The organism is Geomicrobium sediminis (assembly GCF_016908595.1).
Classification (GTDB): Bacteria; Bacillota; Bacilli; order Bacillales; family Marinococcaceae; genus Geomicrobium_A; species Geomicrobium_A sediminis.
Genome location: NZ_JAFBEC010000013.1, coordinates 1 through 84001 on the forward strand (window position 1 = coordinate 1; position 84001 = coordinate 84001).

General features: G+C 41.3%; 81 protein-coding genes, 3 tRNA genes, 1 pseudogene and 1 other annotated feature. Of the genes and pseudogenes, 31 read left to right on the forward strand and 54 right to left on the reverse strand.

The features are described 5' to 3' along the window. The first annotated feature begins 406 nt into the window (after positions 1 to 406). Positions 407 to 2815, forward strand: a complete 2409-nt coding sequence (locus JOD17_RS17350) for a penicillin acylase family protein (RefSeq protein WP_338028823.1) — start codon at positions 407 to 409, stop codon at positions 2813 to 2815. A 144-nt stretch (positions 2816 to 2959) separates the two neighbouring features. Here the strand turns inward: JOD17_RS17350 and JOD17_RS17355 are convergent, their stop codons facing one another. The 5 genes from JOD17_RS17355 to JOD17_RS17375 form a co-directional block, all read right to left on the reverse strand. Next, positions 2960 to 3505, reverse strand: coding sequence for a YwhD family protein (locus JOD17_RS17355; protein ID WP_204699276.1), 546 nt, complete (start codon positions 3503 to 3505; stop codon positions 2960 to 2962). 106 nt (positions 3506 to 3611) lie between these two features. Beyond that, positions 3612 to 4139: a YwgA family protein gene (locus JOD17_RS17360; RefSeq protein WP_204699277.1), complete on the reverse strand. Its 528-nt coding sequence runs from the start codon at positions 4137 to 4139 to the stop codon at positions 3612 to 3614. A 13-nt stretch (positions 4140 to 4152) separates the two neighbouring features. Continuing rightward, positions 4153 to 5442, reverse strand: a complete 1290-nt coding sequence (locus JOD17_RS17365) for an HD domain-containing protein (protein ID WP_204699278.1) — start codon at positions 5440 to 5442, stop codon at positions 4153 to 4155. Positions 5443 to 5552: 110 nt separating this feature from the next. Continuing rightward, positions 5553 to 6191: a pentapeptide repeat-containing protein gene (locus tag JOD17_RS17370; protein ID WP_204699279.1), complete on the reverse strand. Its 639-nt coding sequence runs from the start codon at positions 6189 to 6191 to the stop codon at positions 5553 to 5555. After that, on the reverse strand, positions 6157 to 6387 hold the full coding sequence (locus tag JOD17_RS17375; RefSeq protein WP_042358094.1) for a hypothetical protein: 231 nt from the start codon (positions 6385 to 6387) through the stop codon (positions 6157 to 6159). Before JOD17_RS17375 ends, JOD17_RS17370 begins: the two co-directional genes overlap by 35 nt. Before the next feature lie 98 nt (positions 6388 to 6485). On the opposite strand from JOD17_RS17375, the gene JOD17_RS17380 reads away from it, so the two are divergent. The 7 genes from JOD17_RS17380 to JOD17_RS17410 all read left to right on the forward strand — a co-directional run bounded on the left by JOD17_RS17380 (position 6486) and on the right by JOD17_RS17410 (position 14391). Next, on the forward strand, positions 6486 to 7334 hold the full coding sequence (locus JOD17_RS17380; RefSeq protein WP_204699280.1) for a lipoate--protein ligase family protein: 849 nt from the start codon (positions 6486 to 6488) through the stop codon (positions 7332 to 7334). Positions 7335 to 7432: 98 nt separating this feature from the next. After that, on the forward strand, positions 7433 to 8185 hold the full coding sequence (locus JOD17_RS17385) for an enoyl-CoA hydratase/isomerase family protein (protein WP_239575693.1): 753 nt from the start codon (positions 7433 to 7435) through the stop codon (positions 8183 to 8185). Between the two features lie 102 nt (positions 8186 to 8287). Next, entirely contained in the window at positions 8288 to 9037 is a 750-nt protein-coding gene (gene hemQ / locus JOD17_RS17390) for a hydrogen peroxide-dependent heme synthase (protein WP_204699282.1), read from the forward strand. 118 nt (positions 9038 to 9155) lie between these two features. Beyond that, complete coding sequence (metE, locus tag JOD17_RS17395; RefSeq protein ID WP_204699283.1) at positions 9156 to 11432, forward strand: 5-methyltetrahydropteroyltriglutamate--homocysteine S-methyltransferase; 2277 nt, start codon at positions 9156 to 9158, stop codon at positions 11430 to 11432. A gap of 100 nt (positions 11433 to 11532) precedes the next feature. Then, positions 11533 to 11955 (forward strand): cell wall hydrolase, encoded by a 423-nt coding sequence (locus tag JOD17_RS17400; RefSeq protein ID WP_204699284.1) that lies wholly within the window; start codon positions 11533 to 11535, stop codon positions 11953 to 11955. A gap of 24 nt (positions 11956 to 11979) precedes the next feature. Beyond that, on the forward strand, positions 11980 to 12462 hold the full coding sequence (gerQ, locus tag JOD17_RS17405; RefSeq protein WP_239575694.1) for a spore coat protein GerQ: 483 nt from the start codon (positions 11980 to 11982) through the stop codon (positions 12460 to 12462). Positions 12463 to 12612: 150 nt separating this feature from the next. Continuing rightward, on the forward strand, positions 12613 to 14391 hold the full coding sequence (locus JOD17_RS17410) for an ABC transporter ATP-binding protein (RefSeq protein ID WP_204699285.1): 1779 nt from the start codon (positions 12613 to 12615) through the stop codon (positions 14389 to 14391). A 172-nt stretch (positions 14392 to 14563) separates the two neighbouring features. Here the strand turns inward: JOD17_RS17410 and JOD17_RS21770 are convergent. Together JOD17_RS21770 and JOD17_RS17415 are read right to left on the reverse strand one after the other, a co-directional pair. Continuing rightward, positions 14564 to 14953: pseudogene (locus JOD17_RS21770) on the reverse strand (RNA polymerase sigma factor); the annotation flags it as partial. 5 nt (positions 14954 to 14958) lie between these two features. Further along, positions 14959 to 15537 carry an ATP-dependent Clp protease proteolytic subunit gene (locus JOD17_RS17415; protein WP_204699286.1) on the reverse strand — a complete coding sequence of 193 codons (579 nt, stop codon included), beginning with the start codon at positions 15535 to 15537 and terminating at the stop codon, positions 14959 to 14961. 232 nt (positions 15538 to 15769) lie between these two features. On the opposite strand from JOD17_RS17415, the gene JOD17_RS17420 reads away from it, so the two are divergent. Both JOD17_RS17420 and JOD17_RS17425 read left to right on the forward strand, forming a co-directional pair. Beyond that, positions 15770 to 16006 carry an indolepyruvate ferredoxin oxidoreductase subunit alpha gene (locus JOD17_RS17420; RefSeq protein WP_042358088.1) on the forward strand — a complete coding sequence of 79 codons (237 nt, stop codon included), beginning with the start codon at positions 15770 to 15772 and terminating at the stop codon, positions 16004 to 16006. A gap of 260 nt (positions 16007 to 16266) precedes the next feature. Then, a complete protein-coding gene (locus JOD17_RS17425; RefSeq protein ID WP_204699287.1) occupies positions 16267 to 16845 on the forward strand; it encodes a small multi-drug export protein in 579 nt (192 codons plus the stop codon). Between the two features lie 41 nt (positions 16846 to 16886). On the opposite strand, the gene JOD17_RS17430 is transcribed toward JOD17_RS17425, so the two are convergent. Next, complete coding sequence (locus JOD17_RS17430; RefSeq protein ID WP_239575695.1) at positions 16887 to 17198, reverse strand: winged helix-turn-helix transcriptional regulator; 312 nt, start codon at positions 17196 to 17198, stop codon at positions 16887 to 16889. 163 nt (positions 17199 to 17361) lie between these two features. Here JOD17_RS17430 and JOD17_RS17435 point away from each other — a divergent pair, with 163 nt between their 5' ends. Next, positions 17362 to 18111: an STAS domain-containing protein gene (locus JOD17_RS17435; protein WP_204699288.1), complete on the forward strand. Its 750-nt coding sequence runs from the start codon at positions 17362 to 17364 to the stop codon at positions 18109 to 18111. Between the two features lie 3 nt (positions 18112 to 18114). Here JOD17_RS17435 and JOD17_RS17440 read toward each other — a convergent pair whose 3' ends face one another. The 18 genes from JOD17_RS17440 to JOD17_RS17525 all read right to left on the reverse strand — a co-directional run bounded on the left by JOD17_RS17440 (position 18115) and on the right by JOD17_RS17525 (position 31884). Beyond that, positions 18115 to 18489, reverse strand: coding sequence for a DUF423 domain-containing protein (locus tag JOD17_RS17440; protein ID WP_204699289.1), 375 nt, complete (start codon positions 18487 to 18489; stop codon positions 18115 to 18117). 14 nt (positions 18490 to 18503) lie between these two features. Then, entirely contained in the window at positions 18504 to 18794 is a 291-nt protein-coding gene (locus tag JOD17_RS17445; RefSeq protein WP_204699290.1) for a DUF5327 family protein, read from the reverse strand. A gap of 136 nt (positions 18795 to 18930) precedes the next feature. Continuing rightward, positions 18931 to 19122 (reverse strand): hypothetical protein, encoded by a 192-nt coding sequence (locus tag JOD17_RS17450; protein WP_204699292.1) that lies wholly within the window; start codon positions 19120 to 19122, stop codon positions 18931 to 18933. A 65-nt stretch (positions 19123 to 19187) separates the two neighbouring features. After that, on the reverse strand, positions 19188 to 20213 hold the full coding sequence (locus tag JOD17_RS17455) for an AbrB family transcriptional regulator (protein WP_204699294.1): 1026 nt from the start codon (positions 20211 to 20213) through the stop codon (positions 19188 to 19190). An 18-nt stretch (positions 20214 to 20231) separates the two neighbouring features. Continuing rightward, positions 20232 to 20906 carry a uracil-DNA glycosylase gene (locus tag JOD17_RS17460; RefSeq protein ID WP_204699296.1) on the reverse strand — a complete coding sequence of 225 codons (675 nt, stop codon included), beginning with the start codon at positions 20904 to 20906 and terminating at the stop codon, positions 20232 to 20234. 18 nt (positions 20907 to 20924) lie between these two features. Further along, entirely contained in the window at positions 20925 to 21743 is an 819-nt protein-coding gene (locus tag JOD17_RS17465; protein ID WP_204699297.1) for a hypothetical protein, read from the reverse strand. 14 nt (positions 21744 to 21757) lie between these two features. Further along, a complete protein-coding gene (gene rlmH / locus JOD17_RS17470; protein ID WP_204699298.1) occupies positions 21758 to 22237 on the reverse strand; it encodes a 23S rRNA (pseudouridine(1915)-N(3))-methyltransferase RlmH in 480 nt (159 codons plus the stop codon). Between the two features lie 153 nt (positions 22238 to 22390). Continuing rightward, positions 22391 to 23611: a S1C family serine protease gene (locus JOD17_RS17475; protein ID WP_204699299.1), complete on the reverse strand. Its 1221-nt coding sequence runs from the start codon at positions 23609 to 23611 to the stop codon at positions 22391 to 22393. A gap of 221 nt (positions 23612 to 23832) precedes the next feature. Further along, positions 23833 to 24630, reverse strand: coding sequence for an MBL fold metallo-hydrolase (locus JOD17_RS17480; protein ID WP_204699300.1), 798 nt, complete (start codon positions 24628 to 24630; stop codon positions 23833 to 23835). A 9-nt stretch (positions 24631 to 24639) separates the two neighbouring features. Next, positions 24640 to 25500 (reverse strand): two-component system regulatory protein YycI, encoded by an 861-nt coding sequence (yycI, locus tag JOD17_RS17485; RefSeq protein WP_204699301.1) that lies wholly within the window; start codon positions 25498 to 25500, stop codon positions 24640 to 24642. Continuing rightward, complete coding sequence (locus JOD17_RS17490) at positions 25487 to 26830, reverse strand: two-component system activity regulator YycH (protein ID WP_204699302.1); 1344 nt, start codon at positions 26828 to 26830, stop codon at positions 25487 to 25489. Before JOD17_RS17490 ends, yycI begins: the two co-directional genes overlap by 14 nt. Then, a complete protein-coding gene (walK, locus tag JOD17_RS17495) occupies positions 26818 to 28659 on the reverse strand; it encodes a cell wall metabolism sensor histidine kinase WalK (RefSeq protein ID WP_204699304.1) in 1842 nt (613 codons plus the stop codon). Before walK ends, JOD17_RS17490 begins: the two co-directional genes overlap by 13 nt. An 8-nt stretch (positions 28660 to 28667) precedes the next feature. Continuing rightward, positions 28668 to 29372 carry a response regulator YycF gene (yycF, locus tag JOD17_RS17500; RefSeq protein ID WP_204699305.1) on the reverse strand — a complete coding sequence of 235 codons (705 nt, stop codon included), beginning with the start codon at positions 29370 to 29372 and terminating at the stop codon, positions 28668 to 28670. Between the two features lie 199 nt (positions 29373 to 29571). Then, positions 29572 to 29647: transfer RNA gene (locus JOD17_RS17505), tRNA-Phe, on the reverse strand. A gap of 8 nt (positions 29648 to 29655) precedes the next feature. Further along, positions 29656 to 29731 (reverse strand) — tRNA-Asp (locus JOD17_RS17510). Between the two features lie 109 nt (positions 29732 to 29840). Beyond that, a tRNA-Lys gene (locus tag JOD17_RS17515) sits at positions 29841 to 29916 on the reverse strand. Between the two features lie 143 nt (positions 29917 to 30059). After that, positions 30060 to 31316, reverse strand: a complete 1257-nt coding sequence (locus JOD17_RS17520; protein ID WP_204699306.1) for an MFS transporter — start codon at positions 31314 to 31316, stop codon at positions 30060 to 30062. 91 nt (positions 31317 to 31407) lie between these two features. Further along, positions 31408 to 31884, reverse strand: coding sequence for an ArsR/SmtB family transcription factor (locus JOD17_RS17525; protein ID WP_204699307.1), 477 nt, complete (start codon positions 31882 to 31884; stop codon positions 31408 to 31410). A 177-nt stretch (positions 31885 to 32061) separates the two neighbouring features. Between JOD17_RS17525 and JOD17_RS17530 the strand changes: the two genes are divergently transcribed. Beyond that, a complete protein-coding gene (locus tag JOD17_RS17530) occupies positions 32062 to 32556 on the forward strand; it encodes a GNAT family N-acetyltransferase (protein ID WP_204699308.1) in 495 nt (164 codons plus the stop codon). A gap of 50 nt (positions 32557 to 32606) precedes the next feature. Here the strand turns inward: JOD17_RS17530 and JOD17_RS17535 are convergent, their stop codons facing one another. The 10 genes from JOD17_RS17535 to JOD17_RS21870 form a co-directional block, all read right to left on the reverse strand. Further along, the gene (locus JOD17_RS17535) at positions 32607 to 34016 is read right to left on the reverse strand and encodes an NAD-dependent succinate-semialdehyde dehydrogenase (RefSeq protein WP_204699309.1); all 1410 of its coding nucleotides are present in this window, start codon (positions 34014 to 34016) and stop codon (positions 32607 to 32609) included. 96 nt (positions 34017 to 34112) lie between these two features. Continuing rightward, entirely contained in the window at positions 34113 to 35402 is a 1290-nt protein-coding gene (locus JOD17_RS17540) for an adenylosuccinate synthase (protein WP_204699310.1), read from the reverse strand. Between the two features lie 184 nt (positions 35403 to 35586). Continuing rightward, a complete protein-coding gene (gene dnaB, locus JOD17_RS17545; RefSeq protein WP_042358061.1) occupies positions 35587 to 36948 on the reverse strand; it encodes a replicative DNA helicase in 1362 nt (453 codons plus the stop codon). 20 nt (positions 36949 to 36968) lie between these two features. Next, the gene (gene rplI, locus JOD17_RS17550; RefSeq protein ID WP_204699312.1) at positions 36969 to 37412 is read right to left on the reverse strand and encodes a 50S ribosomal protein L9; all 444 of its coding nucleotides are present in this window, start codon (positions 37410 to 37412) and stop codon (positions 36969 to 36971) included. Then, positions 37409 to 39376, reverse strand: coding sequence for a DHH family phosphoesterase (locus JOD17_RS17555; RefSeq protein ID WP_204699314.1), 1968 nt, complete (start codon positions 39374 to 39376; stop codon positions 37409 to 37411). Before JOD17_RS17555 ends, rplI begins: the two co-directional genes overlap by 4 nt. A 4-nt stretch (positions 39377 to 39380) precedes the next feature. After that, entirely contained in the window at positions 39381 to 40331 is a 951-nt protein-coding gene (locus JOD17_RS17560; protein WP_042414476.1) for a YybS family protein, read from the reverse strand. Between the two features lie 152 nt (positions 40332 to 40483). Continuing rightward, positions 40484 to 40711 (reverse strand): 30S ribosomal protein S18, encoded by a 228-nt coding sequence (gene rpsR, locus JOD17_RS17565; protein ID WP_042358060.1) that lies wholly within the window; start codon positions 40709 to 40711, stop codon positions 40484 to 40486. Between the two features lie 20 nt (positions 40712 to 40731). Further along, a complete protein-coding gene (gene ssb / locus JOD17_RS17570; protein WP_042414474.1) occupies positions 40732 to 41244 on the reverse strand; it encodes a single-stranded DNA-binding protein in 513 nt (170 codons plus the stop codon). A 26-nt stretch (positions 41245 to 41270) separates the two neighbouring features. Next, the gene (gene rpsF / locus JOD17_RS17575) at positions 41271 to 41558 is read right to left on the reverse strand and encodes a 30S ribosomal protein S6 (protein ID WP_042358059.1); all 288 of its coding nucleotides are present in this window, start codon (positions 41556 to 41558) and stop codon (positions 41271 to 41273) included. 642 nt (positions 41559 to 42200) lie between these two features. Next, on the reverse strand, positions 42201 to 42470 hold the full coding sequence (locus JOD17_RS21870; protein ID WP_204699357.1) for a nuclease-related domain-containing protein: 270 nt from the start codon (positions 42468 to 42470) through the stop codon (positions 42201 to 42203). A gap of 297 nt (positions 42471 to 42767) precedes the next feature. Here JOD17_RS21870 and JOD17_RS17585 point away from each other — a divergent pair, with 297 nt between their 5' ends. Both JOD17_RS17585 and JOD17_RS17590 read left to right on the forward strand, forming a co-directional pair. Further along, entirely contained in the window at positions 42768 to 43304 is a 537-nt protein-coding gene (locus tag JOD17_RS17585) for a PadR family transcriptional regulator (RefSeq protein WP_204699316.1), read from the forward strand. After that, positions 43289 to 43747, forward strand: coding sequence for a DUF4188 domain-containing protein (locus JOD17_RS17590; protein ID WP_204699318.1), 459 nt, complete (start codon positions 43289 to 43291; stop codon positions 43745 to 43747). The genes JOD17_RS17585 and JOD17_RS17590 overlap by 16 nt, the downstream gene beginning before the upstream one ends. 53 nt (positions 43748 to 43800) lie before the next feature. Here the strand turns inward: JOD17_RS17590 and ychF are convergent, their stop codons facing one another. From ychF to JOD17_RS17605, 3 genes are all read right to left on the reverse strand, one after another. Next, positions 43801 to 44901: a redox-regulated ATPase YchF gene (ychF, locus tag JOD17_RS17595; protein ID WP_204699320.1), complete on the reverse strand. Its 1101-nt coding sequence runs from the start codon at positions 44899 to 44901 to the stop codon at positions 43801 to 43803. A 16-nt stretch (positions 44902 to 44917) separates the two neighbouring features. Further along, positions 44918 to 45112 carry a DUF951 domain-containing protein gene (locus JOD17_RS17600; protein ID WP_042358055.1) on the reverse strand — a complete coding sequence of 65 codons (195 nt, stop codon included), beginning with the start codon at positions 45110 to 45112 and terminating at the stop codon, positions 44918 to 44920. Positions 45113 to 45211: 99 nt separating this feature from the next. Further along, positions 45212 to 46237, reverse strand: coding sequence for a YkvI family membrane protein (locus JOD17_RS17605; RefSeq protein WP_204699322.1), 1026 nt, complete (start codon positions 46235 to 46237; stop codon positions 45212 to 45214). Between the two features lie 90 nt (positions 46238 to 46327). Here JOD17_RS17605 and yyaC point away from each other — a divergent pair, with 90 nt between their 5' ends. Beyond that, positions 46328 to 46972, forward strand: coding sequence for a spore protease YyaC (yyaC, locus tag JOD17_RS17610; protein ID WP_204699323.1), 645 nt, complete (start codon positions 46328 to 46330; stop codon positions 46970 to 46972). Positions 46973 to 47010: 38 nt separating this feature from the next. On the opposite strand, the gene JOD17_RS17615 is transcribed toward yyaC, so the two are convergent. From JOD17_RS17615 to rpmH, 13 genes are all read right to left on the reverse strand, one after another. Next, complete coding sequence (locus JOD17_RS17615; protein WP_204699324.1) at positions 47011 to 48381, reverse strand: aminotransferase family protein; 1371 nt, start codon at positions 48379 to 48381, stop codon at positions 47011 to 47013. A 135-nt stretch (positions 48382 to 48516) separates the two neighbouring features. Continuing rightward, entirely contained in the window at positions 48517 to 49200 is a 684-nt protein-coding gene (locus JOD17_RS17620; protein WP_239575696.1) for a YczE/YyaS/YitT family protein, read from the reverse strand. A 228-nt stretch (positions 49201 to 49428) separates the two neighbouring features. Continuing rightward, positions 49429 to 50133 carry a DUF554 domain-containing protein gene (locus JOD17_RS17625; protein ID WP_204699325.1) on the reverse strand — a complete coding sequence of 235 codons (705 nt, stop codon included), beginning with the start codon at positions 50131 to 50133 and terminating at the stop codon, positions 49429 to 49431. 45 nt (positions 50134 to 50178) lie between these two features. Further along, the gene (locus JOD17_RS17630) at positions 50179 to 51036 is read right to left on the reverse strand and encodes a ParB/RepB/Spo0J family partition protein (protein ID WP_204699326.1); all 858 of its coding nucleotides are present in this window, start codon (positions 51034 to 51036) and stop codon (positions 50179 to 50181) included. Then, complete coding sequence (locus JOD17_RS17635) at positions 51029 to 51790, reverse strand: ParA family protein (RefSeq protein WP_042358049.1); 762 nt, start codon at positions 51788 to 51790, stop codon at positions 51029 to 51031. The genes JOD17_RS17630 and JOD17_RS17635 overlap by 8 nt, the downstream gene beginning before the upstream one ends. A 111-nt stretch (positions 51791 to 51901) precedes the next feature. Next, entirely contained in the window at positions 51902 to 52774 is an 873-nt protein-coding gene (gene noc, locus JOD17_RS17640) for a nucleoid occlusion protein (RefSeq protein WP_420827950.1), read from the reverse strand. An 80-nt stretch (positions 52775 to 52854) separates the two neighbouring features. Then, positions 52855 to 53568, reverse strand: coding sequence for a 16S rRNA (guanine(527)-N(7))-methyltransferase RsmG (gene rsmG / locus JOD17_RS17645; protein ID WP_338028824.1), 714 nt, complete (start codon positions 53566 to 53568; stop codon positions 52855 to 52857). 57 nt (positions 53569 to 53625) lie between these two features. Beyond that, positions 53626 to 55506, reverse strand: a complete 1881-nt coding sequence (gene mnmG, locus JOD17_RS17650) for a tRNA uridine-5-carboxymethylaminomethyl(34) synthesis enzyme MnmG (protein ID WP_204699329.1) — start codon at positions 55504 to 55506, stop codon at positions 53626 to 53628. 14 nt (positions 55507 to 55520) lie between these two features. Then, positions 55521 to 56897: a tRNA uridine-5-carboxymethylaminomethyl(34) synthesis GTPase MnmE gene (mnmE, locus tag JOD17_RS17655; RefSeq protein ID WP_042358047.1), complete on the reverse strand. Its 1377-nt coding sequence runs from the start codon at positions 56895 to 56897 to the stop codon at positions 55521 to 55523. Between the two features lie 642 nt (positions 56898 to 57539). Then, on the reverse strand, positions 57540 to 58163 hold the full coding sequence (gene jag / locus JOD17_RS17660) for an RNA-binding cell elongation regulator Jag/EloR (protein ID WP_204699331.1): 624 nt from the start codon (positions 58161 to 58163) through the stop codon (positions 57540 to 57542). Then, positions 58160 to 58930: a YidC family membrane integrase SpoIIIJ gene (spoIIIJ, locus tag JOD17_RS17665; protein WP_042414445.1), complete on the reverse strand. Its 771-nt coding sequence runs from the start codon at positions 58928 to 58930 to the stop codon at positions 58160 to 58162. The genes jag and spoIIIJ overlap by 4 nt, the downstream gene beginning before the upstream one ends. Positions 58931 to 58999: 69 nt before the next feature. Then, complete coding sequence (gene rnpA / locus JOD17_RS17670; RefSeq protein ID WP_042415103.1) at positions 59000 to 59344, reverse strand: ribonuclease P protein component; 345 nt, start codon at positions 59342 to 59344, stop codon at positions 59000 to 59002. Between the two features lie 98 nt (positions 59345 to 59442). Continuing rightward, the gene (gene rpmH, locus JOD17_RS17675) at positions 59443 to 59580 is read right to left on the reverse strand and encodes a 50S ribosomal protein L34 (protein ID WP_042358041.1); all 138 of its coding nucleotides are present in this window, start codon (positions 59578 to 59580) and stop codon (positions 59443 to 59445) included. 607 nt (positions 59581 to 60187) lie between these two features. On the opposite strand from rpmH, the gene dnaA reads away from it, so the two are divergent. The 7 genes from dnaA (at position 60188) to gyrA (ending at position 69359) form a co-directional block, all read left to right on the forward strand. Then, a complete protein-coding gene (gene dnaA, locus JOD17_RS17680) occupies positions 60188 to 61555 on the forward strand; it encodes a chromosomal replication initiator protein DnaA (RefSeq protein ID WP_204699333.1) in 1368 nt (455 codons plus the stop codon). Between the two features lie 222 nt (positions 61556 to 61777). Further along, on the forward strand, positions 61778 to 62917 hold the full coding sequence (gene dnaN, locus JOD17_RS17685; RefSeq protein ID WP_204699335.1) for a DNA polymerase III subunit beta: 1140 nt from the start codon (positions 61778 to 61780) through the stop codon (positions 62915 to 62917). A gap of 161 nt (positions 62918 to 63078) precedes the next feature. Then, complete coding sequence (gene yaaA, locus JOD17_RS17690) at positions 63079 to 63309, forward strand: S4 domain-containing protein YaaA (protein WP_204699337.1); 231 nt, start codon at positions 63079 to 63081, stop codon at positions 63307 to 63309. A gap of 15 nt (positions 63310 to 63324) precedes the next feature. Next, positions 63325 to 64440, forward strand: coding sequence for a DNA replication/repair protein RecF (gene recF / locus JOD17_RS17695; protein WP_204699339.1), 1116 nt, complete (start codon positions 63325 to 63327; stop codon positions 64438 to 64440). A gap of 32 nt (positions 64441 to 64472) precedes the next feature. Next, positions 64473 to 64757, forward strand: coding sequence for an extracellular matrix regulator RemB (gene remB / locus JOD17_RS17700; protein WP_204699340.1), 285 nt, complete (start codon positions 64473 to 64475; stop codon positions 64755 to 64757). A gap of 92 nt (positions 64758 to 64849) precedes the next feature. Beyond that, entirely contained in the window at positions 64850 to 66757 is a 1908-nt protein-coding gene (gene gyrB / locus JOD17_RS17705) for a DNA topoisomerase (ATP-hydrolyzing) subunit B (RefSeq protein ID WP_204699341.1), read from the forward strand. Between the two features lie 37 nt (positions 66758 to 66794). Further along, positions 66795 to 69359, forward strand: a complete 2565-nt coding sequence (gene gyrA, locus JOD17_RS17710) for a DNA gyrase subunit A (RefSeq protein WP_204699342.1) — start codon at positions 66795 to 66797, stop codon at positions 69357 to 69359. 39 nt (positions 69360 to 69398) lie between these two features. On the opposite strand, the gene JOD17_RS17715 is transcribed toward gyrA, so the two are convergent. Next, on the reverse strand, positions 69399 to 70121 hold the full coding sequence (locus tag JOD17_RS17715; protein ID WP_204699343.1) for a YaaC family protein: 723 nt from the start codon (positions 70119 to 70121) through the stop codon (positions 69399 to 69401). A gap of 170 nt (positions 70122 to 70291) precedes the next feature. Here JOD17_RS17715 and guaB point away from each other — a divergent pair, with 170 nt between their 5' ends. The 9 genes from guaB to opp4C all read left to right on the forward strand — a co-directional run bounded on the left by guaB (position 70292) and on the right by opp4C (position 81483). Next, a complete protein-coding gene (gene guaB / locus JOD17_RS17720; RefSeq protein ID WP_204699359.1) occupies positions 70292 to 71749 on the forward strand; it encodes an IMP dehydrogenase in 1458 nt (485 codons plus the stop codon). 146 nt (positions 71750 to 71895) lie between these two features. Beyond that, positions 71896 to 73242 carry a D-alanyl-D-alanine carboxypeptidase family protein gene (locus tag JOD17_RS17725; RefSeq protein ID WP_338028825.1) on the forward strand — a complete coding sequence of 449 codons (1347 nt, stop codon included), beginning with the start codon at positions 71896 to 71898 and terminating at the stop codon, positions 73240 to 73242. A gap of 53 nt (positions 73243 to 73295) precedes the next feature. Next, positions 73296 to 73523 (forward strand) — a binding site (T-box leader). 41 nt (positions 73524 to 73564) lie between these two features. Next, positions 73565 to 74836: a serine--tRNA ligase gene (serS, locus tag JOD17_RS17730; protein ID WP_204699344.1), complete on the forward strand. Its 1272-nt coding sequence runs from the start codon at positions 73565 to 73567 to the stop codon at positions 74834 to 74836. 233 nt (positions 74837 to 75069) lie between these two features. Further along, positions 75070 to 75519 carry an Lrp/AsnC family transcriptional regulator gene (locus JOD17_RS17735; RefSeq protein ID WP_042358023.1) on the forward strand — a complete coding sequence of 150 codons (450 nt, stop codon included), beginning with the start codon at positions 75070 to 75072 and terminating at the stop codon, positions 75517 to 75519. A 189-nt stretch (positions 75520 to 75708) separates the two neighbouring features. Next, positions 75709 to 76746 (forward strand): ABC transporter ATP-binding protein, encoded by a 1038-nt coding sequence (locus tag JOD17_RS17740; protein ID WP_204699345.1) that lies wholly within the window; start codon positions 75709 to 75711, stop codon positions 76744 to 76746. Then, the gene (locus JOD17_RS17745; protein WP_204699347.1) at positions 76709 to 77728 is read left to right on the forward strand and encodes an ABC transporter ATP-binding protein; all 1020 of its coding nucleotides are present in this window, start codon (positions 76709 to 76711) and stop codon (positions 77726 to 77728) included. The genes JOD17_RS17740 and JOD17_RS17745 overlap by 38 nt, the downstream gene beginning before the upstream one ends. Before the next feature lie 98 nt (positions 77729 to 77826). Beyond that, on the forward strand, positions 77827 to 79533 hold the full coding sequence (locus JOD17_RS17750) for an ABC transporter substrate-binding protein (RefSeq protein ID WP_204699349.1): 1707 nt from the start codon (positions 77827 to 77829) through the stop codon (positions 79531 to 79533). A gap of 66 nt (positions 79534 to 79599) precedes the next feature. Next, a complete protein-coding gene (locus JOD17_RS17755; RefSeq protein WP_042358019.1) occupies positions 79600 to 80547 on the forward strand; it encodes an ABC transporter permease in 948 nt (315 codons plus the stop codon). Positions 80548 to 80595: 48 nt separating this feature from the next. Continuing rightward, positions 80596 to 81483: an oligopeptide ABC transporter permease gene (opp4C, locus tag JOD17_RS17760; protein ID WP_204699361.1), complete on the forward strand. Its 888-nt coding sequence runs from the start codon at positions 80596 to 80598 to the stop codon at positions 81481 to 81483. 109 nt (positions 81484 to 81592) lie between these two features. Here opp4C and JOD17_RS17765 read toward each other — a convergent pair whose 3' ends face one another. Then, positions 81593 to 83761, reverse strand: a complete 2169-nt coding sequence (locus JOD17_RS17765) for a malate synthase G (protein WP_204699351.1) — start codon at positions 83759 to 83761, stop codon at positions 81593 to 81595. Positions 83762 to 84001: the final 240 nt, after the last annotated feature.

Sequence of the window (84001 nt, forward strand, 5' to 3'; positions counted from 1 at the left end):
CATAAACAACTTTTTCTTTAAATGTGTCACTATATTTCACCAAACAAAACACCCCAAAAGTGAGTTTTTAACTCTAACTTTTGGGGTGCGGCACCGTCTCTTAAGTATGGAGTTGCAGGGCGCGATGCCCCTATTTACGGTAAACATCAAACGCATTCTTAAATTATGACCGAGTAGACTCCCCTATAGACACTGAAATCATATATATAAAATGGATGCCCAATTCCCTTATTTTTGGAAATTAGGCATCCGTTTTTTAATTACTTTGGTCTTTTTGAAGCAAACCGCTTTTTTAGTACCCTCATAAAACACTGGGGTCCTTTTCTTTATGGTGCTAAAAGCAGGACTACCCATGAAATGGGGCGAATGTCTAACACATAAACGTCATCCTTACGGGGGGATTTATGTGAGTTCTGCAATTGATATTTCAAAAAAGAGAAAGAAACGTTTGTGGCGCTTTATCGGTATTGGCTTAGTAATCGTTGTTACGTTGCTTATTGCGGTTGTCGCTTGGGGTTGGTCGCAAATCGGCGCTGGCGTCCCAACGACACAAGGCCAATACGAGTTCAACGAAATCAGTAGTGAAGTAAATATTTATCGAGATGATTACGGAGTGCCTCATATCGAAGCCGAATCAGAATACGATCTTTATTTTGCCCAAGGATTTGTAACCGCACAAGATCGTATGTTTCAAATGGACTTGAGTCGTAGGCAAGCATCAGGAATGCTCAGTGAAGTCATTGGTGAGAGCGCACTCGATACTGACCGCTACTTTCGAACATTTGGCTTACGGAGAGCCGCAGATGCGTCCTATGATGAATACGGTGAAGATGCACAAGAAATACTGCATGCGTATGCCGATGGAGTTAATGCGTATTTAGCGCAAATGAATGAAAGCGGTGACATTCCAGTTGAATTTCGGTTACTCGGTTATTCGCCTGAACCGTGGGAACCGCTTGATTCATTAACGATCGGAAAATACATGGCTTATGATTTAGGAGGGACGTGGCAAGGACAAGCGTTTCGTTACTGGCTAGTAAACAACGTTTCTGAAGAAGAAGCGATCGACTTAATGCCCACATACAAAGAAGACGGACCCATCATCATGGACGTCGCCAAAAACACTGATGTAGATGTCTTGAGCGCGTTCGAGGACGTTGCCGCGTACTTACCAGAACCATTTAACGGGAGCAACAATTGGGTCATATCTGGCGACCACACACAAAGCGGTGCACCGCTTTTAGCAGATGATCCACACCTCGGTCTCGCCACACCTTCAATTTGGTATGAAACGCATTTACGTGGACCTAGTGTCGATGTAAATGGAGTGATATTTGCAGGGGTACCTGGAATCATTCTCGGACACAACGACGAGATTGCTTGGGGGGTCACAAATGTCGGGCCTGATGTACAAGAACTTTATTTAGAAAAACGAAACCCTGACGATCCTTATCAATTTCTTTATGAAGATGAATGGTACGATGCAGATGTAATCATGGAAGAAATTGTTGTTGATGGGTATGATGAGCCCGTTCAACATGAAGTCGTTGTCACACGACACGGACCACTCCTTTCAGAATATAGTGATCCATTACAGCAAGAAGATGTGGCGATGGCCTTGCGTTGGACCGCCCATGACCCTACAAAAGAGCTTGAAGCGATACTGGAGATTAATAAAGCATCCAATTGGGAATCTTTTTTACATGCTTTAGAATCCTTTTCAGCACCTGCTCAAAACTTCGTCTACGCAGACCGTGATGGTAACATCGGTTACCGTGCTAATGGAAAGATTCCAATTCGGGCAAACAGCGATGCCCTGCTCCCTGTTGAAGGCTGGACGGGAGAACATGATTGGGAACGTTATATTCCTTTTGATGAACTGCCAACACTCTATAATCCTGATTCAGGAATGATTTCTACTGCAAACAATAAAATTGTGACGGACGACTATCCTTATCATCTTTCACATACTTGGGCACAGCCTTATCGTCATGAGCGAATTTTACAATTGCTCGACCAAGATGAGCCATTAACGAAAGAAGACATGATGCTCATGCAAATGGATGCGTATAACTTACATGCAGAAGAGTTCTTGCCTGAAATTGTTCCTCTACTTTTACAAGATGGACTACGAGAGATCGATCGTTCTGCCCTTGCGGTCATTGAACAATGGAACTATGAGGACGTTGTCGATGAAGGTGGTCCGCTTATTTTTCATTTATGGTTCCATGCTATTTCTAGTCTACTTTTTGAAGATACGATTCCAGAAGAAATGATGGCAATGTTTGAAGGGCGTACATCCATTATTGATCAGTTGCTTCGAGATGCGCTCGAAGGTGAACCTGGTCCTTGGATTGAACACGCTGGTAGTCTAGAAGCTCTCTTAACGGAAAGTTTCAAACGAGCCATTGATCAAGCAAGTGAATTACAAGGAAATGAACCTAAAGAATGGTCTTGGGGAGAGTATCATCAAGTGACATTTGCTCACCCGTTAGGCGTGATGTCACCACTCGATTTACTATTTAATCCAACACCGACACCTGTTGACGGAAGTCGGATCACGGTAATGGCAGCCGGCTATAACGATGAAACAGGAGCTACAAACCACGGGGCTGGTTGGAGAGGAGTCATGGATTTAGCTGACCTAACGGAGAGTTATCATATTGTCGGTCCAGGACAATCTGGTCACGTTCGAAGCGAACATTATGGTGATCAACTACTCGATTGGGTAAACGGGGATTTTCATACAACGTCATTACAACCTGAAGTCTATCAATCTGGTGACCATTTGCAACTTTTACCGACTTCTCCTTAACAGAAAAAGACACTAAAACGCGCAGAGGTTCTGCATTCCTCTGCGCACTTTAGTGTCTTAGCCTTATAATAAGGTTTACATTCAGCCTACACATTATCGAATAAAAGTACAACCATTGACAATTCTTGTTCACAAATCGTTCATTTATTCTCCGAGTGCTGAACGAAGTTCTGAACTTGAATGATTCCAATAATCTTCACTAAAACCTTTTAAATACTCTCTTAGCATATATAAGCTTTTGTCGTCCATACCTTTTACGACAACACGGCCTTTTAATGCCTTATCCATGTTATTCACATGTTCTGGCATGCTCTTAAATCCTCGTTTAAAGCGGCTGCCTTCTGGCGCCTCTTCCTCACGGTAAAAACGGCATGCACCAACTCCAAAGTACTTTGGTGATCCTTGATCTGTATGAGCAGTTGTCACCCAAACCATCCAATAAAGCTTCGGGTCATTTAGCTCTTCGAGCTGATCGAGCAGTTTTACTTTTTTCTCAATCTCTGAACGGGCATGAATGGCTCCCATATCAATAAAGACACGCTCTTCTACTGGATCGATAATAACAGGTGTAAGATTGTCTAGACTCAGAGACCCAACACCAAAACCGCCATGACCGTCTGTGGAATCTCCACTTAGAATATTAAAACCTGAGCCTTGCTTCTTCCCAGTGTTTTTATTAAATAAGTCCATGTGATCACTCCTTTTCCACCAATACACTTCTTACAGTGTATCACAAGCCTTAGGGATCTAAACAGTTTCGAGTCCTAAACGAAAAAACCGGATGAAAATCATCCGGTTAATGAGTCAATGTTGATTCGGCAATTGATTGCTTCCAACGAGCAATTAAAGCGTATGCCTCATTAATATCTTCAAGTGAGTAGTTTTGTGTCTTCTTAAGTGTCCAAACCCGCTCTATAACCTCTTCTTTACTTGCGGGCTGTAAGTAAAGGATCGTCGCCGTTAACTCCAAAAACTTGGACGTGCAGGCATTAAGCTCATCAACGACGACTTTCTCATCATCGCACGTCCAAGAACGCGTCGTTTTCGTTAAATATTCTCTGCCTGATTCCGCCAATTGATAGCGATATTGGCTATATCCTGAACATTCCTCATGAGTTTCACGTATGAATCCGAATTGCTTCAACTCGTCGAGTCGTATGGTTAGTTCCTCAGAATACGGACCATACATATGAAATCCATACTTTTCATGGAACGGCATGCCAAGCTGTTTCCCTATGTATACGACTTTCTGGAATTTCTTGCGACCGACAATTTCTTCAGCAGTTCCTAAAAGCGACATAATATGGACATGTTCCGTCAACATGCAAGCATCCTCCTCAACCGTGTAAAATCTTAATGATCGCCCGCTTTTCTTCAGAAAAACCAGGAGCGTCTAACACATCTTTTGGATAATACAATTTATGATCCGTTCTTTTCTTTCCTGAAATGGCTTCAACAACATCTGATTCTCTAGAAAGTTCTCGTAATCTGCCGTTGCGATTTAAAAGATGAATCGGTAACCTCTCTTCTTCTTCGCCAGGCCGATAAAAATCATAAGGCAAGTCAGACGAAAAATCAATGACGAGATAGTAATCAGGGTCAAGTCCAATTCGACGGAAACGTTCTTGTAAGTCGGACCATTCGTTTAAAATAAAATTCTGGTCAAATTCAACATACTGGAAAAGGTCTCTATGTAAAAAACGACGACATAAATCGGCAAGAATTACATCTTGCTCATCTTCCCATACTTGAAAATAGTAGTAAATAATGGACTCGTCTAATTTCAAATAGTCTTGGGTGTTCATATTATTGTTAAAGAATGGGGTAAAGTGATGAGGCGGTTGCGTAAACTGATATCCTTCAAGATAAAGCACCTTCGCCCTTCGTAAAATCTTATTCAGAATCACTTCCGCAGAACGAGTAACCGGGTGAAAGTACACTTGCCAGTACATTTGGTAACGACTCATAATATAATCTTCCACCGCATGCATGCCTGTCTGTTTAATGACGACTTGATCTTCAGTTGGTCGCATTACGCGTAGAATACGTTCCATATCAAAGTGGCCATAACTTACTCCCGTGTAAAAAGCATCTCGTTGTAAATAATCCATGCGATCCGCATCAATTTGACTCGAGATCATGCTAACGACTAGTTTGTTCGGATGCGTTTTCTCAATGACTTCTGATACTTCTTTTGGAAATTGATCGCCCATTCTCTTTAATACAGCATGGACTTCTGTATCTCCCATAATAATTGCTCGTGTCCATTCCTCATGATCCGTATCAAACACTTTCTCAAAAGAATGTGAGAATGGTCCATGACCAATGTCATGCAACAGTGCCGCTGTTAAACATAATAGTCGGTTCTCATCGTTCCAATGTTGGCGACCTTCAAATACATTGACCATTCGACGCATGATTTCATAGACCCCAAGGGAGTGGTTAAATCGAGTATGCTCTGCTCCATGAAACGTTAAAAACGTCGTGCCTAATTGCCGAATTCTTCTTAGACGTTGAAACTCTTTCGTCCCAATTAAGTCCCAAATTAATTGATCACGCACATGGATATAGCGGTGGACAGGATCTTTGAATACTTTCTCTTCTTGCATGATTTCATTTCCTTGCATCTCAAATCCTGCCCTTCTTTAGGTTTTCATTCATTATACCGTTTCATCGGTTTATTAAAAAGAGGACAAGAGCAACTTAAATCACCTCTATCATAAACGAACATATGTTCTTAGTCAATTCCTTTTACTTTCATGCCAAATGCTCGCACGAAAGCAGTGGCTTGATCTTCAGAGATTGTACAGCCGATTAACTCTTCTGCTGAGACGGTTAGTTGGTCAAACCTTGATGTGCTCAAATCGATCTCCTTTAGACTCGTGTGTGTAAACTGTACATCGTTTAAACTCACATCATCAAACGTAACATTCGCAAAGTTCACCTCAACAAAGTCTGCATGGTTGAGTAAAGAAGACTGAAAGCGCACATGCTTTAATGAGACGTGGCTAAAGTTACTATAAGGAAGTTGTGTATCCTCAAAACTCACATCTTGGTAGAAGCTATCAAAGCAGACAGCACCACTTAATTTGCACTCAAAAAACTTGACGCGGTGCATCGTCACTTGCGTCAAGTCAACATTTGATAAATCACATTTGTAAAATTCACAGTCGACCCATTCTGTTTGTTGTAACGAAGCTCCTAAGAAAAAGCATTGTTCAAAAACGGCCGCTTCAAACCGGCAATCGCGTAAGTCCTGTTGTTCAAATGTCTGTTTCCTAACGACAATCCGTTCGTATCGCTCTTCTCGTTCCAGATGAGTAGTTTCTTCAAGCGGTTCCTTAATCTTTGGGGATTGCAGTGCTCTTTTCTTCATTTTCTTGAATCATCTCCAAACGTCGGTTTGCAATCGCAGTTGTTCCTACTAGTAGTAACATAATTAGCGTGGAAATGATAATGTACGTCCAGTTCACTTGACCTGCGACAAGCGCTTGATAGCCAGCAACAATGATAAATTGGGCAATGACAATTGTGAGTGCTACTGCCAGAATTCGCTTTGTCATTCGATTCATAAGTAACGCCTCCATAAGAATATCTTTTGTGTTCTATACCTCTGAATCAATCATCATAAACATGTAGGTATGCTATAATTACATGAGTTTATTGCCTGATGAATAGGAGTAAAACGATGACTGAACTAACTGAAATTAAACAAGAGGCATGGCGTTATATGAACCGCATTCAAAGCGGTCAAAATGAAAATGCCTTATCCTCATTTGCATATGATGATACTTTTTGTGAAGCAGTTGGTGTATTAGAATCTGACCCTATTGTCCATACATGGGTTCATCAACCAACGATTGTACTTGGTACTCAAGACACGCGACTCCAAGATGTTTTTTTTGCGAAAGAACACCTAGAAAAAGCAGGGTATACGATCATTGTTCGTAACTCTGGAGGGCTAGCAGTTATGCTCGATTCAGGTGTATTGAACATCTCGCTTATCTTCAAAGACCAAAAATCTCTCAGCATTGATCCGACATACGAGCTGATGTTCAATCTTATTCAACAGATGTATTCTGACGCACCTTATCCTATAGAAGCAAAAGAAGTTGTCGGATCTTATTGCCCGGGAAATTATGATTTGAGCATGCAAGGAAAGAAATTTGCAGGAATTAGCCAGCGCAGATTACGCAATGGAACTGCTGTACAAATTTACTTAGCCATTACAGGCAGTGGTTCAGAACGCGCCACTACAATACAACAGTTTTATTCACTAGCTGAACAAACATCGAGCGAAACAACGATGACGATTGAACCGTACACAATGGCATCTCTATCGGAACTTTATGGGCAGCCGTTAACTGTTCAAGACGGAGAAAACCGTTTAATTAACACGTTTAATATGCTCGGAAAGACATTGCAACCCAAAGAAATGTCCGTTGATGAACAGCAACGTTTGACTAAACGACTGAAAATGGTCTATGAGCGAAACGATAAAATTCTCTATAAAAGCTGACCCGTGCGCAAGTGCTGCGTATGGGTTTTTTATCAAAATGAATATTCATTCATTTTGTGATACACTACGTATAATTCATAAAAGATGGAGGGTTCTCTATGGAACTGAAACAAGAAACGGTTCTTTATGACGTCAACAATCAGATTGCAACCATCACGTTAAATCGCCCAAACGTCAAAAATGCTTTAAACGATGAAATGCACCACGAACTTTTCGAGTCTTTTAAAGAAGCGGAGCGTGACTCTAACGTCTCTGTCGTTGTCCTTCAAGGAGCAGGAGATGCTTTTTGTTCTGGTGCAGATTTAAAAAGTGCCTCTTTGAACGATCGAACTGCATTCGACTATGGAGATTCATTGCGAGATACTTACAACCGATTAATTCTTACAATTACGCAAATTCAAAAACCGATTATTGCTCACATCAATGGAATTGCCGTTGGTGCTGGGTTAAGCATTGCGCTCGCTTGCGACTTCCGTGTTGCAGCTTATGACGCAAAAATGGCTCTTAGCTTCCTCAACATCGGACTTGTTCCAGACGCTGGTGCCTCTTTCTTTTTACCGAGGATTGTCGGCTATGCAAAAGCCCTAGAACTCGGGATGGGACAAATGATTTCTGCTGAAGAAGCGTATCGCATCAACTTAATCAACCAGATCGGTACACCTGAAGAACTTGCAAAACAACTCACAGAAACTCCACTCGAAGCTTTTGGGTTGATGAAGGCAACAATGCGAGAAAGTTATGAGCATTCTCTTTCTGAAATCCTTGAAAAAGAAGTCCACGCCCAACGTTTAGCTGGTCAAACAGAAGATCATGCAAAAGCTGTTCAAAAGTTCTTAACGAAACGTTCTTGACGGCTTTGTGACGCCTTTTCTCTGCATTTTAAATCTAGGTATTGCTTATGCTATGATAAGGAAGAATGATTGTAGTGTGTAAGAGAGAAAGGAGCATGTCTCATGGCTGAACCAGCAGAAACGATTGATGGTTGGTATAGTCTGCACGACTTTCGTACCTTCGATTGGGCAGCGTGGAAGCGCGTACCTGCCGAGGAACGCGGGCAAATCGTAGCAGAATTTAAGGAAATGATCGAGGATTGGATGCATAATGAGGAACGAGGAGAAGGTAGCTATGCTCTTTACTCCATTGTTGGTCAAAAGGCTGACATTATGTTTATGCTTCTTCGTCCTACAATGCAAGAACTAAATGAAATTGAAAATGCGTTTAACCAAACGCGTTTTGCAGAATTTACGATTCCGTCTTATTCTTACGTCTCGGTTGTCGAACTTGGAAAGTACATGTACCGTGGCGATGGAGACCCATTAGATGATCCAGGAATTCGTGAGCGTGTTTTCCCTGTACTTCCGAAATGGGAGCACATCTGCTTTTATCCGATGGATAAAAAGCGCGAAGGCGAAGATAACTGGTACATGACTCCAGCGAAAGAACGCGGGCAAATGATGTATTCACACGGTATGGTTGGCCGTAAGTACGCTGGCAAAGTGAAACAAGTGATTACCGGTTCTGTAGGTTTCGATGATTGGGAGTGGGGCGTAACGCTATTTGCCCACGACGTACTTCAATTTAAGAAACTCGTTTATGAAATGCGCTTTGATGAAGTATCCGCGCGTTTTGCTGATTTTGGATCATTCTACGTTGGAAATGTGTTGACACTCGAAGATGTTGACTTCTATTTCAAAGCTAGATAAACCATTAGGATATTTTGTTGATGAAAATCAACAAAATATCCTTTATTTCTTTTCAAGAGTACAGTACGCTTAATGGAAGAAACATTTACATTTCACATAAAGATAGGAGGCCGATCTTGTGACAACTTCGTCATTAGGTTATCCAAGAATTGGAGAGCAAAGAGAGTGGAAAAAAGCATTAGAAGCGTATTGGTCAAACTCAATTTCTGAAGACGATTTACATGCACAGCTCAAAGAAATTCGTCTGAATCATCTGCGTAAACAGAAAAGGGCAGGCATTGACGTGATCCCTGTTGGTGATTTCACCTACTACGATCACATCCTAGATGCTAGTGTAATGTTCGGGCTAATTCCTAAGCGATATGACTATTCAGGTGGCCCTGTTTCAATTGATACGTATTTTGCCATGGCACGTGGAAATGCCAAGGCTCCTGCCTGTGAAATGACAAAATGGTATAACACGAATTATCACTATATCGTACCTGAACTCCAAGATATGACACCGACTGTCACTGAGAATCGACTGGTTACTCTTTATAAAGAAGCAAAAGACGAGCTTGGCATTGAGGGTAAACCTGTACTAATCGGTCCTTACTCGTTCCTTAAATTAGCAAAACATTACGACTTATCACAAACAGAAGACTGGTTAAAACAATTAACTGTTGTGTACAGTCAAGTTTTACGTGAGCTAGAAGAAGCAGGTGTACTATGGGTACAACTTGATGAGCCTTCACTCGTCACAAATGTGACTGATGAGGAAATGGCGTACGTCAAAGACATTTACGAAACGCTGCATGCGGATGTACCAAACTTACAAATTATCGTACAAACGTACTTTGATGCAGTCGAAAACTATGACCAAGTCGTCGAGCTTCCTGTTGCAGGAATCGGGCTAGACTTCGTTCATGATGGCGGGAAGAACTTGCACGCCATTCAAACGAAAGGATTCCCTGGAGACAAAGTTCTTGCGGCTGGCGTCATTGACGGTCGCAACATTTGGAAAGCAAAAGTCGTCGATAAACTCGCATTGCTTGAGCAAGTTAAACAAGTCGTAAAAACTCCTGAAAAATTATGGATTCAACCTTCCTCAAGCTTGCTTCATACGCCTGTTACCGTACAAAATGAACCAGAACTAGACTCGGTATTAAAACGCGCATTATCGTTTGCCGATGAAAAACTAATTGAAGTTGTTACGCTAAAAGAACTTCTTTATTCCGATCAATCAGCTGATCATACAGCCATTCGCGAAAATCAACAATTATTCAAAGACATTGAAGCGACTGGATGGCGCAAACAAGAACCAGACACTGAAGCTTTCTCGGAAGTATCTCGTACGGCTTCTTATGAACAAAGACGACCGAAACAACTTGAGAAATGGAATTTGCCAATCCTACCAACTACAACGATCGGCTCCTTCCCACAAACGAAAGAAGTACGCCGATTACGTGCACAAGTGAAAAAGGGCTCGATCACTGAAGAAGATTATAAAACTCAGATTAACGACTACATTTCGACATGGATTAAGCACCAAGAAGAGATTGGGCTTGATGTTCTCGTTCATGGCGAATTTGAACGTAATGACATGGTGGAATTTTTCGGGGAACGCCTAGAAGGTTTTGCTTTCACGAAAAATGCTTGGGTACAATCGTACGGTTCACGTGGCGTAAAACCACCAATTATCTATGGGGATGTTCGCTTTAAACAACCGATGACCGTAGAAGAAACTGTGTACGCACAATCATTAACTTCAAAACCAGTAAAGGGCATGTTAACTGGACCTGTCACCATTTTAAACTGGTCATTTGAACGTGATGATTTACCGAAATTCCAAGTCGCTTTCCAAATTGCTGAAGCGATTAAAGAAGAAGTAAGTGCGCTTGAGAACGCAGGTATTGAGATGATTCAAATTGATGAACCTGCACTACGTGAAGGCCTTCCTCTAAAAGAACAAGATTGGAAAACCTACTTGGATTGGGCTGTGCACGCGTTTCGTCTTAGCTCTTCCCACGTCCAAGATACGACGCAAATTCACACGCATATGTGCTATAGCGAATTCCAAGATATCATTGACGCCATTCGCGCACTTGATGCGGATGTGATCTCAATTGAAACGTCTCGTAGTCAAGGAGATATTCTTTCAACGTTTGAGGAAAATACGTATGAACTAGGTATTGGTCTTGGAGTATATGACATTCACAGTCCACGTGTTCCTTCTGAAGAAGAGATGTCGACCATTTTAAACCGCGCGCTAAAAGTATTGCCTGTTGAACGTTTTTGGGTAAACCCTGATTGCGGGTTAAAAACGAGAAAAGAAGAAGAAACCATTGCTGCACTAAAATTAATGGTGAACGCTGCCAAACACGCACGAAAGCAAGTAGCAACAACTTCATCGTAATCGAAAACCTCTGCATTGACTGCAGAGGCTTTTTTATTCTGTCATATCCCTAAACGGCTGTTCATAAGATGATGAAGGAGTATGTATAGGAGGTGCGCAGATGGCAGTTATAGCTGCAACGGATGAAGATGTTCAAATCTTGGCCCGGTTAATTCGCGCAGAAGCTGAAGGTGAAGGAAAGCAAGGCATGTTAAATGCCGGAAATGTCATGGTAAATCGAGTTCGGTATGATTGCTCTGACTTTACAGACATCCGAACGATACCACAAATGGCGTTCCAATCCCCAGGTGGCTTTGAAGCCGTTCAGAAAGGTTATTTTTATCAAAGAGCGAGGGATCAAGAAATCGAACTTGCAAGACGACTCATCCGTGGTGAGCAAATTCATCCTGGTGAACGGGCACTTTGGTTCTTCCGTCCAGACGCACCGTGCCCAGGAGAATGGTTTGGTCAGCCACTCGCTGGTCAATTTAAAGCTCACTGCTTCTACAATCCTACTTACAACGAATGCCCTAGAGTCTGGTGATTATTAATAAAGGAGTGATTGTCGTTGTTTAGAAACCCTTATTACGGTCATCCTCAGTTCATGCAGCCGGTGTACCCTCAACAATACTATTATCCTCAACAATATGAACAAGAAGAACGTGGTGATGACCAAGAGGAACACGCAGAACCTCAATCTTATACATTTGCGCCGCCACCAATGTATCGAACGCAACCGCAATTTAACGGAAATCAAGATGGTCAAATGCTTCCAATTGAGCAATCTTATATTGAAAATATTCTTCGCCTCAATTCAGGCAAGGAAGCTACGGTTTACATGACATTTGGAAGTGGAACGAATCAGCAAGTACAAGTGTTTGAAGGGGTTATTCTAGAGGCGGGGCGTGATCATATTATCTTGCATGATACGTCGACGGGTCAGCATTATTTATTACTCATGGTTTATTTAGATTACATTGTCTTTAATGAACCGATTGAATATGAGTACCCTTTTGGCGGGGCTAATATGGGAACCTATTCCCCTAGGTAATCTGTTCATAAAGTAATCTGTTCATACCCAAGGTCAATCGACCTTGGGTATTTTTAACGCAATCGGTTTGTTTTGACAGGTTCAAATTCCATTCAGTATGCTTTATAGAAGGTGAACTCGCACACAATAGTTTAAAAAGGGGCCAACGCGATGCATCAATCACAACTACATGAACAACCGCCAAAACAAAGCATCCGTACGATGTTTCGCGACCTCTTGCAACGCGTAAAACGAAGTCGATTATTTATTGTACTTGCTATTTTTGCTGTTTTTATCGTTGCAATGATTGAGTTTTTTATTCCTCAAGCGATTCAATATACAATTGACGTGATTATTCCACAGCAGCTGGTAGATCAGTTAATTTGGGTGTTCGTGCTCGTAATTCTTGCAGCACTCATGCTCATAGGCTTTCAATTTCTGGGAAGCTTTTTAATGGCCATTGTCGGTCAACGAGCGTTGTACGATTTAAGAAATGAATTATATGATCACTTGCAAAATCTTGATGTTGCTTTTTTTGACCGCAACCGTACTGGCGATTTAATGTCTCGCCTTACAAATGATGTTAACATGTTACAGCAGTTACTTTCTTCAGGACTTTTAACATTGCTTTCCGATCTATTTATCTTTTTAGCTATTAGTATTTATATGTTTTATGTTAATTGGCAACTCGCTTTACTAATCTTGCTCACGTTTCCTATTTTGTTTTTCGTAACACGTTTTTTTGCTCGCCGTATTCGAAGTGCCTTTCGCAACGTCCAAGCAAGTCTTGCCGAAATAAACAATCATTTACAAGACTCTTTTTCTGGGATTCGACTCGTCAAATCGTTTGCAATGGAAAACTTTGAGAGCGAACGATTTCAAGAACGGAATAAAACAAATCAAGAAGCGAACCTTAAGGCGGCTAAGAACTTCTCTTTATTCGGTCCAATTGTAAGCTTTATTAATTACTTTGGCTTAGCTATTGTCGTTGCATTCGGTGCATGGCAAACGATCGGTGGCGAAATGACGATCGGTATGATCGCTACGTTTCTCATCTATCTACGCCTACTCCAAAACCCAATTCGACGTGTGAGTCGATTAATGAACACCATTCAACAAGCAGCTGCAGCATACGACCGTATTCAATCTGTTCTTTCAGAGCGACCACAGATCGTCTCTAAACTAGATGCAAAAACATTAAATGTGACAAAAGGTGACATTACATTCGATCACGTTACGTTCTCATATAACGATGATAAACAAGCCCTTAAACAGGTGACCTTTAATATTGCGGGAGGGAAAACGACTGCACTCGTCGGTAAGTCAGGCTCAGGTAAGACGACAATCACGAACTTGCTCACTCGATTCTACTCACCCGATCACGGTACGATTTCAATTGATGGCACTCCGATTGATCACGTTACTTTAGAATCTTTACGTTCGCAGATCTCTGTCGTTTCACAAGATATTTATCTAGTTAACGGAACGATTCGAGAGAACATCGCTTATGGTACACCCGAGATCGATGACCTTGCTGTGAAAAAAGCTGCAGCGATTGCAAAAGCAGATGAATTCATTGAGGAATTAACTGAAGGCTATGATACATCCGTTGGAGAACGAGGGATTAAATTGTCTGGCGGACAAAAGCAACGCATCAGTATTGCCCGGGCAATATTAAAAAATCCACAAATTATTTTATTGGATGAAGCAACTTCAGCTTTAGATACGGAATCTGAAAAGTCGATCCAAGCAGGACTAGACGACTTATTACGAAATCGTACGGCCTTAATTATCGCCCATCGTCTCTCAACGATTCAAAACGCGAACCATATCGTTGTCTTAGATAACGGTCAAGTTGTTGAAGAAGGAAATCATGAACAATTACTTGCTCAAAAAGGGCATTACGAAAAGCTCCATTCACTACAACACGAAGCACTAGCAACCATATAAAAAAGACCACAAGCGATAAGCTTGGGTCTTCCTCATGAAACAGTTGTTTTATGTTTCTAACGTCTTCATTTTGAATCATCATCGTCAAATATTGAATTCGTTTTGCTTTGTTCATTCCTACAGGGACCGGTATGCCATGGCGGTCCCTCTCATGATGAATTGCTGCTCTTGCACGACGAAGTAGGGCCTTAACTGTCGTAACATTGCATGCTAAAATTTCTGCAATTTCTTTATCACGATAACAAAACCCTTCTTTTAATACATACACGACTTGTTGTTTCTTCGTAAGGGTATGAACGAGTATTTCAGCAACCATTAATGCCTGAAATTGAGAAAAAGTTACCGGTTCTTCAGTCGTCTGCTTAGGAGCTTTTTGATCTCTACGATACGCATCGATCCATATCGTTTTTGCAGTACGTTTTGCATATGCTTTCGTAAGTTCTTTAGGGTTTGTAGCGATAACCTTTACGACAGCCTCTTGTGCAAGGTCTTTTCCTTCATCGCCTTTTTGAAGCGTTTGGCAATATTTTAGTAATGATTCATACGTTTCCTGCCATTCCATTGCAACTACCCTCCATAAATGTGGTCAATTAATCCATATTCCTTTGCTTCAAATGCATTCATGAAATGATCACGGTTAATATCTTTAGCCACTTGTTCTTCTGTTTGACCCGTTCGCTCAGCCAATTGCTTTTGAATTAACGCTCGGTGCCTTTCAATGCGTTTCGCATAGATTAACATGTCAGAAGCTTGCCCTTTCGTACCACCTGAAGGTTGATGTATCATTATTTCTGCATTCGGGAGCGCATACCTCTTTCCTTTTGCTCCCATGGCCAGGATTTGTGCTCCCATTGAAGCTGCCATACCTGTACACAGTGTCGCGACGTCTGGCTTTATGACATTCATCGTGTCAATGATCGAGAAGCCTGCAGAAATTGAACCACCTGGAGATTGGATGTATAACGAAATGTCTTTCTTCTCATCTTCAGATGCTAAAAAAAGAAGCTGGGCAACGACAGCATTCGCCATTTGGTCATGAATCTCCGTACCAATAAAAATGATTCGATCTTTTAAAAGTCGGGAATAAATATCGTAGGAACGTTCGGAAGTAGCAGTTTGTTCAATCACATAAGGTAGGGTTTGCATAACATTGCCTCCTCGGCTAATGATTTTCTCAATTTCCTAAACGTATACGGAATGCATTACGATACGGGTGGAAAAATAAAAATATTGCAGAGCATACAAACGCCTATACGTGCCAGAATATGTTACAATACATGACAGTTACTACGCTTCCCAATATCTAGATTTTTTTAGTACATCCCCTTATACACAAAAAAATATTTCGTTATAATGATTCTTATAGGGAGGTGAAAAAATGCCATTTGTCATTACGTCTGCCTGCAAAGAGGAGAAAAACGGTTCTTGTGTAGAAGTTTGTCCAGTCGATTGTATCGAAGAAGGAAAGGACATGTTCTACATTGACCCGGATATTTGCATAGATTGTGGAGCTTGTGAACCTGTATGTCCAGTCGAAGCGATTTACCCGGATGATGAGGTCCCAGAAGAGGAAGCTCAATATATTGAACTTAATGCTCAGTATTTTAACCAGTAGCATTACTTACAAAAACGTAGCGTTGTTCAGATCGAATGGCGTCTACGTTTTTTAGGATGAATTAATACAATATTTAAATAGTTACCTTCGTAACTTGCTGTATTAGATTTTTTTGTACTGCCATGTTATAAAGAGAAGATAACATTTTGACTATTTTTGAGCACTTTAGATCGCACTCTTGAACTTTGTCTATCTATACCGATAATCTTAATGTGTACTTATACACGTTCAATTAACTCATCAGTAGGTGATCCGAGCACGTGGAAACATTCATTTATTTTCTTATTTTGTTAATCATGGCTGCAATACCTTTCCTTGAATACATGGTGGCGATTCCTGTCGGAATTCTTTTTATGCCAATTCCAACAACGTCAGTTATTGTCGCTTCAATCATTGGAAATGTTATTACCGTCATTCTACTCATTATACTTGTAGAAAAAGTACGAGGTTGGATTAAGAGCAAAACCGAAGAACCTGAACCAATTAAAGAAGAATTAGACACTACTGTGAACGCTACACAGCCTGCACAAAACGACGCTTTGCACGATCCAGCTGTTGAAGTAGAACAGGCAAAAGCAGACAAAGTCGAAGAATCCTCAAGTCCATCGCGTTTTGAAAAGCAACGTGTTCGTGCAAGACGCTACTGGGATCGTTTCGGCTTAGCTGGACTGTCAATCCTCGGCACGGGCTTACTCAGCAGTCACTTAACTGCCTTACTTGCGTGCTCATTCGGTGCCAATCGTGCCAAGTTATCGCTTTGGATGATTATAAGTATTGTTTTATGGTCTGTGCTTTTAGGTGGCTTAATTCATTTCGGGGTGATTACGTTCTTCGAATAACAAAAAACGCTCAAGTCCAGGACTTGAGCGTTTTTTTATTCTCATTCTACATTAACGCGATGGTGCTTTCCCCATTGTTCCATCTCTTTTAAGAGTGGAAAAATAGAACGCCCGTACTCTGTAATCGAATACTCTACTTTTGGTGGAACAACAGCATGTTCATATCGGGATATTAACTGGTCTTCTTCTAATTCTTTTAATTGTTTAATTAACGTTTGATGATGAATCTCAGGAATACGTTTTTTAATCTCACTAAATCGCAATGAATCATCAAACAATTCAATCAAAATAATCCCTTTCCCACATACAACTTTAAGTGTTGTTTTAATATTGTTCATTGTTTCTACTTTCAATGGTATGTTCTCCTCACCCAAAGTATATTTAAATATACTTCTTCACAATTTTACGAACAGCTTTAAAATAATAGTAGGCAGGAAGTATTAATCACAACCATACTATCTCATAAACTACAAAATTTTTCCACTCACGACTGAAAAGGGGGTGGAGTGACCGCATATGACCTTATTACACGACCTTCTTCAACAAGAATTTAGGAAAACCAAAGCACATCGTCCACATTGTAACGTTATGGACTGCTTGGCTGCCTACATAAAGCAACTGCATTTCTATGTTGAAAAGGAACCATCCGTATTAGAGGCAAAGAAGGACATCACTTCACTTGCAAAGTACCACGTAGAGCGTCTAAAAACATTTCATCAACACACAACGTTCTATAAACGTCGTCAATCGTTGTATCGAATGATAATGGAAGCATTAGTGGGGAAGCTTGACGAGGGCTACTCGAATAAAAGTATTAATCAAACGATCTTTGAACAAATTGAACTGTACGAGCATACGTATGCAGTACGGTATCAATTAGAATTAGATTCGTATCTCCATCATCAGAATTCAACACTACTCTCGCTCAATAAAACGATTGCCGTTTGGCCAATTCAAGACCTTTATTATCAAACGGACCATAACTCTGCACTGTTCTCTGTTCTACAGGAGGCAAAGAGACGTAGAGTTCACGATCTAATCATCGACTTAACGGCTGTTAACCAATTAAGTGCCACAGCAACAAAACAATTCAATGATCGGTTAGTTACAGCACAATTAATTGGTGTAGAGATTTGTCTTACTGGCATTTTGCCAAACGTTTCCGAGTCGCTCGTTCTCTACGATCAAGATCACCTCGTTGATCAATTTAAGATTTTCCCAAGCCTACAAATTGCGTTGGTAGAGCTACAAAAAGGCGATGAGTAACGGTCATCGCCCTCTTAACGTTGCAATGGTCAGGCACAACCAACCGCTAATAAACGAAACACCACCAATAGGTGTAATCGCCCCAAGCCACGTCATACTCGTGAGCGCCATTACATAGAGACTGCCCGAGAATATCACGATACCAATGACTAAAAGTGAAGCAGAGGCTTGAAGCAACTTCGAAGGTCCAGTCATACTGATTACGATTCCAACTACCAAAATACCTAGTGAATGAAACATATGATACTGAACACCAGTTTGATAGTTCTCTAACATATTATCCGTAATAGAACCTTCTAAACCATGAGCGCCAAAAGCGCCTATGGCAACGGCTAGCATCGCTAAAATTGCTCCTGTAGCGATCCATTGATTTTTCATTTTTATACCCCTCATTAGAAATCTAAAAGATTTCCTTCGATTTGTTGATTGGTAGATGGTACAGACTGACTTACAGGCACTTGTGTTAATCTTGGTTGCTGCGTCTTGGTAACTTGCGGTTTTACTCCTGTAGCCTTAGCATCATCATCTATTGAACTGCTCTCTTCAATAAGCTCACTGTAAACTCGTACAATGCTTGCTTGTTTTTGAATGGCCAACGAAGAAGCTCCACTTGCATGAAGGGATTGCAAGTCTTCGACAGCTTGATGTAATTTCTTAAGAATCGTTGATAATTGGACTGCCATGTAATCGCCCTTCCTTTTCTAACTATCGTTTTCCACTTTTGTTAACTCATTATTCATCTTACCATAGATTACGACTACGTTAGAAAGTGAGGCGACACTTATAATTCTAAAAAGAGCAAACCCGGTGGTTCGCTCTTTAATTACTCGTACCTTCTTCTATTTTAGTGTATCCATAAGCTTCAATCTTCTCATAGTTTTCACTATCAATGATCCAGTAATTATTCTCCGTATCTTTAACAACTACTTCGTCTCTTTTCAAGGCATTCTTCGCATCTTCTTCATTATCATAACGCTGAGCCATAATTTGTAAGTCATCAATGATAATCATTTAACAAACACCTCCAAGTAGTGTTTATTTTCCCCGACGTTCATGCTCATAAACCAATCTTTATGTTACGATTTCTTTAACATCCATTTAAGAAAGTGTGGCAAAACGAGTAACACAACGATCATGCGAATAATGTGAAGACTGGCGACTAATGATGGGTCCATCTTTAAAGATAATGCCGTTGAAGACATCTCTGGTGCGCCGGCTGGTACGGTACTAAGTAAACTCATTAAATAACTCATTGGTGTGAATAGATAGAAAATGAAAGCAATACAAATCGCCATGATCATATATAATCCAAGAATTTTAGCACTCGCTATACCAATCTCACGCAATCGCTCTAACGTGGAACGTTCAAAACGAATCCCAACCATAGCACCAATCAACACTTGTCCAATGCCAGGAATATACGATGGTAATGCTCCGAATGTAAAGACAAACTCACTCGCTACAAACCCAATCATAATTGCATAAATCAGGGTGGCACCGGCAAAGTTAAGCCATTTCGTTAACAACATCGTAAGAATCAGAATCACACTAAAATAAAGCACATGCTGGACTTCTAAACCACTTGCTGAAGTTGTAAACGTTTCTGAAGACCCTTGCCCATAAACCATTCCTACTCCAAAAGGAATGAGTAACACGAACATCGTAATCCTCGCCGTATGAAAAGAAGCGACAATCCGTTCATCCGCTCCATAATGACTCGATAGTGCGATCACCTCTGAAGCACCACCAGGCACAGTACAGAAAAAAGCGGTCTTACGGTCTAGGCTCGTCCAACGATCTAAAAGAATTCCAAATAACAATCCACCTAAGAGTGTAATACCTAGCGTTAAAATTAATGGGAGAATGTATTGATGCAGATGAAGAAATAATTGTGGCTCCATCATCACACCAATATTTGCACCGACAAGGATCAATGCGACTTGGAATGGCCAACCATTAAATGAGTAACTCGTAACAAACAATCCATAAACAATTCCAGTGAAGATTGCACCGAGTAACCATCCTGCTGGTATGCCAATGGCTTGGAATGTTGCACCGACAACAAACGCAATCATTAGAAATGCAATTTTATTTAGCCACATACGATGCTCACACCTTTATCACTCATCCAAACACCACCGAATCGGTGATCTTCCTTGCTCTATTAAAAAAGCATTCGTTTTAGAAAAAGGACGACTCCCAAAGAAACCACGATAAGCCGCAAGAGGACTTGGATGCGTACTCATTATCTTACAGTGTCGATCGTCAATCATCGTGGCTTTTTTTTGCGCGTCTTTCCCCCACAAAAGGAACACGATCGGCTCTTCTTTCTCGTTAAGTAACGAAATGATCGAATCTGTAAAATGTTCCCAACCTTTTTGATGATGGGAGTTTGCTTCCCCTTCTTCAACCGTTAATACCGTATTTAATAGCAGTACACCTTGACTTGCCCAAGCAGTTAAATCTCCATGGGCTGGAATGTTACATTGAAGATCTTCTTTAAGTTCTTTATATATATTCCGTAGCGAAGGTGGAATCGCCACACTTTTTGAGACGGAAAAACTTAAACCTTGTGCTTGTCCGAACCCGTGATACGGGTCTTGCCCGAGTAATACAACATTCGTTTGCTGATAAGAGGTCAATTGTAACGCTCGGAAAATATCTTCTCTCGGTGGAAAAATTGCTTTTTGACTATACGCTGTTTCTAAAAAAGCTTGCAACGAAGTAAAATATGACTTTTGGAATTCATCTTCTAGTAAATAATCCCAATCATTCCCAACTGTTACGTTTTTCATGATGTTCTCTCCTTTGTTTCACGTGAAACGACCTATGTTTTTAGTTGCAAAAACAAAAACATTAACACACCATAGAGGCGTTTCTGTTCTCTCTGACAGATCACGATGAAAATAAACGATATGATTTTCCATGTCACGAAACAACGTAGTATATTCATGTGGAAATCGACCTTGATAGTACTCAGCCACAACATCACCGAATTGATCCTCAAAACGGAAGCTCCCCGTTAAGTCTGACTTAATTGGCAATACTAATTGACCGTCTTCATCTAATAAATTACCGCGAATGTTAAACATCCGTAAATCGTCTTGAACGTATGTACCGATATGGCTGTCTTTCTCATCTTTAATCGTTAGCGTCGACTTAATCCCCCAACCTGTCCGTTTAATCTTCATACATTTTTGATCTAGATGATCATAAATTGTATACGTCCAAGGGATAAATGTAAGTAAGTCGTTTTTAAACAAAACCGTAAACGGCCACATAAACCAAGAAATCTTACTTACTTTCGCCTTTCCTACATATTGACCTTTCTTCGTAAACAACAATAATTCCTTTATGTATGACACATTTGATTGAATGACAAGGTGATCCAAATGAATAAGGTGTTTATCCGTCTTCGGAACTTCTAGATCTTTTACTTTATTGTACTTTACATGAGATACAGGAATCATAATGGCGATTGCTAAAGTAAGGAAATAAAAGAGAAGATACTCAAACCATTCTTCTGTCGTTATTGGCCAATCAACGATGAGAAAAGTGGTAATGCTCGTTAAAAGAACGAAAGTAAAGATATAAGAGATATGAATTCTCCTCTTATACATCGTCTTTAACATCTGATTTTCACTCCTTATTTATGATACGGAGATCCTTTATTAATTTGCACAGCTCGATAAATTTGCTCGGTTAACATGAGCCTCATAAGTTGATGGGGAAATGTTAACGCTGAAAACGACCATTTTAAATCTGCACGTTGCAATAGTTCCTGACTCATACCGAGTGAACCACCTATAATAAACGTAATTGCACTCGTTCCGTATGTAGGTAATGTTTCAAACCGTTCTGCAAGCTGTTCAGAACTTAACATCTTGCCTTGGCGCTCAAGTACGATGACATAGTCGCCTGCTTTAATTTTCTTTTCAATTCGTTGTCCTTCTTTTTGTTTGATTTGTTCCATCTCTTTTTCACTCAACCGCTCCGGTGCTTTTTCATCTGGTACCTCAATCACTTCAAATTTCACGTCGGTACGAAGACGCTTCGAAAACTCATCAATGCCCGATTGAATGTACTTTTCTTTAATTTTACCGACTGCAATGATGCTAATTTTCATGTTATCCACCCCTTTATCCACAGAAGTTATCCACATATTCACAGCTTCATTTTGAGTAAATGCCTAGTTTTACTCGTTATCCACTGTTCATAACTCTTTATGCACAAACGAGAAAGAGGGAAATCGGTTATGATTTCCCTCTCAAATCAGACGTTACATCGTTTCCTGTTGTTCATCGAGCGTGACTGTCGTTTGCATCTGTTCACCATTTCGATAGAACGTCACTTCCATTTCATCACCAATGTCCACGTCGGTATACAGGTGACGTCGCAGATCATGAGCCGCTTCAACATCTTCTCCATCCAGTGCTGTAATGACATCATATTGTTCCAACCCAGCATCTGCAGCAGGTGAATTCGGTATGATTTCATGGATAAACACACCTGTTACAATCTCTGGTGGTAAATTCAGCGTTTCTTGCCAGTGATAACTTGGAATTTCTTCGAGAGAACCGATGATCACTCCCATTTCTGGGCGTCTCACTTCTCCATATTGCTCAATATCTTGAATAACAGGTAAAACGATTGTCGTTGGAATTGCAAATCCAATTCCTTCGCCTTGAGCAAGCTTCATGGAGTTAATCCCAATCACTTCACTTTGAATATTTAAGAGAGCCCCACCGCTATTACCAGGGTTAATGGCTGCATCTGTTTGCAACACTTCTGCATTCCAATCAATTTGACCATCACCAGTGAGGTCAACAGGTACACTTCTTTCAGTCGCACTAATAATTCCTAATGTAACTGTGCGTGCAAAGCGAGGTCCCAATGGGTTTCCAATTGCAATCGCTGGCTCCCCAGCTCTTAGATTGTCTGAATTACCAAAATCAGCAACCGTATCGACGTTCTCAGCATCAATTGTCAAAACTGCCAAGTCCGTCCAAATATCTGAGCCAACAAGTTCTGCAGGCACTCTTTGTCCCTCACTTAAACTTACTTCGAGTTCGTCTGAACCTTGGATAACGTGCTCGTTCGTGACAACAAATGCACGGTCTCCTTCAACCTTATAAATCACTCCTGAGCCAGTGCCCGCTTCAATGCCTTCTTCTTGTTGACCAGCTGCACCGCCCCAAAAACTAGTATTTTGCAAATTAAATACGCCAACAACAGCATCACTAACTGCATCAACGACATGCGTTACGTCTGTCGTAACATCTAAATCGATGGTCTCTGATTCCGATGCAAAAAATTGCTCATCTTCTTGTTGATTCGTTTCGGCTTCCTCTTCCGCAGCCGATCCATTAAGATTCATCATCTGACCGACACTTATTATACCAAGTACGAGTACAGCCCCAATAATGACTCCAAGAAATATTGGTTTTCTTGATTTGCTTTTACGGCCTCTTGAAGAGTAATGATCGTCGTAGAAACCCATTGTTGCTCCACCTTTCTTTCTGTGTTGACGATGAACAGAATGTTGTGAGTACCTGCCCCCCAGGATTGTCCACAACATAGTTAGGAGAAAGCGACATGTCGTTGCATAGATTTACCATTAGTTTACGAATAAAATCTCTTTTCGTCCAGTTTTTAGTCCAACGTCGTTGCTACAATGTTAAACTACCCACATTTCCCATATTTCAACCATTATTGAGCCATTTATACAATCTGTAGTGATGTAGGATGATAAGGATCGGTATCATGAAGAAGCACACCGCCGGTTCCACACGTAACTCCTTCTTCAAGAAGCACTTGCTCTGCTGTCATTTTAGCAAGCTCTTTCATGTTATTATCTAAGCTCAAATGAGCAAGATAAATATGCCTTGTTTTATCTGTAATAATGTCCGCTAATGCAAGTGCAGCATCCTCGTTTGAAACGTGTCCCATATCCCCTAAAATCCTCCGCTTAACGTTCCAAGGATACCGACCCATACGTAACATATTAATGTCGTGATTCGATTCAAATACGAGCGCATTCGCTTCTTTTAGTGTTCCTTTAATTCGATCACTTACATAGCCCATATCGGTTGCCAACGCAAGCTTTCGATTATTCTCGTGAAAAACGAAGAACATCGGATCAGCTGCATCATGAGAAACTCCAAAAGTTTCAACTGTTAGATCTTGAAACGACAAATTCGAACCCGTTTCGAGGTGAAAACGCTGATCGGTTTGAACCGGTCCAATTGACGTCTCCATCGCTTTCCACGTCTTCTCATTTGCATAGATTGGTATATTGTATTTACGAGCAACAATGCCAACCCCTTTAATATGATCACTATGTTCGTGACTGACGAGGATGGCATCGACCTCTGATAATGATCGCCCGATCGTTTGGAACAACTCTTCCATCTTTTTGCCGCTTAATCCTGCATCGATTAGCAACTTGGTTCGTTCTGATTCAACGTACATTGCATTCCCAGTGCTACCACTGGCCAGAACACTAAATCTCATGTTCAATCATCCTTTTTAAGATTCATTGCTAAGTGCGTAAACGTTCCCACGATCCGCATTAACAATATAAGCCGGCGTTTCCCAATATGGAGGCATTTCTTCTTCATCGCTAAACGATTGGTTACTTGCATGAATGCGATAGGCCGGAATGTACCTCGCGTACTCGCCGTCAGTAATATGACTGTGATACGCTAATTCAATACGATGGATGGTTGCGTTCCTTGTAATGACTTGTGCTTCTCGCAAAGCAAGAATCGCGTCTTCTGGTGACATAACTTCAATGTCTTCCTCATGTGGCTTGATTTCAATAAACTGTTGCTCAATAATCGTAATTTCCCCGTCATTTACCGTTACTACGAGGTGAGCATCGCCACCACTTCCATACAACGTAAGTCCTTCGTAATTCTTGAAGTAGTGAAACTCCATTTGATCACTATCACTACTCACAACTTCTCCACCAAAAACATATTCAGTTCCTTCATAAATGTTCTGGTCAATAAATTCACGGATGCTAGACAAAGGGCTTCCTGCGTCTAAACTGTAAGGAGAACTTAGCAATAAAATTAACTCTTGTTGATCTTCAGCGACTTGATCCACAGATTGAAAATAATCGTTACTGTTGTAGAAACTACTTACTTCTTCAAAAGGAATCACTTCAGTTTCTATGTTCAGACGAGGAAGATCACGATATTCTGGTAGTTGCGTATCAACGATAATGTTCTCAGCTTCAACAATATCCTCAAAGCTTTGCTCAAGGCTACCTTGTTCGCTTGCATAGCTTTCAAAGGATTGTTTAGCAATTAGCTGGTACGTTAAAAACGCGTTTAACAGAAAGAAGGTAACGATAAAGATCGTCTTCGTTCTACTCCAATCCATTGTAATCCCCCTCTGACTGAAAGAGCTCTACACGATGCCATGCACCAGTCGTTGTCTGCACGTACCATGCGGGTGTAAATGTAATGAGCTCTGTAACTTCTTGCTCATGGCTCATGTCGTACCCTATACGAACATCAACGATCTCATCGACATCGTAGTCCTCTGTAACTGCATCCCATACGACTTCACCTTCCGGAAGTGTTTCAGAAGCACTAAATTCCACATCGGTTCCAAGCGTATAAAGAGGTCTCGTATAGTTCGAGATCACTTGCTGGTGACTTCTCGTCACTTCAATCACTCCATGGTTGCCCGAACCGAGTACAGGAACACCGTTCTCAACAAGATGGAAACGAACCGCCTCATCTAAACTAGGGTTATTCGTCGTGAAACGATACAGTTGGTACTTATCTGTAAAACCACCGTGGGAATTGACGTAATTAAAAGCCTGTAACGTCACGTGTTCAGGGTTCTCCCGCACGGAAGCTGGAGAAGTGGCATTAATATACTCCATAAATAAATTATTTGTCACACTCATCTGTTCAGAGCTGGCAATGTAATTCTCACGATCGACCTGAATCGTCTCATCTTCAAAAAGCAATTCTTCAAACGCACTTGCAGAAATATAATTACTACCATCAATTTCATAGCTGCGACGCATAAAGTCTACTTGCTCTACTGGCAAATAAATTGGCTTTTCTAATCGACTGCCGTGTGGAGCGACCATTTCGCTATATACCGAAAATGTATCCTCATGATGATTGCTTAGTAAGTAATCATTAATAAACACATTCATATTAAGATCAACATAAGCTTCCAAGTACAATTGAGGTTGGAACGATACGAACCTGGCAACAACTTCATCTCCACTAGCAAAAAGAAGAATCCGATCAAATTCTGTTGAAAGATCGACAAGGTCCAGCTCTTCTTCTCGGCCAACAAACGACTGCAACAACTCTGCTGGAATACCAGCAGGATAAATCAATTCAATGTAATCTTGGCCAGGATAGACATCTTCTTGATCATACACTTCATCAACAAGCACGAAATTCCATAAATCTAAGTTGTACAGATCATCAACGACTTCTTCCGTTAAATCATCTGCATTTCCGTACGTCATACGCTTCTCATCACCAACGCTATACATGAGGTTGGAAGGGAGTACAACGTCTTCAAGTTGAATGGTGTCACCGATACTTTCCGTCGTGCTACTTGCTTCATCCAACTCTTCTAAATTCGGTTGGTATGTCCACAATTGCCACGTAAGTATAAGGCTTGTTGCAATCAACACGATTAGAACCAACGATTTAATTCGCTCTGTCACTCTTCCCACCTACTTTCCTCATAGATACTCGTATAAGGAAGTTGGATGGTAATCATTGTACCTTGACGTAATTCGCTCGATACGCCGATTGTACCTCCGTGAGCTTCTACCATTTCCTTTGCAATTGCTAAGCCCAGTCCTGTTCCACCAAGGTTTCTTGCACGAGCTTTATCGACTCGATAAAAACGTTGAAAAATCTTATGTTGATTTTCTCGAGGAATTCCCATTCCTTCATCTTTTACGAAGATCGTCGCGCCGTCTTCATGTAAATCGGTCCCGACAGTAATGGTTCCACCGTCTGGTGAGTATTTAATAGCATTAGAAATAATGTTGTCGATCACTTGAGTCATTTTGTCGCGATCGATTTCAATTCGCACTGGGTATGTTGGCAACTTGCGTACGAACTCAATATTCTTGTCTTTTACCATCATTTCAAAGCGATCGAGAACTTCATGCAACCATGCAATTAAGTTGTAATGGTGTTTATTTAATCTCACATCGTCACGATCCATCTTAGAAAGCTGAAGAAGGTCATTAACGAGACGAATCATTCGCTCGGTTTCCGTTTGAGCGACACCTAAAAACCTAGGTGCCAACTCTTGATCATGTAGCGCACCGTCTTCGAGTGCCTCCATGTAGCTCTTTAATGTGGTTAGTGGTGTACGCAGTTCATGAGATACGTTCGCAACGAATTCACGTCGCTCTTGTGCGATTTTCTCTTGTTCAGTTACATCATGAAGAACGGTAATCAACCCAGTAATCGGTCCATCCTCATGACGAATGACCGAAAAGTTCGCTTCAAGCAAGTAACTTCCATCTCCATCACTGAAATCTAAAATCATTGACTCAGAGTAGTCATAGAGTTTACTTGGTGTTAAATGCTCAGATAACTTCAAGATCTCTGGAAGTGATTGACCCATTGCTTCCTCGCTCGACATGCTTAATAAAATCTCTGCTTGTCGATTAAGCAAGATAATCCTTCCAAGTTCATCCGTCGCAATAACGCCATCTGTCATATGAGACAACACCGAACTAAGCTTTCTTCGTTCGCCTTCGGTCGTTGCGTTGGCCTCTTTTAAACTGAGTGTCAATGTATTAAATGAAGTGGCTAATTTACCGATTTCGTCACTTCCATACACACGCACTTGTCGGCTAAAGTCACCTTCACTCATACGACTTGCTTGTTTTTGCATATCAAGTACTGGTCTTGTAATCGTTCGTGAAAGCAAAATACCAATAATTGCAGTAATGATAAGTGCAATGACTGCACTCCACGTAAAAATACTACTAATTTCAGTTACTTCTTCATACGTACCCTCTAGCGATGCACGAATATGAGCAATGCCGATGATCTCATCATTGTTGCCTTCTATCTTCTCAATGATGACCCTCGTTCGGTCGCCGGTATCAGGGTTTTGGAACGTTTCTGGAGCTTGCTCATATCCTGCCATCGCTCGGTAAATCTGAATGTTGTTGTTCAAACGCCCAACAAGGTCAGAATCATGAGAAGTAATAATCGTGTAGTTATTGTCCACAACTTCAACGAACTCATTAATATCGCTAAACAATAAGTTGACTTGATCGTTCATTTCTTGACGGATTTGCAGCTGCACATCCCCATCCTCATCAGAGCGTGGTTCTGTTAGAATCTCAGCTGCATTGTTTGCAAGCAAACTTGCACGATCTTCAAGATAATCATTGTAATTCTGTATCGTTTGACTCTCTAAAGTCGTCATGAAAGTCGCGCCAATAATTTGTGTTGCAATGAGAAGAAGCAACACATAAATCGCAATCAGCTTGAATTGAAACGACTTAAAAAAGTTCCGGAACTTCTCCATCCACTACACTACTCCTGTTCAGGGTGACTCAAATAGTAACCGACTCCCCTTCTCGTAATTATCCAAAGTGGATAGCTAGGGTTGTCTTCAACTTTCTCTCTTAATCTTCGAACGGTAACGTCAACCGTACGAACATCTCCAAAATAGTCATATCCCCATACTGACTGGAGCAGATGCTCACGAGTCATTACTTGTCCGAGATGACGAGCGAGGTAATGAATTAATTCAAACTCTCGGTGCGTAAGTTCTATTGGCTCTCCTCGTTTACGTACGAGGTACGCTTCAGGATCAATCGTTAGACCACCGATTTCCATTTCGCCACTCTTTTGCTTATCGTTTTGAGGAACCGCTTGGAGGCGACGAATGTTCGCCTTCACGCGCGCCAGAAGCTCACGTGTACTAAATGGCTTCGTTACATAATCATCGGCACCTAGTTCAAGCCCGAGTACTTTGTCGATCTCTGAATCTTTAGCAGTAAGCATAATGATTGGCATGTCGTAATCTTTACGAACTTCCCGACAAACTTCCATCCCATCACGGTTTGGAAGCATAATATCTAATAAAATCAATTCTGGTTGAAAATCATGTACTTTTTGTAGGGCTTCGTCACCGTCGTAAGCCACTTCAACTTCAAATCCTTCTTTTTTCAAAGAGAACTCTAATATATCCGCAATTGGCTTTTCATCATCAACAACGAGTATTTTTTCGTTCATTATGATCGCCTCTATTCTTTCAATTGTAGTCATACTATACAAGTACGATTGGTATAAATGTTTCGCGCTTCTATTGTACCATAGCGCTTCAATTCAAATAAGAAAAAACCCCGAATTATACATTCGGGGTCTAGCTTAATACTGCTTCATAAGTTGTCGTAAGTGATTTGATTGAATATACGAATGACAGACAATCAAATGGTGGCTCGAGACGGAATCGAACCGCCGACACGTAGATTTTCAGTCTACTGCTCTACCAACTGAGCTATCGAGCCAATTAAAATGGCGGGCCTGACGGGAATCGAACCCGCGATCTCCTGCGTGACAGGCAGGCATGTTAACCGCTACACCACAGGCCCATATTTCAAAAAATAAGCGGCGAATCTCTTCGGCTGCCTCGTTCGGGTTGTGTACTTGGTAATACACTACTCTTTCCTTCTTGTAGCTGATCTGTTTACAATATGTAAATGGTGAGCCATGGAGGACTCGAACCTCCGACCCTCTGATTAAAAGTCAGATGCTCTACCAACTGAGCTAATGGCTCAACTACTTCCTATCGAAGGACAAGACTTATCTTAGCACGCCAAATAAATTTATGCAATGCTTTTTTTGAAGTTCTTTGTAGAACTTTGTTATAAGAGACGTTGCCCTTCGCACCACTATCATTATAACCAAATGCTAAGGGACTTATCCAGCTTGGAACAGATCTGTCGAGAATTCTTGGGTGGCCGGTAGACGTCGCATTTTTTTGCTTAAAATCCAATATAGAGCGACGATGAGTAGCAGCAATCCTGAAGTTACAATGACCACTCCATAGCTAAACCAAGATCCAATAGCACCACCAATTAAAGAACCGAGTGGGGCAATGCCCGCAGCAATTCCCATGACCGCAGCCATCACCCTTCCGAGTAAATGTTCTTCTACTGCCGATTGGATCATCACAAAAGCAATAACGTTTATACTACCTGCAGGAATGAACGCGAACACAAACAATAGCAGCACGACAATTGGCTGGCTACCGATCGCAATGGCTATAAAACATAGACCGGTCACACTAAGAAGTGATGCGTACAAAATGGCAATTGGCACTCGTTGCAACTTGAAGAGTGACACACATGCCGCTCCAATGATTGTTCCTAGCCCACTAGCTGCGAGCAGCATACCATAGAAATCAACGTTACCATACGTAGAACTAAATCCAGGAAGAATCGCAAACACACCTGCAATAGCAAAGTTTACGACGAGAATTCCGATAAGCAGGCGGCTAAAGAACGATTGTTTTAGTACACGCAAACCTTCCCCTAATTGTTCACCATACCCTTTTACTAGCTGTTTAACTGTCCGCTGTTCACCGTTTTCATCACGTTGCTTTGGTTTTGGTAAGCGTAATTGCATTAACAATAACGCTGAGAATAAGAACGTTGCACTGTTTACATAGAATATTGCAACACCGCCAACAACTGCAATAATGATTCCTGCAAGCGCGGTAAACAATACGTCTGTCCCTTGATAGGCGACTGAGAACAACGAGTTGCCAGTCGTAAGTTGGTCTTTCTTTAAAATCTTCGGTAGTAAGGTCAGTTGTGCAGGATAGAGGAACTGATTACAAAGAGAAACGGCTGGCATCACAGTCAAAACAAGTGCAACCGTTAAAAAACCAAAAGCATACGCGAGCGGTAAGACGAGTAGCATGACCACTTGAATACATTGAGTGAATACGAGTAATTTCTTGATTTGAAAACGATCAATGACTGGTCCAAGTACAATTTGTAGTAGCGCTGGCATTTGCGTTAAAAATAATGCAAGACCCGAGTACATTGATGAGCCACTCAATTCATATACGAGCCACATCGCAGCGATTGAATACAGACTGCTCCCAGCATTCGAAGCACATCGGCTCAACAATAAAACCACAAAATTAAAATTAGTAAGAATATTTTTCATGTGAATAACCTCTCTCGTTTTTATTTATTTACACCGTTCATTTTTTTTGACCGTTGGGCTAAAACAAATGCCTATGCACGAACATAGGCTTTCAGGAGTTGTTGTCTTTTTTATACCAATCAACATGTAACACATATTCGGATGAATAAGGGTCATCAGTAGAATATTCACCTAACGCCTTTTGAAAATCATCATTCACGCGTTTCATAAATTTCTCAAATGTTTCTTGGTCACCTCTAAACGTATTCGTCATACTTCCTTTAGATAGCAAATCACTCCCCCCGAAAAAGTCTAAAAGCTTATCGTCAACGATGTACGATTTTGCGACTGGTTGATAAAACTTCTGCATAATACCATTTTTCTCTTCTCGACGCACAATTTCAATAATCCCATTCTTTTCGAGTTCATTTAAGTGGTAATGGATTTTGGAACGTGAGATGTCTAATTTCTCCGCTAATTGTTGCCCCGTCAATGGTTGTGTACCGAAGTTCACTAGCATTCGACTACGGAACGAATCACTAACGGCACGTACTTGCTCATACGTCGTCATTACAAATATTTCTTTCATTTACACATCACGCCTTTCTTACTCGGTCAACTTTATCTGACTGTATTGTATGCGAGTGACAAAGCATTTGTCAACACTTTTCTAAAAATTCAATTTTATGTCCCGATATTTTTCTCTCGTCAATCGCTTTTTTCCGCGCTATACTTGTACGTAGTTTTCAAATGGGGAGTGCACATCATGATTAGACTTGCAGGAATGGAAGACCTCTCTGGTGTTGTTGCGATAGCCAAAAAAGCAACAAAGCTAATGAACGAAGAAGGAAGCGACCAATGGAATGAAGAGTACCCTACACTTCACCATTTTGCACAGGATATAAAGAAGAAGTCGCTTTACGTTTACGTCGAAGAACGAATTGAAGGGTTTATCGTTATCAATCAAGAGTTTGCCAAAGAGTACCATCAACTTTCGTGGCGCCATCTTGACACAGACTCTATTACACTACATCGCCTCGCGGTTGACCCTACAGTACGCAACAAAGGTATTGCTGAAACACTCTTTCGTTTTGCAGAAACAGAAGCGTTAAATCAACAGCTAAAATCAATCAAAATCGATACGTATTCATTAAATACGAAAGCACAGAAGCTTTTCCAAAAACTTGGTTATTCTCAAGTAGGAGAACTCCAAACAGAAGCACGAGAAGAGCCGTTCTTCTACTATGAAAAAGCGATCTAAAAAACTCACCCGCCTTTTTCTAGGCGAGTGAGTTTTTTCTCATCTATTCATTAAATTTTTAGAGAGATGTACTTTGTTTCTATATATTCTTCTAATCCGTGATGTCCGCCTTCACGACCAATACCACTCTGTTTCCATCCTCCAAAAGGTGCCTGAGCAGTGGATGGACCACCATCATTTAAACCGACAATTCCATATTCAAGATCCTCACTTAAACGTACCGCCTTACCGATATCACTCGTAAATAAATACGCTGCAAGACCGTATATTGTATCGTTCGCTCTTTGGATCGCTTCTTCCTCGGTCTTAAATGTAGCAATCGGGGCGAGTGGACCGAACGTTTCGTCGTTCATACAAGCCATCTCTTCTGTTATCCCTGTCATGACCGTTGGTGTTAAGAATAACTCACCGATTTTCTCACCGCCAGTAATGACCTTCGCTCCTTGTGATTTTGCATCTTCAATTTGTGATAGCACTTTATCAACAGCATCTGAGTCAATGAGTGGTCCGATATCCGTCTCATCATCAAGACCGTCACCAACTTTTAGTTGTTCAACGAGCACTTTTAGTTTTTCAGTAAATTCTTTCTCGACGGACTCTGCAACGTAAATACGGTTGGCACATACACACGTTTGACCTGCATTGCGGAACTTCGACGCAACCGCTTGTTCAGCTGCATTATCTAGGTCAGCGTCTTCTAAAACGATGAGCGGGGCATGACCACCGAGCTCTAATGAGATTTTCTTAATATTCTTTGACGCGCCCTCCATTAACGTACGGCCAACTTCCGTTGAACCAGTGAACGTTAACTTGCGAACACGTGGATCGTCTTGCCATACCGCAGAGATCTCGCTAGATTTACCTGTGACTACGTTAATGACACCTTTAGGGATTCCTGCTTCAACCGCTAATTCAGCGAGCTTAATAGCCGTAAGTGGCGTTTGTGTTGCTGGTTTTATGACGACTGTACACCCAACCGCGAGTGCCGGTGCTATTTTTCTCGTAATCATTGCTGCTGGGAAATTCCACGGCGTAATGACGGCGACAACCCCAACGGCTTGTTTCGTTACGAAAATACGCTTATTCTCGGCTGACGCTGGAATCGTTTCACCATAAACACGTTTTCCTTCTTCTGCGTACCATTTAATAAATGAATTTGCATAGCCAATCTCACCACGGGATTCTTTCATTGGCTTGCCTTGTTCCTTCGTCATCGTCGTTGCTAATTCTTCTTGATGTTTATCGATAAGATTGTGCCACTTTTCAAGCTTCTCTGAACGTTCAGCTGCGGTTAACTTTGACCACGGGCGAAATGCCTCATATGCTGCATCAACCGCTTGCTTTGCCTCACTTTTGCCTCCCTTTGGAACGGTGTCTACAATCGCCCCATTTGCAGGGTTGGTTACATCAATTTGTTCAAGGTCTGCTCCTGTCCATTCGCCATTGATTAAATGCTTCATCTTATCTCTCCTCTCTACATCATACGTAGAGTATAACGCTAGTGTCACATGAAACAAAAGAAAAACGACCTTCGCAAAAGCGAAGGCCATTCATCATCATACGCCCCAAACACCGCGTACTTCATTTGTTTGTGTACGATCAGGTCCTACAGAGAAAATGGATAGTGGAATATTCGTTAATTGGGAAACTCGTTCCGCATAATGACGCGCATTTTCAGGAAGATCACTTAACGACTTCGCTCCTGTAATGTCCTCGCTCCACCCTGGCATTTCTTCATACACTGGTTTACATTCTGCTAACACATTAAGACTAGCTGGGAATTCTTCAAGGCGTTCCCCTTGGTACTCATAAGCCGTACAGATCTTCACCGTCTCAAGACCAGAAAGCACGTCTAAACAGTTGAGGGAAAGATCTGTAATCCCACTTACGCGACGTGCATGACGTACAACGACGGAATCAAACCAACCGACACGTCTTGGTCGCCCTGTAGTCGTTCCGTATTCGTTACCAATCTTACGAATGCGATCACCAATTTCATCCGTAAGCTCTGTCGGGAATGGGCCGTCTCCAACACGAGTCGTATATGCTTTTGAAACCCCAACAACTTTCTGGATTTTAGACGGTCCGACACCTGAACCGATCGCAACACCACCGGCAATAGGGTTTGATGATGTAACGAATGGATACGTTCCTTGATCAATATCAAGCATAACACCTTGGGCACCCTCGAATAATACACGTCGACCTTGATCAATCGCATCATTCAATACGACAGACGTATCACAAACGTATTGTTTTAACTTTTGACCATAATCAAAGTATTCTTCAAGAATCTCTTCTACTGTAAACCCGTTAGTCTCATAGAGTTTTTCCAATAGACGGTTTTTCTCGATCAAGTTACGTGAAAGCTTACTTTCAAATTCCGTCTTCTCTAGAAGATCAGCAATACGAATACCGATCCGAGCAGCTTTATCCATATAAGCTGGACCGATGCCTTTTTTCGTCGTGCCAATTTTGCTTGCGCCTTTACTCTCTTCTTCCACGATATCTTGTTTTATATGATAAGGAAGGATCACATGCGCACGGTTGCTAATACGCAAATTGCTCGTATCAATGCCACGTTCTTGTAATCCAGTTAACTCTTCTACTAATGCTTTAGGATCGATGACCATGCCGTTTCCAATTACACAAATCTTATCATCATAGAAAATCCCTGACGGTACTAGGTGAAGCTTATACGTTTCTCCACCAAATTTAATCGTATGCCCCGCGTTGTTACCACCTTGATAACGAGCAACGACTTCCGCGTTTTCTGATAAGTAATCTGTAATCTTCCCCTTGCCTTCGTCTCCCCATTGTGTACCTACAATTACGATGGATGACAAAAGACTCACCTCTTCCGATATAATTAAATCGTTCATTATTTATCTCTTTACCGTAGTCAATTCTATCAAAAGAAACACTTCAGGTCAAAATAAACCGAACATTTATATCAAAAAAAGGATATTCATTCGCCTTATTGTTAAATTTGTTAACAAAAAAACGAAGGGTATTAACCCTCCGTTTAAGCTACGCACCAGGTGGTGCCATATTCTCGTCATGCCTTCGATCAAGGTTGACGAACTTGTTGTATTCTTTTATAAACGCAAGCTCTACACTACCAACAGGACCATTACGTTGTTTCGCAATAATAATTTCAATCATGTTCTGATTTTCAGCATCATGATCATAATAGTCTTCACGGAACAAAAACGAAACGATGTCCGCATCTTGCTCAATACTTCCTGACTCACGCAAGTCGCTCATCATCGGACGCTTATCTTGACGTGATTCTACACTACGTGAGAGCTGAGACAAGGCAATGACCGGTACGTCGAGCTCACGTGCAATCCCTTTTAAGTTACGAGAGATCTCAGAGACTTCTTGTTGACGACTATCAGTTCCTCGCCCTTGAATGAGTTGAAGATAATCGATTAAGATCATGCCTAACCCTTTTTCCTGCTTAAGCCTTCTACACTTCGCACGAATGTCAGCAACACGAATTCCAGGCGAATCATCGATATAAATGCCTGCTCTAGACAACGTTCCCATCGCCATTGCAAGCTTTTCCCAGTCTTCTTCAATCAACTGTCCTGTACGAAGGCGTGTACCGTCGATATTGCCTTCGGCACAGAGCATTCGTTGCACAAGTTGCGACGCTCCCATCTCCAGACTAAAGATCGCGACATTTTCATCACTTTTTGTTGCGATGTTTTGTGCAATGTTCAACGCAAACGCCGTCTTCCCCATAGATGGACGTGCAGCGACGATAATTAAGTCACTGCGTTGGAACCCTGCTGTCATTCGATCAAGCTCTTGAAACCCGCTTGAAACGCCCGTCAGTGCGTCGCCACGACCTTGCAACATTTCAATGTTGTCATACGTCTCCATTAACACGTCTTTGATGGACACGAATGCTCCTGAAGAACGACGATTCGAGACTTCTAGAATCATGCGCTCTGCATCACTTAATACGTCATCAACTTCTTGCTCCGCCTCAAATCCATCTGTTGCAATCGTCGTTGCCGTTCGAATTAATCGACGAAGCAATGATTTCTCTTCGACCGTTCTCGCATAGTGCTGAACGTTTGATGCAGTCGGCACAGCGTTCGCCAGATCGGTTAAATAGGCAACGCCACCAGCTTCTTCAAGCCACTGGCGATTTTGAAGCTCAGAGGTGACCGTGACGAGGTCTACAGGCTCGCCTTTCTCAGAGAGCTCAACCATCGCACTAAAAATTCGTTGATGAGAAGCACGATAAAAGTCTTCAGGGCGCAAACGCTCGGTCGCAGAAACGAGGGATTCCTCTTGCAAGAAAATGGACCCTAATACTGCTTGCTCTGCTTCGATATTTTGTGGAGGAAGTCGATCCTCTTGCCATCCTTCTGTCACCGTACCCTCACCTCATTTGCTTATTGTTCTTTTACGTGAATGTTAACTGTCGCTGTTACCTCAGGATGAATCTTCACAGGCACTTTCGTAACTCCGAGTGTACGAATTGGCTCGCTAAGTTCAATTTTGCGTTTATCAACCTTAAAGCCTTTTTTCTTGAGCGCTTCATGAATTTGCTTTGTGGACACGGCTCCGAATAACTTACCGCCTTCACCTGCTTTAGCATTCATTTTAACGTCTGTACTTTCTAATTTTGCTTTTGTTTTTTCTGCTGCTTCACGTTCTTCTTGTAGTTTTTTATCATCGCTTTTTTGCTTTGCTTGCAAGTCTTTCATGTTGCCTGTTGAAGCTTCAACCGCTAAATCGTTCTTCAACAAATAGTTACGTGCGTATCCTTCAGACACGTCTTTCACTTCACCTTTTTTCCCTTTACCTTTAACATCTTGCTTGAAAATTACTTTCATGTAGACTGACCTCCCATAGATTGATCCATTGCTTCTTTTAGTTGTTCTTCAACTTGTTCAATAGTCAGGTCATCAAACTGAGCAGCGGCGTTTGATAAATGTCCACCACCACCCAATTTCTCCATAATCACTTGAACGTTAATATCACCTAAGGAACGGGCACTCACACTCACCCGACCGTCATCTCGCCTCGATATGACAAAAGATGCTTTTACGTCATTCATCGTAAGTAACGTATCTGCCGCCTGAGCAATGAGAACAGGGTGATAAGTACGATCTTCTTCACCACGCGCAATTGCCATTCCGCTGCCATACACTGTCGCACGGCCAATGATTTTTGATCGTTCAATATAGTTATCAAGGTCTTCTTTTAAGAGCAATTGCACCGCTGTCGTATCGGCTCCATTAGCTTTTAGGTACGACGCAGCATCAAACGTTCTAGAACCTGTACGAATGCTAAAATGCTTCGTATCGACCATCATCCCTGCAAGCATTGCCGTAGCTTCTAGCGATTCCATTTTCACTTTATTCGGTTGGTATTCAAGCAACTCCGTTACAAGCTCAGACGCTGAAGAAGCATACGGCTCCATATACACAAGCGCTGCATTATCAATAAATTCTTCCCCGCGACGATGATGATCAAGTACAACGACTCGATGTACCCGATCAAGAAGCTTCGGCTCAATAACAAGTGACGGTTTGTGCGTATCAACAACGACGAGAAGTGTCTGCTTCGTTAATTGTTCCAACGCTTCTGTAGGCGAAATAAACCTCGACCATAAATGCTCATGATGTTCAACTTCATCCATAAGCTTCTGAACGTCAGGACTCACTTGATCAGGATCAAGAACGATATACGCATCTTTGTTGTTCACTTCTGCGACTTTTAATACGCCGATACTAGCACCAATCGCATCCATATCAGGCGTTTTATGCCCCATAACGATTACTTGATTACTCTCTCTTACAAAATCCCTTAAAGCATGAGAAATAACCCGTGCTCTTACACGTGTTCGCTTTTCTACCGCGTTCGTCTTTCCGCCATAAAAACGTACTTGCCCGCTTTTCTCTTTAATTGCTACTTGATCCCCACCACGACCTAAAGCAAGATCGAGTGAAGACTGTGCGAGGGATCCGAGATCACGGAGCGTTTTCTCTCCGGTTCCAATTCCAATACTTAGCGTAATCGCTACGCGATCCTTCGATGTTTCTTCACGAATATCATCAACAATTTGGAAACGATTCGTTTCCACTTCTTGAAGAGCCCGATGGTTAAAAACGGCCATAAAACGGTCATCATCAATGCTCCGAAGCAAAATGTCATGCTCATTTGCCCATTTGTTTAACATCGTTACGACTTTGTTTCGGAGACTACTCGTCACTTCGTCATCTAAAGTCTGTGTAACATCATCATAGTTATCTAAATAAATAAAGCCAATAACCGTTTGTTCCTCACGATATCGCTCTTTCGTTTCAATTGTTTCTGTCATATCAAAGAAATAAAGCAAACGCTCATCCGGTCGTTCATACACGTAATGCTCAAGATCGCCAAGCTTCAAGCGATGCTCGGTTTTTTTATCTTCAATATAGATCGGAAGATCTGATGAAATGATCGACAACGACTTCCCTAAATAATCTTCTCCGAGAAGATCACGAATATAAGGATTCGCCCATTGAATTTCAAAGTTCTGGTCATACAACACAATTCCGACTGGTAAATTCGTAACCGCTTCTTCACCTGCTCGATTGACACGGTGGGAGAGTGTTGTAATGTATTGGCTTAACTCTTGTTGGAAATTCGAACGCGCATAGAAAAAAACAACACCGATGACAATGAGTGTCACATAACCTACAACAGCAAGCATCCAATTATAAAAAAGCAACACTGTCACACTCGCTGTTGTGACTGTAAACATAAAGATCATCGGATATAAATACCAATGTTGTTTTGTTATTTCGGGCATACCATCAACCCCTATTTGAATCAGGCTTAATCCGGCTTCTTAAATCAAAACCAAGATCAATGATCCCTAAGATTCGTACAAAGAACGTAATAATCGGTATCACAAGTGCTGAGAACAAGATGATGATCGGTAGCGCCTTTGAGATCTTCTTCACATGGGCAAAATAAAACATAACCGCTGCACCTTGGACAATCATCGCAATCTCAAGTAAAGGTGTAACATTCATCATGAAAATTGAAAGTGCTGATCCTGGGTCGCTTACCCCAACAAGGCTAACGATAATACCGAGTAAATAAATCCAGATAAAAAATGTCGGCAATGACCACTCTCTAAGAGGTGGAAAACCGAACGGCTTATTCAACAGTCTTCTTAAAATCGGATGCGCAATGACTTGCGTGATAAACGCGTACATCACACCTGTAAAAATCATAAGCATCGCAGACATTTGCGGAATCATATTCGCTAATTCCCGGTATGCAGTAATCGCTTCTTCGTCCGTTTCTGCACCAAAGTTCTGCATTAATTGTTCTGCCGAGTTCATCGACTCAATCATACCTGTGCGAATCGCTTCAAAAGGATGGATTCCCATCACAACATTCGAAAATACAAAGAGCACAAAAATTGCTAGAACATAACTTACACTACCTGTAAATAAGGTCTGAAATGCCCCTCTACCTTTTGAATAGCTCACACCCATTACAAAACCGCCAATTCCAAACAACAGAATAATTGGCAATGCTAAAGCTGTGGCAAGCAGAAAGGTTATAAGCGTTGCAACTACTAATACGAGAGCCCCCGGCTTCATTCCGTGACGGATCGTATAAACCATCATCGGTAGCGGCAATAACCAAATCGTCAAAAGCGCTACAACAGGGATATATAGTGTCATAACCATAAGTATGGTAAACAGAGCAACAACGACGGCTCCTTCGGTAATTCTACGTGACTGATTCATTCAGAAAATAACCACCAATCTTAGGCTTCATACATATCTTACACTGATCTATTGTAGCCCATTCACACGTAAATTGAAAGGTAATGCTCTTTAAGTATACGTGAAAAAAGCCGCCATCTACTAATGAGATGACGGCTTCCTTGAACACATTCTTAAACTTCTTTCGCGTATGGAAGAAGTGCTGCTTGACGTGAACGCTTGATCGCGATCGTCAATTTGCGTTGATACTTCGCAGAAGTACCAGTCACACGACGAGGAAGAATTTTTCCTCGCTCTGAGATAAACTTACGGAGAAGATCAAGATCTTTGTAGTCGATGCGCTTGATCTTATTTACCGTGAAATAACATACCTTTCTACGCTTGCCTCTACGACGTGCCATGTGGTCTCGCTCCTTTCAATTTAAAATGGTAAATCGTCGTCCGATATATCAATCGGTTTTCCATCATTAGAAAATGGATCGTCGTTCAGGTTCGATGATTGACGTTGTGGTGGCTCTTGAGAGTAAGAACCATTCTGGCTGTAGCCTCCACCGCTTTGGCCGTAGCCTCCGCCTTGTTGGAAACCACCGCCGCCTCCACCGCTCCCTTGGGAGTTTCTCGGTTCGAGGAACTGAACGCTTTCAGCCTGAACTTCCACAACTTTCACGCGCTTGCCTTCTTGGTTTTCAAAGCTGCGGCTTTGTAAGCGGCCATCAATCCCTGCCAAACTTCCTTTTTTCAAGTAGTTTGCCACGTTTTCTGCCTGCTTCCTCCACACAACACAGCTGAAAAAGTCCGCTTCACGCTCTCCTTGCTGGTTCGTAAACGGTCGATTCACAGCAATACTAAAGTTTGCAACTGCAACTCCATTCGGCGTGTAACGAAGCTCCGGGTCATGGGTGAGCCGGCCGACAAGCACAACGCGATTAATCATGCGTAACCCTCCCTTTTATCTATCAATTAGTCGTCTTCGCGAACGACAAGTGTACGAATAACATCATCAGTTAGCTTAACACGACGGTCAAACTCGTTTACCGCTGCTGCGTTAGCATTAACTTTTGTAATTACATAGTAGCCTTCTTTGAAATCGTTGATTTCGTAAGCAAGACGACGTCTTCCTTTTTCATCAACTGATGTGATTTCAGCACCGTTGTCTGTAAGGATCTTTTGGAAACGCTCATTAGCAGCTTTCACTGACTCCTCGTCCAACTGTGGGCTAAGAATGTAAAGAATTTCATATTTACGCATTCTAGTCACCTCCCTTTGGTCTAAACGGCCCTCACTTCATTAAGTAAGAGCAAGGAGCAATAAAACGGGTTATCCCATTTCTATACTCACAACAATCAATTCTATCAGGAAACGTGCGCAATCACAAGTTGGAATTTTTATATAGGTAAGAAGTGTACGAGCGAGGTTGTGGGGGCGTGGTTTAAGTGGTTCGGGACAACAAAAGTTCAGCTATGTGGCGATCTTAATGTTGTCAGCTTCATTTTGCGATAATACGCTTAAAAACCACATAAAGCTAAGGTTCTCATGTTATTGGCATCTTTAACTTGTACTTTGTCTGTTTTTGTTTACCAAGTTGCCTTTCTGAAAGCTCATACAGTATGGCTTACGTGTCTTTTCTCCACAGTGATAGCACGTCCAATACGTGTGCCATTTTTCTCTTTGAAGTGTAAATCCGAAACAGCGTTCACAATACATTTCACCCTGAAGATCCCCAAAAGCTAGACCAAACGACTTTAATGGGCTGAACCATGCAAGGTGGACAGTTTCGCTCCGCCAAACTCGTGCTAGGACCGTTTCTTTATAAAACTCAGATACACTTAAAATTGTTTTATGTGACGTAAAATTAGCACGACTGAATAAGGGTAAATGTTCAGGTAATTTTTAATGCTGAAGGAATGTTTTTAGCAAGTGTTCTTGTCGAAGACATTGCTCAAGAGGATTTGGAAACATCTCAATATTCGTGTCTACACGCATGAATTGATCGTATTCTCCGAAATGAACAAATCCATGAATGCGTTTGACTTCAAGAATGAGTATATAACTTAATATAAACACCAAAAAATCGAGTTGAAACGCAGATTCACTTACGAGGCGAGTGTTGTCGACTACTAGAAGGGCTTCGGTTGGCGGTCTACACTTTTGAGGTGAAATCCAAGTTGCCTTTCACCAGCAAAACCTGCTTGTGCTCGTCGCAGCCTGTTTTCTACTTAAAGGATTATGCCGTTATTCTCTTGTGGTAACCGATGGGATAACGCTTCTACAAACAATCAAACTTGTTCAGGTGCTCTCAACGCCTTTACATATTCACTCAATCATAGATCCCCTCCTTCTATGAACAAGTTTTCGACAGCAAACGATGAAAACCTGCCGTAACCCAAAATAATATTGACTTTTCAGACATTAATATATATCTTTAAGATACATATCATATAGATATAGGGGTGTAGAATGAAAACAGAAACAAAATGGATCATTTTAGGGATACTCACGTCCGAGTGCAAAACCGGATATGACATAAAAAACTTAATCGACGCCAGCTTTAGTCACTTTTGGAAAATGAGTTACGGTCAAATTTACCCTGCGCTGAAAACGTTAGTAGAAGATGGATACGCTACCCAATCTGTCGTTAAAGCTGATGGAACACCTGAACGCAAAGAGTATACGATCACTACCGCCGGAAAAAAGAAACTCGAAGAATGGCTTACTGCTCCTGTAAATGAAACTGTTGTTATGCGTAATGAATTGCTTGTGAAATTATTTTTCGGACTGGAGATGCAAAGAGAACAAGCGCTTGAGCACCTAGATAAACAAGGACAAATGCTAAGTGAAAAGCTCGAAGTCTATCACACCATTGAAAAGAACATCCAAACCCATAATGATTCTGAATTTTGGCTGTACACGCTTAATTACGGTAAGGAAATTGCTCAAGCCGAACTACGTTGGTGCCAAAAAACAAAGGAGAGTATTCAATGCAAAAGCGAATAAGTACGCGTAACGATCAAGATCTTGTCGTATTCATCATCGGAATGAGAATTAACAAATGGTGGGACGTAAAAAATTGGTGGCCAGTATTTATGGCCATGAGACCGATGCTTCAAGAGCTGTATGCAGATAAAAGTATAGGCTTCTTGTCACAAGACACTACACTTGGCAGTCGCACGATTGTTCTGACGCAATATTGGGAAAGCATCGATCAGCTCCTCGATTATGCACACGGTAAAACCCATAAAGAAGCGTGGATCAATTTCTACAAAAAGTCAGCAAAAAGCGAAGCCGTAGGCATTTTCCACGAAACATATGAAGTGAAGGCTGGTGCTTATGAATCCGTTTATTCGCGAATAAACAAGCCAAGAGGCATTTTAAAAGCAAGAGAAGTGCAAGCATTGACTGATGACTCTACAGCTAAGAGTCGCCTAACTCACCCTTAAAACTCATTACCGCACGAGTCGTTATAATAAAAAAAGCTCCCACACGGGAGCTTTTACACATTAAACCTAAAGTGAATAACATCGCCATCAAGTACGACGTAGTCTTTTCCTTCAAGGCGGACTTTACCGGCTTCTTTTGCTTTCGTCATTGAACCGAGTTCTTTAAGGTCTTCATATGCGACCACTTCGGCACGGATGAATCCTCGCTCAAAGTCGGTATGGATGACGCCTGCGGCTTGTGGTGCCTTTGTGCCTTTACGAATCGTCCACGCGCGAACTTCTTGTTCTCCAGCAGTGAAGTATGTGGAGAGACCTAAAAGAGCGTAAGCTGCACGAATTAAGCGATCGAGTCCTGCTTCTTCAATGCCAAGATCAGCGAGGAAGCTTTGGCGGTCGTCGCCTTCTAGTTCAGCAACTTCAGCTTCAATGCTTGCACATATCGTAATTACTTCTGCGTTTTCTTCCGTTGCACGGGTACGAACGCGAGCGACGTACTCGTTATCTTCGTCAGACAAGAGATCTTCTTCGCTAACATTTGCGACATAAAGGACTGGTTTCAACGTTAACAGTTGGAAACCCTTAGCAAGCTTATGCTCCTCATCGTCAAGATCGACTGAACGCGCTGGCTTTTCTGCCTCAAGTGCATCGACGATTTTTTGGAGAACCGATTGCTCAGCAATCGCTGTTTTGTCCTTCGTTTTGGCGAGCTTGTTTACTTTTTCAAGACGTTTTGAAACCGTTTCAAGGTCAGCGAGAATCAGCTCTAAGTTAATCACTTCCATGTCTCTTAGAGGATCAACACTTCCCGAAACGTGGGTGATGTCATCATTATCAAAACAACGGACAACGTGAGTAATCGCATCAACTTCACGAATGTGAGATAAGAATTTATTCCCAAGTCCTTCACCCTTGCTAGCACCTTCTACAATTCCAGCAATGTCCGTGAATTCAAATGTCGTTGGGACTGTTTTCTTTGGATTTACAAGTTCAGTAAGAACTTGTAAACGGTGATCAGGTACTTCAACGATTCCGACGTTCGGGTCGATTGTTGCGAATGGGTAGTTCGCTGCTTCAGCACCTGCTTGGGTAATTGCATTAAAAAGCGTTGACTTACCGACGTTTGGTAGGCCAACAATTCCTGTTGTTAAAGCCATCGTATAGTCACTTCCTTTACTCTGCTCGTTCAAGCACCTTTTTCATTTTACGGGCGAATGTCTTTCTCGGGATCATGACGCTATGATCACAACCTTCACATTTAATGCGAATGTCCATTCCCATACGAATAATCTTCCAACGGTTCGTCCCACACGGATGAGGTTTTTTCATTTCCACAATGTCTTTCAGTTGAAAATCAGTCTCCGTCAAGGCATTCGCCCCCTCTATTAAAGATTCATTACATACATATAGAAAAGCTTCCGAAGATCGGAAGCCTTTCGTATTATACCATAACTTGTAACCTTCGTTCTAGCGCAGTTTCGGTTGGTCTTCTTGGAGAAAAGGGAAGAGCAAAACGGAGCCTAACAAGTATAAATTCAGCATCCCATAAAGAGGATACAAAAAACCAACCAATGTTGAGAATCCGAACGTTGTCATCGGGATCAAAGCAGTGACAATGACGAACGTTAACAGCCACCCAGGTGCAGTAAACAAATTTTTAAAGCGACTAATTAAACCTAAGATGTTGGCAGCAGCCGTTGTGAAGATGGCTGTCCATAAAAGGATCGTCATTGCAAAAACTAAAATCGACGGATAGGAACTTAAAATCGAGAATAACGGAATTTCATAGAGCAGTAAATCATCCGCTACCCTAAGTAACGATTGATTATAAATTAATGACACTCCTCCTAAAATTAAACCGCTACCAATCGTAGCAATCCATACCTCACCTTTATGTTCAATCTTCGTACCAATCGCAGATAGTACAGCGACAACGGGAAGTAAATTAAGGGCTGTAAACGTTAAAGCTGATGGCCAGTTGCTTTGTGCTCCCCACTCTAATGAAAAGCCGCCTTCGCTCGTCCATTGAAAGATAATCAAAATAACAACAAGGCAGATGATCAGCATTGGCGTCAAAAAATTGTTCACAGACGTTAACCCGTCCAGGTCCCAGATAAACAATACGACAAGCAAAATGCACATGAGGCCAATTCCAAACCAATAGGGGAGTTCGAACGTCTGAAGTGTTGCACCTCCACCAGAGATCATAATTCCAGTCGTAAGGAACAGATACAAAATAATGAGCTTGTCATACGCTTTTGCAAGCCGTTTTCCAAGCAATGCTTCTAAAACAACGACGTAGTTTTCCGCTTTCAAAGAAATGCTTAGCTTTAAGATTACATACGAGCAGATCATGAACAGTCCGCTGAATAATAGGATTGCAACGACGCTATCTGCGCCGAAAAATTGCCATATTTCTCGACCAGAAGCGTACCCTGCTCCGATCATCGTTCCTGTTAATAAAAGCATCCACTTTATTCCACGACCGATCATACTATTCTCCCCTTATTCAACCCGTTGTATAGTCTTTGAAAAAAGTTCCTATACTGGGACTAGTATGTTTTGGGAGAAAGAGGTATGTCCATGAAGCTATCATTTTTTAAAGAAAAGGTGTTTTCTTATCCATTTTACTTTGAAGAGCATCCGTCTAGTGATTCATTGGGACATCTGATGTATGAGGAAATTCTACGCTCTACAAAACGACATACGATTGTCCTTCTTTGTATCGGTACCGATCGTTCCACAGGGGATGCGTTTGGACCTCTAGTTGGCACAATTATTAAAGAGAACAGTGAACGACGTATGCACGTATACGGGACACTAGAAAATCCTGTTCATGCGCTAAACCTTAAAGAAACCCTTGAAGACATCGAAAAAAAACACCCTCTTGCTTTGCTCATTGCGGTTGATGCGAGCATGGGAAGAGCAGAAAACGTCGGACGGGTTACGTTTGCTTCTGGTCCCCTTCATCCCGGTAGCGCAGTTCATAAACGTCTACCTGAAGCGGGTGATATGCATATGACGGGGACAGTCAATGTGAGCGGTATGATGGAACATGTAACGTTACAGAATACACGATTGTACTTTGTGATGCAGATGGCCGAATGGGCTGCCAATGCGTTGCTTACGATGGACAGACTCCTCCATACCCATACGACAAGACCAACACGTACCGTCTTTACTACAGAAACTTCACAGTTATTAACCTCAAGCACAAACCAACACTAAAAAGCCCCAACATTGAATGTTGAGGCGTTTACTTACTCTTAAAGCTCAGCTTCAAACGCTGTAATGCCTGCGCTAAAGCGTTCTATCAGTTCATCAATTTCAGGCTGAGAAATGATTAACGGTGGAGCTAACGGGATAATGTTAATGCCGTTCCCTCCAGAGGTTCGAACGAGCAGGCCTCGATCGAAGCAATGTTGGTACAATTTCTCAGCTGCATTATCTTGAGGGTCAAAGCGCTCAAATGACTTCGAATCTTTGAACAGTTCAATTGAACGTAGAAGACCCATCCCTCTCGTAAGGCCGACAGATGTATGTTTAGTAACTAATTCTTCTAAACGATCACCGAAATACTCGCCCATCTCTTTCGCACGATCAACAAGTCCGTCGCGTTCAATAATTTCGATGTTTTTAAGGCCTACTGCACAAGCCATTGCATGACCGCTATACGTAAATCCATGTGCCAGTACGCCATCAAAATCATTAATCACTTTGCGAATTTTGTCGTGAATTAAGACGCCGCCAAGCTGAGCATAACCGCTTGTAATGCCTTTAGCAACTGACATGAAATCAGGAACAACATCCCAATGCTCGACAGCAAACATGCTTCCAGTACGTCCGAAGCCACAAATGACTTCATCGGCAATAAAATGAATATCATACTCATTACAAAGCTTACGCACCGCTTCCAAATAACCAGCAGGTGGTACGTAAATACCTCCAGCACCTTGGATCGGTTCAATAATTACGGCAGCAACGGTTTCTTTACCTTCACGTTCGATAACACCTCGAATACTTCGCTCATAATGATCCGCATCTTTATTGCCCCGCTCACAATCCGTAAGGTGTGGCACTGCATGATACACATCGTTCATGTGAGACCCTGAAAATGCATGAAACGCTGGTAAATGCGTCGCCGACTGCGCACCAATCGTCACACCATGATAGGAGCGTTCTAAGGCGATTATTTTTTTCTTTTCTGGTTTGCCAACTTGTTCCCAGTAGAAACGGGAAAGTTTAAATGCTGTATCATTTGATTCTGAGCCCCCAGAAGTAAAGAACACCGAATTTAATCCGTTTGGTGCAATTTCTGCTAACTTCTCAGAAAGGTTAATTGCTGAAGGATTTGAGTAACCTTTGAACGATGATGCATAAGCGAGTGTTTCCATTTGTTCAAAAGCCGTTTGTGCCAATTCCTTATTTCCGTGCCCAACGTTAACATTCCACAAGCTTGATAGCCCGTCGATGTAACGCTTGCCTTCAATATCCTCAAGGTAAATGCCTTGACCACGACGCAAAACAATCGATGCCCCAGATTTCGCTTGTTGTTTCGGATTCGAAGTCGGATGTAGAAAATGCTTTTGATCTTTCTTCAACAAATCTTTGTCAGTGTGCAATGCTTTATGCGCCATTCCCCAATCACTCCCAAAGTTACGAAAAGTAAGATTATTTTAATCATCTTTATTAGTTTATCATCCTTTTTACCGTAAGGATAGTATTGTTAGCGCTTTCAATAAAAGATAACAACTACACGAATCATGTAGTCGTTAGGCAATTGGTGTAGCTTCCTGTCGAATTGATGTTGCGTGGTCTTGCCAGCCTGCGACTTGCTTTCGCCAAAAGAATAATGACGATTGCATAACTGGACCAATTAGAAATACCGACAAAAATGTCCCGAATGCAACAGGTCCACCAATTAACCAACCGAGAAGGAGGGCACAACCTTCTAATATTGTTCGTACGGAACGGATCGACCAACCTGAACGTTTCGCAACCGCTAGCGTCACACCGTCACGAGGACCCGCACCAAGACGCGTTGACACATACATTCCTGATCCTAGCCCGATCAACACAATACCGATAAATAACAAAATGACAAGCTGCCAAGTTGCACTCATCCACTCTGCAATTGGCAATAATAGCCACATATCAAGAAAAAGTCCGACGAGAATAATATTTAAAATACTTCCGACTTGTGGCCACTCCCGTTCCATCCAACAAGCAATCGCAATCATAATAATTCCAATGATTTGAACCCAAACACCAATACTAAGTGGCGTTAAGTTCGCAAGTCCAATGTGTAACACGTCCCACGTAGCTGTCCCCATGGATGATTTGATCATCAAACTGCCTCCAAATGCCATCACAAGTAGCCCTGCCAAAAATAAACCGAGACGTTTAAAAAAATATGTTCTCCCATACATCGAATAATCTGCGATGAGTTTCCCCATAACTAATCCTTCTTTCTCTCTTCCCCTTGCTATAAAACAAAAATAAAATAACTCTCCAAAAGAGAGCTATCCGTTCAAAAAACCTTCGTGCAATCAAAACACTCGGTCGTTCTATTTATTAGTATACGCCTCATTGTAGTAATCTTCAATACGGGTATTCCATCACAGTTGCGACAAAAGATTCCTTTCAGGAATCTTTTGTCATTACCAGATAAACCAAAATGGTTTTTATACGTAATGTATCACCGCAACACAGAGAAAAACGATCGGCAACGCTGGCAGTAAATTCGCAACCTTAATATGAAGTAAACCTAGAATTCTAAGCCCGATTGCAATAATCATAATGCCGCCAACAGCCGTCATTTCAAGAATAAAATGATCAAGCATTTCAGCAGGAACGACACGATCAATTTGACCGGCTAACAGTGCAATTCCCCCCTGATATAGGACAACCGGCACGAGTGAGAAGAGGACACCGATCCCAAAGATTGAAGAAAAGAGCACCGCTGTAAAACCATCTAGCATCGCCTTTGTATAAAGTAAACTGTGATCCAAGCGCAATCCACTATCGAGTGCTCCAAGAACAGCCATGGCTCCAACAACGTAGACGAGAGATGCAGTTACAAATCCTTTAGCAAACTGTGACTCCCCGCCTTTTGGACCGACTTTTTGTTCAATCCAATCTCCAGCATCATTGAGACGTTGCTCAATCTGCCACCACTCCCCTAATATTGCACCGATGACTAAGCAACCGACCGTGATTAGGAATTGCTCGCCTTCAAGAGCCATTGAAATGCCAAGTATAACAATGGCCAAACCGAGCGCTTGCATGACAATTGTCTTCATGCGCTCTGGGATTTTCTTTAACATTAACCCGATTAGTGAACCGACTAAGATGGCTGCACCGTTTACTAACGTCCCAATAAGTACCATACTCTGTTCTCCATTCTAAAAAAAAGAAACCATCGAGATCGATGGCTAATCAGTTTCCTCACCGAGTAACGAAAGAATTCTCGACAAATCATCATCAGTGAGAAATTCGATTTCTATTTTTCCTTTATGTTTCCCCTTTTTAATCGTTACAGAAGTTCCGAAGTACGTTTGTAATTCACGTTCCGTTTTCTCAATATGAAACGGCTTCTTTTGTTCTTTTTCAGGGGGGTTATTCATCGTACCACGTTCGTTAAATTCTTGAACAAGCTTTTCCGTATTTCGAACATTTAACTCATCTCGTATGACGATGGCTGCTGCTTCTTGAATATGCTCTTTAAGATGCATCCCGAGCAATGCTCGACCATGTCCCATTGAAAGCTTTCGTTCACGTATCAACTCTTGAACACCACTTGGGAGTTGAAGCAAGCGCATATGGTTCGCAATGTATGGGCGACTTTTTCCGACTCTTTGTCCTAACTTCTCTTGCGTCATGCCAAGTTGCTCAATTAATTTCTTATAAGCAATGGCTTCTTCTAGAGGATTAAGATCTTCTCGTTGTAAGTTCTCAATCAGCGCAATTTCCATCATGTCTTCATCGCTTAATTCCTTAACGATGACAGGAACTTGTTTCATGTCCAAACGTTTTGCCGCTCGGAATCGTCGTTCCCCTGCAACAATGTCGTAGCCTTTAATACCTTGTCGGACGATTAATGGTTGAACAATGCCATGCTCTCGAATCGATTGTGACAATTCTTCAATCGTTTCATCATGAAAAGACGACCGTGGTTGATAAGGATTTGCTCGTAACTCCTTAATCGGTACACGTTGTACTTGTTCAAGATCCACGTCTTGTTCTTCATTCGGAAATAGAGCCTGCAAACCTCGTCCCAGACCTTTAGGCACCTGTAACCACTTCCTTTGCAAGTTCTAAATATACATCGGCTCCTCGTGACTTCGGATCATATAAAATAATTGGCATGCCGTGGCTTGGTGCTTCGCCTAAGCGTACCGTCCTTGGCACAATCGTCTTAAACACCTTATCTTGGAAATATTTCTTCACTTCTTCAATGACTTGTAAGCCGAGATTTGTTCTCGCATCAAGCATTGTTAGTAATACGCCTTCAATTTCTAGTGAAGAATTTAAATGCTTTTGTACGAGGCGTACGGTGTTTAATAACTGACTTAAACCTTCTAACGCGTAGTATTCACACTGCACAGGAATCAGTACTGCATCCGCTGCAGTCAATGCATTAATCGTTAATAATCCTAATGATGGTGGGCAATCAACAATAATATAATCAAATTGGTTCGCAATAGGGGCTAACCCCTTTTTCAAACGAACTTCCCGAGAAATTGTCGGAACAAGTTCAATCTCAGCGCCGGACAGCTGAATCGTTGCTGGAATAACGAATAAATTCTCAACGACTGTCGGGTGAATGAGCGTTTGAACATCATGATCGTCTACTAGTAAATTGTAGACGCAATAATCAAGGTCGCCTTTTTCAATCCCAGTTCCACTCGTCGCATTTCCTTGAGGATCAATATCGACGAGAAGTACACGCTTTCCTATATAAGCAAGGCAAGCACTCAGATTAACCGAGCTTGTTGTCTTACCAACACCGCCCTTTTGGTTCGCAATCGCAATTACCTTCGCCAAACTGCCCACCACCCTCCACAAAAGAGATCATTTTCTTTTATTCTAGCATTGAACAAGAAAAGCGCAAGAAACCGAACAAAAAAGCAACCTACCATTACAGATAATGATAGATTACTTCTTGGGAATTCGGATCGTAAATTGATAATATTCATCGTGTTCCTCTTCAGAACTATCAACATTCATTCCTGATTTCTCAACCATTGAAAGTGACTCACGAATTGTATTCATAGCAATTCTCATGTCTTTAGGAAAATGTTGCTTTCGAGCGCGCTTTTTCTTAGGCTCGTCCGAAGGTTCTTTTGCTTCAAGTAACCGAACCGCTGCCTCTTCCGTTTGTTTCACATTGTAACCGTGCTCCACAACTTCTTGAAGCAATTGTTCTTGAAGAGAAGGGTCTTCTTTTAAGCGGATCAGTGCCCGGGCATGGCGCTCACTAATCTGACGGTTTAATAATGCTTGTTGTACTGATTCTGGCAACGATAACAGTCGCAATTTATTCGCAATCGTTGATTGGCCTTTCCCTAATCGTTGGGCAAGGCTTTCTTGAGTAAGCGAATGCCAATCAATTAATTGTTTATATGCTCTCGCTTCTTCAATGACGGTTAATTCTTCACGCTGCAAGTTCTCAATTAAGGCAAGTGATGCCGTCTGTGCATCGTTAAACTCTTTAACGAGTGCCGGAATCTCGGTCCATTCTAATGATTGTACTGCACGCCAACGTCTTTCACCGGCAATGAGTTCAAACTTACCCTCTCGCTCTCGCACAACAATTGGTTGCAAGATTCCATGGGTATGGATCGTTCTTGCAAGCTCTTCAATTTTCTCGTCTGAAAAAATCGTACGAGGTTGGAACGGATTCGGTACGATATCAGTGACTGGAATAAGACGGACCTCTTCATGGTGCCCTTTCTCATCCTTTATTTCTATTTCGCTGCTTTTAGACTCTTCACCAAAACCGAAAAAACGCTGAATAGAACTTTTCACCGTCTCCCCCCTCACGCTGTTCATCTCATTTCATTTTACCATGCAAACTCAAATTGTTCACACGTTTTGTGTCGAACCGATTACAATCCAAGAGGTTTTTTTGTAATTGTGCCGACTTTACGCGGGTAGGTTTTTGGAGTTACATCTTTTTTTCCGACAACATATATTCTTCGTTCGCTAGATTCTGAAGGCAGTTCAAAGTAATGCTGGTCCGCGACACTTCCTTGTAATAAACGTATCGCCTCTTGTGCTTCGTCAGCTTCTTCTGCACCACTTTTGCCTTTCAATGCAACCCATACACCTTGTGGTTTAACAAAGGGTAGACAATATTCTGCAAGAACTGGCATCCGAGCAACTGCACGGGCAATTGCAACGTCATATTGATCTCGATGGTTAACGTCTCTTGCACCATCTTCTGCTCTTGCGTGCACAAATGAAACGCCGTCTATGTTCAATACGTCAGCTAAATGCTCTAGAAATTGGATACGCTTTTTAGACGCATCAAGTACAGTGAGTTTGATGTTTGGGTAAGCAATCTTTAAAGGCATCCCTGGAAAACCTGCCCCACCACCCACATCAATCATCGTTTCAACTTGGTCAAATTCATAACATTGACTCGCTAACAATGAGTCGTAAAAATGTTTTTCATAAATCTCATCTTTATCTGTAATTCGCGTTAAATTAACGTTTTTATTGTACTCGACGAGCTCATGAGCATACGTTTCAAATTGCTGTTCTTGTTCTTTTGAAAGCGTCAGATTAAGTTCTTTCAACCATTTTTTCCACTGATTCATAAACATCCTCCTTTTTAGGCAAAACAGGCAGGCCGTTCAATACAGCCTGCCTCGTAATTACGACGTGCGCTTTTGCCTTCCTTGCTCTAAATAAACGAGTAAAATTGAAATATCAGCAGGGTTTACACCTGAAACGCGAGACGCTTGACCGACTGATAATGGACGTACTTCTTTAAGCTTTTGACGAGCTTCCATTGCAATCCCTTGAATGTCATCATAATCAATCCACTCAGGGATTCGCTTACGTTCCATCTTTTTGAGACGGTCCACTTGTTCAAGTTGCTTCTTAATATAGCCTTCATACTTCGTTTGAATTTCTACTTGTTCTTTCACGTCTGCATCAAGCATTTCATTAACTCCGAGAATCGCTTCAAGATCTTCATAAGCAAGTTGTGGTCGCTTCAACAGATGGTCTGCAGATAATGCTTCTTTCATCGTTGTCGAACCTTTCTTTTGAAGAACAACTTCAACTTCTTCACTCGGCTTAATAATCGTTTTTGACAGTCGTTTGCGTTCATTTGCAATCTGTTCTTTTTTATTTTGTAGACGCTCAAAACGCTCAGCGGAAATTAGGCCAATTTCATGGCCAACATCTGTTAATCGTAAGTCAGCATTATCATGTCTTAGCAACAAACGATACTCTGCTCTTGACGTTAACAAACGGTATGGTTCATTCGTTCCTTTTGTAACGAGATCATCAATTAACACGCCAATATAGGCATCTGAGCGACCTAAAATAATTCCTTCTTTATCTTGCACACGTCTTGCTGCATTAATTCCTGCCATTAATCCTTGACCTGCAGCTTCTTCATAGCCCGATGTTCCGTTAATTTGACCCGCAGTAAACAGACCACTAATTTTTTTCGTCTCAAGTGTTGGCCACAATTGTGTTGGGACAATTGCATCGTACTCAATTGCATATCCCGGTCGCATTAACCGCGCATTTTCAAGTCCCTTAATCGTCTTCAACATGTCATATTGCACATCTTCAGGTAACGATGTTGATAACCCTTGTACATAGACTTCATTCGTATTCCTGCCTTCTGGCTCTAAAAAGATTTGATGCTTATCTTTATCATGGAAACGAACGATCTTATCTTCAATGGATGGACAATATCTTGGTCCTGTCCCTTCAATCATTCCTGAGTACATCGGTGAACGAGTCAAGTTGTCGTTAATTAATCCGTGCGTCGTTAAGTTCGTATACGTAAGCCAACAAGGCAATTGATCGGTAATATACTTTGTTGTCTCATACGAAAACGCCCGTGGAACCTCATCTCCAGGTTGAATCTCAGTCATCGAGTAATCAATTGTGTCTCCGTTGATTCGTGGTGGCGTCCCCGTCTTAAATCGAACCATATCAAACCCTAGTTCCTGCAAGTGATAGGACAGTTGAATCGACGGTTGCATATTATTCGGTCCGCTTTCATACGCAAGGTCGCCGATAATGATTTTGCCTCGTAAATACGTTCCTGTCGTTACGATGACCGACTTCGCAAGGTAATGGGCGCCTGTGTTCGTGACGACACCTTTACATTCACCATCTTCAACAATAAGACGCTCAACAAGCCCTTGGCGGAGCGTTAAATTCTCTGTGTTTTCAAGAGTATTCTTCATTTCGTGTTGATACTCGAATTTATCTGCTTGTGCACGCAGAGCGCGTACGGCAGGACCCTTACCGGTATTTAACATTCTCATTTGAATGTGTGTTTTATCTATATTTCTAGCCATTTCACCGCCGAGAGCATCAATCTCGCGAACGACGATGCCCTTAGCAGGTCCTCCGACTGACGGGTTACATGGCATATAAGCGACTGCATCTAAGTTTAACGTTAACATTAATGTTGATGCACCCATTCGAGCAGCTGCAAGTCCAGCTTCAACGCCGGCATGCCCTGCACCAATGACAACAACATCATATTGTTGTTCAAAAGCCACTGATTTCTACCTCCTTATTTCCCCAAACAAAATTGTGAAAACAACTGATCAATTAATTGATCTGGCGCTGTCTCACCTACGATTTCACCGAGCTGTTCCCAAGCCCTTGTTACGTCAATTTGTACCATGTCTACAGGCATCATTGCTTCAGCTGCTGATTTGGCTTCTGCAATGGATGCTTTTGCTTGATTTAACAAAGCAATGTGCCGTGTATTTGAAACATAATTCATCTCAACGGCCTCGACACCTTCATGGAAAAAGCGTTGACTGATCGCTTGTTCTAGCTCATTAATTCCTTCTTCTTGAAGAAATGATGTCGTAATAACGGGTACGTCACCAATCCATTCTGTCAGTTGCTCTCGGTCAAGACGGCGTTCCAAATCCATTTTATTAAGAACGACAATCGTCTCAAATCCACGACTCGCTTCAATTAATGCTTGATCTTCTTTCGTTAGCGGTTCATTTGCATTAAACACAAGTAAAATTAACTCTGCATCTTGCAACGCCTGACGTGAACGTTCCACACCAATACGTTCGACAACATCCTCTGTCTCTCTAATTCCTGCTGTATCGATTAAACGTAACGGCACACCGTTTACGTTGACATACTCTTCAAGCACATCCCGAGTCGTTCCTGGAATATCTGTTACAATTGCCCTTGCATCTTGAACGAGAGTATTTAAAAGGGAGGACTTCCCGACATTTGGACGGCCAATAATTGCCGTTGCGAGACCTTCACGAAGTATCCGTCCTTGTTTTGCGGTTTGCAACAGCTCATCAATCTCGCGATCAACGGCATGAATTTGCTCAAGCAAATGTTGTAATGTCACTGCATCCGCATCATATTCTGGATAGTCAATGTTCACTTCAACACTAGCAATTCCTTCTAACAGTTGTTGTCGTAGGCGTTTAATCTGACCGGCTAACCGTCCTTCGACTTGTTTCATCGCGACATTCATCGCTCGGTCTGTCTTAGCACGAATCATGTCCATAACGCCTTCTGCTTGTGACAAATCGATGCGCCCATTTAAAAACGCTCGCTTCGTAAATTCACCAGGCTCAGCTAATCTCGCTCCTTGGCTTAAAACGAGCTGTAATATACGATCTGCGGATACGACCCCGCCGTGTACGTTAATTTCAATCATATCTTCACGAGTAAAAGTTCTCGGTGCACGAAGAACGCTCACCATCACTTCCTCGATTTTTACTTCTTGTTCTGGTTGGTAAAGGTGACCATAATGAATTGTATGAGATTCAACTGCTTGTAACTTGTTTTTCCCACGATACAAACGATCGCCAATCTCTACTGCTTGATCACCACTAACTCGAATAATTGCAATTGCACCTTCACCAGGAGGCGTTGATATTGCTGCAATTGTATCAAATTCCATCCATTCCACCTCCGTGAAAAAATAGTTATTCACATCTCCTAAGGATACCATAGGAGCGCGTAAATCTCTATCCTTGTGTGGACAACTTTCCGATACGAAGTTATCCACATGTGGGGAATCCCTCCTGCTTGTGACAGTTATCCCCATATGTAGGTTTTTGTCGAAATAGACCAACGACTTTCTTTAGGAATGTCACAAAATGTCTCAGTCAACAAAGAGTTTTGAAGGGCAGTATGATTTAATCGTGACTATCCATCACTGCACAACGTTCAAGTGCAGGTCATGTCAAAATAGTACCCCGATATGTGCTGTACTTGTGAGCAAGTTCTCATAGCTCAGTTGCAATTTAGTCTACAAGCAGTTAATGCTCAACTTTCGCTGTCATAGATTATGCCCTCATAAACGTTTCCTAAAGGGTGATAATTGTTTGCCGGTTTCTTTAGTATTGACAAAATGTCAGAAGCTTTAGACGCGATAAGTTCACTATAAAACCCAATAATCATGGAAATGTAGCTTTTCATCGTTAAGTCTAAAATGATTCACTGTTATGATTATTCAATTCTAGATTCTAAGGCGAAACCGATCCATGTCCGTTGCATAACCATAAAAAAAAGACCACACCGTTTGGTATGGTCTTTTAAACTAGCGAACTTTAGGCGCAATAATGACATGGCGATGAGGCTCTTTCCCATCTGAAGTGGTCTCAATCGCTCTGTCTTTTTGGAGCGTTTGATGAATAAGCTTACGCTCTTTCGCTTGCATCGGCTCGAGAACAACTTTTCGTTTTGTTTTCTTCGCTTTGTGAGCAAGTCGTAATGCTAAGTTCTCTAACGTTTGTTGTCTACGTTCACGATAGTTCTCTGCATCAAGTGTTATTCTGACGTATTTCGATGAATGTCGATTTGCCGCTAAGTTCGTCAAATACTGCAATGATTCCAGTGTTTGACCACGCTTTCCAATGATAACTCCAACATCTTTTCCTTGAATGTCAAAAGTCGCTTCTTGGCTTTTGTGTTTCTCAATAGTTACCGTCAATGTCACATTCATCGATTTTAGTACGTCTTCTAAAAACGTTTTGGCTTCTTTAAACGGATCCGGCTTTACAGTAATTTCTAGTATTGCCGGCTTACTAAAAAGACCTAAAAAACCTTTCGTCGGTGACTGGATCTCCACGTAATTAACTTGCTCACGATTAACGTCTAATTGTGTAAGCCCATTTTCTAACGCTTCTTCAATCGTTTTCCCTGACACCGAAATGGTTTTCACGATTTTTTAGCTCCTCCCGCTTTCTTTTCTTCTTTTTTCCTTTGCGCTGAAGGTCCTGTAATGAAATACGTCTGAACGATCATAAAGATGTTACCGACTACCCAGTACAATGCAAGAGCTGACGGGAAGAAGAAGGCAAAGACCCCGATCATGATTGGCATCATGTACAGCAAAATTTGCATTTGCGGGTTCATGTTATTAACCATCATCATCTTCTGTTGTAAGAATGTCGTAATTGCAGCGATAATCGGTAGAATAAAGTCTGGCTCACCGAGTTGGAACCAAAGAAAATCGTGCAAACGAATTTCATGTGTACGCATGATCGCGTGATAAAAGGCAATCAGAATCGGCATTTGTATAAATAGAGGCAAACAACCTGCTAACGGGTTGATGCTGTTCTCTGTAAACAAATTCATCGTTTCTTGTTGCAGTTTTTGTTGGGTCTTTTGGTCTTTCGCACTGTATTTCTCTCTTAGCTTCAGCAATTCAGGTTGAATTTCCTGCATTGCCTTCGTACTTTTTGTTTGTTTAATCATGAGTGGCAAGATTAACAAGCGTAAAATTAATGTAACGACGATAATCGCTAAACCGTAATTCTCACCAGTCGCACCTGCAATGTTTATGATGAGCCAATAGAGGGGAAATACGAAAAATGTGTCCCAAATTCCATCTGGATTTCCGTCCATCGGCTGGTCTAGGCTAAAACAACCCGTCATTAGAGCTGTAACCGCAATCAACATTGCTGCCAGCGTCAATTTCTTTCGCACCGTGCACATCCTCCTTGCTAAATACTCTATCTCTTAAGATATAAATAAATCTTCGTACTTGCAATGGTGTTAACTGTTTCTCCACACATTTGCTCTTTTTAGCACGTGGATTAAACTTTTTTCTGCGCTGATAAAGTCTGAATCAAGCAAAGCTTTTCGAGCAATAATGACATAATCTTTATCTTGGGAAATCTTTGTTGTATTCAAGCGGATCAGTTCTCTCATCTGTCTTTTTAGACGATTCCTCGTTACCGCATTGCCTACTTTTTTTCCAACCGTAAATCCGACTCGGAAATGTTCCTGTTCTGGCTTGTCTAGTACGTAAACGACAAATTGACGGTTTGCTGATGTTTTCCCTTGTTTAAAGATCATCGCGAACTCGTCGCGGTCTTTGATTCGATAAGCTTTTTTCATAACGATCACAAAACCTCTTTATCAGTTTGATCCTAATCTATGTAATTTGAGAAGCTCTTTCTTCAAATGAGAAAAAAGACCACTGAAATCCAGTGGCCTTATGCGGAAAGAACTTTGCGTCCCTTTTGACGTCTACGCTTAAGAACGAGACGACCGTTTTTCGTGCTCATGCGAGAACGAAAACCGTGAACTTTCTTCCGCTTACGATTATTCGGTTGAAATGTTTTCTTTGACATCGTAAGCCACCTCCTCAAAATCAAATCCTTATTCAGGCATTCTAAAAAAGTATACAGACATACAGACGAATATGTCAAGCTCCGTAAAAATCCTTCTTTTTTATTCTCCAAGCATTCGTTTTGTGTTCGTTTGCCGATTTCCGTTATCCACAGCCTCAAAAAATAACTTCGACAACACGTTGGTTTTTTCGACAATGTTACTGACAGCTTTTCCACATATACCGCTCTGTGGACAACAGCTTGTGCACTTCAGTTCTCTTTTTGTGGATAACCTTTCTACTTACCGTTGCTACGCTTGATTTTTTTTGATATGATTAACATGTTTTCTTGAAAAGTCCGGAATTGAAATACGCTTCATCCACAGCCTGTGTATAACTGTGTGGATAACATTCCACAGCCTTGAACAACTTTATGCACATCTTTGTGAAGGGTGTTGATAATTGTTGTAAAAGCTGTTATCTTCATTCATCTAGACCTGTGGATGAACGATACATGATTGACGTTATTTTAATGCTTCCTTCACCTCATCTACTTTGTTTGTCGTGGGAAGTTTTTTTATTATAGTGGGGTTCGCAGTGAACGTACGTAAGGGAGGGGACGGTTAACATTGGAGCAACTGGCAGACCTATGGGAAAAAACGTTACAAACGGTTAAGGAACGTGTAAGTAAACCAAGCTACGAGACGTGGTTAAAAGCTACAGAGCCAATGCGTCTAGAAAACGATACACTCTTAATTGCAGCTCCAAATGAGTTTGCAAAAGATTGGTTGGAAGATCGGTATTCCGACATTATTGCCAATACGGTTGAAGAAATTACAGGGACATCGTATAGCGTTAAATTTGTGATTCCAAGTGAACAAGTTTATGAAGAATCGACAGCTAAAGAGCAAGAAACAAAGCAACCATCTGTGAAACAAACCGAACAAAACAATACGAAACAAATGGTTCGTGAAGATGCGCCTTTAAATGAGAAATATACATTTAATACGTTTGTGATCGGTTCTGGGAACCGTTTTGCACACGCAGCCTCGTTAGCTGTTGCAGAAGCACCTGCAAAAGCTTATAACCCTTTGTTTATTTACGGGGGAGTAGGTCTTGGAAAGACCCACTTAATGCATGCAATTGGTCATTACGTTATTGAGCACAACCCAGGCGCACGAGTCGTTTATTTGTCATCTGAAAAATTTACGAATGAGTTTATTAATGCGATTCGTGACAATCGCGGTGACAACTTTCGAAATAAATATCGAAATGTCGATGTCTTACTGATCGATGATATTCAATTTTTAGCTGGAAAAGAACAGACTCAAGAAGAATTTTTCCATACGTTTAATGCTTTGCATGAGGATTCTAAGCAAATTGTTATCTCAAGTGATCGACCTCCAAAAGAAATTCCAACACTTGAAGACCGTCTGCGATCACGATTTGAATGGGGATTAATTACGGACATTACTCCACCAGATTTAGAAACTCGAATTGCAATCCTTCGTAAAAAAGCAAAAGCAGATATGTTAGATATTCCTAACGAAGTTATGCTTTACATTGCGAATCAAATTGATACGAACATCCGGGAATTAGAAGGGGCCCTCATACGGGTAGTCGCGTATTCATCGCTCATTAATGAAGATATGAATGCAGACTTAGCAGCGGAAGCTTTAAAAGACATCATCCCAAGCGCAAAACCTCGAATGATCGGCATTGAAGATATCCAATCTCATGTCGCAGCTTATTTTCAGCTTAAAGTTGAAGAGCTTAAAGCGAAGAAACGAACCAAATCGATTGCTCATGCGAGACAAATTGCGATGTACTTGTCTCGAGAAATGACCGATTCATCTTTACCTAAAATCGGTGAGAAATTTGGGGGCCGTGATCATACGACGGTCATTCATGCGCATGAAAAAATATCAAAACTCTTCGCGAACGATACGCAAGTACAAGCTCAGATTAATGAACTGACCGACAAATTAAAACAATAGCTGTGTATAACTGCGTATTTAACGTCCCATTTATTCACATGCTTATCCACATGTGCAAAACCTAGTAACTCCAAAGGCTTTATTGATTTATCCACATCATACACACCCTATACTACTACTACGAACTTTTATTTATAATTACTAAATTAGAATTCATGATAAAAAAGGAAGGAGCAGCGGAAGCGATGCTGCTTTTTTCTTCTACACAGGAGGAACCCCTTCATGCATATCTCAATTGAAACAGATAAATTTGTAACCGCGGTTCAATATGTAAGTAAAGCCGTCTCTTCACGGACCACAATTCCAATTTTGACAGGAATTAAAATCGTCGCTACTCAAGAAGGCGTTACATTAACAGGTAGTGATTCTGATATCTCGATTGAAACGTTTATTCCACTTGGGAATGAAGAACGTGAATTTATGACCGTTTTCGAAGAAGGACAACTCGTACTTCAAGAACGATATTTTACAGATATCGTCAAAAAAATGCCTGGTGAAACCTTAACAATTCAACGTGACGGACAGATGGCAGCTACAATTGAGTCCGACACAGTCGTTTTTAATTTAAACGGGTACGATCCAGATGATTATCCAAAGCTCCCTGAACTTCCTGAAGAGGATCAGTTAATTCTTCCACAACATTTACTTAAAGACATGATCCGTCAAACGGTTTTTGCTGTATCAAACCAAGAAACGAGACCTGTTTTAACAGGGGTAAACTTCGATGTTGAGCACTTGAAACTAACGGCAACAGCAACAGATAGTCATCGTTTAGCGCTTAGAAGTGCAAGCTTTGATGGGGATGAAGAACTTTCATTTACGAACATTATTATTCCAGGTAAGAGTCTTGTAGAACTAAGTCGAATTCTTAAAGATGACGAAACACCGGTAACAATCGTCATAACGAGTACTCAAGTTTTATTCAAGATGGAAAACCTTTTATTCTTCTCTAGACTACTTGATGGGAAATTCCCGTTAACAAACAACATGATTCCTACGAATGGTAAAACAACGATGGAGTTATCCACAAAAAAATTAAATCAAGCGCTCGATCGTGCGATGTTGCTTTCACGGGAAGCAAAAAACAACGTCATTCACATGAAAGCATCCACAGGTGGACAAGTTGAAATTACGTCCGTATCCGCTGAGGCTGGAAAAGTACAAGAACAATTACATGCGAATCATTTTGAAGGCGAAGAACTACGAATTGCCTTTAACGGAAAAAATATCTCTGATGCGTTAAAAGTGATCGACAGTGAAACAATCTCGATTATGTTCACAGGTTCAATGAGTCCATTTGTTGTAAGACCGACCGATCATGATCAAATGACGCACTTGTTTTCTCCTGTACGAACAAACTAAGAAAAGCTCTACAAGGACATTTTGTTCTTGAGAGCTTCTCTTTTTTTTAATTAGGCTATTCGATGTACTTGAACGGATTGGCGCTAGACGTTTTTTTCTAGTAAAATAAAGAGAGGAATGAAATGTTCGTAGAGAGGAAGTTATGTGGGAGTGTTCTTATTATGAAAGAAATCGTGAAGATATCGACAGAATTTATCACATTAGGCCAATTGCTAAAGGTGACTACGATCGCAAGCACGGGTGGCATGGTGAAAATGATCCTAGCTGAATATGATGTGTTTGTTAATGGGGAACTTGAATCTCAAAGAGGGAAGAAGCTTTATGATGGCGACGTGATCGAAGTAGAGGAAGTTGGCCAGTTTCAAATTGAACACGACCATAACACCGAGTAAAAGGGGCGATGAAGATTGCACGTTCAAAAGCTCTCTTTGAATGGGTATCGAAATCTTGAACCGTTAACGCTCACTTTTGATAACAGCGTCATACTTTTTCTCGGTGAGAATGCTCAAGGGAAAACGAACTTGATCGAATCGCTGTATGTGCTCGGTTTTGCTAAGTCTCATCGAACATCCAAAGATCGTGAACTCATTGCATGGGGAGAAGAGCATGCACGCATTCATGGAGAAATTGAAAAGCGTACAAGTTCGTTAACGTTAGACGTTCAATTTGCAAAGCAAGGCAGTAAACGAGCAAAGCTTAATGGCCTTGAGCAAGAACGGATTAGTCAATATATCGGTGCTCTTAATGTCGTTTTATTTGCTCCAGAAGATTTAAACCTCGTAAAAGGCGGTCCAAAAGAGCGTAGACGGTTTATCGACATGGAAATTGGGCAGATTAGTAATGTTTACCTACATGATCTTTCCCAATACTATAAAACACTCAAACAACGAAATCAGTTGCTGAAAGATTATTGGTCAAAAAAAGACCCAATAATGCTTGAAGTTTTAACAGAGCAATTGATTGTAGCAGCTGCAAAAGTAGTGTCTAGACGTTTTGTATTTCTAGATAAATTACAATCATGGGCAGCACCTATACATGAACAGATTAGTCGAGGTCTTGAGGATCTACGGCTTGACTATGTTTCTACTGCTGAGGTATCTCAAACCTCAGATTTGTCGACAATAGAAGAAAGATACAGAGAAGCTTTTCATAAAAAAGAAGAGCAAGAAATTCGCAGAGGTCTTAGTTTAGTCGGTCCCCATCGAGAGGACTTTGCTATTTTTGTTAATGAACGAGAAATTCAAGTGTATGGTTCTCAAGGACAGCAGCGAACAGCTGCTTTATCTTTGAAACTCGCAGAAATTGATTTGATTACAGAGGCAACGGCTGATCCACCGATCTTACTACTTGACGATGTATTGTCAGAGTTGGACGATTTTCGCCAATCGCATTTATTAAACGCGATTCAAGGTAAAGTTCAGACCTTTGTTACGACGACAAACGTTTCCGGTATTGAACATGAGACACTAAATCAAGCAAAACGATTTTACGTGAACAGTGGAAAAGTGCGAATGGACCCTTAACGGTCGTTTTCGAACTTAATGGAGGTGATTGTTTGTTTCTTCATCTAGGCGGAGATACCGTCATACGCTCCAAAGATGTAATAGCGATTCTTAATTATGACGGAAATGAATCTTCAACATATACCGAGGACTTTCTTGCTCAGGCTGTTACTGAGTACGTCTCACATATTAATGACGAAGCAACGAAAGCGATCGTCGTTACAAATGACAAAGTCTATTATTCACCGATCTCCTCCATGACACTGATGAGACGATCCCTTACAGAATTAGAAGTTTTACAAGATGATGAGCCAAGTGAGGGTTCAACGAACACTTAGGTTATTGAACGAGGCTTAAATTTAAGAAACTGATTGAACGTGATCAGTTTAGGTAGAAAAACCCGACAGAAGTGAAGGTGAACAGATTGTCGATGGAACACTCTTACGATGCAAGTCAAATACAAGTACTAGAAGGATTAGATCCAGTCCGTAAACGTCCAGGCATGTACATTGGTTCAACAGGACCGAAGGGATTGCACCACCTCGTATGGGAAATTGTTGATAACAGTATCGACGAGGCGATGGCTGGCTATGCAGATGAAATTAACATTGTACTCGAAGAAGATAATAGCATTACGGTTACCGATAACGGCCGAGGTATTCCAGTAGATATTCAAGAGAAGACAGGAAGACCTGCGCTTGAAGTTATTATGACGGTTCTTCATGCTGGAGGTAAATTTGGCGCTGGAGGGTACAAGGTCTCTGGTGGTTTGCACGGGGTAGGTGCGTCAGTTGTTAACGCCTTATCCGAGCACTTAGAAGTGCATGTTTACCGTGATAACAAGGTTCATATGCAGTTATTTAAACAAGGAAATATTCAAAATGACATTGAAGTGATTGGTGAGACGGAATTAACGGGAACGCGTGTTCATTTCAAGCCAGATCCACTTATCTTCACAGAAACGACAGAATACGATGCAGAGACTTTAAAAACTCGAATTCGCGAGCTCGCCTTTTTGAACAAAGGTTTACGTATTATTTTCACAGACATGCGTGAAGATGAGCCAGAGAAGCATGAATATTTTTATGAGGGCGGTATTCGCTCATTTGTAGAATATATAAACCGTTCCAAACAAGCGTTACATGAACCTCCAATCTTTATTGAAAGTGAACAAGATGGCATGACCGTTGAAGTAGCGGTTCAATACAATGATAGCTTTACGAGTAGCATTTATTCGTTCGCAAATAACATCAACACGCACGAAGGTGGAACACATGAGTCGGGGTTCAAAACAGCACTCACACGTGTAATAAACAACTATGCGCGTCAGCACCAGTTGTTTAAAGACAACGACCCTAACCTTGTCGGTGAAGATGTTCGCGAAGGATTAACGGCTATCATCTCAGTTAAGATTCCTGATCCTCAATTTGAAGGTCAAACGAAAACAAAACTTGGAAACAGTGAAGCTAGAACGGCTACTGACCAACAGTTTAGTTTGTTATTTGCACGTTTCTTGGCAGAAAATCCAGACACGGCAAGACTGATTGTTGAGAAGGGAATTACAGCTTCAAGAGCAAGAGAAGCAGCAAAGAAAGCCCGAGACCTAACGCGCCGTAAAAGTGCATTAGAAGTCGGGGCGCTCCCTGGTAAATTGGCGGATTGTTCATCTAGAGATGCATCAATAAGTGAGCTTTACATCGTAGAGGGTGACTCTGCTGGTGGTTCAGCGAAGATGGGACGCGATCGTCACTTTCAAGCGATTTTGCCATTACGTGGTAAAATCCTAAACGTTGAAAAAGCGAGATTGGATAAGATTTTAGCGAACAACGAAATTCGCACGATCATTACAGCACTAGGAACAGGGATTGCTGATGAGTTCAACATTGAGAAGGCTCGTTACCATAAGATCATGTTAATGACAGATGCGGACGTCGATGGTGCCCACATCCGAACATTGATTTTAACGTTTTTCTATCGCTTTATGAGGCCGCTGATTGAACATGGCTACGTGTACATTGCACAGCCACCATTGTTCCAAGTGAAGCAAGGTAAAAAAATTGCTTATGTGCACTCTGATAAACAATTAAAAGCGACTTTAGAAGAATGGCCAGAAACACCAAAACCAGATGTGCAGCGTTACAAAGGTCTTGGGGAAATGAACGCTGAACAACTTTGGGAAACAACGATGGATCCTGATGAGCGGACGCTATTACAGGTCACATTGGAAGACGCTATGCTTGCAGACCAAGTGTTTGAGACGTTGATGGGAGATCGTGTAGAACCAAGACGTGAATTTATCCAAGAGAACGCGGAGTATGTAAAGAACTTGGACGTGTAATTCAGTTTGGTTCGTTTAAGGAATTGGAGGTAAGAGGATGGCAGACCAGGAATCAAGAATTCATGAAATTAATATTAGTCAAGAGATGCAAACGTCATTTCTTGACTACGCAATGAGTGTAATCGTTAGCCGTGCACTTCCTGACGTTCGAGATGGTATGAAACCTGTTCATCGACGTATTCTCTACGCCATGAATGAATTAGGAATGACACCAGATAAGGCATACAAGAAATCAGCACGTATTGTCGGCGATGTCATCGGTAAATACCATCCACACGGAGACTCTGCTGTATACGAAGCGATGGTTCGTATGGCTCAAGACTTCAGCTATCGTTATATGCTCGTTGACGGACACGGAAACTTTGGATCGGTTGATGGTGATTCTGCAGCAGCGATGCGGTATACAGAAGCCAAAATGTCCAAGATTTCAACTGAACTCGTTCGTGATATTCGTAAAGATACGATCGACTATCAAGACAACTATGATGGTGCAGAACGTGAACCAGTCGTGTTACCAGCAAGATTCCCGAACTTACTCGTAAACGGAGCTTCAGGTATTGCCGTAGGTATGGCAACGAACATCCCTCCTCATCAACTCGGAGAAGTGATCGACGGATTGCTTGCTTATAGCAAAGATGAGGAGATTACGATTGAAGAATTAATGGAGTACATTCCAGGACCTGATTTCCCTACAGCTGGCTTAATTATGGGTAGAAGTGGAATCCGTAAAGCTTATCAAACAGGTCGAGGATCGATTACGCTTCGTGCTAACGTTCACATTGATACGAAACCGAGTGGTAAGGAAGAAATTATCGTCACGGAACTCCCTTATCAAGTGAACAAAGCACGCCTTGTTGAAAAAATTGCAGAGCTTGTACGCGAGAAGAAGATCGAAGGAATTACAGATCTTCGCGATGAGTCGGCTAGACAAGGTATGCGCATTGTCATGGAAGTTCGTAAGGATACCAATTCCAATGTGTTATTGAACAATCTGTATAAGCTCACGTCACTACAAACGACGTTTGGAATTAATATGCTAGCTCTCGTTGGCGGTCAGCCAAAAGTGTTGAACTTAAAAGAGACACTAAAGCATTACTTGGATCACCAAATTGAAGTCATTCGTCGTCGTACACAGTTTGATTTGAATAAAGCGGAAGCGAGAGCTCATATTCTCGAGGGACTTCGAATTGCTCTTGATCATATTGATGACATTATCGCGCTCATTCGTGCCTCTGAGACGACTGAAATTGCACGTAACGGCTTAATGGAAAGCTATGAACTTTCTTATGAACAAGCTCAAGCGATTTTAGATATGCGTCTTCAACGATTAACAGGTCTTGAACGAGACAAGATTGAGCAAGAGTATAACGAGTTAATCGCGAAAATTGCTGAATTAAAAGCGATTCTTGCGGATGATGAGAAAGTACTCACGCTTATTCGTGAAGAGCTTGCTGAGGTAAGAGAACGTTACAATGATGAACGACGTACGGCGATTCATGCGAGTGAGAACGTTCTTGAAGATGAAGACTTAATTCCTCAAGAGAACATTGTCATCACGGTTACGCATGAAGGATACATTAAGCGCTTGCCGATTACGACGTATAAGAGTCAACGCCGTGGTGGTCGTGGAATTCAAGGAATGGGAACGAATGACGGGGATTTCGTTGAGCATCTCTTTACGACGAACTCACACCAAACGATCCTCTTCTTTACGAATAAAGGGAAGGTGTATCGCTTAAAAGGATACGAAATTCCAGAGCTTAGTCGTACAGCAAAGGGAATTCCAATTATTAATTTGCTTCAAATTGAAAAAGGCGAAGAAATTAGTACGGTCATTCCGATCGATGAATTTAGTGACGACAATTACCTGTTCTTCTTAACGAAGAAAGGCATTGCAAAACGTACACCGTTATCAGCATACGCAAACATTCGCAAAGGCGGACTCTTTGCCATTAATCTTCGTGATGATGATGAGCTTCATGGGGTTCGATTAACGAATGGTGACGATCATGTTATTATTGGTACTAAAAATGCAATGGCGATTCGATTTGAGGAAGAAGATGTCCGTTCTATGGGACGTACAGCTGGTGGTGTAAAAGCCATTAACCTTGATGAAAACGATCAAGTAGTTGGTATGGATATTGTCGGAACCGGTCAAAAGGTACTGATTGTGTCGAACAATGGATACGGAAAACGAACGAATGAAGATGAATTCCGTATTCAAAATCGAGGCGGAAAAGGGCTACGTGCTTCAACGCTAACGGAACGAACGGGGCACCTTGTTGCACTCCGTGTCATCTCCGATGATTATGATTTAATGTTAATCACAGCTAAGGGTGTTTTGATTCGAATTAAAGCGGACGAAATTTCAACACTCGGTCGTTACGCTCAAGGTGTTACGTTAATACGTGTAGCGGATGATGAAGAAGTGTCCTCTGTTGCACCTTTTGAGCCAGACGAAGAAGCCGAAGAAATAGAAGAAATGATCGAAGAGACGTCGAATGAAACATTGGAAGAAGTAACAAATGAATCACCAGAAGAAGACGAATCTACATCAAGTGATGTTGATTCAGATGACTCCAACGATCAAAACGAATCTTAAATAACCAGTTAGACCCTCAACCATACAGTTGAGGGTCTTTTACATTGTTATGAGGCCCTTTAATGTTTCTTCACGAATTAACGTACGAATACGATTTCCTGCTTGTTGTAAATACAATTCAATCAAAGGCACGTCTTGAGACAAGCGACTTGTAATTAGTTCACCCCACCACTCACTCTCATAACGGCTAATCATGCTCAAGTTGTATAACAGCATGTGGTGTGTAAGTAATTCAGGAACAATCGTCGTGTTTTTCGGCGGGATAATTCGTGCATCGTGACGAATGATTGATTCCATATCGTGTAGTTGAATGAATAACTCGGACATTTTAAAACGTGTTCCTTCTTCGATGGTGAGCTGAAACATTTTTGAAGAAAGTAACGGAAAAAGCCCGTTGCGTTGTGTTTTTACTTCATCGTCAATAAAACGGTAATCTTTCTTTTTCCGTTTTCTCGTACTAAGTCCATGCGCAAGCACGGATGTTGTTTCTGGATAGGAAGGTTGGTAAAATAATATAATCGCTTTTAAAAACTCTGTGAATCCGTAATAAAGAAGCAAAGGTTGAATGTGAAGATCAGCAGATTCTTGCGTATTTAAGAGTCGTTCTCCTTGTAAGAACCGGTGAAGAAACGGTAGAGTATTTTGATAAGCGAAAGAACTAGCCTTTTTCTCTTCATATCCAGTTCTTATGTAATAACGAAGAAGACTTTTCTGAAGAGGGTCGACTGCTAGAAAAGGTCTGACATCATTTAGCGGGTTCATACAAGTTTTTCCTTTCAATTTATTAGAAAGTTAGAACTTCTTGTTCGCACCTAAACATTGCGTAAAAACGTGATAAAATAGGAAAAATACATTCTACAATCTTTAGCATTACTATCCCCGTTTTAGCGAAGAATACACGTGAAATGACCAGAAAGGGTGAAGCTTCAATGATGAGAGAAGACAAGTTTGCCAAAGAAGGACTTACGTTCGATGACGTTTTGCTTGTACCGGCCAGATCTGAGATTCATCCGAGAAATGTAAACATTTCAACACAATTAACGAAGAAGCTTCCACTGAATGTGCCGATTATTAGTGCGGGAATGGACACAGTTACGGAAGCTGGTATGGCGATCGCCATGGCCCGTGAAGGCGGTTTAGGCGTTATTCACAAAAACATGAGTGTCGAAGAACAAGCAGAAATGGTAGACCGAGTAAAGCGCTCGGAGAGCGGTGTAATTACCGATCCATTTTTCCTAACGCGTGATCGTCAAGTGTTTGATGCAGAGCACTTGATGGGTAAATTCCGAATTTCTGGTGTTCCAATCGTTGATGAAGATCAGAAGCTAGTCGGGATCTTAACGAATCGTGATTTACGTTTTATCGAAGATTACGCAATTCTTATTGATGATGTCATGACGAAAGACAATCTTGTGACAGCGCCAGTTGGAACGACACTTGATGAAGCAGAACAAATTCTACAAAAGCATAAAATTGAAAAGCTTCCTCTTGTCGATGAGGATATGACGTTAAAGGGACTTATTACGATTAAAGATATTGAGAAAGCGATTGAATTCCCTCACTCAGCGAAAGATTCAAAAGGTCGTTTGCTTGTAGCTGCAGCTGTTGGGGTATCTAAAGATACGAACGTTCGTGTTAAAGCTCTCGTTGAAGCAAGTGTCGATGCACTTGTTATCGATACGGCACACGGTCACTCTAAAGGAGTTCTTGATACGGTTTCTGAGATCCGTAAAGAGTACCCGGATGTCACCTTGATTGTCGGTAATGTTGCAACGGCTGAAGGAACGAAAGACCTTATTGAAGCTGGAGCTGATATCGTTAAGGTAGGTATTGGACCAGGCTCAATCTGTACGACTCGTGTCGTCGCAGGTGTAGGTGTTCCACAAATTACAGCAGTTTACGATTGTGCAAGAGAAGCTGCTAAACACGATGTACCGATCATTGCTGATGGTGGTATTAAATACTCTGGAGATATCGTGAAGGCTCTTGCAGCAGGTGCTTCAGCAGTTATGCTCGGAAGCATGCTTGCAGGGACAAGCGAAAGTCCAGGAGAAACAGAAATATACCAAGGTCGTCAATTTAAAGTATACCGAGGTATGGGTTCACTCGGAGCGATGGAAAAGGGAAGCAACGACCGTTACTTCCAAGAAGAAAACAAAAAGTTTGTTCCAGAAGGGATCGAGGGTCGCATTGCTTACAAAGGTCCTCTAGCGGATACCCTTTATCAAATGACGGGTGGAATGCGTGCTGGTATGGGTTACTGCGGTACAGAAAGCCTAGCAGCACTTCACGAATACGGTCAGTTCATTAAAATTACGAGTGCTTCTTTAAAAGAAAGTCATCCACATGATGTTCAAATTACGAAAGAAGCTCCGAATTATAGCGTATAGTTTTCATTTCCCGGGAAATTTCCCGGGTCTTTTTTAGATTAAAAAGGGACAAATTAAGAACTGTCTACAGGCATCTATTTTTTACGGTTCATCTGTGGTAAAATTACGTCTGGATTAGACAAGATCACCAAGGGGTGTTAGTTAACGTGATAAGTACATATATGAAACGATATACATATAAATCAATGACTGCATTAACAGCAGCTGCCTTACTCGCTACAGTTGCCATTACTCCAGCATCAGCACAGGAACCGTCAATTGATGCGGAAGCATCTATTCTCGTTGATATGGAAAGCGGCGTCGTTCTATACGAAGACAATATTGATGAACAATTACCGGTAGCAAGTATGTCTAAGATGATGACAGAATACCTCGTTAATCGTGCGATTGAAGCAGGAGAGTTATCGTGGGATCAAGAGTTAACGGTTACCGATGAAGTAGCCTTATTATCACAAGACAGAACCTTATCAAATGTGTTTTTACGTACGGATACGACGTATACTGTAGAAGAAATGTATGAAGCGATGGCGATTTACTCAGCGAACGGCTCAACAATTGCGTTAGCAGAAGCCGTAGCAGGTAGTGAAGCAGCCTTTGTTGATCTGATGAATGAAACGGCTGAAGAGTTAGGCCTTACGAATACACACTTTGTTAACTCAACAGGGTTAAACAATTCGAGTATGCAAGGGTTCCACCCTGAGGGTACTGATGAGAATGCTGAGAATGAAATGTCAGCAAGAGACACGGCAACACTTGCTTACCACGTGATTACCGAGTATCCGGAAATTCTAGAAACAGCGAACATTCCTTCCTTGCCGTTCCGTGAGGGAACGAATGATTACGTTGAAATGACGAACTGGAATTGGATGTTACCTGGGCATTTATTTGAGTATGAAGGCGTAGATGGGTTAAAAACAGGCTCAACTTCGCGCGCAGGAAGTGCATTTACAGGAACGGTTGAGCAAGACGATACCCGTTTATTGTCTGTTGTAATGCGAACAGAAGATAACTCAGCACGTTTCCAACAAACAAAAGTACTCTATGATTATGGGTTTGATACGTATGAAACGGCTGAAATCGTAGAAGAGGGTCAACAAGATCCTGAAATGTTAACGATTGAAGTTCCAAGTGGACGAGATCAAGAAGTAGCCATTGCCACGGCTTCTAACATTGAAGTGCCCGTCTCATCTGGAGATGAAGAGAATTTTGATGTTGAATTTACGATTGCAGCAGACGTGCTTAATGAAGATGGCACGTTAGATGCACCTGTTGAAGCAGGAACGACTGTAGGGTATGCAACAATCTCTTATGCTGGTGAGGAAGACGTTGAGTACCTTAATGAAAAATTAGAAAACCAAAACCGAGTACCAGTTGTAACACAACAAGACGTTGAACGTTCCAATTGGTTCGTACTTTCCATGCGAGGCATCGGTGATTTCTTCTCGGGGCTTTGGGGACGTACAACTGACATGATTGGTGGATGGTTCTCGTAAAATTAAAATCATGCTATAATGAGTAAATCATGAACAAATGGTCTACACTATGAATAAAAACGTTGACGGGCAATAGTATTAAGCGGAAGTTTCTCAGAGAGCCGGTGGTCGCTGCGAACCGGTAAACATTCGGTTAAGAATCCAGCCTTGAGTGAAGAACGGAACGAGAAATGTTGTTTCTTAACTAAGTTCTTTCGTATTCCCTGCGTTATTGGGCTTGAGCTGGTTGGTCTTTTGTAGACCAACAATGAGGGTGGCATCGCGGTTTAACCGTCCCTGTTTTTACAGGGGCGGTTTTTTATATTTTAAAGGAGGTATGGCTATGTTAGATATGAAATACATTCGTCAACATGTAGAAGAAGTGAAAACCAACATTAAGTCTCAAAGTGGCAATCCAGAAGAAGTTGATCGCACCATTACGCTTGATGAGAAACGCCGAGAGTTAATCGTGAAAACTGAGGAACAAAAGCAAAGACGTAACGAAACTAGTAAGCAAGTTGCAGAGAGAAAACGTGCGAAAGAAAACGCTGATGATTTGATAGCAACAACAAAAGAAATTGGTCAAGCAATGAAGCAATTTGACGAAGAATTACGAGGCGTCGAGGAAGAACTTAACCATTTACTGCTAACAATTCCGAACCTCGTTCATAAAACTGTGCCGATCGGTGAAAGTGAAGAACAAAACGTAGAAGTAAAAACGTGGGGAGAACCTAAAACGTTCGAATTTGAACCGAAGGCGCATTGGGACTTAGCAACAGAGCTTGATATTATTGACTTTGAACGAGCAGCGCGTACGACGGGAAGCCGATTCGCGTACTATAAACGTGGTGGAGCTAGGCTAGAGCGTGCGCTTATGCAGTGGATGATGGACTTACACGCGGATGAGCATGGGTATATTGAAACGTTACCACCGCAAATTGTTCATCGTGATAGCATGATTGGTTCTGGACAGTTGCCGAAATTTGAAGAGGATGCGTTTGCACTCGAAGATGGACCGTATTATTTAATTCCAACTGCAGAAGTACCGGTCGTAAACCTTCACCGTAATGAAATTCTACATGGTGATGACCTTGATCTTAAATATGTTGCCTATAGTCAATGCTTCCGAGCTGAAGCAGGCTCTGCAGGAAGAGATACACGTGGGATTATTCGTCAGCATCAGTTCAGTAAAGTCGAGCTCATTATGTATACGAAGCCTGAGGATTCTTACGAAGCGTTAACGAAGTTAACGGGGCATGCAGAACGCGTATTACAAGAACTAGAACTTCCTTACCGTGTGTTAGATCTATGTTCTGGTGATATTGGTTTTACAGCTGCAAAAACGTATGATCTTGAAGTATGGTTACCGAGTTATGGTAGCTATAAAGAAATCTCTTCTTGTAGTAACTGTGAAGACTATCAAGCGAGAAGAGCAAACATCAAATTTAAACGAGAACCAAAAGCACAAGCAGAGTATGTGCATACGTTAAATGGATCTGGTCTTGCAGTTGGTCGTACGATTGCTGCAATTATCGAGAATTACCAACAAGAGGACGGGACGATTCGTGTTCCGAACGTATTAATTCCATATATGGGCGGTAAAGAAACGATTTAACGATAAGAGCGCACAAACGTGCGCTCTTATTTAATATGAAAAAAGTCGTAGTTTAATAATCAGTATTGCGACGTTCTAAAGAAAATACTTGTATGAAAAAACCATTGCATAGATTGCCGGCACACCGTATAATAAGTCTAAATTATTCTACGAATTCAATAGAAGATGCACTCTTTTCTAACGATTGCGTAGTGAATATTTAAAATAATATACGAAATCGATGTGATGGGCGAATGGAACTTGATACAATGGATTTTAGAATTTTGGCTCTTTTGCAACAAAACGGAAAGCAGTCGTATAGCGAAATTGCCCGTCTTCTTGATGTTAGCGAAGGGACGGTTCGTTCACGTGTTAATAAGATGCTAAAGGAGGATGTATTTGAATTTATCATTCATACGAATCCGAACAAGGTAGGTTTAAACGTACAAGCCATTATCGGACTTGAAACACGATTAGGAAAGCAAGATTCAATTGCTTGCCAGTTGCAAGGTCACGGATCTGTACGATTTATCGGTGCGTTTTCTGGTAAACACGATCTAATCATCCAAGCTTACTTCAAAAATAACGATGAGCTCGTCTCATTTGTGAACCAAGATCTATCAGAAATTGAAGGAATTATTAGCGTTGATGTAAACGTTGAATTAAAGCAGTATAAAGATACGTTTTCGTATATTGATCGCTAAGATTGTTACGAATTGTGACAATATAATCTCAAAAATATTAAAAATAGACTAAATAAAACGTTGCATCATTGAAATCCTGCCCTTATAATGTTCAGTAGTTTCATTGTCATTCGTACAAGGGCACTTGTTACGCATTTCTAATTATCTATCAATTCAATAAAGTATAAAAATACATACAGATCTAACTGAATGGGGGTGCATACTTTGGGGCAAGAAACAGTTATAGAACTTAAAGACGTAACGACATCATTTTTCAGCCGTAAACAAGAACTAACCGTCGTTGATCGTGTTAGTTTTTCAGTTGAAAAAGGAGAAACAGTAGCAATTGTAGGGGAATCAGGCTCTGGTAAGAGCATGACCTCGCTCTCCATTATGCAACTCGTCCCTGCACCAAATGGTAAAATTACAAACGGGGAAATTATCTTTAATGGTGAGGACTTACTTAAGAAATCGAAAAAAGACATGCATAAAGTTCGGGGGAACGACATCTCAATGATTTTCCAAGAGCCGATGTCGTCATTAAACCCGGTTTATACAATTGGTGAACAACTTCGCGAACAATTGATGTATCATCAACCTTTATCGAAACGTGAAGCACATGAAAAAGGAATTGAGATGTTAGAGATTGTCGGTTTTGCCCGAGCTCGTGAAATGATGCGTGAATATCCGCACCGTTTATCTGGAGGAATGAGGCAACGGGTCATGATTGCGATGGCACTTAGTAATAACCCTAAGTTGCTCATTGCCGATGAACCTACTACTGCATTGGATGTAACCGTACAAGCACAAATTCTCGATTTGATGAGAGGGCTTTCCAAAGACTACGATTCTTCAATCATTCTCATTACCCACGACCTCGGAGTTGTGGCAGAACTTGCACAACGTGTTGTTGTCATGTATGGGGGTCAAGTAGTTGAAGAGGCGAAGATTGACGAAATTTTTGACAAACCTCTTCATCCGTATACAGAAGGACTTTTGAATTCCATGCCGAAACTAAACGATGAACAGACTCGCCTACAATCTATTCCTGGTTCGGTACCGACGCCTGATAACTTTCCTAAAGGATGCCGCTTTGTGACTCGTTGTCCATACGCAATGCAAGTGTGTACGGAAGAACAGCCAACATTACTAGAGAAAGAAACGGGACATAAAGTACGCTGTTTTCTACATGAGGAAGGAGTCGGTAAGGATGGGAACATCGATCGTCGCTCAAAACAAACCCAATGAAAAAATTCAGCATTCTGAAAAAATTCTTGAAGTCAAGAATTTAAAAAAGTATTTTCCGATAAAGGCAGGAGTTCTCCAACGTACTAAAGGTCATATTAAAGCTGTAGATGGTATTGATTTTTTTATCAGAAAAGGTGAAACTTTCGGTCTTGTCGGTGAGTCTGGTTGTGGTAAATCAACTGCCGGAAGAACGATTACTCGCTTGTATGAGCCAACAGAAGGAGAGATTTTTTTTGAAGGGGAAAATATTACTTCAAAGAAAGAAAGACACCTTTTCAACTTACGGCGAAATATGCAAATGGTTTTTCAAGATCCGTATTCATCGTTAAACCCTAGAAAAACTGTAGGGACGACCTTAATTGAGCCATTGAAAGTGCATCGAATGTATAAGACACATAAAGAATGTAGGGAGTATGCACAATCCATTCTCGAAAGAGTAGGGTTGAATCCATCGTTTATCAATCGTTACCCTCACGAATTTTCAGGTGGGCAGCGACAACGTATTGGTATCGCTCGTTCACTAGTTTTAAATCCAAAGTTAATCGTAGGTGATGAACCTGTATCGGCACTAGATGTGTCAATTCAATCACAAGTTTTAAACCTACTAAATGATTTACAAGATGAATTTGATCTTACTTACCTATTTATTGCACATGATTTAAGTGTCGTTAAGCACTTTTCAGATCGAATTGGTGTTATGTATCTCGGAAATATGTCTGAGGTAGCAAACAAAAAAGATTTATATGATGAACCATTACATCCATATACTCAAGCATTATTATCAGCAGTCCCACGTTCACACCCACGTGAAGTAAAGAAGGAACGTATTTTATTAAAAGGGGATATACCTAGTCCAGCTAATCCACCGACTGGCTGTGTATTTCATACACGCTGTCCGTTCGTTATGGACCATTGTAAAGAAGTAACACCTGAGATGAAAGAAGTACGTCCAAATCATTTTGTTGCTTGTCACTTACATTAATAAAGCTTTATTCCAGATGAGGGGGGATCTTTCTACAACGTGAGGTCGTATGGTCGTCGAGTACTTATTATGATCATTAACTAAAGGGGGATTTTTTAGTGGTAAAGAAAACACAATGGTTGTTTTTAGTAATGATTTTTACAATGGGGATGTTACTTGCTGCTTGTGGAGGTAGCGATGAAGGCGCAGAAACAGGCGCTGATGAAGGAACTGAGCCTGATACAGAAGAAACAGATGGTGAAGATGTAGAGGACATTGATGATGAAAATGGAGACTCCGCTGCAACTGGAGAACCTGTTGAAGGTGGCGAAATCATTGTTGGTTCAGATGCTGAACCGAACGGTTTAACACCTGCTACGGTTTCAGATACAGCATCGCGTGATGCTCATGACCTTGTACATGCTGCCCTTTATCGTCAAACAGTAGAGGGATTTGATGTAGAACCAGATGTTGCAGTTGATTTACCGGAAGTTTCTGAAGATGGTTTAGAGCAAGTTATTGAACTGCGTGACGATGTGTTTTTTAGTGATGGTGAGCAACTAACAGCAGATGATGTTGTCTTCACTGTAGGTATTTATCTTATGGAAGATTATGCAGGTACATCGACGACTTTATTCGAGCGTGTTGAGAATGTAGAAGCAACTGATGAGTATGAAGTTACGTTTACGATGAGCGAACCAGATGCTGCATTAACAGCTTCTTTAGAGCAAGCCCCAATTGTTCCAGAACATATTCTTGGAGATCTCGAGACGTATGCAGAGATCGAAGAGCATGAAGCGAGTACGACAGATGCAGTTATCGGTGCAGGTCCTTACGTGATGACGGACTGGACAGTAGGTCAATATATTAACTATGAGGCACGTGATGATTATCACAATGAAGGCCCATATATTCAAAATATTACATGGCGTATCGGGGATACAGATGCTCAACTAGCGATGTTACAAGCTGGAGAGATTGATATTATGAATGCAGCACCGCAAGATGTGGTAACTGTAGAATCAATAGATGGTTATAATTTGGCAGAAGAGCCACAATTCGGCTACAACTACATTGGTTATAACCAACGTAATGAATTATTTGAGTCCGCAAATGTTCGTCGTGCGTTAACGATGGCGATTAATCGTGAAGCAATCATTGACGGAATTATGGATGGTCACGGAACAGTAGCAGAGTTCCCACACAGTCCAGAAGGTCCAATTTATTCTGATGAGATTGAGTCGATCCCTTTTGATCAAGAAGGAGCACTTGAACTTCTTGCTGAAGAAGGATGGGAACAAAATGACAGTGGTCAACTCGTTAACGGTGATGGTGATGTATTTGCATTCAGTCTATTAACGAACTCTGAGGCACTTGTACGTACAGATTGGATCGTAGCAGTACAACAAATGCTTGGAGAAATTGGTATAGAGGTAGAGACTGAAACAATGGAATTTGGTGCTTATTTAGACCGTATTAATCCTCCTAATTGGGACTTCGATGCCATAGCAGGTGCTTGGAGCCTATCACTTGATCCAAATATGGAATCATTATTCCATTCTAGAAATATTGAATCAGGTCAAAATAACATTGCCTATGAGAGCGAAGAATTTGATGAGTTATCAACAGATAACCGTGCAATCTTAGACGTTGATGAGCGTATGGAAACGTTGCAACAAGCAGCAATGCAAGTAGCAGAAGATCAAGTTTATACGTTTATGTATTATCCAACAGAATTCCAAGCGTATCGAGACAACATTCAAAACCATAGCTACAACTCAAGAGCAGGTCTGTTCCGAGTTCAAGAATGGTGGATTGAGGAGTAAATCTTCATTCAAGAAGTGAAGAGGGGGAAGCCTCTCTTCACTTTTTTATAAAAGGAGATTTGAATCATGACTACATATATTATTAGAAGGCTATTAATCACAATTCCACTGCTCATTGCAATTTCAATTATTACGTTTGCACTAATGCAATTTGCACCAGGGAGCCCTGCAGTGTTGGATGTCGATCCAAACGTTCCACCTGAGGCTCGCGAGGCGCAAATTGAAGCAATGGGATTAAATGAACCTTTACCAGTTCAGTATGCCCGTTGGATTAGCGGGGTTGTTACTGGAGATTTCGGTAATTCTTACATTACGAAACGACCCGTTTCTGACATGCTTTTAGAACGATTACCAAACACGTTAATCTTGATGACCGCGGCAACGATATTAGCGATCATTATCGCAATTCCAATTGGTATTATTTCAGCGGTTCGTCAGTATACAAAAACAGATTATGCAATTACACTTGTCTCATTTGCAGGTGTAGCTGTTCCAAACTTTTGGATCGGTTTAATGCTTATCATGTTTTTAAGTGTCCAATTTGGATGGTTCCCTGTTGGTGGTGTACAAACCTTAAATGCAGATTTTAATATAATGGATCGAATACATCATTTATTTTTACCTGCACTCGTTTTAGCCACTGCCGATACGGCACAACTTACTAGATATACGAGAACGAGCATGTTAGAAGTGAAAAATCAAGATTATATTCGTACAGCGAGAGCGAAAGGCTTTAAAGAAAGTAAGGTAATACTCAAGCACGGTCTTAGAAATGCTTTATTGCCTCTTATTACGTTAATTGCGATTATGTTGCCGACGTTGATTGGCGGTTCAGTCGTTGTAGAGAGTGTGTTCTCATGGCCTGGATTAGGGGATTTATTTATGACGAGTGTTAATCAACGAGATTATCCAGTTATTATGATTATCACGATGTTAACAGCCGTTCTTGTTGTTATCGGTAACCTTATTGCCGACATTCTATATGCAATCGTTGATCCACGGATCGAGTATTAGGGAGGATTAAAGATTATGGACCAATTACAACATCGAAAACTTGAACCTATGACCCCTAATAATAATCATGATAATCTTGGAAAACATCGTTCGATGCTTGGAATATTCGTTGTTAAGTTTTTTCAAAATAAATTAGCGGTTCTAGGTTTAGTGATGCTCTTACTCATTATCGGTTCGGCAGTATTTGCACCACTACTTGCACCACATGATCCAAACTATCAAATATTAACAGCTCGTCTGCACGAACCGAGTGCTGAATATCCACTTGGAGCCGATCAACTCGGAAGAGATTTACTTAGTCGTTTACTATATGCTGGACAAATGTCTTTACTTGTTGGTTTTGCTGCAATGGCAAGTGCAACATTTATTGGTGCAACAATGGGAGCAATTGCTGGTTATTTTGGTGGGATTATTGATAGTATTATTATGAGAATTGTAGATATTCTTTTTTCATTCCCGAACATCTTTCTAATGATTACGTTAGTAGCGCTATTCCGTCCAAGTCCTTTTTGGCTTATTGTTTCTTTTGCCGTATTAGGATGGATGAGTACGGCAAGGTTAATTCGTGGTGAAATGCTATCTCTTAAAAAACGAGAATTCGTACTAGCTGCAAGAACGCTAGGCATCTCGAAATGGCGCATCATTTTTAATCACATCATGCCAAACGCCATTGGACCATTGATTGTTGCAGCGACACTTGCTGTAGGGCAGTTTATTATTGCTGAATCAACGCTAAGTTTCCTTGGTATTGGAATTAGTCCACCAACGGCAACGTGGGGAAATATGTTAACTGCAGCACAAAATTTAACGATCTTCCAAACGGCATGGTGGTACCCGCTTTTCCCTGGTCTTATGATCTTCCTTACCGTTCTGAGTTTTAACTTTGTTGGAGACGGTTTGCGAGATGCACTAGACCCTCGTGTTGTTGAGAAATAAACACCATCTTTCACTTACAATGCTTTGAAAGAAGCGTTGTAAGTGATTTTTATATGGTTAAATTCCTAAATAAAAACCCGTAACTAGTAGAGCTAGTTACGGGTTTTTATTATTTGACGGCTAATTTTTGTTTGGCTTCTTTTCTTCGTTGATGAAGAATTGGTTCCGTGTAGCCGCTCGGTTGTTCTTTTCCTTTGAAGACGAGATCACATGCAGCCTGGAATGCAACAGAGTCTTCAAAGTTTGGTGCCATATTACGGTATGCTGGATCGTCGGCATTTTGTTCATCTACCACTTTGGCCATCCGCTTCATCGTCTCCATTACTTGTTCTTCATTTGTTAAGCCGTGATAAAGCCAGTTGCACATGTGCTGACTAGATATACGCAGTGTCGCTCGGTCTTCCATTAAACCAACATCATTAATGTCTGGAACGGTAGAACAGCCGACACCGTGCTCAACCCAACGGACGACATAACCGAGAATACCTTGTGCGTTGTTGTTCAGTTCTTGTTGAATGTCTTCTTGGCTATACGTCTCTTTTGTTGTTGGGATTTGTAAAATGTCTTCTAGATAATCGGTATGGTCATCTAGTAATGTTTCTTGAACGGATTGAACGTCAATTTGATGGTAATGCATCGCATGCAACGTAGCTGCAGTAGGGGAAGGAACCCAAGCTGTATTTGCACCTGCGCGTAGTTGACCGCCTTTTTGTTCGATCATTGCGTTCATCAGGTTAGGCATTGCCCACATTCCTTTACCGATTTGGGCCTTGCCTTGGAAACCACTATTTAACCCGTGTTGGACGTTTGATTTCTCATACGAGTTTAACCATGTGCTTCCTTTCATTGCGGCTTTTGGAATGACAGCTCCTGCTTCCATCGACGTATGAATCTCATCTCCCGTACGATCTAGGAAACCTGTGTTAATAAAGACCGTTCGTTCTTTAGCAGCTTGAATACAAGCTTTTAGATTCAAAGATGTTCGACGTTCTTCATCCATGATCCCTACTTTAAGTGTGTAGCGATCTAAGTTTAGAATATCTTCGATCCGATTAAAGAGGCTATTCGTAAAAGCAACTTCTTTTGATCCGTGCATTTTCGGCTTTACGATATAAATCGAACCAGTTCTTGAGTTTTGGAAAGCGTTTGTTTTTTTGAGATCATGGAGCGCAATAAGGCTCGTAATCATTCCGTCCATGATGCCCTCAGGTGTTTCATTGTCATGTTCATCTAAAATTGCGTCAGTCGTCATGAGGTGACCGACGTTTCTAATAAATAATAAGGAACGACCGTGCAATGAAATCGATGCGCCATTTGGACTCGTATAATTCCGATCATTGTTTAGCTTACGGGTGATCGATTTCCCGTCTTTCTCAAATGTCGTCTCTAAAGTACCTTTCATTAGACCGAGCCAGTTGCGGTAAACGAGTACTTTATCTTCTGCATCTACAGCGGTTACAGAATCTTCGCAGTCAATAATCGTCGTAATTGCCGATTCCAAAATAACATCTTTAAGTCCTGATAAATCAGACTTTCCGATTGGATGATTTCGATCAATTTGAAGCTCAAGATGATTGTTGTTATTAAGGAATAATAGAGAAGAAGGATCTTCTTCTGTCCCATTAAACCCAACGAACTGTGATGGTGTCTTTAACGGGACTTGCTTCGACGCCATCGTAGCAATGATTTGTTGTTCTGAAATACTGTAAGATGTAACGTCTTTATGGCTACCATCTTGTAAAGGCAGTGCTTGATCAAGGAATGACTTCGCGTAATCAACGACTTTCTCGCCTCGTACAGGATTGTATGAAGCACCTTGAGTAGCCCCATTTTCTTCTGAGATAATATCGCTTCCATAAAGAGCATCATATAAGCTTCCAAAACGAGCGTTGGCAGCATTTAACGCATAACGAGCGTTGTTAACAGGGACGACTAGCTGTGGCCCAGCTTGGTTTGTAATTTCCGTGTCGACATTTTTAGTTGTAATTTCAATAGGAGCAGTTAGCTCTTCAAGGTAGCCAATGTCTTTAAGGAAATTGACGTATTCACTGGAGTGCTCTTTACCTGATTTTTGTTTGTGCCAGTCGTTTATCTTCTGTTGTAACGTTTCTCGCTCTTGCAGTAAGCTTTTGTTTTCAGCTTGGTACTCACTGAGTAAAAGATCGTATTGTTGCCAAAAGTATTCAGCAGTAATTCCAGTTCCGGGAATTACGTCTTCATTCACAAATCGGTAAAGTTGATCGTCTATTTTTATATTTCCGACTACTTTATACGTCATAAATTCCTCTCCTCTAACTTCAAGTTTAATTTGTACCTTTAGTGTACCGTCTGTTATTCAATAACGGAAATACATATTTGGAATGAACAATATGCTTGTTAGTTATAGTCGATGTAAAAAAAGACATAACACAAATGTGTTATGCCAGATTGTCGAGAAAGCCTTGGTTCTGTGAACCAAGGCTTTCTCTTATGGTCTTTGAATTGGTTCCAATGACGATTTTTTTGGTGAAAAGTATAA

Excerpts from the sequence above, each read along its gene's own strand:
- JOD17_RS17355 (WP_204699276.1), bottom strand. The coding sequence starts at position 3,505 with ATGGACTTATTTAATAAAAACACTGGGAAGAAGCAAGGCTCAGGTTTT.
- JOD17_RS17360 (WP_204699277.1), bottom strand. The coding sequence starts at position 4,139 with ATGTTGACGGAACATGTCCATATTATGTCGCTTTTAGGAACTGCTGAA.
- JOD17_RS17365 (WP_204699278.1), bottom strand. The coding sequence starts at position 5,442 with ATGCAAGGAAATGAAATCATGCAAGAAGAGAAAGTATTCAAAGATCCT.
- JOD17_RS17370 (WP_204699279.1), bottom strand. The coding sequence starts at position 6,191 with ATGAAGAAAAGAGCACTGCAATCCCCAAAGATTAAGGAACCGCTTGAA.
- JOD17_RS17375 (WP_042358094.1), bottom strand. The coding sequence starts at position 6,387 with ATGAATCGAATGACAAAGCGAATTCTGGCAGTAGCACTCACAATTGTC.
- JOD17_RS17380 (WP_204699280.1), top strand. The coding sequence starts at position 6,486 with ATGAATAGGAGTAAAACGATGACTGAACTAACTGAAATTAAACAAGAG.
- JOD17_RS17385 (WP_239575693.1), top strand. The coding sequence starts at position 7,433 with ATGGAACTGAAACAAGAAACGGTTCTTTATGACGTCAACAATCAGATT.
- hemQ (WP_204699282.1), top strand. The coding sequence starts at position 8,288 with ATGGCTGAACCAGCAGAAACGATTGATGGTTGGTATAGTCTGCACGAC.
- JOD17_RS17400 (WP_204699284.1), top strand. The coding sequence starts at position 11,533 with ATGGCAGTTATAGCTGCAACGGATGAAGATGTTCAAATCTTGGCCCGG.
- JOD17_RS17410 (WP_204699285.1), top strand. The coding sequence starts at position 12,613 with ATGCATCAATCACAACTACATGAACAACCGCCAAAACAAAGCATCCGT.
- JOD17_RS17415 (WP_204699286.1), bottom strand. The coding sequence starts at position 15,537 with ATGCAAACCCTACCTTATGTGATTGAACAAACTGCTACTTCCGAACGT.
- JOD17_RS17420 (WP_042358088.1), top strand. The coding sequence starts at position 15,770 with ATGCCATTTGTCATTACGTCTGCCTGCAAAGAGGAGAAAAACGGTTCT.
- JOD17_RS17435 (WP_204699288.1), top strand. The coding sequence starts at position 17,362 with ATGACCTTATTACACGACCTTCTTCAACAAGAATTTAGGAAAACCAAA.
- JOD17_RS17440 (WP_204699289.1), bottom strand. The coding sequence starts at position 18,489 with ATGAAAAATCAATGGATCGCTACAGGAGCAATTTTAGCGATGCTAGCC.
- JOD17_RS17445 (WP_204699290.1), bottom strand. The coding sequence starts at position 18,794 with ATGGCAGTCCAATTATCAACGATTCTTAAGAAATTACATCAAGCTGTC.
- JOD17_RS17450 (WP_204699292.1), bottom strand. The coding sequence starts at position 19,122 with ATGATTATCATTGATGACTTACAAATTATGGCTCAGCGTTATGATAAT.
- JOD17_RS17455 (WP_204699294.1), bottom strand. The coding sequence starts at position 20,213 with ATGTGGCTAAATAAAATTGCATTTCTAATGATTGCGTTTGTTGTCGGT.
- JOD17_RS17460 (WP_204699296.1), bottom strand. The coding sequence starts at position 20,906 with ATGAAAAACGTAACAGTTGGGAATGATTGGGATTATTTACTAGAAGAT.
- JOD17_RS17465 (WP_204699297.1), bottom strand. The coding sequence starts at position 21,743 with ATGTTAAAGACGATGTATAAGAGGAGAATTCATATCTCTTATATCTTT.
- rlmH (WP_204699298.1), bottom strand. The coding sequence starts at position 22,237 with ATGAAAATTAGCATCATTGCAGTCGGTAAAATTAAAGAAAAGTACATT.
- JOD17_RS17475 (WP_204699299.1), bottom strand. The coding sequence starts at position 23,611 with ATGGGTTTCTACGACGATCATTACTCTTCAAGAGGCCGTAAAAGCAAA.
- yycI (WP_204699301.1), bottom strand. The coding sequence starts at position 25,500 with ATGGATTGGAGTAGAACGAAGACGATCTTTATCGTTACCTTCTTTCTG.
- walK (WP_204699304.1), bottom strand. The coding sequence starts at position 28,659 with ATGGAGAAGTTCCGGAACTTTTTTAAGTCGTTTCAATTCAAGCTGATT.
- yycF (WP_204699305.1), bottom strand. The coding sequence starts at position 29,372 with ATGAACGAAAAAATACTCGTTGTTGATGATGAAAAGCCAATTGCGGAT.
- JOD17_RS17520 (WP_204699306.1), bottom strand. The coding sequence starts at position 31,316 with ATGAAAAATATTCTTACTAATTTTAATTTTGTGGTTTTATTGTTGAGC.
- JOD17_RS17525 (WP_204699307.1), bottom strand. The coding sequence starts at position 31,884 with ATGAAAGAAATATTTGTAATGACGACGTATGAGCAAGTACGTGCCGTT.
- JOD17_RS17530 (WP_204699308.1), top strand. The coding sequence starts at position 32,062 with ATGATTAGACTTGCAGGAATGGAAGACCTCTCTGGTGTTGTTGCGATA.
- JOD17_RS17535 (WP_204699309.1), bottom strand. The coding sequence starts at position 34,016 with ATGAAGCATTTAATCAATGGCGAATGGACAGGAGCAGACCTTGAACAA.
- rplI (WP_204699312.1), bottom strand. The coding sequence starts at position 37,412 with ATGAAAGTAATTTTCAAGCAAGATGTTAAAGGTAAAGGGAAAAAAGGT.
- JOD17_RS17555 (WP_204699314.1), bottom strand. The coding sequence starts at position 39,376 with ATGCCCGAAATAACAAAACAACATTGGTATTTATATCCGATGATCTTT.
- JOD17_RS17560 (WP_042414476.1), bottom strand. The coding sequence starts at position 40,331 with ATGAATCAGTCACGTAGAATTACCGAAGGAGCCGTCGTTGTTGCTCTG.
- rpsR (WP_042358060.1), bottom strand. The coding sequence starts at position 40,711 with ATGGCACGTCGTAGAGGCAAGCGTAGAAAGGTATGTTATTTCACGGTA.
- ssb (WP_042414474.1), bottom strand. The coding sequence starts at position 41,244 with ATGATTAATCGCGTTGTGCTTGTCGGCCGGCTCACCCATGACCCGGAG.
- rpsF (WP_042358059.1), bottom strand. The coding sequence starts at position 41,558 with ATGCGTAAATATGAAATTCTTTACATTCTTAGCCCACAGTTGGACGAG.
- JOD17_RS17585 (WP_204699316.1), top strand. The coding sequence starts at position 42,768 with ATGAAAACAGAAACAAAATGGATCATTTTAGGGATACTCACGTCCGAG.
- JOD17_RS17590 (WP_204699318.1), top strand. The coding sequence starts at position 43,289 with ATGCAAAAGCGAATAAGTACGCGTAACGATCAAGATCTTGTCGTATTC.
- ychF (WP_204699320.1), bottom strand. The coding sequence starts at position 44,901 with ATGGCTTTAACAACAGGAATTGTTGGCCTACCAAACGTCGGTAAGTCA.
- JOD17_RS17605 (WP_204699322.1), bottom strand. The coding sequence starts at position 46,237 with ATGATCGGTCGTGGAATAAAGTGGATGCTTTTATTAACAGGAACGATG.
- yyaC (WP_204699323.1), top strand. The coding sequence starts at position 46,328 with ATGAAGCTATCATTTTTTAAAGAAAAGGTGTTTTCTTATCCATTTTAC.
- JOD17_RS17615 (WP_204699324.1), bottom strand. The coding sequence starts at position 48,381 with ATGGCGCATAAAGCATTGCACACTGACAAAGATTTGTTGAAGAAAGAT.
- JOD17_RS17620 (WP_239575696.1), bottom strand. The coding sequence starts at position 49,200 with ATGGGGAAACTCATCGCAGATTATTCGATGTATGGGAGAACATATTTT.
- JOD17_RS17625 (WP_204699325.1), bottom strand. The coding sequence starts at position 50,133 with ATGGTACTTATTGGGACGTTAGTAAACGGTGCAGCCATCTTAGTCGGT.
- rsmG (WP_338028824.1), bottom strand. The coding sequence starts at position 53,568 with ATGAATCAGTGGAAAAAATGGTTGAAAGAACTTAATCTGACGCTTTCA.
- mnmE (WP_042358047.1), bottom strand. The coding sequence starts at position 56,897 with ATGGAATTTGATACAATTGCAGCAATATCAACGCCTCCTGGTGAAGGT.
- rnpA (WP_042415103.1), bottom strand. The coding sequence starts at position 59,344 with ATGAAAAAAGCTTATCGAATCAAAGACCGCGACGAGTTCGCGATGATC.
- rpmH (WP_042358041.1), bottom strand. The coding sequence starts at position 59,580 with ATGTCAAAGAAAACATTTCAACCGAATAATCGTAAGCGGAAGAAAGTT.
- dnaN (WP_204699335.1), top strand. The coding sequence starts at position 61,778 with ATGCATATCTCAATTGAAACAGATAAATTTGTAACCGCGGTTCAATAT.
- yaaA (WP_204699337.1), top strand. The coding sequence starts at position 63,079 with ATGAAAGAAATCGTGAAGATATCGACAGAATTTATCACATTAGGCCAA.
- gyrB (WP_204699341.1), top strand. The coding sequence starts at position 64,850 with ATGGAACACTCTTACGATGCAAGTCAAATACAAGTACTAGAAGGATTA.
- gyrA (WP_204699342.1), top strand. The coding sequence starts at position 66,795 with ATGGCAGACCAGGAATCAAGAATTCATGAAATTAATATTAGTCAAGAG.
- JOD17_RS17715 (WP_204699343.1), bottom strand. The coding sequence starts at position 70,121 with ATGAACCCGCTAAATGATGTCAGACCTTTTCTAGCAGTCGACCCTCTT.
- guaB (WP_204699359.1), top strand. The coding sequence starts at position 70,292 with ATGAGAGAAGACAAGTTTGCCAAAGAAGGACTTACGTTCGATGACGTT.
- serS (WP_204699344.1), top strand. The coding sequence starts at position 73,565 with ATGTTAGATATGAAATACATTCGTCAACATGTAGAAGAAGTGAAAACC.
- JOD17_RS17735 (WP_042358023.1), top strand. The coding sequence starts at position 75,070 with ATGGAACTTGATACAATGGATTTTAGAATTTTGGCTCTTTTGCAACAA.
- JOD17_RS17740 (WP_204699345.1), top strand. The coding sequence starts at position 75,709 with ATGGGGGTGCATACTTTGGGGCAAGAAACAGTTATAGAACTTAAAGAC.
- JOD17_RS17745 (WP_204699347.1), top strand. The coding sequence starts at position 76,709 with ATGGGAACATCGATCGTCGCTCAAAACAAACCCAATGAAAAAATTCAG.
- JOD17_RS17755 (WP_042358019.1), top strand. The coding sequence starts at position 79,600 with ATGACTACATATATTATTAGAAGGCTATTAATCACAATTCCACTGCTC.
- opp4C (WP_204699361.1), top strand. The coding sequence starts at position 80,596 with ATGACCCCTAATAATAATCATGATAATCTTGGAAAACATCGTTCGATG.
- JOD17_RS17765 (WP_204699351.1), bottom strand. The coding sequence starts at position 83,761 with ATGACGTATAAAGTAGTCGGAAATATAAAAATAGACGATCAACTTTAC.